We start from the raw sequence: 115,343 nt of genomic DNA on the forward strand, positions 1-115,343 counted from the left end.
AGGCGCGTGGCGCAGCTCAATACTCTCAACCAATACCCAGTATAAGGCTAGGAAAATCGGCATCTGCATCAAGATGGGCAGACAGCCTGCCATCGGGTTGACGTTCTCTTCTTTGTAGATGCTCATCATTTCTTGAGACATCTTCATGCGGTCATCGCCATGCTCTTCTTTAAGCGCTTGCAGACGCGGTGCAATCGCACGCATCTTCGCCATAGAGTAGTAGCTCTTGTTTGAAAACCACATCAAGGCAATCTTAACCAAGATGGTCAGAACGATAATTGACCAGCCCCAGTTGCCAATCACTTTGTGAATGCCTTCTAGCAGCGCAAACAAGACCTTAGAGATGGGCCATAGCAGACCGTAATCGACCGTCTTATTCAGACCAACTGCCACATCTTTGAGCTCAGACTGGACTTTAGGGCCAGTATACAGCGTGGCATCTAGCGTCAACTGCTTATTGGCAGCGATATTCACAGGCTCACTCTTAAAGCCAATAAAGTAATCGCCATTGTTTTCATTGCTAAAGAACTGACCGGTAAAGTTGCTTGGCGTCCATGCAGACACAAAATAATGCTGCACGATACCGACCCAGCCGTCTTTACTAGACACGGTCAGCTCGCCATCATTAAAGTCTTTGAACTTTAGCTTGTTGTACGGGTCATCTGGTGTGCCCCACGCACCGCCAAGATAGGTCGCCATGCTAAGCGCACCCTTGTTTGCCATACCAGGATCTGAGCTGTCATCACGCTTTAGCTGCGCGAACAGCTGACCTTGCCACGGCTGATCTGAGCGGTTTTGAATCTGATAACGGACGTCAATAGGATACTTGTCATGCGTAAAGGTAAAGGTCTTGGTCACCGTCACGCCGTCTTTTTCATACGTCAGTGGCACAGACAGCGTCTCTTGACCCTCTTTCATCTCATAGCGATTGGCATCATGGCTGTAGTTGGCACGTCCTGCCGCAGTATCGATACCATTGACGCCCATCAGACCAGACTGCGCCACGTATACACGATTGCTGTCACTCTCTAGTAAGACAAACGGCTTTTCACTGTCGAGCGTGGCATCGTATTGCTTGAGTGCTGCATAGACGATATCGCCCCCTTGCGGGTTAATCTTAATGTCGTAACGATCCGTCACCACAGTAATCAGCCCACCATCCTGCGCCTGGGCAGCAGTTGGCGGTGTGTCCGCTGAAGGTGCTGGTGCGGGAATGTCGCCGACCGCACCTGTGGATGAGGGAATATCAGCACCTACTGAGGTTGTCGTTTCTGGCACCGCATCGACCGCTGGCGCGTCTGCATAGTCATCACGCCATGCCAAAATCAGCAGATAAGCGGTGATTAGCATCGCAATGATGATCATCACCCGAAATATCTTTTGCATAAACCTTTCCTAGAGTGAACCATAAGGACGTAGATCACGGCTGCTTAACGCGACAATAGGGCAGCAAAGCAGAAAAACCGTGACATAAAATGGTCATCATTTTACTAAAAAACCATATTAAATGATACCTGTAGTATCAGAAGCGTAAAGATGAAAAGTAACAGCATGCAACGCACTTACCGCATCAACCAGCAGTTCAAACGCTGTTTATAGCTGTATCTGTCAACAAAGACACAGTGATAATAACCATATCGAGTCGTTTTCACGTCTTGCGCGATCGGCAGGTATTGGTAACGATAGGCGTATAACGGTAGCGGCACAAAATCAACGCCATGACCACCCAAAGGATGACAACGCGCCAAGCGCATCAGTAATAACTTGCTTCCCATCACACCGCCATGCCACTTGATTGCCTGCATACCATAGGCCGAGCACGTGGGGTAGTAACGACAGCGCGCAGGCAATAATGGACTGATTACTTTTTGATAAAATAAAATTAAATAGTAAAAAAATAAAAAAATATTTTATTAATTTTTATTTTTAAAAATTTCATATTATTTAATTTTTAATTTTTTAAAATATTAAATATTTCTAAATCTATTTCTTTATTAGACAATTCATTTATTGGTTTTTTACAATAAAAACAATGTCATTATTTTTTAAATTAATAGTATAGTTTCTAAAATGCTCACGGATATGACGTTTTAACTTATTACGCATAACTGCCGTCGGTACTTTGCGCTTGGTGATTGCCATCCCTAAGCGAGCATGCGCCAGCTCATTAGTGCGTACAAAAGCCATCAAGTGCGCTTGATGCACTTTACGTTCAGGGGCATCAAACACCTGCTTGAATGCTCGCGGCGTCAATAATCGCTGCGCTTTAACAAAAGACTTAGTATTTGATATTGAAGCGTTTTTTTCCATAGTGGTTGCCCTATGATGCGTTGTGTATAACTGCGTTATACACTGGTTTAACAATCGATAGCCACAAAAAAAGCGCCTCTCTTGGCGCTTTTAATATACAGTAATCTGTTGATAAACAGGCTAGATACCTTGTATTACAATCATACAGTGTATGACATAAGGCTGTCTCATCGATAGCTGCGCCTAATGGCTTATCAGCATCATTACTGCAGTATCGTCAGTTACTCAAATTCGTTAAGTAACTACCGTCGATATTATACAGTTAGACGATGACGGCCTTTAGCGCGGCGACGAGCCAAAACCTGACGACCTTTTTTAGTTGCCATACGAGCACGGAAACCGTGAGTACGCTTGCGTTTAATCACGCTTGGCTGGAATGTACGTTTCATAACTCACCTATCTAAACGAAATAATGGACCAAATTGGCAATAACGTAGAAATATATCATTTTTGCTGTTATTGGTCAATAAAGGATTGTCTAATTTGTGATTTTAGTCAGTACCTATGGCTATGCTAATTGTCTGTTTGATGCGTTATCTATGAATACAATAAGCCAGTTGGTACTGTCCAAATAATCGCTAGCACCAGCTGTTAAGTGTGCTTATTTGCAAAAGTTATCCACAGAAAAACGTCAACTCTATAATAATAATAATTAATATATATATAGATATTGTTGTTATTGGGAGGTGTATTTTCTATGGATAACTCAATATTATTTATTACAATCAATAACTTGTACTATGGGTAACCCTGTGGATAACCTGTGGGTAAAATATGGATAACTCTCGATAATAAGTTATCCCCATTTTTATCCCCATAGTTATCCCCAGAAAATGGGATGTTATCCACAGGCGTTTCGTGGTACATTAGCGCGCTGGTTTTGTAGGGGTGAAAAACGTCATGTTATAGCGCTCTACCCAGTCAGTGCAGCATACAATTCTGTCTTTAGAGATCGAAAAGGTAAAAACGAGCGATGATAGATACAGCGACAATATGGGATAGATGCCTAAACGACCTGCGTTATCAGGTCAAAGACAATGTATTTACGATGTGGCTACGTCCATTGTCCGCCCATCAAGAGGCGCAAACGCTGGTAATCAGAGCGCCTAACGATTATTTTGTGTCGTATATCAAAAAAAATCACCTCCAAGATATCGAGCAGTTGGCCATCAAACACGGTCAAGGAGCGATTGAACATGTCGTGGTGCGTGTGGATAACATTAACCACAAAGCAGAGCCCGTAGAAGCGCCTTCTGAGTCGCCTACAGCCACCCCTCTCCCCTCCCCCGCCGTGCCTATAAATAATAGTGCGCAGTCTCAAGGTTTTGATTTTAAAGATAATGTTAATGATGAGGCACATCAGGCTGCGTTGGTTGATGCTTCAGACACCAAATCACTTAATTACCTAAATCCAGACTTTACCTTTGAGACTTTTGTGACGGGCAAGTCTAATAATCTGGCGTATAAGGCGTGTTATGAGCTTGGAAAAAAGCAGTCCAAGAACCGTCATAATCCGCTGTTTATCTACGGCTCTTCAGGTTTGGGTAAAACCCATTTGATGCATTCCGTAGCGCACCGTTATTTAAAATCAAATAGAAGTTTTTATTATTTCACTTCTGAAAAATTTATTAATCAATTAGTCTATTCTTTAAGAAATAATAAAATAGAAGACTTTAAGAAAAAAATAAAAAAAGTAGATTTATTAATTGTTGATGATATTCATGTTTTGGCAGGTAAAACCAAAAGTAGTAATGAATTTTTAACTTTATTTTCAGACTTTACCAGTGGTGATAAACAACTGATATTAGCCTCAGACCGTCATCCTTCACAAATGACAGAGTTTGATGAGCGTTTTCGGTCGCGGTTCTCTTGGGGGCTGACGGTCGCTGTTGATCCGCCTGAGATTGATACCCGCGTGCAGATTTTGCAAAAAAAGGCGGCAAGCTACGGTATGAGCCTGCCAAAAGAGTGTGCCCTATTCATCGCACAAAATGTGGTGTCTAATGTCCGCCGCTTAGAAGGCGCATTAAACCAAGTCTTTGCCAATGCCAATCTGACAGGCGCGCCCATCACGCTTGAGATGGTGCAATATGCGCTCAAAGATATCGTCGCCATGCGGGTGCAAGCGGTGAATATGGACAATATCCGTAAAGTCGTGGCAGAGTATTATGATGTGAGCGTCAAAGACATCATGGGACGCAAACGCACCCGTCATATTGCTCGCCCAAGACAGATAGCCATGGCATTGGCGCGTGAGCTGACGGGTGATAGCTACCCCGATATTGGTCAATCATTCGGTGGCCGTGACCATACGACAGTGATGCATGCGTGTGACAAAGTGGCGCAGCTGCGTGCCACTGACCCTGCCTTTGATAAAGATTACAAGGCGCTTGCGATGATGTTGCAAGCAGCGTAATGACGCGCAGACGGTTACGGAGCGGTCATGTTTTTGGGTAAAAATATGGTTTATAATGCCATCATTTGGGCGTCTTTTGCCTGTGATGGATGTCTGTCGCTACTGGATTTGTCTTTTACCGCTTAAAAATAAGAGTAACTTTACATGCAATTATCGATTAATCGAGAGTCGTTGTTAAAAGCCATCAACTTGATTGCTAAGGCGGCCGATAAACGCCACAACATGGTGATCTTGGGAAACATCAAGCTGCAGCTGTCAGAGTCTGAGCTGGTATTGACCGCCTCTGACTTAGAGGTTGAGCTGACCGCCACCTTGCAGCTGCCCGCTGGCGCTTGTGTTCAAGCAGGCGCGGTGACCTTGCCTGCTGTTAAGCTCAAAGATATTTGTAAGTCCCTACCCGCTCAGGCGCAAATTACCATTACCGCAAAAGACAAAGAGCGTTGCCTACTGACAAGTGGCAAAAGCCGCTTTACCTTAGGCACGTTGCCTGCCGAAGACTTTCCCATCTTGGGCAATCCTGAAAACATCACCGCACTGACCATCAGCCGTGGTCGTCTGCTGGATTTGGTACATAAAACGCAGTTTGCGATGGCGATTCAGGATGTGCGTTATTATTTGACAGGCATGCTCTTTGATGTGTCCGCGCAGCAGTTGACGACGGTGGCGACCGACGGACACCGCTTGGCATTGGCGCGCAGCGTGATAGACGTGGATGCAACGCTCAATATGCAAGCAATTCTACCAAGAAAAGCGGTGATTGAGCTTGAGCGTCTGACATTGGAGCTCAGCAAGCTATTGGGTGACAATGACAACGCGGTCACGCTCAGCTTTGGACGAGAGTTTTTACAAGTCAGCTTGCCGTTCGGTGAGGTGGACAGCACAGGGCGCATTGGTTCTGAGCTGATGGTCACCTTCACCGCCCGTCTGATTGATGGCAAGTTCCCAGATTATCGCCGCGTGATGCCAAGCAATACCGATAAGCTTGCGCTCATGAATCAAGAGAAGCTCACTGACGTGTTGCGCCGTGTGGCGATTTTAAGTAACGAAAAGTCGCGCGGTGTGGTACTCAGCTTTTCAGGGGATGGTACGGTTGAGATTCGTGCCAACAATGCTGAGCAAGATGAGGCGATTGAAGTCTTACAGGTCAAGTATCAAGGCGAGCCGATTGAGCTGTCGTTTAATGCCGCTTATATTCAAGACGTGCTGTCTGTGACCCAAGGCGACGTGCAGATGCACATGAGCCAGTCCAATGCCTCGGTGTTGGTCAATCAGCTGGGTGATGAGCTGCATCAATACGTCATCATGCCGATGCGTATCTAAGCGGTCTGCGTGGTCAACCGCGCGCTTGTTTTTTATCTCTGGCGGGTATGTCTTTTATGATTGAACGTTTGCACATCTCGTACCTGCGCAATATTCAGCAAGCCACCCTATCAATGACCAAATGCAATGTCTTGATAGGGGCCAATGGCAGTGGCAAAACCTCTTTGCTCGAGGGGGTGTTTTTATTGTCACGTGGCAAAAGCTTTCGCCATCATCAGCCCAAACGCTATATCCAGCATCATCAAGCGGCCGCCACGGTTCACGCCAGTCTGAGCGATGGTAGCATCTTAGCCATTCAAAAGCACACCGATGCCAGCACCTTGCTGCGTCTCAATCACAATACCGTCTACAACCAAAGCGTCCTAACCGAGCAGCTACCGACCTTGCTGATTGACCCATCGTCTATGGACATGCTTGAGCAAGGCAGTGCCAGTCGTAGACAGCTGCTTGATTGGTTGGTGTTTCACATGAAACAGGCGTTCCACCCGCAGTGGGTTGCCTACCAGCGTCTTTTAAAACAGCGCAACAGTGTGCTAAAACGCAGTCGGCACTTAAGCAGTGAGCAGCTGACCGAGCTGCGCGCATGGGACAGCGGACTGAGCAATCATGCGGCGCTCATCCATCATTATCGCCAGCATTTATTCGATGCATGGCAGCCTTATTTTGAGCAAACCATCAACGCGCTGTTGCCAGCGTACAGTGGTCAGTTACAACTCAGCTATCAGGCAGGGTTTGACACCAGTCATGCTCTGGACGTGCAGCTGCATGAGCGCTTGGAGCAAGATGCGCAGCTGGGTTACACCCGTATTGGCAGTCATCGGGCGGATATTCATGTGCATTGGCGCACCAAGGCAGACGGCAGCGCTTCAGGGAATATCAAAGAGCAAGCGGCGAACGTGCTGTCTCGAGGAGAAAAAAAGCTACTCATCACCGCACTGCGCTTGTCTCAACTGCCGCTACTGCTCAACCACGCCGCCCATGACGAGCGCTATGCCAATACCCGCGCCAGACCCACGCCTGTGGTGCTGCTCGATGACGTGACCGCAGAGCTGGATGCGCGCGCGGTTGATATCTTACTGACCACATTGGCAAAGCTGCCTTGCCAAGTGATACTCACCAGCTTGACCGAAGATATTTTGCCACAAGTTAAAGCCTATTGGTCAGAAGCCAGCATGTTTCATGTGAAACAAGGCAATATTTCTCCAGCCACTTTTTAATCTAAAACGATGAGTATTTACTCATTACGTGCACGCCAAGATTAGCTTTCATTTTATTTTTATTGTTAAGACAAGCAAGCCAACTTTGTGTGGTGAATCGCGATTTTTTGCGCAGGTTTACCGCCAAACACCCTACCATAAAGTGCCTATTAAACAGTGACTTAAAGTCAAAAAAATGCTAAAATAGGGCTTTATTTTTGTCCAATTATCAGCACATGAGTTGATACGTTTGCCGTCATCTAAGTTATTGAAATAATAACGATTATTTTTTGGATGAGTGGCATTGTTTGCACCGCATCTCTGTTTGCGGTAGTGATATCAGCGCCTGTGTCTATCTGACCTATCAGACCGCTTATGTATGCCTTTGACGCGCTTATAAATGTTTGATATCGGTTTAATTAAGGAATGCCCATGAATGAGTCACGACCTACCGATAACGAGACGCCAACTCCAGAAGTGCTGTCCCAAGAAATGACTGCCGAGAGCCAATTGCCATCTGATTACAGTTCAAAAGACATCCGCGTATTGCGCGGTCTTGAGGCGGTACGTGTCCGTCCAGGCATGTATATCGGTGATACCGAAGACGGCACGGGTCTGCACCATATGGTCTTTGAGGTGGTGGACAACTCAATCGATGAGGCGCTCGCGGGTCACTGTGACCAGATTGACATCGTCATTCACGAAGATGAGTCCATCAGCATCATGGATAATGGGCGCGGTGTCCCTGTCGATATCCACCCCGAAGAAGGCGTATCGGCGGCGCAGGTCATCATGACCGTACTGCACGCAGGCGGCAAGTTCGATGACAACAGCTACAAAGTCTCAGGTGGCTTACATGGCGTCGGTGTGTCGGTGGTGAATGCGCTCTCAAGCAAGCTTGAGATGAACATCTGGCGCGAAGGCTATCACTATCACCAGACCTATACCGATGGCGTCCCTGATGGCGATATCGAGCAGCTGGAGCCGACCGACAAGACAGGCACGCAGATTCGTTTTTATCCAAGCTCTGACGTATTTACCGAGACCGTCTTTGACTACGATATCCTCTCTAAACGCTTGCGCGAGCTGTCATTTTTGAACTCAGGTGTGCGTATTGTTTTGACCGATGAGCGTAGCGATAAGCGCCATGAGTTTGAGCACAAAGGCGGTCTGTCTGAATTCGTCAGCTACATCAATGCAGGCAAAGACAGCATCAATGATGTGTTTCACTTCACCACTGAGCAAGACGATGGCATCGGTGTTGAGGTCGCGCTGCAGTGGTCGGACACCTATAACGAAAAAGTCTTGTGCTTTACCAACAACATCCCGCAGCGCGATGGCGGCACGCATTTATCAGGTTTTCGCTCAGCCTTGACCCGCTGCCTGAACACCTATATCGACAATGAAAACTTGCTCAAAAAAGAAAAGTTCTCTGCCACAGGCGATGATGCACGTGAAGGCTTAACCGCGATTGTCTCGGTCAAAGTACCTGACCCCAAGTTCTCTAGCCAAACCAAAGACAAGCTGGTCTCAAGTGAGGTCAAATCGGCGGTTGAGTCGGCAATGCATGACAAGTTTAACGACTTTTTGCTGGAGAATCCGACTGCCAGTAAAGCGATTGCCAATAAAATCTTGGACGCCGCGCGCGCCCGTGATGCGGCGCGTAAAGCGCGTGAGATGACCCGCCGCAAGACCACGCTCGATATCGCAGGTCTGCCAGGAAAACTTGCCGATTGCCAAGAAAAAGACCCATCACTGTCTGAGCTGTATATTGTGGAAGGCGACTCGGCAGGTGGCTCAGCCAAGCAAGGACGTAGCCGTAAAACGCAGGCGATTTTGCCACTTAAAGGTAAAATCCTAAACGTCGAGCGCGCCCGTTTTGACAAAATGCTGTCATCTGCCGAAGTCGGCACGCTGATTACCGCGCTCGGCTGCGGTATCGGTCCTGATGAATACAATCCTGATAAAGTGCGCTATCACAAAATCATCATCATGACCGATGCCGACGTGGATGGCTCACACATTCGTACGCTGCTATTGACCTTCTTCTTCCGTCAAACGCCTGAGCTGATTGAGCGCGGCTATATCTATATCGCGCAGCCACCATTGTACAAGGTGAAAAAAGGTCGCCAAGAGCTGTACCTCAAAGATGACGAAGCACTAAAAGCGTACTTGCTGTCTTCAACCATTGATAGCACGCAGCTGCACATCAATGCGGACGCGCCCGCGATTACGGGTCAAGCGCTTGAGTCGCTGCTAAATGCCTATAACCAAACGCAGCTGGTCAAAGCTCGTCTACAGACGCGCTATCCTGCGGTCATCCTCGATGCCTTGACCCAAGTGCCCAAGCTGACCATGGAGATGAGCGCGGACAAGGCTGCGATGGAAGTATGGCAAGCTGAAATGCAAAGTGCGCTGAACCATTTTGATGACGAGCTGCGTCCAAAGATTGAACTGGTCAACATCCATGCGCCGCAGACAGAAGCATTAGATGCGGCGGCGGCAGACTTGCAAGGCATGCGCGCGCCTGTGCCGAGCACAGAGAGTGATACGCGCTCGGACAAGCCGCAATGGCTACCGCGCATCACCATCCATGTGCATCAGTTGGCGCACCATTATTTGCTAGACGCCAGCTTTACTGGCTCGGCTGAGTACGCGCGTTTGCTGCGCTTGTCTAGTGAGTGGAACACGCTGTTGAGCGACAGCGCGTATATCCGCCGTGAAACCAGTGGCAGTGCCAAAGACACCGCCATTCGTGACTTTGAGCATCTGTGGCAGCAAGTCATGTTGGACGCGCGTCGCGGTCTTGCCATTCAGCGTTATAAGGGTCTGGGCGAGATGAACGCCGACCAGCTGTGGGACACCACCATGGATCCTGAGAATCGCCGTATGCTGCGCGTGACCATCGAAGACGCCATCGCTGCCGACCATCTGTTTACCTGCTTGATGGGTGACCATGTCGAGCCGCGCCGCGCCTTCATTGAAGAAAACGCACTGACGGTGTCTAATCTCGATATCTAAACGCATTTTTTATACCTGAGCGACAGCGCTCAGGGTGTTATCAGCGGCGAGTCTATAGGGACTCGCCGCTTATTTTTGTTTAAAATACCTCAACCCCTTGCTGTGGTATTTTGTTTCACGTGAAACTGACAAGGAACAGACATGTTTGAGGTAATACTCTTAGCGGTTGCATTGGCGATGGACGCCTTTGCGGTGTCGATTGGTATGGGCGCAAAGGCACAAAAAAAGCCTGCCGAGGATATCAGACGCCTTGCGCTATTCGCGGCGCTTTACTTTGGTGTGGCGCAGGGCGTGATGCCATTGTTTGGATTTTTACTCGGCTCAGCAGTGTTGGGCTGGCTTGCGCAGGCGGCGCCGTGGATTGGCGGTATTATCCTGCTGATTTTGGGCGGAAAAATGCTGTATGAAGTCATTAGCGGCGATGACGATGAGCCTGAAGCAGCGGCTGATGTGATGGTCGGTCACAGTGTCAGTCAGCGTACGCTGTTGACGCTGGCCATCGCTACCAGCATCGATGCGATGGCAGCAGGCTTTACGCTCAACTTGCTCGCGCTCAATGCGTGGCTGGCGTGCGCTATCATTGCCGTTGTGACGGCTGTCTTTAGCTGGGCGGGCGTGTATTTGGGCAAACGCTCAGGCACATGGCTTGAGGAAAAAGCAGAATTGCTTGGCGGCGTGGTACTGATTGCCATTGGTATTAAGATAATGTTTTTTAGCAGTTAAGCTAAATAAACCATTGATTTGTTTGATAAACAAGGCGACCGATAATCTCTAGGTCGCCTTTTTATCGTCTATCGCGTCGCTGTTTTATTCACTTGGGTCAGGAAAACGCCATGCCAAGATACGGGTGATTTTTTGTCCGTGCGTCATATCTATCACGCGCACGTCACTGGCATTCACTTCTTGCAGCAGTTTTTTGAGTGGGCGTAGGTTGTCTGATTTTGACACTAAAGTAGTAAACCAGCCCACGTGCGCAGTGACTTCTACACTCTCATTAATCATCTGACGCAAAAAGCCAATCTCGCCGCCTGCTATCCACAGCTCCTTTTTTTGTCCGCCAAAGTTTAGCGCGTCACTTTCACTCGCGCTGTTACTGGCACTGGTGCTGCCGCGTTTTTGTTGATGGCGGCTCAGCTTTTGCCGTTTGCGCGTATTGGCGTTCATTGCCTCATCGAGTGAGCCTTGAAACGGTGGGTTGCATAAGGTGATATCAAAGTAATCTTGCCGTCCAATAATGCCCTTAAAAATATGCTCAGGCTGGGTTTGCTGCTTGACCTTGATGGCGTTTTTTAGTGCTGGGTTGGCCTGAACAATCACCTTAGCGGTCTGCACCGAGATGGGGTCAACGTCCGTGGCAGTAAAGCGCCAGCCGTAGCTTTGAGCGCCGATAATCGGATAAATACAGCTTGCCCCTGTGCCGATATCGAGCGCGTGTATTTGTTTGCCTGTCGGCGGTGTACCTGCGTCATTCTGATGCGTGGTATCTGCGAGCAAGTCGGCGATATGATGCATATAATCGGCGCGCCCAGGAATCGGCGGGCACAAATAGCCTTCGGGCAACTCCCAAAAAGCCACCTGATAATACTGGCACAGCAGCGCTTTATTGAGCGTACGCACGGCATCGGCATCACTAAAATCAATGGTCGGCTCGCCGCTTGGGTTGGCTTTGGTATAGGACGCAAGCGCAGGCAGCGCACGGGTCAAGGCAGTAAAGTCGTAGCGCCCCTGATGCGGGTTGCGCGGGTGTAGCTTGGCTTTGGGGCGGGTAGGTGTGGACATAGCGGCAGCAGCCATAAAAAAGATGCCTAAAGTGTAGCACAAACCGCGCCCACTCAGGACTGCCCTGACTCGCTATCCTCGACTGAGTCGCTGCCGTGCGTCTTAAAAGGCGTGGCAAACTGCAAAATCAAAAAACCCACGATCGATAAAATAATGGCAATCTCGTAGCGCCCATAGGCGACCGAAATACCGATAGCGCCTGTGTTCCACAGTCCTGCCGCCGTTGCCGTGCCTTTTGCGCCTTGCTTGCTCTTAAAAATCGCACCACCACCGATAAAGCCCATGCCTGTAATCACACCGTACATGATGCGCGCCTCAGCATCTGCGCCCTCGTACACGTCCATACCGACCAGCATAAAGGCACAGGAGGCGATGGTCACGAGCGGAAAGGTACGTAGTCCTGCGCCGTTTTCTTCAAACTCGCGGTTTAAGGCGATGGGCAGGGAGAGGACAAAAGCAATACCGAGTTGCGCCGCATGATAGGTCAATAATGTCAGGCTGATATCAAAATCGAACATCATGACACCCCCTATGTTTTATCTTTTATTTTTTCTTTATAAGACAAATCCGCCACAGATGCCACTACGCTTTGTTGAAGCGCCATACCATAGACAAACAGGATATCAACACGCCATCGCGCGCGCTGTATTATGCTTTTGGGCACACCGTCCCGACTTTTTCTTGATAGGATATGCCCCCTTTATGCCGCAACCTGCCACACGCCCGACCTTGGCGCAGACCGCCTTTGACAGCTTACCGACCGTGATTCAAGAGGCGCTGCCCGATGTGCGCCGCGTCGTCATCATCGCCAACAATCCGAGCATCACTACGGACTATCTGAGCGAATTTTTGCGTGAGGATGACATGCTCGTGCTGTTTAATCACTTTATCCATGCCGATTTTTTTAGCAGCCACCCGATTGCCTGCGCCCTACCCAAGCTGCTGTTTTTCCGTCAGATTGGGGACAGTGCGCTGCATTTTGGCTTGCCGCCACGCGCCAATAATGTGCCGCAAATAATCGAGATGGCAGCGCGTGCGCCGCTGGGTATCATGTTTGGCAATGCCATGTATCAGTACCCCGCGCCGAGCGATGACCCCAGCCCCAATGACGACCCTGTCACTGCATCACGTACGCTCGATATCGCGAGCGACTTGCGTATGCGGCTGGACAGTCTGCATTACAGCCGCGTCTTGTCCGAGCATCACCCTGTGGTCGCGGACTATCCGTACTTTACGGACATTCACTCGTCTGCTGCCTCGTCGGGGTTTTTGCTCTATCGGCTGCTACTGGCGCTGCGGACGTATCAGCGGGAGACGCCGCTTGAGCTGACCTTGCTTGGGTTTAATCATGATGCCAAAACCCCGCACTTTTGGCAGGGGCACAACTGGCAGTTTGAACGTGAAGAGATGCGGCGTGCGCCTGATGGGGTGCGGGTGGTGGTTTGTGGGTAGAGAGTGCAAATAGGCTTAATATTTGTTTTTAAACTAAAATAAGCCGTTAGTCTAAACCTTCCCCAAATCCTTCAAATCCACATATTCCTTTTGACCGCGAATGTTATACATTCTGCGGTCGATATCAGGATAGTTGCAGATATCAATGTCAGGTCGGCTGCCGCCCATCAGATAGGTGGCGTCCGCATCGCTGTCATTACGCATCGAGTGCGCCGCGCCATGCGCAGGAAAGCCGACAAAATCCCCCGCCGATAGCGAATAGTACGCATCACCATAGCGCAGCGTCAACGTGCCCGAAAGGATATAGACGAACTCGTCCGACTCCTCGTGATAGTGGTGCGTCGTGGTCTCATCGCCCGCCGCTATGCGTACCAGATGCAAGCCCACCTTACTCAGACCTGCGATATCACTGAGCGACACCGTATGGCGGATGGCACGCGGGTTGAACTGATGCACGTGGCGGGTCTCAGGGGTATTGCTGATGTCGGCGCGCGTTAGGATGTGTGCCTGCGTATCGGGCGGCGTTGTCTTGGTGCTCATCGTCTCTCTCCTTGTTCGATGCGTGGGGCGGCGTCTTTATAGTAGCAGGTTTTTGCGCCTTGCAAATGGGCAGACAGGAGTACGGATAAGGCGTCACAAAGTCATTGGTGATGCGCTGGGCATGCGCTATGCTACAGGATGGATAATGATAAGGAGCAAAAGGTGGAAAATACAGCGCACTATAGCTTCGATGCGGTCATCGACAGACGCGGCACAGGGTCGCTCAAGTGGCATTATGACGACGATACGATTCCACTGTGGGTCGCGGATATGGACTTTAGGGCGGCGCCGCCGATTTTGGCAGCGATGGATGCCATCGTGCAGCGCGGTATTTTGGGCTATACCTTACCGACCGAGGCGCTGTATGCGGCGATTATGGATTGGCATAGTAGCCGCTATGGGTTGGCTCTTGAGCATGGCGATATTTTGTTTTCGCCAGGGGTGGTGCCCAGCCTTGCCTTGATGCTGCATATCTTTACCCAAGCGGGCGATGCGGTGCTGGTCAATGACCCTGTGTACACGCCCTTTATGAGCAAAGTCATGCAAAACAAGCGCACGCTGGTGCTCTCAGCGCTGGTAGAAGCGGACGGCAAATATCGTCTGGACTTGGACGATATGGAAGCCAAAATTATCAAGCACAATATTAAGCTGTACTTTTTGTGCAATCCACAAAATCCAGGCGGGCGCGTATGGACGGCGGATGAGCTGGGCGCGGTGCTGGACTTGTGCAAAAAGTATGATGTAGCAATCGTCAGTGATGAGATTCATCAGGATTTGACCTTGCGCGGGCATACCTTTACGCCGTTTTTAACGCTGGCACAAGGCTATGAGCACAAGGTGGTCAGTCTGACTTCGATGACCAAGACCTTTAATATCGCGGGGATTAAAGGCTCGCTGATTTTTGCTAAGGATGCCGCACTGATAGAAAAAATTGACGCCCAGCAGCATCTAAACGATGAGTATGAGTTGAACATGTTCGCCTATGCCGCGATGCACAGCGCCTATCGTGGGGGCGGTGAGTGGCTGACGCAATTGCTTGCCTATATTGAGGACAATATTGAGTTTACCTTGCAGTTTTTGGCGGATAAGTTGCCGAAAATTAAAGTCATGCGCCCAGAAGCGTCCTATCTGATTTGGCTCGATTGCTCTGCCTATAGCGATGATGACCAGCAGCTGTATGACGCGCTGCGGGCGGCAAAGGTGGAGCTGAGCGCAGGCTATAAGTATGGCAGTGAGGGACACTCAAAAATGCGTATTAATGTTGCCTGTCCGCGTATGTTGTTAGAAGCGGGCTTGGCGCGGATGGTGGTGGCGTTTGAGGGGTTGGGGGATGGGTAATGTTTTGTTAATAATGTGGTTAAAACTGAAGTCGTTATAAAGATTATGGTTTGATATAGGGGGCTTTATTGGATTTTTATATATAATATCAGACGAAAATTTTTTAATTTTATATATAGCAGTTTCTACTACTTGGCTATTTGATGAAAAAATAGTTATGATACTGACTTTTGATGAAACTGACATATTAAAAACGCAAGCTAACACCTTATGGTAATCATTGTATCTATACGCATAACAATTCATATTGAACAAAGAGTCAAAAATGACAATGTCTAACGAAAAAGAAGTTGAAGTCAGTAATGCATCTAATCAGAGCAATAATTTTGCATACGATAATTTTTTTAAGTCAAAAGAATCATTTCTGATTTTCTCACTATTGTATGTTGATAGCGAAAAGAGAGCCGAGTTTCTTGGCATTAAAGAAGAAATGTATGAGTCAAAAGCAAAGGCGAAAGAATGGCGAAATTCTTTGATCAAAGTACTTCATTCTGACCGTTGCAAGCATTTATCTGCGGATGAGGCCACAGCAAAAGTCAACGAAATTTATTCAAGGATGAAAAAATATGCCAAATAATGAGGACAATAATAGCACGAGCAAGCTTCCTGTAACTTTAAAGCCGACTGACTTTGAGTACCAAAAGCCAAAAAGAAGAAATGAGTTAACTGAACAAAAAAAATACGACAAGATCGATTCGAAAGTTGGTGAATTAGTAAAGCTTGGAACTAATGGCGTAACCTACGTAGATGAAGATGCCTTTCCAACAATTTTTCAAACAACTAGACCGAAAGCTGCTTTTATATTTGAAAATCAGATTCCTGATGCAGACAAAAGAAGTTTTGATGGCAAAAATTACGCTCATAGCTCTGCGGTAGTGGGTTTAGCCGATAAGAAATCACAAGAAGTCAGAGACGCTGATAAGCAAGCATTACTTCAATATTCTCGAGACTCTCTCATTAATTTATCAGACTCACCTGAAGCTCAGGATATGAGAAGGAAGGTTGATTCATTCACATCCAAGACCCTTCCGAAACTCCGAGACGAGCGAGGTGTAAGTACAGATGAAGTAACAGGTGAGGAAAGAAAAAAAGGTTTTGCATTTCATCATGTTAATCCAAAAGAACTGCATACAGACCCAGAAGATGTCTTAGATCCTACCAAAGGACGGAATTTGAACCCTGAAACTCATGCGGATGTACACCGAAAGAACATTAATAATGAGGATCAGTTTGAGAAGTATCAGGCTGAAAAGAAGCCGAAGTAGAGAGTGTAATAATTTGCGGTTCACTGGTAAGTTACTCGCTGAGCTCTTAATTTATTAGTGAGTTAGGTGTCGATATTATTCTAATAGTCGAACTAAACACACTGATTCTAACCTATTAAACCAGTATTACCTAAATGCTTACTTTATCAAAAACGGCTTGCCATGCGGGCTTGAGCGCAAGTATTGCTTAGACGCTTTGACAGTTGCGTCATGTGCCAAAACAACCGCATCCGCTACGATGATTTTCTTATAGGACATATTATTTGTAGTAGCTCAAAAACCACCCCTAAACAAACGGCGCATCGGGACAATGTGCGTCTTGCAACTCGCTATCTGTAGGCGCACGCAGCAGCGTAATCGGCACTGTCTGCGCCGCTTGCCACTCAATCAAGCCAAGCGCGGCAAACTCACCCAGCCAGCCCGCCATTGCCCAATGTTGCCATTGATCATAAAAGCGATTGGCATTGATAACGATGCTGTCCAAGTGATTCAGCGGCGGACGACAGACGCCATGCTGCTGATGGTAGACCAGCTCCCCAGTCAGATAAAACGGCATGCCGCACGCGCGTGCGCGAAATGCAAAGTCGGTATCCTCCGCGCCATAGCCGACATATGCGGTATCAAAGCCGCCAAGCTTATCAAACTGCTGGCGCGTGATGGCAAAGCACAAGCTCCAAAATGCGCCAAAGTCCTCGGTCTGCGTCATCGCGGCGGGCGCGAGTGAGTCTGTGAGCGCAAAGTTCGGGCGGTAGGGGTTGTATACCGAGAGCGCATCTAGCGCGGCATCATTCAGCATCCCAGCTGCCAGCGTTGCCGATTCGGTGGCTGAAAGCGGGCGCGTCAGATATTTGGGCTGCCCCATCAGTAGCGCCTCAGGGTGCGCCATGAGCTTGGCATACAGTCCAGCGATGCTGTCCGCCGCGACCAAGCAATCGACATCTAAGAATATCAACGCCTCATGGCTCGCGTGCGTGGCGCCGATATTGCGATTGTGCCCGATATCAAAGCGCGCTTGCTTATCTTTGCCGTCATTCGTGGTTGGTATCTGTACGATGTTCAGCGCGTATTGGTTCAGGCGCTCGGGGTCGGCGTCGTCATTGACGATGATGACTTCGGCGGGCGGCATGCTACTGTTAGCAAGGGCGGCAAGCAGATTGTATAGGTGCGTGTTGCGTCCATAGCATGTGGTGATGACGCTCACAGGCGCGGTCGGTCGCTTCGGGGAGGTTTGGTCGTGCATCGTAGTCTCAGTTTTTATTATTATTAAAGGAAGCATTAGCAAAGGAAACGTTAGCGCTCGGGACGCAGCTCAAGTTTGGGCAACAGCCACTCATGAAACCATGACCTGATATCACTATAGTCGCCAAAGCTGTGCATCAATACGGCTGCCAACGTGTCCGAGTCAGGCGCGGTCTGCGTAATAGCTGTCGGCGTAGGCAGCTGCCCGTTATTGTTTTGCACCGTTTTACAAAAGTCCTCCCAGCTGAGCGCCCGACCTTGCGCAATCAAGGCATTGGCAGTGGCGACTTGCTCGTCATACGGGCGCGCATCAGGCTGTACGATAAGCGGCGTCTGCTCGTAATAGACTTGCGCGATGCTGTTTAGCCCGCACGCCATGAGTAGCGCATCACTATGAACAATAAACGGGCGCACGTCTTTGACCTGCGTGGCAATATCGACCAGATGGCGCATGTCATCGTCAATAGGACCGAGCGAGATGATAAAGGCATCGGGCAGCAGCTCGCGCAGCTGAGGCAGGCGCGCATCAATCGCTTGGTGTCCGCCATAGCCTTTAATCACCGTGATAATAGGCGTACTCTCACGATACGGCTTAGTATCGTCTGCTAGATTATTGAGTAATGTCAAAAACTCGGAACGGTTCAACTCCGTGCTGGGCGCTGTACCGATAAAGTCCAAATACAGGCTTTTTTGTGGCATCCATGCTGGCGTGTCTATCGCCTCAAGCGCACGCGGATACGGCGCAAGCATTGCCAACGCACCTTTAAAAGCCTCTACGTGCGGCATATCGTCCCGCACGCCAGTCAGGCGCACGTACAGATACGGCATGCTGATCGTGCGACAAAGCATGGCAATCTCCACGCTAACATCGACAATCATCAGATCAATCTGCCGCGCGTGCAGCGCCTGTATCAGCTGATAACTGCGCGCTTGGATATCACGATTGCCCACAGGGGAGTAATGCAAGCCTTCAGGTTGCCAGTATTGTCCCGCGCGACCTTTGAGCACATCACCTGCGCGCTCATCTTCAGGGGCTAGGCGGATGACTTGCGCCTCACAGATATTGCTAAAGCTATAGTCCGCCGCAGACACGCTGGTAAACACCGTGAACTGCGCGCGCACAGGTTCAGGCAGTAGTGCCGCGAGCTTATCCGCCTGCCGACAATGCCCCGAGCCGTGATGATGCGCGTAATAACCGATACGCATCTGTTATACGCCCTTTGCCTGTACGCTGGACGCAGCGCGTTTCGGCAGCGCGCTAAGGGGCGGCATGCGTAAGGTTTTGGTGGTGGGTTTGGACGGTGTGCTGCTCAAGCGCGTAACTGGCTGCGATGGCGCAATCGCTTGACGGTACAGCGCAAGATAACCATCGACCATCGTGGTATCGGCGCAAAATGATGCGGCGCGCGCACGGCAGGCACGGCGTGAAATGTCTTTGATACCGCTAAAGGCGCGTACAAAGGCGTCTTTGTCTTCTTTTTCAACCACAATGCCTGTATCTGGCGTGATAATCTCTGCGCACGCACCGACATTAAAGCCAATCACAGGCGTTCCGCAGGCAAGACTCTCCGCCAGTATCAGCCCATACGGCTCATCCCATGTACTGGTAAACAGCATCGCGGTCGCCTGACACAGGTACTGATTGATGTCTTTTTTGGTCACGTGCCCCACGTATTCAAACAAATCCGTGCCTTGCTGCTTGTCTTGCATCAATAGCGGCGCGACCTGCTGCTCAAAGTATTGGGCATTGCTCTTAGGTCCTGCGATAATCAGGCGCTTGCCCGCCGCCATACAGTATTTCATTGCCAGATGCGTACCTTTTTCAGGGCAAATACGCCCATACCAAAAATACACCTCGTCCGTTATTGGCTCAATATTGGCAGTAAAAGACGCCACATCAATGCCGTTATACACCACCTCTGAGGGCACAAATTCTTTAAACAGTTGCTGCTGATAGCCACTGATGGCGGTGAACTGCGTGCGCGTACCGAGCTTTAAGGTCAACAGCGCCAAGCGCAGCTGCGGAAAAATCGGCGTATGAAAAGTGGTAAAAAAACGCTTGCCAAATACTTGCCCCATCGTCATCGGCACGTGGTGCAAGCTATGATTGTGTACCACATCAATCTCGCCGCGCGCATCACGGGCAATAATGTCTTGTAGCGCATGCTGATAGGTCAAATACTGATACATCTCCTCGCGCCCCATCGCCACCGACTCGTGCTCGTTTGGATAGACCATTGCCTCAAACGCTTGACGCGATAACAAGGGAACAAGGGTCGCGTCTGTTTTACTGTCGCCGTGCGCATACAGCAGCACCTCGTGCCCTGCGGCAACCAGCTTGTCACAGATAAGGTGGGTAATCATCTCAAGCCCGCCCGCATAAGGCTCGGCAATCGGGTATAGCGAATGGGCGATGATGGCGATGCGTAGCGGCTTGTCATGGTGACTGGTGTTCGATGCGGGTAATAGGCTCATAGTGTTTCCAAATAAAGGCAAAAGGTTATTAATCATCTGTTGTTGTTTGTGTGAATGAGGGTCGGCACACAAGGCGTATCGCGACCACAAAGGCTGTCCGTGATGGTTGTTATTAAAATTAAGGGCAAAAGGGAGACGCAAAAATAAAAGGGTGTCGTGATAAGGCGGACTGACCATGCGGGCAGCACGCATATCTTGAGCGCACTATAGGGGTCAAATACTGCCTAACGATGACATCGGTCTAAAAGTTCACTGTTTTTTTATTGTCAAAGCTCACCGTACTGGGTGCAGATACTTTATTAATGACAGGATCGGTCATAGCGGCAATCGGCGTAACGGCGGGTTTGCGTATGGTTGGTTTATCAACTGCCGTTTGGGTCGGTGCAGTTTGGGCAAAGCCGTAATTGCTAAAGGCGACCTTGGCGGCCAATAGTTTAAGACCCAGTACCGTCAGCGCACAGGCAAACAAGACGGGCGAGGACAACGCCGAAAAAGGCGCGACCAAAAACGCGGTCAAGGCATTTAATACCAATAACAGCTTGGGCAATGCCGCGCTATTGGCATGGAACAAGGCAGTGCGCGTTTGGTCTTGTTTTTGTTTTGGCGTACAGACAAAAGGCTTTTGCCGTCCCCACAAGACGGGCAGCCAGCACAGCGCGCCCAACTCCCAAAAGTTCAGATGCATCAGCCATGCCCGCACGCGGGCGCGTAGATTGTGCTGATAGCCGCTATCGACCTGCGAGTTTAGCGGTGCTTGGTCATGCAAATAAGCCCACAGTCGGCGACCCAAAAACACCGCATAGCCTGTGTAGACAGCAGCCAAAATGGAGAGCAGCGAGGTGTGTACATTGCCCAATATCAGGGATAGCAGCAGCACCATCACGGTGGCGGCATGTACCCACATCAGCAGACCTGTAAAGTTCACCCAAGCGCTCAGCTGCGACAGGTGCGCCCATTGATAGCGTTTGCGCTCATCAGCATCGTGTGTGACGCTTGGCATATGGATGTGTGCTGCCGTGGGCTGCGGCTGACCGCGTAGCCGTCGCCATACTGGCTCTGCAACATAGCGGCAGAGAATCTGCATATTGCCATACACCCAGCGGCGGCGCTGATTGAGCAAGTCCGCCAGCGTATTGGGCAGCAGTCCTGTGGCAATCACTGTCGGTATAAAGGCGCTGCGCATGCCGCGCTGATGCATCAAAATACCCATCTGCGCATCTTCGGTGAGTGACGCGCCCGACCAGCCGCCAACGTGTATTAAGTGGGTGCGGCGAATGACCGCATAAGTGCCTGTAGACAGCGCGCGTGTGCGGTTACTCTCGCGGTACAAATGATAGTTAAAGTAATGGTTCAATTCACTGTGGACATCCCCAAGCGCCGTATCGCGGTAAAACTGCGGGAACTGCAGCAGCGTATGCTCAGGATGCGCCTCAATCGCCTGTACCATCGTCTCTCTTGCATGTGCCAGCGCTTCATAATCGCTGTCCACCACCACAATATGGCTACAGCGCTTGTCCATCCACGCCAGCGCCCGATTCAGCGCCCCTGCCTTATAGCCCGCTATCGAATCAATATGATAAAAACGCACCTTATGCTCGGCATCTAACGCATTACAAAACGTCTCTAGCGGCTCGTACAGCGCTTTGTCCGTATGGTTGTTGTCGATAATCAATATCTCATCGTGCACGCTTTTGATGCGCAGTAGCGATTTGATGGTATCAATCACCATGGCGGGTGGTTCAGCGCGGGTCATCAGCTGAAAGCTAAAGGCAATCGTTGCGGCGGGTACGGACTTTGGCGCGGACGTCGTTGGTGACATACCCAGCATTCTGCGCGAGACGGTTTTGGTTGTATTTATCATAAGATGTTCTTTTTGTTGTACAGCTAAGGACACTCACAAAACAAACCGCACAGTGAGCAAAGGGCAATGAGGTCTTACGGTTATTGAACAAAATTATAGTAGTACAAATACAGGTAACTTATTGATTGTGAAGTGTTAATCTGTGCACTATCTCGTAAGATTGCGTAAGTTTTTCCACAGAACGCCGTTATTCTTTAGTAGAACGCCAAAATGTCTCGATAAATATCGTAGGAAAAATTTATTAACCTCACAGCGCCTGTTTTTTACCGTTGGTCTTGATGCGCCAAGCTCTCTTTTTTTAGGATAAAAACAGACAAAATAAAACCCCGCTAGTGCGAGGTTTTTTGTTGGGATTGATGACGTCATGCTGTGTATTAATAGTCAGTTATGGCATTTGTGATGTTGGTAAGGTTTACCAAGCAAAGGTCACACCACCACGCGCACCGAATTTGCCTGTATCGGTACCAAAGCCTGCGCCTGTTGAGAAGCTGACGCTGTCATTGATACGTCCTGCAAATGCGGCACTAACAGCGGTGCTGCTGTTGTAGTAACCTGTGCCAATAGTCATGGCGTAGCGCTTGCCCGCTGGAATCATCGGCGTCTCCATAGACAGTGCCAACGCGATGCCGTCTTCGGCTTCATCCAAGCGGTCGTCATGATCGTTGTACATGCGGCGTAGGTCAGTAAACTGCGCGCGGGTCGCTAAAGAGTCGACGCTGACGCTGGTGCCAAGTGTGCCATTGGCATCGGTAGTGACGATGCTGGTGCCGCCCGTTTGTGCGCCTGTGCTGGCTTGTAGCTGCCCTGCGTAACCAAGGGTGATTTGGTTGTCCTCTGCAGCGACTGCGCCATTACCAATGGCGATGCTGTTCATGCCGCCTGCCATAGACTGGTTACCCATAGAGACCGAGCCCATGCCATTTGCCATCGCGGCTTCACCGACCGCCGTTGAGCGCTCGCCAGTGGCTTTTGCCAAGTGACCAAAGGCTTGTGCGCGCTCGCCAGTCGCCTCAGATTGCCAACCGATAGAGGTCGAGCCAAGACCTGCGGCGTTCGCTTGACCACCGACCGCAGTGGCTGAATTCATTTTTGCCATCGCTTGGTTACCGATAGCGACGGTGTCATTGCTACCACCTGCCATTGCCGCTTCACCGACAGCGGTTGAACGTACGCCAGTCGCTTTTGCCAAATGACCAAAGGCTTGCGCACGCTCGCCAGTCGCTTCAGATTGCCAACCGATAGAGGTCGAGCCAAGACCTGCAGCGTTCGCTTGACCGCCAACAGCGGTGGCTGAATTCATTTTTGCAATCGCTTGGTTACCAATCGCAACCGTATCATTGGTGCCACTTGCCATGGCGTTGTTACCCACTGACACAGAGCCTTCGCCTTCTGCCATCGCCGCTTCACCGACGGCGGTTGAGCGCACGCCATTGGCTTGCGCGAGATGACCAAAGGCTTGCGCGCGCTCCGCATTAGCGCCTGATTGCCAGCCAATCGCGGTTGCACCAGGACCTGTCGCGACCGATTCGCCACCAACAGCCGTAGTTGAATTGCCCGTGGCATTGGCGCTATCACCGATGGCAAGGGCATCAATCCCGTTAGCAATCGTTTCATTACCGATGGCGGTAGAGAAGTCGCTTTGCGCATCGGCATTTTCACCGATAGCGAGTGAACGCTCCCCTTGCGCGGTAGCTAAATGACCAAAGGCTTGCGCACGCTCGCCCATTGCCTGTGATTGCCAACCGATTGAGGTTGAACCGACACCCAAGGCTTCCGCTTGCCCACCAACGGCAGTCGCTGAATTTGATAATGCCATCGCTTCGTTACCGATAGAGACGGTATCGTTCAGACCCAAGCCCATTGCATTGTTACCGATAGATACTGCACCAGTACCCTCTGCCGTTGTGGCTTCACCGACGGCAGTAGAACGCTCACCTGCTGCATTGGCTAAGTGACCAAAGGCTTGTGCGCGCTCGCCCATTGCCTGTGACTGCCAACCGATAGCGGTTGAGCCTAAACCTTCGGCATTGGCTTGACCGCCGACTGCAGTGGTTGAGTTCATTGATGCAGTTGCTCGATTACCAATAGCCACCGTATCATTGGTGCCAAAACCAATAGAGCCGCTACCAATAGATACAGCACCTTCACCATCAGAGTAAGCATCTGTACCGACTGCTATCGAATTGTTGCCCAAGGCAAGTGCATCCATACCGCATGCTAACGTTGTGTCATCAAAACTAAATGCCCCCAAAGTAGTAGCATTTCCCATTTCGTCGTTCACTATACACTCTGCCGCCTGTGCGCTCGATGTCCCAAAAGAAACCACTGCCATAGCTAATGTTAAGGCACTGATTTTTAGCGCTGACTGAGAAGAGAATTCCTTTTTCATCATCTTTATTCCTGTTTTGGTCATTGATAAGAAAGCTATTGTATTTTTAATTAACATTTGACTGTTTTTAAAGCAAAGAAAGTCTTTTTCTACATCGTATTAGTGGTATGGTTAGCAACAATATAGCAAGGCTATTTATAGTGATAACGATGGCAGTCAAATAATGATGGCAGTAATATAAGTCAATGAAAAATGGGTGTTTTATAGATTATTCTATGTATAAAAAACCGTTTTTCTTTAAACTATAAAGTGCGCACAAAAGTAAATGTACATGATTGAGCAACAAAGTACGATACCTAAATCACGTTTACTTTCAAAAAGTTACAATAACAATAATAAACAAAAAACCAATCATTTGATTGTAGATAGTTATCTATAAAATGCGGTTTTATTGAAGGTTATTTCCTTTATGGCATAAAAACTCTGCAAAATAATGTGTGCGGTATTGACAGCAGAGGTGCTGGCAAAAAATAGTTAAGAATAAAGCGCACATCAACCGCCATCAGCAGCGCTAAACTTGTTAAAATAGCGCACTTATTCTTTATTGACGGATACGCATACTATGACCACTGCATCTGCCACGCCCACCATCAAACAAGACCGCATCTTAATCCTCGATTTTGGCTCGCAGTACAGCCAGCTTATCGCGCGCCGCGTCCGTGATTCAGGCGTGTTTTGTGAGATGTTCCCGTACGATATAGACACCCAGCGCATCACGGATTTTGGTGCCAAGGGCATCATCTTATCGGGCGGTCCTGAGAGCGTGCATGAAGAAAACAGCCCACGTATTAACGAAGCAGTATTTGAGCTGGGCGTGCCTGTGCTTGGCATCTGCTACGGCATGCAGGCAATGGCAGAGCGCTTTGGTGGTAAGGTACACGGCAGCGACATTCATGAGTTTGGCGCGGCGACCATCGACGTGACTGGCAACTGCGCGCTACTTGACGGCATCGAAGACAGCCCAAGCAAGCTGCACGTGTGGATGAGCCACGGCGATAAAGTGATTGAAGCGCCAAGCGATTTTGAAATTGTGGCGAGCACGCCAAGCTGCCCGATTGCGATTATGGCGAATGACGACAAGCAATATTACGGCATCCAGTTCCACCCAGAGGTGACGCACACCTTACAAGGTCAAGCGCTGCTCGGTCGTTTTGTGCATCAAATCTGTGGCTGTGCGGGCGATTGGACGCCTGACAACATCGCAGATATGCGTATCGCGCAGCTCAAAGAAGAAATCGGTGACAAGCAAGTCTTGCTCGGCTTATCAGGCGGCGTGGACAGCTCCGTTGTGGCAGCGCTATTGCATAAAGCCATTGGCGACCAGCTGACCTGTGTGTTTGTGGATAATGGTTTGCTGCGTTTGCACGAAGGCGACCAAGTGATGCAAGTATTCGCTGAAAACATGGGCGTCAAAGTCATCCGCGTCGATGCCGAAGAGCGTTTCTTAACCGCACTGGCTGGCGAGATCGACCCTGAAGCCAAGCGTAAAATCATCGGCAAAACCTTTATTGACGTCTTCGCGGACAGCGCGCGTGATGTGAGCGCCAACACCGACGGCAAAGAGATTGAATACTTGGCGCAAGGTACGATTTATCCTGACGTGATTGAGTCGGCAAAATCGCATCAAGGCAAAGCGCACGTCATCAAGAGTCACCACAACGTTGGCGGCTTGCCTGATGATTTGAGCTTTAAGTTGATTGAGCCACTACGTGACCTGTTCAAAGACGAAGTGCGCAAGCTGGGTATCACCTTAGGCTTGCCTGCCAAGATGATTTACCGTCATCCGTTCCCAGGACCAGGTTTGGGCGTGCGTATCTTGGGCGAAGTCAAAAAAGAATACGCCGATGTCTTGCGCCTCGCCGATGCCATCTTTATGCAAGAGCTTGAGCGTTCAGGCTGGTATGACAAGACCGCGCAAGCCTTTGCCGTATTCCAACCGATTAAATCAGTCGGCGTGGTCGGTGATGGTCGCCGCTATGCGTGGGTGATTGCGCTACGTGCCGTTGAGACCGTGGACTTTATGACTGCACGCTTTGCGCACCTGCCGTATGATTTGATTGAGACGGTATCGAACCGCATCATGAACGAAATCAAAGACGTGTCGCGCGTGACTTATGATGTGTCAAGCAAGCCACCTGCGACGATTGAGTGGGAATAATTTTCTATTTTCAGTCGTTGTAAGTACAAAAAAAGCTCACGTTACGTGGGCTTTTTTGTGGACGACTTTCCACACTGCGCCGTACCGATAGCTGTACTCCAAACCCAAAAACTCCCACCCACCACCCAAACGATTAATAATACTTATCAAGACTATCAACTATTACAAATCGGTCATCGGCGTTATCAGGCGTATCATAGTGGCACACGATAAGGCGGCACGGGCTATCTAAGCACAAACGCTGCCGCCCTACAGCACACAAGATACATAAGGATTTTATAATGAAAGTACTCGCCTTTGGTACCAGTAACAGCCGAAACTCAATCAACCAAAAACTGGCACACTATGCCGCCACGCAAATTGATGGTGCGGACGTCACTTTGCTTGATATTCATAACCTTGAGATGCCGATATACAGCGAAGAGCGCGAAAAAGAAAGCGGTATTCCTGCGTTTGCGCATGACTTTTATCAAGCGATTGGCGAGGCGGACGCGATTGTTATCTCGTTTGCCGAATACAATGGGTCGTACACCGCCGCGTACAAAAACCTGTTCGATTGGGCATCGCGCATCGATATGAAAGTCTATCAAGACAAGCCGATGATTATGCTTGCGACCTCACCGGGGGCTGGCGGCGCACAAAGCGTGCTTGCATCAGCAAAAGCGTCCGCGCCGTTTTTCGCCGCCGATGTCAAAGGGGCGTTGTCATTGCCGAACTTCTTTGATAACTTCGATGAACAGACAGGCAAGGTGACAGACGACAGCTTTAACGCGCAGCTTGATGAGATTATTAGTACACTCTAAGGTGTGACAATAAGACAAAAGCACTCAACTTGGTTGGGTGCTTTTTTTTGGCAATGACAAAAAGGCGGGAAATATAGTGTATTTTATTGAACATTTATATTCACTGGTTTTGATTTATTAATTCCAAGTACTAATTTTTTTAGCTTAAAAACAGGATTTTGTCTCCATAAGACTCCCGTGTTTTTAATAAGAAATCCACTGCCGCAGTTTGAAATTAGAGAACCAGATGTTTTAAAGCCGCCTATTCTAGAGTGAGAAGGTGTAAGCTCTATATTTGTACCTGCAACTGTCATATTTACCTCTACAGCAGTTATCGGGAATGGTATGTCTCTAAAAATATCTGTTTCGTATCTTTCTATAGCTTGTGCAAGTGATACAAGATCAATAAATCTTAGGTACAGAGAATCACCATTATCATATCTAACTTCCAACTCTTTACCTTGAGGAGGACTGCGTAAGTCTAATGGTGAACCTATGTTCTCCCATGAGCTATTTTTAATAATTAACCTATCTTCAGGTTCTAAACTAAGCATATTTACATTTAAACGAAGATAGCCTTTTTCATCACGTTCAAAGAAAACTAAGTCAATACCGTCGATAGTTATAACTTTAAGAGTATTGTAATAAAAATTACCACCTACTACAGCTAATAAATCTTTGCGTAACCAATCCAGATTACCTTTTACTAAGGCGGCATGGGTTTTATCTTTTTTTAACGCGTGTAGCTGTTCTATGGTATATGCACCGCCATCTGCTTTTTTATGATGCTGAGCACAGAGGGCTATCATACCTTTAGGATCATTATGAGGCTTTATATGTACAGGAGGATCAAAATGATGGTATTCAAGGTAAGGATTGCCGCAGCCCTTTATTGGACAACCAAAACCAACCTCAGATCGAAGCTTCTCTTTGACATATTTAGGGATAGATTTTCTTCCTAATGCCATGCTACAACTCCAAACCTAAAGAATTTTGAAAGTATATCGGATAGGTTGTAGAGCTTTTGAAAACAAGCTGCCACTACTTCCTAGCCACTTTCAAAATACCATACAATCTTCTAATAGATAGATTTAATTTCTTGTTTAAAAATAAAAAAGCAGCCCTCCCAAACGAGCGCTGCTTTTTTATATCCCATCTAACGATTTATCCTTTCACATTCACCACATAACGTCCCACTGCCTGACCATCAATAAAGCGCTCAAGGTATTCAGGGGTTTGCTCAAGCGTGATTTCTTCGGCGTAGTTGTCTAGATTGGGCAGTTTCATATCGGTCGCCACGCGTTGCCAGATGTCGCGCTTTTCCTCCAGCGGGATACATACCGAGTCGATGCCGAGCAACGACACGCCGCGCATGATAAACGGCAATACCGTCATCGAAAACTCAGGCGATGCCGCCAGTCCGCAGGTGGTTACTGCGCCGCCTGGCTTGGTCTGCTTGAGTAGGTTGGCAAGATAGTCACCGCCGACAGTATCGATGGCATTTGCCCATAGCGGACGACCGACGGGACGCTTGCCCACCTCATTCACGCTATCACGATGGCGCACTTCGGTTGCGCCCAGTGATTTTAGATACTCGGTCTGCTCAGACTTGCCCGAAAAGGCAATGACCTCATAACCGAGCTGTGCGAGGATAGCGATACTGATACTGCCCACGCCGCCTGTCGCGCCTGTAACCGCAACCGCACCATCTGCGGGTGTTGCGCCTGCTTTTTCGAGCTTTTGCACGCTGAGCGCGGCAGTGATACCGCCCGTGCCATATATCATGGCTTCTTTGAGCGTCAGTGACTCAGGGCAGGGCAGCGCCCAATCGGCAGGGATAGCAATCATTTGCCCAAGCCCGCCTGCGGTGTCCATGCCGAGGTCATAGCCGAATACCACGACTTCTTGCCCTTTTTGAAAAGTGCCTGATCGGTCACTGACCACCACGCCCGCCGCGTCGATACCTGGGGTGTGCGGGTAGTGTTTGGAGATGCTTTTGTTGCCTGCGGCGGACATCGCGTCTTTATAGTTGAGCGAGGAGTAATGCACCTCAATCAGCAGGTCATTATCGGGCAGGTCGCTGAGGTTGCGCTCGCGGATGTGTTTGCTAAAGCTGCCGTCATCGTGTTCTTCAACGACGAGGGCGCGAAAGGTTTGCTTATCTGACATCATCATATCCTTATGTGTTGGTTTTTTTTGGTGGTTTAGACTAAAAAAGCCCATAAAATATGAGCTTTTTTGTGGTTAATAGTCAATGTATCCCGTTATGGCTTTAACAGTACTTTGCCGTCTTTTTGCGATTGCACGTCATCAGACACCGCCGTTTTGATGTCATCCAAGTCGTAGACCGCTTGAATCGGCAGCTTGAGTGTACCGTCTTTGGCGCGGGTCATCAGCTCTTTAATCAGGCGCTGTTTGTCCTCAAGGCTCATCTCGGTACTGGTTTTACTGCCCCAAAAGCCTTTGACGGTGGCTTGTTTAAAAATCAAATCGCTTGGGTTTAATACCATGGGCTTGCCCGACATCAGACCGAACGACACCATCGTACCGCCATTACCGAGGAGCGATAGCAGCTCGCCACTGGGCTCACCGCCGACCGAATCGACCGCCGCCGCGATGCTGTCGTCACCGATAATATTTTTGACTTGTTCTTGCCAGTCATCATCATCAGTAACGACGGTGTTTTTGATGCCCAGCTCATCGAGCTCGGCTTTGGCATCGGCGCGGCGTACCAAGTTAATGCTGTGGATGCCGCGCGCGTTCGCCAGCATGGCAAGGGTCTTGCCCACAGCGCCATTGGCAGCGTTATGAATCAGCCATTGCCCTTTATCAAGGTCTAATACTTCTAACAGCATCAAGGCGCTGAGCGGCATGGCAATCAGCTGCGCGGCGAGCTTGTCATCGATGTCATCATCAATAGCAAATACCATTTTGGCAGGCGCGGTGTAATATTCTGCCCACGTGCCATGCACACTGGCGCTGGCGACACGCTGTCCGACCTCAAGGTCAGTCACGTCACTGCCCACGGCATCAATGATGCCCAGCGCTTCACTGCCGCCAATGGCGGGAAAATCAGGCTTATAGCCATAGTCGCCGCTGACGGTCAGCAGGTCGTGATTATGAATGGGCGCGAGGATGGTCCTGATGCGGACTTCGTCGGCAGCAGGCTCAGGAATCTTGCTGTCTACGATGTGAAGCACGTTGGAGGGTTTGCCAAATTCGGTGTGCGTTGCGCTACGCATAATTATTTTCCTTATCTTGTTTTAAACATATCGTTTTTGGAGAAAATGAAACAAACCCCACTATACGCGTCACTAGACCAGTCGTCTAGTGACGACTCAGGGAATTTTGTAGACAAACGTTATCTCGCGTATCTAAAGCGTTAATAAAACTCAATGCGGCTTAAGACATGCTCTTGCACCACATAGGCGCAGCCGTACGCGCTTGGCCATGCGACCACAAAGCCGAGCGCCCATGAATGTAGCAGCTCAGTAAAAAAGCCATCCACAAAACCCACTTTAATAAGCAGCAGCGCGGCGGAGATAATCAGCGACATCATAAGTGCCATCAGTCCTGTAAAAATTAGGCGGTAATATTTGCGGCGGGTACGGATACGAAAAGTGGGTGACGACATAACAAGGCTCATGAATGGGTCAAAAAAGTGGCGCGGACAGCAAAGGCTATCGGCGCAATCTGTGGCAAGGCGCTCACCATAAATCATGGGCTTTGCGAAAGCAATCCAAGCCCTTCTACCAGCCGCGTCAATAGCGTGGTGGTCGGCTCGTCTTTAACCTCACGCACGCCTTGACCCGCCCATAGGGACAAATGCTCGGCATCGCCTATCTTTGCCGCGTGCGCGCGCATCGGCTTGGTCATCGCGTTCAGCTGCGGGTAGGCGGGCAGCTGCGCAGCATCGTCAAAGCGCGCCATTGACTGCATGTAGTCATTGACCAGACCGCGTGCCATCTTGCCCGAAAACAGCCGCGTCAAGCGCGTGTCACTGCTGCGTGTCCCGCGACTGGCAGCGAGCAAGCCTTGTTTATAAGTCGGATGGATACCTGATTTATCCGTGGTCAAAAACGCCGTGCCCAGCTGCGCCATCGCCGCGCCCGCATCCAGCACGGTGCGGATATCGTCCGCGCTCATCAGCCCGCCTGTGGCAATCAGCGGAATTTCGGTTAATGCACGCGTACCCTCTAATAACGGCAATAAAGGCATGGGGTCGCGCATACTCTCAGTCAGCCAGCCGCCACGGTGTCCGCCTGCTTCCGCGCCTTGCACACAAACCGCGTCTGCGCCGACCTCTGCCCATGCGAGCGCCTCTTTGGGGTGGTTTGCTGTACCGATGACGCGCGTGCCGAGCGCTTGCAACCCCTGCACCGCCTCACGGCTAATAATGCCAAAGGTAAAGCTCGCCACAGGCACAGGGTGGCGATACAGCACGTCAAGCTGCTCGGCGAATAACGGCGCAGGCTGCTCAGGCAACAGCGCATCAATGTCCTCATCAGGCATGGCGGTTTGATAATACTCGCGCAGCCAGTCAGGCATGGGCGCATCAAAGGTCGTGGACTCCGCGTGCGACAAGACCATCAGATTCACCATAAACGGACGTTGGGTTAAGCGCTTAATCGTATCGATTTGCGCCGCCAGCGTCTTTGGTGCCGTCATGCCTGCACCCAGCGCACCGAGCGCGCCGAAATTACTCACCGTCGCTACCAGCTCAGGCGTCGTCGCACCGCCTGCCATGGGGGCTTGAATGATGGGGTAGTCGATATTTAGGGCAGTCATCAGGCTCATAGGCGCACCATCTTTTGATTGTGTTATCACTTTACCTTAGCGCGTGGCTGGCGGGTGAGCAACGAATAATGCCTATTTTTTTATAAAATGGGGATGTGATATTGGCTGTACTTTAGTAAAAAATGGTCTGATGTTTTGATATTAGTTTGATTGAAGATTAGCCAGTAACAGGCACTTTTGATAACCCACCACAAAAAGCAGTCATTAACAAAAAATAAAAGCCGCATTGGCAACCTTATACCAAGCGTCTTACTACTGATGTTGTTAAAAAAACTTAGTTTAACTGCAAACCACCTTGGGCACTCATCAGCAGCTCAACCACATCATCACCACTAATCACCGCAAAGCGTTTATCAATATCGGCTTCTTTCACACCGTTGTGCTGCATGCACGCGCCGCAGACCAAGACGTGTCCACCTTTTTCAATAAAGGCTTCTAGCAGTTTGCCCGCAGGCTCAAAAGGTGCGCCAATATCGACATTGTCCAAGGCATTCGGCAGTGCCAGATGCACCGCATCAGCCATCAAAATCACCGTGGCGGAATGTTCTTTTTTTAGCGCCACGCCCGCCATGGTAAAGGCGAGCGTGATTTTGCTTGGGTTTGAGTCGGTATTGTCAAACAGCGTACCCACATAATCTGTCATCGTAGCCATCGTATTCTCCTTATCAGATTGTCTTTGATTGCACGTTGTACCGATTATTATCCTAGCAGTTATTATATGTATTTATATAATGAGTTGTTGTAAAACCGTAGGGATAGCGTGAGACGCGCTAAAAAAAGGCAAAATATACGCTATCACACATATATTTTGCCCTTTTATAAATCACTTTAGACAGCCTAACTCATTCACGCTCAACCGACTCAAAAAACGCCAGCGCCGTATCAGGCAGCCAGCTTAAGTCAAACTTGCGGTTTTTATAGCCCAAAAAGCCAATATGCCCGCCATGCGCGGTGTCTAGTAGGGTGACTGTGTCCGACACGTCCGCTTGCCCTGCGGTAATGCCCAAAAACGGGTCGTCTTTGGCAGTGATAATCAGCGTCGGTTTGGCGATATTAATCAGATGCGGCAATGCCGAGGCACGGCGGTAGTAGTCGTTTTTTGAGCGGTAGCCGTGTCTTGGCGCGGTGAAGATATCGTCAAAATCACTGATGCGGTTGACGCGCTGAATCGCTTTGACTTCCTCAGGGGTCAGGTTGTTTTGGATGGCTTTTTTGATGATAGGGTTTAGCAAATACGGCGTATAAATGCGCCGTCCCAAAAAGCGCTCCATCGCAAACGACGCGGACGATAAGTCCACAGGTGCGGAGGCGACTACCGCTGCGTGACACAGCGCCGCCTCGCCGTACTCGCCCATATATTTGGCGAGCGCATTACCGCCGAGCGACACGCCGATACCATAGATGGTGGCGTAGTCGGTTGCCAGCCGTGCTAACGCGTGCTGCTGCTCATCGGTATTGCCCGCTTCATAGAACACTTTGCCCTTGGCAGGGACGCCACCGCAGCTGCGAAAATGCACCACCACAAAGTGCCAGCCTTTGGCGTGTACGGCGTGTGCCAGCGTGCGCGCATAGTGGCTGTGACTGCTGCCCTCCATACCATGAAATAACACCACCAGCGGCGTTTGCTCGCGCCCATCCTCGCCTTTTTGCGTGCCATCCGCATCATAAAAGTCGTAAGCGATGTCGCTCTCTTCTAGTGAGTCGTGAAACAGCTCGCGGCGATAGTCAGGCAGCGCAGGCTCAAAGAACTTGGGCAAAATGGTTTGTAAATGGGCGTTGGTGAGCCAAAACGGCGGTTTAAAAGGGGTGGGGTGAAAGCCTTGAGGCATATTTGAGGTAGACATAGTTGGCTCTAATTTGGTTGTCGTTGAAGCATGTATTTTTATCAAAAAGACCCCTTAGCAAAGTCAGTAAATCTTTTTGAACTTCACCAATTCATTTGGTCGTAAGATAAGTAGATAGATAGCTCTTGAAAGGATGTCGTCTAATCAAACTTGATAGATGTTAGAGAAGTTTGACCGTTTTTATTTTTTACAAACTGCTCCAAAAGCATATAACATTCCTCGCGGCTTGAACTACCAGTTATACGGTAGTCAGTATTGGGCTTGGGTGTAAATTTTCCGATTACGGTACAACCCGTTTGAGTTGAGCCATTATTAGTGCCCATACTGTATTTAATCTGGATTTGTTCATTAGGTTCAATATATCTCTCAACGATATTAAAGGGTTCTTTCCCAGTAGATTTAGGCTTTGGCATACCCAAGTTCATTGCACCAATTTTTTGCTTATTTTGTTTGCTAAATACTGGACTAACAAACCTAGTCGCAACTACGCCTTCTGTTTTGCCACTGACCTTTGTATTCATAGAGTCAGGCGAGCCTATAAACATACCAAAGTAATCATTGATGACAAATTGGACTCTAGTCGAGCTTTTTTCTGGTAGTTCAGCCACATTGGCTGTGCCACCCACAAAGCCATTAAATAAATTTTTTGAGGTTTGGCAGCCTGATAAACTAATAACAGAAAGAAAAGTTATACCTAATAAATGCGCTGATTTCATAGTTGAGTCCTGATATTCATGTTATCTATTTGAAAAGAATTATTGATGTGGATAGTACTTTGCTTTAGTCAAAATGCATATCGTTAAGTGATATAAACCGCAAAACGCTCGTTTGTGTTAGCGCGCTGTATCGTCTGGTGCATCATCCTCCAGCACCGTTCCCGACATGCCAAGCGCTTCTTTTAGCGCCTCAATATCGGCATCTGCCAAGGTCACGTGCAGCACCACCGCTTGCGTGTATTCGACATCGTCGATGTGTCCGCCGAGGCTTTCGACCACATAGCGGCACTGCGCCTCGCTCGCAAACGTGGTCTGTATCTGCCGCGTAGTCATCGGCACATATGGGGTGAGGGTCATCGCATCGACTGCCGATTGCGCCGCGCCCGCATACGCGCGCGTCAACCCGCCCGCGCCAAGCTTAATCCCGCCAAAGTAGCGCACCACCACAATCAATACATTGCCAATCGACTTGTGCTGCAAGACGTTTAATATCGGACGCCCTGCCGTGCCGTTTGGCTCACCATCATCATCAAAGCCTGCACTGGTGGTATTATCAGGGTCGCCGATGATGTACGCCGAGCAGTGGTGATTGGCATCAGGGTATTTGCTGCGCAATTGTTCCACATGAAACATCGCCTCTTCACGGCTGTGAATCGGATAGGCATAGGTGATGAATGCCGATTTTTTAATCTCAAGACGGGCAGTAATGGCGCTCTTTGGGGTTTGGTAGCTCATATTTCATCAAGGTCTGGGTGGGATATGCTAAAATTAGACAACTTCAGCGCGGCGGCATTTATTTTCACTGCATGGCTGCGCGTTCCTTTTTCACTATAGTCAATTCAACATAAAAAAGACATCGGTAAAATGATGCCGATAGGCGCAGTATTCAAGACGCGCCGCGTGCCTGTGTCAAACAGCGGGCAATACGCTTTTATTAAGAAAAGACTATAGCGCAACCGATGGTAGCAAATAGTATGCGTTTAGATAAATTTATTAGCAAAGCCACTGAGCTGTCTCGCAAAGAGGCCAAGAAGATTTTGCACGCCAGCGAGGTTACCGTCAATGACGCGGTGATTAAAGACCCAGGGCTGCACGTGGATATCGCCAATGACGAAGTGATGTGGATGGGCGAGCCGTTGTCGGTCGCGACTGGCAACCGCTATATCCTGCTGCACAAGCCAGAAGGCTTTGAATGTACGCTCAAGCCCAAAGAATACCCCATCGTCACCGAGCTGATTGCCGTGCCTGAGCTGGGCAGCTTGCGTATCGCTGGGCGTTTGGATGTAGACACCACCGGCGCGCTCATCATCAGTGATGATGGCAGCTGGCTGCACCGCGTCACTAGCCCCAAGCACGCGCACCCAAAGGTCTATGAGCTGACCCTCGCTGACCCGATGGACGCGGCAAAGCAAGAAGACGTGATTAAACAAGTCGCGCAAGGCATCTTGCTGGACGGTGACTATGAGCCGACCAAGCCTGCGCACATTGAATTCATCGACGAGACGCACGCGCGCCTGACACTGGAGCAAGGCAAATACCATCAGGTCAAACGCATGATGGGCTATTTTGGTAACAAAGTCGTTGCCTTGCACCGTGCCAGTATTGGCGAGATTACGCTTGAAGGCTTAGACAAAGGCGACAGCCGCTTTTTAACCAAAGAAGAAATCGCGCAGTTTTAAGTGTTGTATCACGTAAGATATTGGATGCTTTATAAATCAGATATAGCGAGATTGAATGGTATTTTTCGCAACATCAAAAGGCGCAGCCACAGCAAGCAAGGAAAATACCGTTCAATTGAGTACATTTGTCATAATGCATTTTTTATTAAGTGCCAGCGGTAAACGACCGAATAAAAAATCCGCTAAAGTCTGCCTCTAGCGGATTTTTTTATTAGCATAACAGCGACCAGCGTTTTTAACTGGTTTTATGGCAGAACGATATTGACGATTTTCCAATCCACAAAGCCTTGGCGCTGCATCTCGATGGTGAGGGGATAGCCTTTGACCTGCCCGCTGATGGTAAAGCAGTTGATACCGCAGTAGTGCAGCTCAGGCTTGTCCGTGTCATTGCCTTCTGCCGCTTGCTGCTCAAGCACTTCGGCTTGTTTGTCCATCATCAGCTGCATTTGTTTTTCTACCACCGCATCGATGTTGCCACGCTGAGTGATGACGTCTTGGATGAGGTTTTGTAGATTGACCTGATTGCTGGCAATCGCCCACGCGGCGGCGAGCTGTTTGGTGGCGGTGTTGGCTTGCCCTTGGGTGGTGATGAGCTGCTCGATATTGTTTGGCTCTACCGCACCTTTGACCGCATTGGTAATAAAGTCATCTGCCGCTTGCGTCAGCGCAGGACCTGCCAGTTGCGTGACCATCGGGTACTGGGTTAGGGTTTGCTGCAATTTGTCGGTCAGCTGGCGCGTCATGTTGGGCTGTAGCTGCGCGTAGTCGATGGCCGCTGCGATGGCTGCGCCGTCTTTGGCATCATAGGCTTCTTTGAGCTGATAGGCTTTGTAATAAGGTGAGCCGGCGAACACCACCCCGATTATCAGCACCAACAACATCACCAGTGAGGTCAGCTTTTTCATAGTTATCCTTTTATTACCGTCATTACTGTACATCTCGCCATGTCAGCGCCTGCCTGCATTCAGGCATCACCATCGATATCGGCGTGCGCTGGCAAATACTAGCACGGCTTTAGACTGAGCTGCCCGACAAATAGGTATGAAAATGTTACATCGCCTTGCGCGGATAATTGCTTTATCATGACGCCTTAACTGGCTGCTGCACAAAATTTGCGCCGATTAATGCTTGATAAATCAGCAGACAATCACCATTAATAGCGCAAACTTTTATTATTTAATGGGGCAATAGGGTCGGTGCTGTCCACGCGGCAGTCAGCCAGCAGATGGCGTGCCCGATACGCCGCGCCACTCGGTGAGCCAATGATAACCGTGTCGATATCCGACCATAGGTTTCATGTGAAACATAGCACCAGTTGCCCATACCCCATTCTACACCCGATAACCTGTCGTCATGACAAGAGGAGAGCCCATGAGCAAGCGCGATTTTTATGAAATATTAGGCGTCAGTAAAAATGCCGATGAAAAAGAAATCAAGCGAGCCTATCGTAAGCTGGCGATGAAATATCACCCAGACCGCAACTCTGATGACCCTGAAGCCGAAGACAAGTTTAAAGAAGCCTCGATGGCGTACGAAGTACTGAGCGATGCCGAAAAGCGCTCTGCCTACGACCGTATGGGACATGCTGCCTTTGAAAATGGCATGGGCGGTGGCGGCTTTGGTGGCGCAGGCGCAGGCAACTTCCAAGACATCTTTGGCGATATTTTTGGCAACTTTGGCGACATCTTTGGTCAAAGCCGTGGCGGCGGCGGTGGTCGTGCGCGTCGTGGCTCGGATCTTCGCTACGTCATCGACTTAACCTTAGAAGAAGCGGTACGTGGCTGCAAAAAAGAAATCAGCTTTACCGCGCCTGCCCCTTGTGACACCTGTGACGGCAAAGGCGCAAAAAATGCCTCAGACGTGGTCACCTGTCAGACCTGTCATGGTCAAGGTCAAGTGCGTATGCAGCAAGGCTTCTTTGCCGTACAGCAGACCTGCCCGCATTGCGGCGGCTCAGGCAAACAGATTAAAAACCCCTGCTCAGACTGTCATGGCAGCGGCGTGAAAGACAAATCACGCACCCTTGAAGTCACCATTCCAGCGGGTGTCGATGATGGCGACCGCGTCCGCTTAGCGGGCGAAGGCGAAGCGGGCGGCGCTGGCGTGCAAAACGGCGACTTGTACGTTGAAGTGCGCGTCAAGCCGCACAACGTCTTTACTCGCCAAGGCGCGGATCTGTATATGGACGTACCTGTCAGCATCACCGATGCCGCACTCGGTAAAGAAGTCGAAATCCCAACCCTCGATGGTAAAGTCAAAATCAAGGTCGCTGAAGGCACGCAAAGTGGCAAGCTGCTGCGCGTACGCGGTAAAGGCGTGACGCCAGTACGTACTACCATGCGCGGTGACCTCATCTGCCGCGTGGTCGTTGAGACCCCTGTGAACCTGAACAGCGAACAAAAAGCGCTGCTACGTGAGTTCCAAGAAACGCTAGACGGTGACGGCAAACACCACCAGTCGCCACAGAAAAAATCATTCTTTTCAAAAATTGGTGAATTGTTTGAGTAACTGATAAATCGCCGCTGTCTCAACAAGTATAGCGCGTATATTAACGTTAAGATTGCCAATAGTTTCACGTGAAACTATTGGCTTTTTTATGGCTATTGAGTAAGGAAGGTTTGGTTATGGATATCGTTGCTGCTGGCGTGCAAGATTATGATGAGCTGTTAGCCGTATGGGAGGATTCCGTACGTGCTACGCATGACTTTTTGACGCTTGCCGATATTGATGCCTTAAAGCCGATGTTAATGCAACAAGCATTTCCGAGCGTTCATTTGCAATGTGTCAAAAACCAACAAGGCGCAATATTGGGTTTTATTGGTGTGCATAACCATAAAATAGAAATGCTATTTGTAAAAGACAGCGCACGTGGACAAGGTATTGGCAAAGCATTACTCATCCATGCCATGGATACAATGAAGATAACCTTGGTCGATGTGAATGAGCAAAACCTCTTAGCAAGGGCATTTTACGAGCGTATGGGGTTTCACGTGATATCGCGTTCACCTGTTGACGATATGGGCAAGCCATTTCCGATATTGCATTTGCAGCTATCGCCTTAATAAGTAATTGGCATAAGGACGCAGCGGCACGTCAGCATATCTATGAATTCATGCTATGATATTTGCATTTAGGGGCGTACCAACAAGGCGCGCCGTTCTTATTTCTTCTTCTGTTTATTATCATCAATAAGGGCAAGTTATGAGCGAACAAACCACCGCCACCCCCATTCGTGTCGGCGTCATCGGTGCAGGCGGACGTATGGGGCGCATGCTGATTGAGGCGACCACGCAAAACCCAAACACCACGCTAAAGGCAGCGATTGAACGCCAAGGCTCAAGTCTTGTGGGTGCGGATGCAGGCGAAGTGGTCGGCGTGGGCGTGTTGGATGTGCAGATTGTCGATGATTTGCCTGCGGTGATTGATCGCATTGATGTGCTGATTGACTTTAGCTTGCCTGATGCCACTGAGCAAAACTTGCGTATTTGCGCCGACAACAACACCGCCATGGTCATCGGTACAACGGGCTTTAACGATGCGCAAAAATCTGAGCTTGCCAAAGCCAGCGAGCGTATCGCCATCGTCTATGCGGGCAACTATTCGACAGGCGTGAATGTTTCGCTAAAACTGCTGGAAATGGCTGCCAAAGCCTTTGGTAAAGACGCGGATGTCGAGATTATCGAAGCGCACCATAAGCACAAGATCGATGCGCCATCAGGCACGGCGTATATGATGGCAGAAGCGGTCGCCAAAGCACGCGGACAAAACCTTGATGAGGTCGCCATCTATGGACGCGAAGGGCAAACGGGCGCACGTGAAAGCGGCACGATTGGTATCCATGCGATACGCGGTGGCGAGATTGTCGGCGACCATAAAGTGATGTTTATCGCGGATGGCGAGATGGTCGAGATTACCCACCATGCGCGCGAGCGTATGACTTTTGCCGCAGGCGCAGTACGCGCCAGCACGTGGATTGTGCAGCAAGCAGCGGGTCAGTATGACATGCAAGATGTGTTGGGCTTGAGCTAATACGTTTTACCACGTACAAGACTGCCAGCCACAAAAAAACGCGCCCATCATGAGCGCGTTTTTTTATTGATAAAGGATGGCTATCCATGATTAGTCAATATAAATCACTTCTAGCGGCGGGAAGCCATTAAACTCAACAGACGAGTACGAGTTGGTATACGCGCCTGTGGTCAGCCAGTAGATTTTATCACCAATCTCTAGCTCTTCAGGCAGCTGATAGCCCGCTTCTTCATACATGATGTCGGTCGAATCACAGGTCGGACCTGCCAATACCACCGTACCTTGCTCGGTTGAGGTTTCCATTTTTGGCGTATACACAGGGTATTTAATCGCCTCGCCAAGGGTTTCAATCAAGCCTTGGAACAGACCGACATCGGTGTAGACCCAGCGCGTCAAGTCGGTGTTTGATTTGCGCGAGATGAGCACCACGTCACTGACCAGTACGCCTGAACCGCCGACCAAGGAGCGACCTGGCTCAAGGATAATCTCAGGCATCTCTTCTTCACTAAAGTCATCGCTCAAGTAGCGCTTAATCTCTTCGGCATAGACCTGAATCGGGTTGACTTCACTGATATAGTTGGTCGGGAAGCCGCCACCTAGGTTAATCATTTGCAGCTTGATGTTTTCTTCGTTGTTCATCCAGTCAAACATATATTTGACTTTCGCCAGCGCATCATCCCATGCCGCCACGTCTTTTTGCTGACTGCCCACGTGGAACGAGATGCCATAAGGCACCAATCCCAAATCACGCGCTTTGATTAACAAATCAATGGCCATGTCTGGGTGGCAGCCGAATTTGCGTGACAGTGGCCACTCGGCGGTTTCTGAACCTTGCACCAAGATACGTACGAACACTTTTGAGCCAGGCGCGTGCTTAGCGATGTTTTCTAAGTCCGCTTCTGAATCGGTGGCGTATAGGCGAATGCCTTTGTCATACGCATATTTGACATGCTCGGCTTTTTTGATGGTGTTGCCGTATGAGATACGCTCACCTTCAACGCCGCAATCAAGCACGCGGTCAAGCTCATAGATAGACGCGCAGTCGAAGTTTGAGCCGAGTCGTGCCAGTAGCTCAATCACTTCTACCGCAGGACTGGCTTTCATGGCGTAATGGATTTTGGCAGCAGGGAACAGACGCTCCATTTCATGAAACTTGGTTTCAATGCGGCTCAAATCCACCACCAAAAATGGGGTTTGGCGACCCTCTGCGGCTTTGGTAAATTTCTGCCAGCCCGCTTGGTCAAAATACTGCTCGATTTTTATCATGGTAAATCACCTTTGTTAACACATAGCAGCGTATTTGCCTGCTTATCGCAAGGTTCTACAACACGCCGACCCACCGAATATACATAACATCTGGCTACCGCAAAATCAACGTTTCACAGGTTGCGCTTGTTTTTCACGTGCCTTGATGACCTTACGCACTTTATCACGTGCGCGTGTTTGTTTTAAACGCGATAAGTAATCGACAAAGATGACCCCGTTTAAATGGTCCATTTCGTGCTGGATGCACACCGCGAGCAGACCTTCGACTTCTTTATCGAACGCATTGCCATCGGCGTCAAGCGCCTCGATACGCACCTTGGTCGGACGCTCGACAGTATCATACACATCAGGCACCGACAGGCAGCCTTCTTCATACGGTTTTTTATCGTCAATCAGTGGCGTCACTTTAGGGTTAATGAACACCAACGGCTCGTTCTTGTCCTCAGACAAATCCATCACAATCAGCTGGATGTGTCTGTCAACCTGCGTTGCGGCCAGCCCAATGCCCTGCGCGTCATACATGGTCTCGAACATATCATCGATAAGGGTGCGTATCTCATCATCGACTTCCTTGACAGGCTGGGCGATGGTACGCAGACGCGGGTCGGGATAGCTTAAAATCGGGAGTAATGCCATATTTGGCTCACCTCAACAGTACGAATAAAATGGACGGCTTATTATAAGATAAATAAGGGTGAATGTAATGCCTATCAAGTGCACGCTACAATTCTGCTTGCATTGTACGGCGATGTTACGCGTGTGCAATCAGTGGTTTTTTGCATGATAAACGCTTTATTACAGCGAATAAAAAAGCCCTACAAAATGTAAGGCTTTCATCGCTTATTTCTTATTATGGTTTATTTTTACCGCTATTACACACGGCGTTTGTTCATAATAAATTCATAAGCAAACAGTAAAATGATAGCGCCAATGACTGAGAATACCAGACCCGTGAAGCCACCGTCGGCACTGATGCCGAGCAGGCTGGCAATAAAACCACCAAGCATCGCGCCCACGATACCAAGCACAATGGTCATAATCCAACCCATAGGGTCACTGCCTGGTTTAATCGCACGTGCCAATAAACCTGCAACCAGTCCTACTATAATCATCCAAATAAAGCTCATATCGCCCTCCTAAAATCGTTATTATAATCAGTGGCGTTTATCGCCTTGTTATCTGTTTATCAAATGCTTTTTGGGTAAAACATCCTTTAACTGAATGATTTTATTGTAGTCAGCTTTATTTTTTATTGATAATGATGAAATGTTATCTGTGTAGCGGCTATGTGAGATTAGACAGTGATTTGCTATGAAGCACGGGTGTTCGGTAAATAAAAAGTTACAAAGTATAAAAAACGCCGCTAAAATGAGCGGCGTTGGTAAACGGTTGCTATCAGCATCATGCTCGATGTGTTAGGCAGATGCTTCCGCTTGACGGCTTAATGCCTGTAGCAAGCGCTGATGAATCCCTTCAAAGCCGCCGTTCGACATAATCACCACCGCATCACCAGATTTCACATGCGCGCATAGATGGGCAATGATGGACTCCGTGCTGTCGATGATGTGTTGCTTATTGGCAGGGTGCTGCGCTTCAATAGCCTCACGCAGTCCCCACTCAAGCCCAGCAGGCTCAAACCACAGTACCATATCGGCAAGGGCGGCAGAGTCTGCCAAGCCAGATTTGTGCACACCCATTTTCATGGTGTTGCTGCGCGGCTCAATCACTGCCCATAGGCGTCTGCCCGCGAGTTTCTTTTTTGCGCCATCTAAGGTGGTGCTGATGGCGGTAGGATGATGGGCAAAGTCATCATAGACCAGCACGTCATTGACCGAGCCAATCAGCTCCATACGCCGCTTGATACCCGCAAAGGCGGACAATGCGGCACAAGCTGTCTCAATAGAGACGCCCACATCATAAGCAGCGGCGATGGCGACCAAGGCATTATTGACATTGTGCAGTCCGCTCATGCCCCAATCGACCACTGCTTCTGCGTGATGAAGGCTTGGCGCGCGCACCTTAAAGTGACTGCCATCCTCGGCAATCAGCTGCGCCTGCCACTCGCTCTCGGACGCTGCATCGTCTATGCTGGTGCGCCAAACGGGTGTCCAAACGCCCAGTTGTAGCGTCTCTTCAAGGCTTTGTGTGTGGCTTGGCATGATAATTTTGCCGTTTTCAGGCACCATGCGCAGCATATGATGAAATTGGGTTTGAATCGCGCCAAGGTCAGTGAAAATATCAGCATGGTCAAATTCAAGATTGTTCAAAATTGCCGTACGCGGACGGTAATGGACGAACTTTGAGCGCTTGTCAAAAAACGCCGAATCGTACTCATCGGCCTCAATCACAAAGTAGCCGCGTGACGCTGCGCTTTCACTGCCCAAGTGACTGCTATGCGCAAACACCTGCTGCAAGCGCGCATCCTCGGTCGCGACTAAAGGCACACCACCGATTAAAAAGCCCGTATCGATACCCGCATATTGCAGTATCCACGCCAGCATGGTGGTGGTGGTGGTCTTGCCATGTGTGCCTGCGACCGCAAGGACATGACGCGACTGCAAAACCGTCTCTGACAAAAACTGCGGGCCTGAGGTATAGCGCATGCCTGTATTTAGCATATGCTCAACCACGGGCATACCGCGTTTCATAGCATTGCCGACCACCACCAAATCAGGGGCAGGGTCCAGATGCTGCACCAGATAGCCTTCTTGAATCTCAACCCCAGCACGCTCAAGCTGAGTCGACATGGGCGGATAGACATTGGCATCAGAGCCTGTCACGCGATGTCCAAGCGCGCGCGCAATCAGCGCCAGCGAGCCCATAAAGGTTCCACAAATACCAAGAATATGAATATGCATAGCTATCCTAAGACCGATAAAAAAACAGACAAAACCGTCATACCACAAAAACCGAGCGCGTCTGTGCCGAAGCCATCGACATACAGACCGCGCTTGTATTGTAAAGTAAAGGCAAATTGATGACTATGAAAAAACGCCCAATTTATAGGCGCGATAAGGTGTAGTCGTCATCAGGTTGGTCGTCATCGTTCAATCTGACCAGATAATTGCCATCAATATGATAGCTGTCTAGCTCCTGATTTTCGTACACGATGGTGATGGTGCGCTCATCTTGGCGATAAATGCCCGATTGCGTTGTAGACTGGGGTTTGTCGGTTTGGTGCTGATAGACGCTGGTTTTGGCAACCGAGCCATCAGAGAACAGATTGAGGGTGACATCGATACGTTCGCAGTCGCCGCAAGGCACCGTGCCGCCGTAGTCACCGATTAAGGTCGCCTCAAGGCTGTAGGCTTCTTTGTCTTTATTATTAGTAGCCGTATCCACGTCGGTATCGCTTTGTGCTGATGCCAGTAGCGGGCGACCCCCTGTATCATCACTGTCAGCGTCAATGGCAGCATCCTGCATGCTTGGTTCTGCCAGTTGAGATGGGTTGCCATCTGGTTTGGCATACAGCTGACTGTCTGCATTGACGGCGGCTTTTGGCTGAATCGGGGCGTTGGCAGATTGGCTGTCGCAGCCGACCAGTGCCAAGCACATGCTTGCCGCAATCGATAACGACAGCAAACGTGCATTGCAAAAACAGCGGGGAGATAAAGAGGGCATATGTGTCATGACAGTACCAATATCGGCTTGTACGCTAAGCAGCCGCCAGCATGAATATCATGACTATCGACCACATCTATCATCTAAAATAGTGTCTTAGTAAACATCATGACTCATATATCGTACACTATGAAGGCAACCTACTAAAATATATTCTACAAACTATATTAACCTAAGGTAACTAATTCTTTATTGGCATAACCTTAGGTGACAGTTTGCATACCTTATCAAAGCCATCCTTATGGTATGTGGCGTTTTTGTTACTATTTTTCAAAATTGCGTAGGACATATGCTAACAGCTATCTTTTCATGCAAAAACGCCCAAAATCGATGATTTTGAGCGTTTTTATGTTTCTTCGTTTTTATCTGATAAATAAAACGTGAGTTGCTTCTTACAGGGTGTCTGTATTACGCGCTGATAGGACGCCAGATGCGCCATAGAATCAGACCGTGTACCGCAATCAATACGCCAAAGAAAATCAATGACTGCTCAGGGATACTCATGCCCATAAACGTCCAGTCGACCAGTGCGCACTCGCCTGAGCCTGCCAACACTTCGTGCAGTACCTGCTTCATGGGCAGCGCCTCAAGCCAGTAATCCAAACCAGGACCGCAAGACGGCACTTGGTCGGGTGGCAGATGCTGTAGCCACACATGACGCGCCGCGACGCCCATCGACCAAGCAATCCCTGCAAAACTGCCAAGCCAAAGAATGAGTTTGGCAATTTTGGATTTTGGGTTCCAAAGTGCGGCAATTAGGGCAAAGCCGCCCATCACCATCAGACCAATACGCTGAAAAATACACAGCGGGCACGGGGTCAGTCCCAAATGCCCTTGCAAATACAAGAGCGCAAAGCCCATACCCACAAAGGTCATCAGTACCAAAAACAGTTGCAAATAGCGATATTGGGTCAATCGGGACATGACAAAGACACTCACAAAACGATAAAAATAGACAGCAAGGCTGCGCACGTTACTAGCGGTACTGCGCCAAAAACACATCAAAACCAGTCGTATCATCGCGCTCGATGTCTGACTGTTGTAGTACGGATTTTTCTGCCAATACTTCGTATTTGGCTTGCGTGTTCGGGCTGAGGGTTTGCTCAAGCAGCTGTTCTTGGTGCTGCTGGGCTAGGCTGATCCCAAGTCGCCACAAATCGCCCAAGCGCTCACTGTCGGACAGCACTTGCGCGGAGATGGTCGACTCGCTGTGTCCCGCTTTGCCCTGCATCAAGGCGACGGCGGTGCGGTAATCGTTACCGCCATGATGTGCGTCTAACAAGGCGGCCAAAGGCTGCATCTTGCACAGATGTCGCAGCATCCAAGACTCAAGCGGCACGTCTTGCCCATCAGACAGGACAGTCAGTGCTTTTTTGCGCCCTTCATTGACCACGCGCTCAATATTCACGCCGATCATCTCTTCTTCTTCAGGGAACAGCTCGGGCGAGTCGCTGAGCAGGCAGTACAATGCCAGCACTTCTAAAAAGCAGGCGCTTGATAGGCGAATGCCCACATCACTGTACGGGTCCAAGTCTATCGCGCGAAACTCCACATAAGCAATGCCGCGGCGCTCTAGCGCTTCTGTCGGCGTCTCACCTGATAAGGCAATTTGCTTGGGACGGATAGGGCTGTAGTACTCGTTTTCAATCTGCAAGATATGGTTGTTGATCTGAATCGGTGTGCCTGTCTCGTCATCGAGTCCCAAGCGCGCAAAGCCCTCATGCGGGGTGCGAATCGCGCGGCGTAACCCATCGACGTATTCAGGCAAATGGTTGTAGCGGATGTCGAGATGCTCTTGCACACTGTTGGTGTAGCCAAGTTTGCCCATACGCAGGCTGGTGGCGGCAGGCTTATAATAGGTACTGTCATTCATCAGCACCAAGTCATGCTCGCGGCCTGCAACAAAGCTGGCGTTGACGCTGGGGCTTGCGCCAAGCAAATACAGCACAAGGGCGGTCATGCGCTTAAAGTTACGAATCAGACCCAGATACTTATCGTTTTTAAAATCGGCAAAATCTTGCTCGGAGTCGATGGCTTGGTGCCATGCGCTGAACAAGTCGTCACCAAAAGATAGGTTGTAATGCAGTCCTGCGATGGTCTGCATACGGCGACCATAGCGAATGCCCAAACCACTGCGGTATAGGGTTTTGAGCTTGCCTGTATTGGAGCTGCCATAATCGGCAAGCGGAATGTCATTGTCATCTAAAGACAAACGGCACGGCATGGACAGTGGCCACATCAGCTCATCTTCAGGCAAGGCTTTGTGTACCAAGACGTGCAATTGACGCAGCATACCGAGCGCCGCTTTTGGCGTGGCTTTGGGCTCAGTAATCAGCTCAAGCAGGCTTTCAGAATAATCGGTGGTGATAAACGGATGAGTGAGTTTGGAGCCGAGCGCTTGCGGGTGCGGCGTTTGCGCGAGCGTGCCGTCTGGCTTGACGCGCAGCCCCTCTTTTTCAATACCGCGCAGCATGCCTGCAAGGAGCGTGCTGGTCAGCCAGCTTGGGGTTTTAAAGTTGGCAAAATCATTTGCAAGGTCACTCATAATCATCATCTGTTGTTATAGGTTATGGCAGAGCAAACAAGGCGCGGACTTGCTCTATAATGAGGTCAATAATTGCGTCAGTTTAGCCCAAAGCGTGGGCAAAAACCACGCACGATTACAAATTCAGTAACCTTTGGCGGGCACGGCATAGGGCGCAATACCATAGGTTTGCGCGATAATCTGACGCAAGGCGCAGGTTTATACAGCACCCAAGTGCGCCTAAGGTTTATCGCGGGCATAAAAAAAGCATCCAATGTACCAATGAATGCTTTTTTATAGCGTGCGCTGTGCGTTGATAAAAACAAATGGGCAACCACCCAAATCGTCAGCGCGCCGCTAGTATAAATACGATAAGTATTTATGAAAAATCAAGTTCGGTTTCAAAGCTTTTTAGATTGTGGCGTGCCATAGCAAGGTTTGATTTTTGACGGTCAAGCACAAGGTACAAGAACAAGTTTTCATTACGTACCAAAGGACGCAATAAGTGATACTGCTTGCTTAGCGTAATCAAAATATCTTCGATGCTTTCGTTCAAATTCAAGGCAGATGCCACTTTACGCTTTGAGCGCAAGACTTCGGTGTTACCAGCAGCGGCAAGCTCAAGGTCAATACCTGTACCAATGGTAGCCAGTGCCAGACCTGATTCGCTGTCAACCAGCGCCGCAGCGATGAAACCATCAATTTCGTTTAACGCGTCAAGAGATAACTTTGCCATAACGTACATCCTTTTATGATATTTAGTATCGAACGGAAAAATAATCTATTATTAATATCAGCGGCCATCAAGATGACAAAAAAACGTCATGATTTATGATTCTGACTTAACAATGATTCTGACTTAACAATAAGGGTAATGCATCAGTCAATAAAACGATGCTGACCTATTTATTGGCTGACGATTTATACATCGTATCCAACAACATTGCATGTAATAAAAATAATACATATAAGCTCAAGTGTAAAATACTTTTAAACGTTAAATGATGACTTTTTGTAGCAAGGATTAAGTATCATTAAGATTTACATCAAGCGCTCTAAGTACTTGGTTCAATGTAATGAAGCGGCAACGATAAAGCAACAATTAACCGATTAGCTGTCTTCTATGACGCATAATCGGTCAATGGGCACAAAAAAGGCGAGTACGGGCGTTATTATGACTAGATAGAAAACGACGAGCCACAGCCACAAGTGGTGGTGGCATTGGGGTTTTGCACGATAAAGCGCGCGCCTTCTAAGCCTTCGGTATAATCGATGGTCGAGCCTTGCAAATACTGATAGCTGAGCGAATCGACTACTAAGGTCACATCGGCATTGTCAAAGCTTGCGTCGTCTTCATTTAAATCATTGGCAAAGTTAAAGCCATAAGAAAACCCTGAGCAGCCGCCGCCCGTCACATACACGCGCAGCATCAAGCTGTCGTCGCCTTCTTCTTCTCGTAGACGACGTACCTTTTGTGCCGCACTGTTGGTCAGATGCATTAGGGTCGGATCAACAGGCTGAGTGGGATTGTATTGGTTGGCTGATTCGTTCATATCTACCTCAGAGGCTCACATCAAAGATGAGAAAAAAGGGTGTGTTATCAAAGTGTTGGCTATAGTGGGGCGCGTCTGTCCCGATTTTGGTATACGGCGCATTACTGCTAGGCAGTATATCATAATAAGGGGTCGCAAAAATTTATCAAGACCTGCAGCACCCTGCCGCCGCCTTGTATTTTGCCGCCAATGCTAAGCGTTTGCCTATATAATAGCGGTTTGAGACAATGCTTGGCATACCGCCATATTCCTTGTTTGCCGATGATGACTGAGATGAATTTATGATAGAGCTAAAAGATGTGGGCGTACGCCGAGATGGTCGCGAGTTGTTTTCGGGCGCCAGTTTTCAGCTGCACCCCAAGCAAAAGGTAGGACTGACGGGCAATAACGGCACGGGCAAGTCGACCTTATTTGCCTTATTGCTGACCCATATGGGCATCAAAGACACCGAGGTGACCACCGACAGCGGGGAGCTGAGCATTCCTGAGCGCTGGCAAGTGGCGCACATGGCACAGGAAGTCGAAGCCAGTGACCAGACCGCGATTGACTATGTGTTAAGTGGTGATGAAGAGTGGTACACGATCAATCGCGCCTTAAGCCAGCTCGATACCTTAAGTGATGCTGAGATTGGTACATTGCACCAGCGCTTTGATGAGATTGACGGCTACCGCACCCCAACCAAAGCGGCACAAATCATGGCGGGTTTGGGTTTTAATGTGCAGCAGCATGAGCTGCCTGTTTCAGGATTTTCGGGCGGTTGGCGCATGCGCTTAAACCTTGCCAAGACCTTGATGAGCCGCGCCGACTTGTTACTGCTTGATGAGCCGACCAACCATTTGGACTTGGATGCGATTTTGTGGCTTGAGACGTGGATTAACCAGTTTGAAGGTTTGGTCATCGTCATCTCGCACGACCAAGCATTTTTGGATGCCACGGTCGGGCACATCTTGCACGTGGAACAACAAAAAATCACCTTATATACGGGCAACTATCAGCAGTTTGTGCGTACCCGCAGTGAGCGTCTTGCCCAGCAGCAGCAAGCCTTTGAAAAGCAGCAAGCCACGCGCGCGCACATGGAAGACTTTATCCGCCGCTTTCGCGCCAAAGCCAGTAAAGCCAAACAAGCACAAAGCCGTATTAAGCAATTAGAGCGCATGAGCGAGCTGTCGCCCATCATGGCGGACAATCCGTTTTCGTTCCGCTTTTATGAGCCAACGCATATGAGTAGCCCGCTGATTACCTTGGCGCACGCCGATATCGGCTACCGTGCGGACGCGCCGCTACTGCACAATATCAATGTCGAGGTGACGCCTGACACGCGCCTTGGTCTGCTCGGCATGAATGGCGCGGGCAAGTCGACCTTGATCAAAGCCTTGGTCGGTGAGCTGCCATTAATCTCAGGTCAGCAGCGCATCTCAGACACCCTGAAGCTGGGTTATTTTAACCAGCATCAGATGGACAGTCTTGACGCTGATGCGACCCCAATGCAGATGCTGCGCCGCTTGGCAGGTACGACCTCGGACGCTGATTTGCGCGCCTTTTTGGGCAGCTTTGACTTTCGCGGAGAGCGTATCGACACGCCGAGCCGTCTGTTCTCAGGGGGTGAGCGCGCGCGCTTGACCCTAGCGCTTATCGTTTGGCAGCGCCCTAATGTATTGGTACTTGATGAGCCAACCAACCATTTGGATTTACAAATGCGTCAGGCGTTGACCTTGGCACTACAAGGCTTTGGCGGGGCAGTGGTCTTGGTCTCGCACGACCGTGAATTGATTGCCAACGTCTGTGACTCGCTGTATTTGGTGCATGATGGCAAGGTCGAGGACTTTGACGGCGATATCCACGACTATGGCAAGTGGCTCGCGGACAAGCGTAAAGCAGCCAACGTGACCGACAATAAATCTACTGTTTCACATGAAACATCAAAGCAAACAAACGCAGAAACAGCGAACACGCCCGTAAAACCCAGCGCCCCGCTAGCGGATACCAAGCCTGCCATCAGCAAAGAAGAGCAGCGTAAGCTTGCTGCCCTACAGCGCAAACAAACCGCGCCCATTCGCCGCGAGATTGAAAACACCGAAAAAGCCTTGGCAAAGCTCGATGAGAAGCTGGCGACGCTTGAAGTGAAACTCACAGACACCGCACTGTATGAGGAATCACGTAAAGCGGACTTGTTGGCACTGCTGGATGAGCAAGCCCAGCTACAGCAGCAGCACAGCGAGCAAGAAGAAAATCTGCTGATTGCCATGACCACGCTTGAAGAGATGGAAGCAGGGTTTGAATAACAGATTTTTGTGAGTCATAAAATATTAAAATTTGTCGAAAAAAGCTTGCTAAATTCTTAAGCTTTTGTAAAATACGCCTGAAAAATAAACATTTTTGAGGAAATTTTATGATTAAGAAGCTTGCTATCGCGACCGTATGTGCGGCAATGATGCCATTGACTGCTGCAAATGCAGACTTGGGTTCAAACTTTAAAACTGCCGATACTGGCCGTTCTATTGAACAAATCTACAAAGAATGTGGCATCGGTGGCGCATTGTTCGGTAAATCAAGCCCAATTTTAGCCATTATCTCAAATGTGACTTGGGATTTGGGTACAACTGCGGCAACTTCTGACTCAATGTCTCCAGAGACTTGCCAAGGTGGTAACGTACGCGCGGCAGTATTGATTAAAGAAGCATTCCCAAGCGTCGAAAAAGACTTAGCCGCAGGTCAAGGCGCGCATTTGTCAGCCCTACAAAACGTTGCTGGCTGCTATTCAGTAGCTAACATTCGTAAAGAATACGGTGCATACGCACAAACTTCAGCGTATCGCAACGCGACACAAGACCAAAATGCTGAAGCCCTATACAGCATCGTATCAAACAGCTGCGCCATCTAAGGATAGCGGACGTTATCAACACCATGTGCGATTAGCGTCAGCATGGCGATAACTGGATACGGATAAAAACACGTAATCTTCGCGTTTACGTGTTTTTTTTATGCGGTATATACCGCAGCTTTTATGACGATGGGGCGTTATGACAATACAACAGGTGGGGTTACGCAAGGCGCTTATGTACACGGGCGTTATTGTTGCAGTACATACTTTGGCGGCACACGCAGCCATGCCCAGCGAAGCGCCGCGTCAAATCAGCGATGCAGCAGGTACAAAAAACGCGCCAGTGGTTATGCATGAGCGCATTGTACCTGAAGCGCCTACGGTATACACATCGCCTAGTGTTCACGAGCAGCAGCTACATTCACTGGCAACGCATCCACAGTGGCAGCATCTGTTATTTTATAAAAATAATAAAGCGGAAGTTATCTCGGATAACTTTTATCTGACGCAGCCAAAGGCGCAATCAACAAAGTCGTTGCGTCCGTATGACGAGCTGGTCGCGACGCTACAGGCGGCGAATGATAAGGCAACCCTCTGCCGTTATCCTGCACGCTATCTATGGCTCAGTCATCAGCTGCCTGATTTTCAGGTTGATTTGGCAGCGTGCTCTGATTTGCCCAATGCCAATCAACAGGTCAGTCTCATGCTGGTCAGCAGCTACCTTAAAAACCCTGCCTCGTCTTTCGGTCACGTGCTGGTCAAAACCCGTGATGCTAAAGCGCCTTTTAGCGACAGTCATCAGGCAGCAGTCCAAGGCGGTTTATCGAGCGAAGACTTATTAAACGATACTTATAACTTTGGTGCGCGCATTCCCAGCAATGAAAATGGCGTGATGTACGCCTTAAAAGGGCTGTTTGGGTTTTACGATGCGGGGTTTTCTAAGACTGAGTTTTTTAAACAAGATGCCGTGTATTCTAAAAACGAGCAGCGCGACATGTGGGAGTACGTGCTCAATCTTGATACCTTTCATACCCAGCTGTTGAATTATCATTTGTATGAAGCCCAACAAGCGCGGTTTGATTATTACTTTATTAAGCAAAATTGTGGCTACCGTTCAGGCGAGATTTTGGAGCTGGTCAGCGACATCAAGACTACCGAGCGTTTAGGCGCATGGTACGCGCCAGATTATGTGTTTGACCAGCTGGTCGAGTATCAAAACAGTGATGAGCCATTAATTGCTGCGGTGCGTTATTTGCCATCGGAGCAAACCCAGCTGCGCGCCACATTCGTGCAGCTGCCCAAAAAGGTACAAACAGCAATTAATGCTTTTATTGACAGCGAAGACATCAGCGCGCTTGCAGCACTGAGCGAAAAAGAGCAGGCATTGGCGACTGATTTTTTGATTTTGCATCGCAATTATAAAATATCCCAAGACGATACGTCTGAACATCGCGCCATAAAAAAGGCACTGTTAAGCCAGCGTTTTTTGTTGCCTGCCGATAATACCTTGGCGACGCTGCCTGTTCCTGACAAACCCTCACCCGCGCTCAGTAATAAGACAACGCAAACCAAAGTCAGTATTGGCAGCAATGATGCCAAGCTTGGCGTGTCATTATTCGTCAAAGACCCGCTCAATACCTACACCGATATCGACAAGCGCTTTGAAGCCATACAGCTCACGCTCGGCTATGATTACGATGACAATGATGTGGCAGTGACTGACTTTGTGTTCTTAGACATGCAGCAGATAGAAGACGTGGCGCAGCCGTTACATGGCGAACCCAAACTGTCTTGGCAGCTAAAGACAGGTGCGCGCGAAGATATATTCACGGGCGCGCATCACAGTCCGTACGCCACAGCAGGTATTGGCGCAGGTATTAAGTTTGATGACGATATGCTGGGCTATGGCATGCTAAACACAGCCGTACATGACCAAGAGTTGCATGCAGATGTGGGGCTAGAGCTTGGACTGCGTGTCAAAGCGCAAGACCGCGCCGCGGAGCTGTCGTATCAGTTAACAAAGCGTGCGTCACATCCTGCAGCGCAATTAACGACGCTGACCTTGCGTCAGCAATTGAGTAAAAACAACGATGCACGCCTTATCATGACGCATGGTGAAGATACTTATGATTCAGATGGGGTCTCTGCCAGCGCTGCATGGCATCATTACTGGTAAGTCAAAACTCAGACCAACCATAAAAAAAGGGAAAGCCCACTGCTTTCCCTTTTTTGTATGCTGCGTGAGCTTGATTATTCTCTACGATATTTGCCATCGCCATAAGAGAGGATTTTCATTGTCGTGGTGCAGAGCTGACAATCGATTCGGCTTGCTGCCGCTTTGGACAAATCAAGCACGCGCCCGTGAATGTAAGGACCGCGGTCGGTGATTTTTACAACGACGCTCTCTTTTGTCTTTTTGTTGGTGACTTTCACCTTGGTGCCAAAGGGCAAGGTCTTGTGTGCTGCTGTCAGCGCATTCATATTAAAAATGCTGCCGCTGGCTGTGCGTTTGCCATGAAACTTGCTGCCGTAATAACTGGTATTGGCGGCAAAAACACTGGTACTCAGTACGAGCGATAACATAACAACCAAAGATTTCATAAAATAAGCCATTAAATACCTTTTGTGATGAGCAAATAGACAAAAACAGGTGTCTATATAAGTGATACACATGATGAGTATGAACTGGCGAGCTATACTACAAGGGTAAGCTTGTTATATTCTTGCACGGTTGTAAAAAACCATTAAAATCAATAATTTATAAGATACATTGTGTCTGTGAATCTTAATTTTTGTTATGAGTTGCTTTAGTCGTCTACACCCCTCGTACCGCGAAAGTGTATTGCAAATAAGCAAAGCCAAAGCGGTAGTAAAAAAGGACAAGCCCTCAGGTTTGTCCTTTTTTTATGCCTGCGATTTTGGTTAGACAGACACGCTCAGCGCAGGCGGGTCTGTGCTTCATTATCCTTAAACAGTGTCTTTGTATAAGCTTGTGTATCGGTGACTATCAAAAGCAAAGCGTGGCTGCTAGGATAAGTGATAAGCCGCTAAGCGCAGCAGCGCTTGATGCTTACCAGCGGTATCTACACCGATAAATAACAATGATTTCAATGACAGATACCCGCTGGTAAGCGCAACATGTGGTCGATAAATAGAATAAATCAGTAGCAATATTAAGGAAAAAAAATGGCAGAAAAAAACTACTACGAGATTTTGGGTGTCAGCCGCGACGCCAGTGACGGTGATATTAAGAAAAAATACCGCAAGCTGGTGCGCCAATATCATCCCGATGTCAGCGATGCGCCCGATGCCGATGCCAAAATCGCCGAGATTAACAACGCTTATGAAACCCTACGCGATAAAGACAAGCGCGCTGAGTATGACGCGATGCTCGACAATCCGTTTGGACAGCAGGGCGGCCTTGGTGGTCAAGGTGGTTTTGGTGGCGGCGCAGGACAGCAAGGCGGCTTTCGCTGGGAGGACATCAAAGACCAATTTGGCGATGGTGCGGCATTCGGTGGCGGCGACTTCCGCTTTGATGATATTTTTTCAGCCTTTGGGCGCGGCGCACGTGGTGGTAGCACGCAAAATCAGGGCGGCTTTGGTGGTTTTGGCGGCGGGTTTGGCACTGAGGACGCGCAAGGACAAGACCAGCATGCCAATATCAATGTGGACTTAGCATCGGTCTATTCAGGCGATGACTACAGCATTAAATTAAACGTCCCTGTACGTCAGCCAGGTGGCAGCATCAGCCATGAAAACAAAACCCTAAAAATTAAAATCCCCAAAGGCATTACGAGTGGCAAGCAAATTCGCTTGAGTGGGCAGGGTGGCGCCAGCATGGGCAATGGCAAAAATGGCGACTTATTCTTAAAGGTCAACATCACCCATGCCGATAATATTCGTCTAGAGGGCGCGGACGTGTACCAAACCATCAACATCACGCCATGGGAAGCGGCGCTCGGCGATACCCTCAACGTCAGCACGCCCGCGGGCACGCTTGGGGTACGTATTCCAGAGAACAGCAAATCAGGCAGCAATTTGCGTTTAAAAGGCAAAGGCATTCCTGCAAAAACCGCAGGCGATTTGTATTTGACCTTAAATATCGTTAACCCAAAAGTACAGAGCGAGGCACAAAAACAGGCGTATGAAGCGCTCAAAGCGGCGTTTGCTGACAGCCCTATCAGCCGCTAAGCCCGTTTGTATGGATAAAAAGGATGATTGCGCCATAACAACAAAAAGAGAAAAGGATAAAGTGTATGAAACATTCTAACGAGTTGACCGACCTTGTCATGACCTTGGACGAGCTGGTTGCCGCTTGCGGGCAAGAGCGTCAGTGGGTCTTGGCACTGATTGAAGAAAACATCATTGAATACGAGATTCCTGAGCAGCAGCAGTTTAGTGGCTATCAGCTCAGTACCGTGCGCCGCGCCTCGCGTCTGAGCCGTGACTTTGATGCCAGCGTACCTGCGATTGGCTTGATACTCGATTTGCTCGCTGAGGTTGAGATGCTGCGCGAGTTTAAGCGTCAGCAGCTTGCCCAGCAGCATTATATTGAAATTGATTTGTCTGATTATTAATCGCTGTTACGCAGACAAAATGCAGCCATGATAAAAATTACAGGCAAAAAAAAGGGTCGGCTTATGATAAGCCGACCCTTTTTTATGGTACTGATTACTTATTTCTAACGGGCAAACTTAGGGTCTGCCGCGGCGGTGAATAACACATCCGTAGATGAGTTCAATGCCGTCTCTGCCGAATCTTGAATCACACTAATAATAAAGCCGATAGCAACGACCTGCATGGCAATGTCGTTGGGAATGCTAAACAAGCTACAAGCGAGTGGAATCAGCAGCAATGAGCCGCCCGCAACCCCCGAAGCGCCGCACGCACTGACCGTCGCGACTAGGCTTAACAGTAGTGCTGAAGCAAAGCTGACTTCGATGCCGAGTGTGTGTGCAGCCGCCAAGGTCAAGACGTTGATGGTGATGGCCGCGCCCGCCATATTGATGGTCGCGCCTAGAGGAATGGTCACCGAATAGGTGTCTTCATGCACGCCAAGCTTTGCCGCTAGGTTCATGTTCACAGGAATGTTCGCGGCGGAACTGCGGGTAAAAAAGGCAGTGATGCCCGATTCGCGCAGGCAGGTAAAGACCAGCGGATAGGGGTTTTTACGCGTTTTGGCAAAGACAATCAATGGGTTGGCAACCAAGGCAATAAACAGCATACAGCCGACCAAAATAGCCAGGATACGCACGTAACCTGCCAGAGCTTCAAAGCCTGTCTCAGCGATGGTATTGGCAACCAAGCCAAAGATACCAAAGGGCGCTAAGGCAATCACCCATTTGACCACTTGCGAGATGGCATCAGAAAAATCAATCACCACTTTTCTTGCCGTTTCACTGGCACTGCGCAAGGCAAAGCCGATGACAATCGCCCACGCCAAGATGCCCATATAGTTGGCATTGGCAATGGCATTGACGGGGTTGGCCACCAAGTTCATGAGCAGCGTGGTCAAGACTTCTTGCACGTTGGCAGGGGGCGCTTGCTCAACGACGCTATTGACCAAGACCAATTCGGTTGGGAATAAAAAGCTTGCCGCAACGGCGGTCAACGCCGCCAAAAACGTGCCAAAAATGTACATAATCAGCACGGGCTTGACGTACACTTCGCCACCTTTTTGATGCTGACAAATCGCCGCCATCACCAAGATAAACACCAAAATCGGTGCCACTGCCTTTAGTGCGCCGACGAACAGCGTGCCGAGCAGTCCTAGCACAATGCCGACATTGGGCAACAGCCAGCCAACCAGTACCCCAAGCACCAGACCGATAATAATCAGTGGCACCAGTCCTATTCGTTGGTACATTGCTATCAATGAACGCATTAATCCACCCTCATCCTTATTGACAATCAGATTATTTCAAAACAGCATGATAAATGGGCGGAGATGGTAGCATTTTTTTGCCGCTGCGCCTACTCTCAAGTGCTTATCAACTATAGGGTTATTGCGTTTATTGGCTGATGGGTGCTTTTTGGTGCGGGATTAATAACGACAGGTTTTATGAAGTATAAGAAAAAATTATTGTAAGCAGGCGCTATAAGCGAAAATGCTCAAGGGTCGCCCCGCGTTGCTGATAGTGCTTGTACTTGTCGCGTCCGATTTGCACGCTGTGCTCGTCTGGGGCAATCAGCTCCAGCACGCGCGTCACATGACCGCCGTCGCTATGGATGGGAGCATCGTCTAGGTTTAAAACCACACCGTCATAGTTAAGGGGCAGCGCCGTACATAGATAGGCTGCGGGCGCCGCGCGGGTATCGCTTGGTATAGCGGCGATGGGTGCGTCTGTCCATAAATGATGGGGAATAAAGCTGCTGGCATCTAAAGACCACAGCGCCTCGTCGAGCTGTTGCAGGCGCGGCGTGTCTGTGGAGAGAATGACCAAAGGCTTGGCGCTTTGTTTTAACACCTTTTGCGTCAACTGACAAACAAAGCCCAAGATATCTTGGGCCTTATTTTCATTAAGTAAATAAAAACTGACCTGCATGGCGGTTTAGACCGATTCAGCATGGTTTTTTAGATACTGCATAAATAGCGGTACAGGGCGACCTGTCGCTGCTTTTTGTGCGCCTGAGTTCCATGCCGTGCCTGCGATGTCTAGGTGTGCCCATGGCTGACCGTCTTCGACAAAGCGTGATAAGAAGCACGCGGCAGTGACCGAGCCTGCGGCGCGACCACCGATGTTTTGCATGTCTGCGATGGGCGAATCGAGCTGCGTTTGGTACGCGTCATCCATCGGCATGTGCCACACCAAGTCGCCCGATTGCTCACTGGCGTTTTCTAGCGCAAACAGCACGTCTTCGTCATTGCTGTAAACGGCCGAACGGTGATGACCAAGCGCGATGATACATGCGCCTGTTAGCGTCGCCACATCGATGATGGCGGCAGGCTTGTAGCGCTGTACGTAGCATAGGGTGTCGGCGAGTACCAAGCGCCCTTCGGCATCGGTGTTTAGGATTTCGACCGATTTGCCATTCATGGCGGTGACGATATCACCTGGACGGGTGGCATCGCCTGAGGGCATGTTCTCTGCACATGCCAGTGCGCCAACAACGTTAATTGGCAGACGCGCTTCGCATAAGGCTTTGATGGTACCGATAACGGCCGCTGAGCCGCCCATGTCAAACTTCATCTCATCCATCGCTGCGCCTGGCTTGATAGAGATACCACCTGAGTCAAAGGTCACGCCTTTACCAACCAAGACGATGGGCGCATCGGTATCATAAGTGTCGGTTTCGCTCTCGCCAGTACCCTTGGCTTTTTTGCTCGGCAATTTGCCTGCCAAGGTTTTTAGCGCGCCTGTTTTATCTGCGGCGGTAGGGGTGGTTTGGATGCTTGATTTGCCGCGATATTCTAAAATAACCAGCTTGCCTTCTTTACTTGAGCCTTGTGCCACTGCCAAAAAGCAGTTCATGCCAAGCTCATCCATGTCATGCTCATCCAGCACGCTCACGGTCAACAAATCAGGATAGGCGTCTGCAAGATCGAGTGCTTGCTCTGCCATATAGGCAGGAAAACAGATGTTACCTGGCTCATTGGCAACGTCGCGGGTCAGGCTTTGACCAGCAAAGACCGCTTTGGCAAAATCGATGGCTGGCGCATAACGCTCATCAGCGAGCAGATAGATGGCAGTGAGGCGTGGGGTCGCTTGCTCAGATTTGTATTTGTCAAAACGGTAGCTAGCGGCCAACAGCTCTAGCGCAAACTGTTGCATACGGTTGCTATCAAGCGCGTCATCGAGCGCGATGGTCAGTGCCTCAACGCGTTTTTGCGTGTTTTCATAAATGGTGCGTGCGATTTTTTGCAAGCTGGCTTGGTTTAACTTGTCGGCATTACCCACGCCCACGAGCAACAACTGAATGGGGTTTTGCTTGGTGGTTTTTTTGTCGCCTGCTAAGGCATAATCGACCACGGTTTCGCCCGCTTTGCCTTTAAAGTGGGAGACCTCAATCAGCTGCTCAATACGCGTTTGATAGTCGCCAAGTGAGCCGCCCAAGATGTTTTGTTCGTCATCGACCAGTACCACAAGGCATGAGGCGTCTTTTGGTGTGGGTTTTTTCAGTATTTTTTTGGTGTGCGTCAGCGGCAATTGGTTGGTTAGGCTGATATGCATATATTGTTATCCTTATTTAATGTATAGCGCTTATAAAAATGGGGTCATACAGGGGCGGCGTGTTTTTGCGTGCCGATAACTTGGCATGGTCAGCAAATGCCGCACCTAGGTGACGGACAGTGTAGCATATCAAATGCCAAAGACGCTGTCTGCAAGGCTTGGGTAATGTTTGCAAACACTTTCGCCCGCCATCATTTACAAAAACGTGCTAGCATTAGCGCCTATTTTAAGGGCTTTCTCCTTGGTTTGAATTGGGCTGTTATTTGATGATATTGCGCCGTTATATGACCCGTCAGGTTGCCTCGACCACCGCTTTAGTGCTGGGTTTTTTGGTCGTGTTGATGTTGGGCGGGCGTTTGATACGTTACTTTGGTATTGCGGCCGAAGGTGGGCTGGACATCAGTCTGCTGTTTGTCATCATCGGCTATAACTTGCCGTATTTTTTGGAGCTGATTTTACCGCTGTCATTCTTTATTGGCTTGATGCTGGTGTTTGGGCGACTGTACGTTGACCAAGAGATGGCGGTGATTAATGGCAGCGGTCTGTCGCGTGGGCGTTTGGCGCGTTTGATGACGCCATTGATTTTGGTCTTGTTTGTGTTTGAGGCAGGACTGTCTGTGGTGGCTAAGCCGTGGGGTGTGGGCGCATCGGAGGCGGTGTGGCAGCGTCAAGCACTGAGCAGTGCCTTTGACCTTATCCGTCCGCGCGAGTTTATCAGCAGTGGCAATTATCACCTGTACGTCGGCAGCTTAAGCGATGATCGAAAGCAGCTGCAAGATGTGGTATTGATTCAAAACAAAGGCGATGACAGTGAAGCGGCGCGTGCCGATGCGGCAGGCGGCGATACTGAGGCGGTATCGGCGGCGGCAATGGACGACAATTTGCCACGCGCTTTGACCACCGCCATTGATGACGCGCCCTCGATTCGTAAAGACATCATCACCCTTGCCAAGCGTGCCGAGCAGGTCGAGGGCAGCGAGACGGGACAGGCGCAGCTTGATTTGTTTCAAGGTCGCCGTTATGAGGTCGCCGCCAATAGCCTAAAGTACAATCAAGTGAGCTTTGACCGCTATCGCATCACCTTAAATGAAGCGCCCAAAGAAGTGGTGACCGAGGACAATATCGAAACCCAAACCATCGGTCCACTGTGGCGCGCCGCCAGCCGCGGCGAGTCGGCACGTGATGATACGGCGGTGACGGCTGCACAGGCGGAGCTGGGTTACCGTTTGGCATTGCCATGGCTGATGATTATTGCGCCAATGCTGGCTGTGCCACTGGCGCAAGTGCGTCCACGTCAAGGGCGCTGGTTGCGTCTGTTTCCCTCGATTTTATTGTTCGTCAGCTGCGCGCTTGGCATTATTTCCCTCAAAAACGCCGTTGCCAAAGGCAGTGTCAGCTTCTGGGCGTATGCGTGGTTGGTGCTTGGCTTTATGCTGCTCGCGCTGTATCTGAACTGGGGCAGCCGTATCCAGCATCGCGTACGCTTTCGCGGCGCTAAAGGGCAAACCAAGCAGGTGGGAGGAACGCTATAATGTGGTCATTACCCGACATGCCTGCGCTGCGCGTCCTATCGCGCTATGTCAAATACAATGCTTTGGTCGCTATTTTGGCGGCGGTGGCGGGTCTGTGGGCACTGCAGATTGTCTTTGCCTACTTATCCGAGCTGGAATCGCTCAGCGACACCTATACCATGAGCGATGCCATCCGCTTTATTCTATACCGCTCGCCGTATTTTTTAGAGCAGTTTATGCCGACAGGGGCGCTACTCGGTGCGGTGGTGGGTTTGGGGCTGCTTGCCAATAAAAGCGAGCTGGTGGTCATGCGCGCTGCTGGCGTCAGTATTTATCGCATCGTCGGCTGGGTGCTACAGCCTGCGCTGGTGTTTGTGGTGCTTGCCTTAGCACTCAATCAGTTTGTTTTGCCGCACAGCAACCAGTTGGCAAGCGACATCAATAATGAAGACAACAACAGCATCACCTCGGTGCGTGGCTACTGGACGGTACAGCCGCGTATGAGCGAGACGGATGCAGATAACAATCAAGCGGCGAGTAGCGAGCGCGGTGGCAGCGATATTTTGTACATTGATTATGCCGATGTGAATGGCAATATGGGCACGATTAAGCGTTGGCATTTGGATGACAATGGCAATCTGGTGACCGCCATTCGTGCTACCGAAGGGCGCTATGAAGGCGAGGTCCAAGCGCCTGATGCCAATGGCGAGACCCAAAGCCGCTACATCTGGCGCTTGAACAACATGACCGAGCTGAGCATCGCTCAAGGCTTTGACAGCAAACAAGTACAAAGCGCAAGCAATACGCTGGTGCTGCCCTTTGCGCCAAAGTCGGTATCGCTGCTGACCCGCGACGCTGACAATCTGTCGCTCACTGAGCTGTACGCGCACCGTCAGCTGATGAAAGAGCAGGACAAGCGCTCACTGTCGCATGAGCTGGCCTTTTGGCAAAAGCTCTTATCACCATTATCTATTTTGTCTTTAGTCGTGGTCGCCTGTTCTTTCGTATTCGGCTCGCTGCGCAGTCACAGCTTAGGCTTGCGTATTGTTGTGGCGCTGCTGTTCGGCTTGCTGTTCAGCTACATTCAGGATTTGGTGGGCTTTATCTCTTTGGCGACAGGCTGGTCACCTGTGCTGATGGTGCTGCTGCCGATTCTTGCCAGCGCGGGGTTGGGTATTTACTTTATCAAGCGGCAGATGTAAACGCGGCTCGTACCCAGTGCCATTAGGCATCAAAAAAGCACCTGTATACAGGTGCTTTTTTGTGTCTATACGCTTAGTCTTTGGTCGCCATGGTGATGGTGTAGGTCTTGCCTTGCTTCACTTTTGAGGCATGCCCAAACACTTCGGTAAAGGCGCGGCGCATAAACTGACGCAAGCCATTGATGGTCACCACATAAAAGCGTCCGCCGCTACGCATGCGTGCATGTGCGTCGAGCAGATACAGATAGTGCTGCTCTTTACCCACTTTCGCGGGCAGGTTCGACATCACAAGGCTAAAGTCTTTGTTTGGGTCAACGTGGTTAAAGCCGTTTGACAGATGCACGTCAACATTATGCAGACCATTTTTCTCGCAGTTTTGACGGGCATATTCCACCGCCATAAAATCCTTGTCCACCAAGGTATGCTGCCCGTTTGGACATTCGCGCGCCGCCGTCATGCCGAGCACGCCGTAGCCACAGCCCAAATCAATCGAATCATCATCAGGCAAAAAGTCTACATAATCGAGCAGCATCAGGCTGCCATCATCGAGCTTTTGCGGAGAAAAAATGCCCCATGTGGTGGTAAAGTCAAAAGGCTTGCCGAGCACGTCTTGGCGAAAGGCAATGTCCTCACGCCAGTGCTGGGCGTTTCTTAACAAGTCGGCAGGCGGTCGATGGCTCATGAGATTCCCAAACTGGTGATATATAAAAAGGTGCAAGACAAGGGCGCACGCGGAGGTAGCCGCTATTGTAGCGGCAAATGCGGGATTTTGCAGCATCCGATTTATAGAATTGTATGACGGTGGTGACCACAAAGGCGCGACACGGATACAGACGCCTTGTCAGCGGTTGCAGCAAACGGTCAGCCTTGCCTTAACAGACGGTTTATTCAACGATTTTGATGCTACGCGGACTGGGCACAATCATATAGACTTTTGGTGTTTGAATCACTTCGAGCGCCGTCAGCGAGATGGTATCGCCCGCCATGCCTTCGAATTTTTCGTCGCGCGAAAATTCCGTTACGGTGCTGTATTCTTGACCGTTGGTATCACGCAAAAATAGGATTTGCCCATTTTGTGTACTTTTTACTTGCACGACTTGGAGCTGCATTTGCTGCGCGCTCGGCGTAGTGGTGCTGTCACTCGCCATCATCGGCGCAGTCGTGCTACACGCCGTTAAAGCAAGCGCGCCAGAGAGTAAAAATGGACTTAAAAATGTTTTCATTGAGCCTCCTTGTATGGCTGTATGATGACCATCATAGCAAGCATTGATACGATTTGGGACAAAATTTATGAACCACCAGCAAGGATACGGCGCTTCATTTTGTGGCTTAATCAACCATGAACGTCGTATCAAATGCCTTTATTGTCATTCGCCCAAGCGTTTTTTTAACACATAATCAAACACAAACGGACCAAAAGGCAAAAACGAGCCAATCACGCCAGCGGGTATTGCCCAGAGCGGCAGTCTGATTTTTGTCGCCGTAAAAAAGAGCACCACAATATAGGCGATAAATAGGACGCCGTGTGCCATGCCGACATAGCGCACCATCTCAGGCATGCCGAGCATGTATTTGAGCGGCATCGCCACGCATAAGAGCAACAAAAAAGACGTGCCTTCCAAATAGCCCATGAGGGTCAGTTTTTTTAAGGCAAACTGTTGCGCTTTGCTTAAGGCAGGTGCAGCGGTTGATGACGCGTAAGACACAATACAATCCTTGGATTATCAATGAATGTGGATTATTAATAAATGAGATTTTGCATACGTTATTCACCCGCGCGGGTGGTGCTCAGCGTGCAGCTTTTGCAAGCGCGCGGTCGCCACATGGGTATAAATCTGCGTGGTGGACAAGTCGCTGTGCCCGAGCAGCAGCTGGACGCTGCGCAAGTCCGCGCCATGATTGATGAGATGCGTGGCAAAGGCATGACGCAAAGTGTGCGGGGATAAATCTTTGTCAATCGCGGCGGTCTTGGCATAGCGCTTAATCAAATACCAAAAGTTTTGCCGCGTCATGTAGCCGCCTTGCGCGGTCAAAAACACTGCTTGGCAGTTGCCCGCCTTAAGATGCGCGACCAGCTCACCGCGCCCGTAGGTCAAATAGTCCTCAAGCGCGCCCAGTGCATATTCCCCAAGGGGCACGAGGCGCGTTTTGTTGCCTTTACCTGTAATCTGTAGCCAGCCTGCGTTTAGGTTAACCTGCTCGATGGTCAAATGTATCAGCTCACTGACGCGCAGTCCGCAGGCATACAGCACCTCAAGCATCGCCTTGTCGCGCAGTCCGAGCGCTGTGTCCATATCGGGCGCAGCAAGCAAGCGCTCTATGTCTGCTTCGGACAAGTCTTTGGGCAAACTGCGACCGAGCTTGGGCGTTTTGATGCGCGCGCACGGGTTGTCCTCACGCACATTTTCGCTCACCTGCCAGCCAAAAAACTGGCGCAAGCTTGAGAGCACGCGTGCTTGGGTACGGGCGGTTTTGTTGTCGCGCGACAATTGCGCCAAGCAGTGCTGCACATCTTCCGCTTGCCATTCGGGCAGGGGGGTTGCGGTACTTTTGGCGGCATGATGCAAATCGCGGATATAGGCATTGCGCGAGCGCGTGGCAAGACCGCGTGCCACAAGCGCTGCGCGAAAGGCACTCAGATACGGTGGCTCATCCTCGATGGATAAGGCTTTGGGCTTTCTGGGCTGTAGGGCGCGGTCTCGGCTCATAACGGCTCACTTGATTCAACGAACACTACAGCGATTTTTTCTTAACCAAATAGCGATAGCGGTCGGTATCAACGGTTTCTTGATGCAACAAGGTGTGCCCCAGATGACGACAAAAATTAGGAATGTCGCGCGTGGTGGCGGGGTCGGTTGCCAGTATTTCAATCACCTCGCCGCCCTCAGCCTTGCGAATGGCTTTGTGCAGCATCATCACAGGCTCAGGGCAAATCAGCCCTTGGGTGTCAAGATGATGGTCGATACTGACGTCGTTAGGTACAGATACAGTCATAGTCAAAAGGCTTTTGCTCAAAAAAGTAATCAATAAAATAAGAAGCGCGCGGGCTATTGTGCTGTGGCGTCATCATTTGCCACATCATCCGCCGCCAAAAATTTAAAAAAGCGCCGAAAATTCGCCTGAAATAAAAATGCCACCCCAAGCCATGATGCCAGCCCGAGCCACGCGGTCGAAGCGAATAGCAAACCGCCAATCAATAAAACCGTGGAGACACCGACACTCAGCGCAATCATCGAGGGTTGGCTTAGGCGGTAGCGGTACAAGACCAGCGCGTCATACACCGTCAAAGGAATGGTCAGCGCAATCAGCAGATACGGCAAATAATAAAACAGCTGATACAGCACATCACTGCTATGAAAGCTCTGTAAGCTCGCTATCGTACCGAACACCACAAACGCGGCAATCGCGGCATAAATCAAATAGATGGCGATTTTGTTGGCGCGGCGTGCGCCCTCAATACGGGCAATGGCTAAGGGTGAAAAACCATGCCGCGGGGCATCATGGGATAAGCTCATAACAAGTCGCACCAGCTGCTAAAAAAAGAGGCATTATATCAACACCATAAAAATACAGAACCGTGTCACAGATCAAAAGCCACATGACCTACGCCAATAGGCGCAGATACGGCGCTTTAGTCTTTAGACACCGCCGCAATCGCAAGCGCACTGCTTGGCTCAGAAAAATACGCCGAGAGCAAAATACACGCCGAGATGTCATCAATCGGGTCGTTTGGCTGCTGAATCCAGCCCTCATCCCACGCCAGCTCACGCGCCGCGATAGAGGTTAGGCGCTCATCGCAGAGTAACACCTCAACCAGCATTCGCTGCTCACTCATGCGGTGCGCCAAGCGGCGGGCAAACTTGTGCGCGCGCTTTGAGAGCATGGAGCTGCTGCCATCCATATTGAGCGGCAGACCGACGACCACTTGGGTCACGCCCCACGTATCAATGATGCCAAGCAGGTTGTCCCAGTCTGGCTGACCGTTGTTCATGGCCAGAATATCAAAAGCACGCGCGGTATTGGTGATACTGTTACCGAGCGCCATGCCCATTTTTTTGACCCCGTAATCGAGTCCCAATATCAGCTGCGGCTTGGTGTGCGTGGCTTTTTCCGCTGTAGGGGTGTCGCTCATCGCTTCATACTGACTCATTGTAGCAACCATTTTCTCTCATCAAAAACCCTCACTATATGGTCTTCGTTTATGCATCGTGCCCATCGCAGCGGACTGCCCCAGCCATCAGGCGTGACCAATGTCACTGCTTAAGCGCTCAAAATCGACCCCAATCTTATCCGCCGCCACTTGCCAGCGCTCTTCAAAAGGAGTGTCAAACAATAAGGACAAATCGGCAGGACACACCAGCCAATCGCCACTTTCAAGCTCTTCTTCTAACTGTTTTTTGCCCCAACTGGCGTGACCCAAGCACAAATGATAATGCCCAACGCCTTGTCCTGCGGCGATGCGCTTTAAAATATCTTGGCTGGTGGTGATGCACACGTTTTCCGAGATGGCGAACGAGGATGCCCACATCGGCTGCCCTGTATGTAGCACAAAGCCGACCTCAGGATACAGCGGACCACCTGCCAATGCCAAATCTTCCATTACCTCAGGGGTGGTCACCTCAATGCCCAAATCCTCTAACAGCTTGCCCACGCGCGCCGCGGGTATCGGACGATTGACCATCAGTCCCAGCGCCCCTTGCTCATCGTGACGACAGATATAAATGAGCGCCTGCGCAAACCGTGGGTCGGGCATTTGGGGCGCTGCAATTAAGAAGTGATGGGTCAAATTGGTTTTGGACATAAGAGTAGGCACAACCTATGAATGGAACCTTACTATATGGCGATAGCGGCTAAAAAATCAACACGCGCCAACTCAGCGCGCGACGTCGTGTAGCAGACTACGGGCGTGTTCGCGGGTCACCTCAGTGATGTTCACGCCGCCTGACATACGCGCCAGCTCATCGACTTGCGCGTCGTTGTCCAGTATCTCAAGCTCGCTGCGGCTTTGTTCTTCATGATGCTTTTTGACCAAGATATGCTGATGCGCTTGCGCGGCGACCTGTGCTTGGTGAGTGATGGCGAGCAGCTGTTGTTTTTCGCCAAGGGTGCGCAGCATCGCGCCCACCACCTGCGCGGTAGCACCACTGATACCGACATCGACTTCATCGAACACCAGCATCGGCTTGTTGCCCTCATCGCCTTTGGTGGCGTATAGCACCTGCATCACCAAGGCCATACGCGACAGCTCACCGCCTGAGGCAATTTTGTGCAAGGGCTGCATTGGCATCCCCACGTTGGCGCTAAAATGCAGCTCAATATCATACAAGCCTGAGGCGCTGCCTTGGCTTTTTGAGGTAAAGACAAAATTGCAGCGCGCATTGGGCAGCGCTAATGGCTGCAAGTGCGTCACCAGCTGCGCACATATCGCGGGTGCGGCGGCTTGGCGCTCAGCATGCAATTTTTCGGCAAGGCCTAAATACGCCTGCCATGCCGTGTCAATTTGCGCAGACAGTACCGCACTGCTGGGCGCATTCTCTAGTGTCTCTAGTTCTGCTTGCCACTCTTTTGCGGTGTCTATCAATGCCCCTGTCAGCACGCCATGCTTGCGTGACAAGCGGTGCCCAAGGCTAATCAAGTTATCAAGGGTTTGCAGGCGCTCAGGGTCGGGCAGCTGCTGCTCAGCATAATCACGCAGTAATGCGGTGACATCGGTAATGTGCTGCTGCGCCAAATATAGCTGTTCTGAGGCTTGCGAAAAAGTTTGGCTGACGCCGCTTTGCCCGTCGCACAGCTTGATGGTTTGTCCAATCAAGGTCATCACATCTGGCTCATCGCTGTCGCTATCGAGCAGATGCAAACTGTGACTCGCCTCAACCATCAAGGCCTCAATATTAGACAGCTCTTCATGCTCGGCTTCAATCGCGGCATAATCGACATCCAATAATGGCGCAACATCGCTGAGCTGACTGCTGAGCAAATTGATGCGGTCTTGACGCTGCGCCTCATGCGTCGCCAGCGCTTTGGCTTCGCGCACCAATGCGTGATGCGTGTGATACGCCTCTGCCGTTTGCTCGGCAAGCGCGCGTGTCCCTGCCATCTCATCGAGCCATTCAACCACAAACTGCGGCTTTAACAAGGCTTGCTGCGCGTGCTGACTGTGCATGCTGACCAAGAGCGCGCCTAGGCTTTTTAATTCCGCCAGACTGATGGGCGCGCCATTCAGCCACGCTTTGGAGCGACCATTGCTGCTCAGCTGCCGACGAATCAATACTTCAGGCTCATCAAGCATCCGCTCATTGCTGGCAAACCACGTTGCCACCGCCGTATTGCCTGTCACATCAAACTGGGCATAAATATCAGCATGCGGCGCGCCATGTCTGACCATGGCGCTATCGGCGCGGCCACCAAGACACAACAGCAGCGCATCGAGCAGCAAGGACTTGCCCGCGCCTGTCTCACCTGTAATGACATTAAAGCCCTCACAGATGCCAAGCTCATGACGCGCAATCAGCGCAAACTGGTGTAACGTTAAGGATAGTAGCATCAAGCTCTCTCTGACAGACAATAAAGGCAGCATTGCCCAGATAAAGAAACAAAGCACGGTCGTGATGGCAGCGGGCGTGCTTATGATAAGGTGTAAGGCGTTGCGCGCTCATAAATATGCAGATAATAAGGGTTCTCATTGTGCCAAATAGAGGCGATTATCCGCAGGGCAACGGACCGCATAACTGCGTTTAGCCTAGCCACAACCCACGACAAAAGCAACCCAATTATGAGCGCTATTGTAGCGATATTGAACAAAAATCACAGACGTTTTCTTAAGGCAAAGCCATTGATAATGATGGATTATTTAGGCATCTTACAAAAAAAACAAGACGATTATGGATAAAAATTGCCCTGCATTCACATGTGCTGTAACAAACTTTATAGATATAATGTGGTAGCATTATCTTACCTAATCACAAACTCATCTTACAATCTCCACAACAAAACCTCAGGTTCGATGGCGATTCGACGTTCGGTGGCAGCAGACCACACAGACAGAGTGAGCCGATAGGGGAATCGGGTATGTCATCACTGTAGTGCTACTACATGCCTATTATGCAGTGACTTATTTTTTAGTTTAGCAATAATTATTTGATAAGGAAGCCACTATGTCAGCGGCACAATATAAGAATGTGACAATCAATGCGCAAGCCAGCATCTCTTATGATGGACGTTGCTCAAGCCATACCATTATGTTTGAGGATGGTCGCCAAAAAACGCTAGGGGTTATTCTACCTTGTGAAAATTTGGTCGAGCACTACCAGTTTATCACCAATACCTCAGAGCGCATCGACATCATCAGTGGTGAATGTGAAGTGCAGCTGCATGGCGAAGAAGATTTTAGCTATTACCGCGCAGGGCAAGGCTTTGTCGTCGAGGGCGACAGCGGTTTTAACTTACGTACCGAAGAGATTGTTCAATACGTCTGTCACCTAGAAGGCTGATGGCACACAAATACATGATGGTCTGCCGCTTTGTGCGGCAGTTGTTTTTTTGATGGTAGGCTTATTATGGCAAAACCCAGCTATTTTTACGGCATTCACGCCATTGAGGCACTGCTCAACCAGCGCCCGATGGACGCGCTCAGTTTGTTTGTGCAACAAGGACGCGAAAAAGACGCGCACATTGCTCAGATTATCGACACCGCAAGCGCCCATGGTACCAGTATCCAATACAGTCAAAAAGACAAGCTCAGCCAATTGTGTGCAAGCCCGCAGCATCAAGGCGTGGTGTTACATGCCCGTCCTTTGGGCTTTACCGATGAGCGCTGTTTGGATGCGCTCATCGCGCATGAGCAGTGTCTGTTTTTGGTGTTAGACCAAATCACCGACGCCCACAACTTTGGGGCGTGTTTACGTACCGCTGTGGCGATGGGCGTGGATGCGGTAATTATTCCAAAGCATCACGCGGCAAGCCTAACGCCAACGGTCGCCAAAGTCTCTGTCGGTGCGGCAGAATTGATGCCTATCGTTAGCGTGACCAATCTGGCACGTACTTTAGGTCAACTAAAGCAGGCGGGCGTGTTCGTTTATGGCACGGCGCTTGATGACGCTGCTGCGCCCATCAGCACGGTCGATATGCGCGGTAAAACGGCTTTGGTCATGGGCTCAGAAGGGGAAGGGATGCGCCGCCTAACGATGGAGTGCTGCGATGCGCTGGTATATATCCCGATGTCAGGCAACGCCCAAGGCAATTTACAAAGCTTGAACGTCAGTGTCGCCACGGGCATGGCACTATACGAAATCAATCGTCAGCGCCAGCCAAACTAAGATAATACTGATGCAGCGGCGCTAACTGCGCGTGTAGCTCTGCCAAGGTAGCGTCGTTGCACACCACATCATCAGCATGCTCATTGCGCGCAGCACGTGGCAGCTGATTGGCCATGATGGCCTTAATCTTGGCCATACTTTGGTCGTCGCGACCACTGGCACGTACCAACTGCGTGTCTTCGGTGGCATCAATCACCAAAATGCGCTGGCACAAATTGGCCAGACCCGCTTCTGCCGCCTCAATCAGTAACGGCGCTACCAAAATGCTATAAGGCGAGCGACTGTTTGCCAGTTGGCGCTTTGCCATCTCGCGAATGGCAGGATGGGTAATCGCTTCTAGCGCCATCAGCGCCGCAGGATGATTGAACACATGCGCGCGTACCGCCGCGCGGTCCATCTCTCCTGATGGCAAGAGTACCCAATCCCCCAGTTTTTCTTGAATTTTCAGTAACGTTGGGCTGCCTTTTGCCACCACCGCGTGCGCAATCACATCGGCATCAATCACATCAATACCCTGCTCGGCAAACCAAGCACTGGCCGCGGACTTACCGCTACCAATACCCCCTGTCAAACCAATGACCACGGAAGATGGCATATCTTGGTGTGCCGCTGATAACGACGAAGACTGTGTGTGAGGTTGTGACATAAAATTGACTTATTTGCTTGGTAATATCAAAAATAAAAACGGTACACAATAAAAACCACGACCGATCATCAGCGCAGAATAAAAAGTACCACGGACGGTCTGTATCTTGGGGCGGGGAGAATCATAATAAAGTACCCGCCCAGTCCCTCATAATTACCGATTAAACGTACATACCCAAATACCAAGCGGTAATGTCATCGCCGTAAAATAGCGCAATGATGCCTGCAATGGCAATATACGGTCCAAACGCAAAGGGGCGGCTCTCGCCTTCAATTTTCATCAGAATCATACCAATAACCGCGCCCAGCAGTGATGAGAGCAGGATAATCAGTGGCAGCATGGCGGCGCCAAGCCAAGCGCCCAGTGCGGCGAGCAGCTTAAAATCCCCTTGCCCCATGCCTTGCTTTTTGGTCAACAAATAAAATACCCACACCACCGTCCATAAGGACAAAAAGCCGAGCAGCAATCCCCAAATAGAAGCCGTGGGTGAGACCAACCAGCTTTGACTGTTGACCGCCAAACCCAGACCCGCCAAAGGAAAAGTTAAGCGATCAGGCAGCAGCTGGGTATCAAAATCGATTCCCGTTAAGGCGATAAGCACCCACACCAAAACAAGGGCAGAAAGGCCTGTGGCAGTCACGCCAAAATAATAAATGACCAATGCCGATAATAGGGCAGTTATCAGTTCAACAAACGGATAGCGAATGCTGATGCCGTGTTTACAATCCGCGCAGCGACCGCGTAAGAGTAGCCAGCTGATCAGTGGAATATTCTCATACCAGCGAATACGGTGACCACAATGCGGGCAGCGAGATGCAGGTTTACTGAGCGTTATCGGGGTGTCTTTGGCCGCGATATCCACCAAAGGCTGGATGTGGATACTGGGCATATCCGCTTGCATTGCCAAGAACTGACTGGATTCTTGACGCCAGCCGTATTGCATCATCAACGGCATACGGTGGATAACAACGTTTAAAAAACTGCCAACGCACAGCCCCAATAGGGTAAAAACCACAAGGGCTATAGCCATATTGTCTTGCAATAAGGTAAAAAACGACATGAATAACCGATCCTATTTATCCGACAACCGAACCCATTTGGAAAATAGGCAGGTACATCGCAATTACCAAGCCGCCCACCAATACACCAAGAATGGCCATGATCATAGGCTCCATCAAGCTGGTCAATCCATCCACCGCGTTGTCCACCTCGTTTTCATAATAGACAGCTACTTTTTCAAGCATCTCTTCCAAGCTACCTGCCTCTTCACCAATGCCCACCATCTGAATGGCCATACTTGGGAACAAGTTGGTACTGCGCATAGAAAACTGTAGCTGTTGTCCTGTGGAGACATCATTTTTGACCTGCTGAGTGGCATCATAAAACACCACGTTGTTGGTCGCGCCTGCGGTTGAGTCAAGCGCATCAATCAGTGGTACACCCGCGGCAAAGGTGGTTGATAAGGTGCGGGCAAAACGAGCAATGACCGCTTGATAAGCAATCTTGCCAAAAATCGGCGCTTTGAGTACCGCGCGATCTAAAAAGTCACGAAACTTTTTACTGCGTTTTTTGCCTTCAGAAAACGCAATTACTGCACCGCCAATAAGAATGATTAAAATAAACCACCACGCCTGCATCCATTCAGACATACTGACAACCATTCGTGTGAAAGCGGGCAGCTCTGCACCAAATGAGGCAAACAAGTCGGCAAATACAGGCACCACTTTTACCAGCAGAATGATGGTCACAATGATGGCCACCACAATCACTGCAATGGGGTATTTCAACGCCTTTTTAATCTTGGCTTTTAGCAGCTCGCTTTTTTCTTTATAGGTTGCGACCCGCTCAAGCATGATCTCAAGCGCCCCTGACTGCTCACCTGAAGCAACCAAAGAGCAAAACAAATCATCAAAGTAGCGTGGGTGTTTTCTAAGCGCCGAAGCAAAAGTACCCCCTGCCTCGACATCGGCTTTGATGGCCAGTACCAAGTCTTTCATGCTGGGGTTGTCTAATGAGTCCGCCACAATTTCAAAAGACTGGGTTAGAGGAACACCGGCTTTCATCATGGTGGCCAGCTGCCGTGAAAAAATAGCAATATCAATCGGTTTGATGCCCTTCTTCATGCTGAATAAGGGTTTGGGCTTTTTCTTGATACTTTTGACCGTAACGCCTTGCTTACGTAAGGTGGCTTTCGCCAGCTCCATACTGCGGCTGGTCGTCTCACCTTTGACTTTTTGCCCTTGTCTATTGACGCCATCATAGACAAAGTCAAGCAGCATGTCGGTTTTTACTTTTGCTTTTGCCATTTATTACCCCAGTACGCTCGTGTCCATGCTCACTATAATGTGTGTACCGCTTTATGACACAATGTTGCTGTATCTTTGTTGATTGTTTGTTTATCATAGCGCATTGTGTATATGGCTGCCATGGCTATTATGCAGTAATTGTAGCCCAGTGCTCACTTATTAAAGCGCGTATTCATACGTCTATTCTGAGGTTACCCGCATCATTTCTTGAATACTGGTCACACCTTGTAAAACCTTCATAATCCCCGAGCGGCGCAAGTCCCGAAAGCCGCCTGCCACTGCCGCGTCTTTAATATCAATGGCATTGCCATCTTCCATAATGATGCGGGAGATGTCTGGCGTCACTTTCATCACTTCATAAATCCCCACACGTCCTTTGTAGCCTTCACGGCACTCACCACAGCCAACGGGCTCATAAATAATATTGGCAGCATCGTCCAAATCATCATTGGTAAACCCAAGCTCAAGCAGACTTTGGCGGGGCAGGTTGATGGGCTTTTTGCAATTAGCGCACAGTCGCCGTGCCAAGCGCTGTGCAATGACCAAGTTGACTGAGGTGGCGATGTTAAACGACGCCACACCCATATTACGCAGTCGAGTCAGGGTTTCAGGCGCAGAGTTGGTGTGTAGGGTGGAGAGTACCATATGTCCAGTTTGTGCCGCTTTAATGGCGATTTCTGCGGTTTCTAAATCACGAATCTCACCGACCATCACGATATCAGGATCTTGGCGCAGAAAGGATTTTAGGGCGCTGGCAAAGGTCAGACCCACTTTGGCATTCACGTTGACCTGATTGATGCCTTCTAAGTTAATCTCAACAGGGTCTTCGGCGGTAGAGATATTGGTTGCGCCTGTGTTTAGGATGTTAATCCCAGTATACAAGGAAACGGTTTTACCCGAGCCTGTCGGTCCCGTAATCAGGAGCATACCTTGAGGTTTGTTTAAGGCTTCTAAAAACAAGTCTTTTTGGTCAGGCTCATAGCCTAACGCGTCAATACCCAGCATTGCTGACGAGGGGTCTAGGATACGAAGAACGATTTTTTCACCGAACAGGGTAGGTAAGGAGTTGACACGAAAGTCAATGGCTTTGGTTTTAGAGATTTTTAGCTTGATACGCCCATCTTGCGGCACGCGGCGCTCAGAGATGTCCATTTGCGACATGACCTTTAAACGCGCGGCAATCTTGCCTGCCAGCTGTACCGGCGGACTGGCCATTTTTTGCATCACCCCATCGACGCGAAAGCGTACACGGTAAGACTTTTCATACGGCTCAAAATGCAAATCCGAGGCGCCCATACGAATGGCGTCAATCAACATCTTATTGACAAATTTGACGACGGGCGCTTCATCGATACTATTAGACAACGTGGTTTCATTGCTGTCACCGTCACTGGTTTCACCCAGATTGGTGTCAAATTCTGTATCGTTAAAGCTTGCAAAATCTTGAGTGCTGTCGGCATAAAACTCATCAATACAGCGTTTGAGCTTGTCTTCTTCTACCACCACGGTTTCGATAGACAGACGGGAGTTAAAAGCGATGGCATCGATGGCATCGACGCGGGTAGGGTCGCTAAGGGCCACAAACAAGCGCTGACCGCGCTTAAAAATAGGCAGCGCATTGAATTTGCGCACGATTTTTTCATCGACCAAGTCTTTTGGAATGCTGTCTTTATTCAGCGTACTCAAATCAAAGAGCGGATCGCCAAAAGACTGAGACAACAGCACCGCAATGGCCTGCGCATTGGCCATTTTATGCTCGACCAAGTAAGACACCATACTGATTTTTTGTTGCTGCGCTTCTTGTTGCGCGGTTTTCATATGCGCTTCGCTTACAATCCCTGCGCTGATCAGCTGCTGTGCCAAGCCTCCTAGCGTCCCTGATGCGGTTGCCATCGATGTGTCTCCTTGATGTAGATGGTGCGTTGATAGTGCCCAATACCACAATGAGTGGCTTTCACGTACGATAACGCGGCAATACCAAAACGCACAAAACCTGAGTCTACCAGCGTATCTGTGCGTCTTATTCGCCGTCAATATAACGCGTTTTGCTTCTTCTTTATAGACTGTGCATTATGGCATGATAGTGCGGTTTTTCGTATATATTTAGTAGGGCACAAAAATTTGCTATACTGACGCGGCGCGCGGTACCTGACATGACCGCACTCTCATTTTACAGACAGCTCACACAAGGTAGATAAGCAATGCAGGCTTGGGTAATTGGCAATTGGAAACAAAATCCAGCAACGCAGCACGCGGTCAATGCACTGGTTAATGATTTAAAACAAACAGACCGTACATGCCTTGCGCCCAGCTGCCGTCTGATGGTTGCCCCAAGCACTATTCATATCGCTGGGGTGAGCGCTCAATTACAAGGCTCTGGTATCCTATGCGCAGCGCAAGACATCAGTGCCCATAGTGCAAGCACAGGCGCGTACACGGGCGATATCTCAGCCGCGCAAGCCTTTGACGCTGGCGCGCGCTGGAGTATTTTGGGTCATTCAGAGCGCCGCGAGTATCATCAAGAAGACCACGAGACGCTGGTGCAAAAAACCCAAAACGCGCTAAGCGAGCAGCTGGGCGTGATTTTTTGTATTGGCGAGAGCCAGCAGCAGTACGATGACAAGCAAACCCTTGAGGTGCTGAGCACCCAGCTTGATGTGATTGCTGATGTTGTCCGCCGTCTTGATGACCCCACTATCTTGTCAACGCAGCTGATTGTCGCTTATGAGCCTGTATGGGCAATTGGCACTGGCAAAGTACCGACGGTCGATGAGGTGAGCGCCACGCACACACATATCAAGCACACCTTAGCAGGTTATCATAACGCACTTGCCAATACAGCGGTGCTCTATGGCGGTAGTGTCAATGCTGGTAATGCGGCTGATTTTGCTGCAAGTCGCGTCATTGATGGCGCATTGGTTGGCGGCGCGTCATTAAAGGCAGAGAGCTTTATGACTATTGCGCAGGCCTTTGCCGCAGCAAAAGCATAAGCGTCTTTGCGTGACTTATCAGCTATAGTGCGTCAGGGTTTGTAATTTTTGATACAAAAAACTTGCGGCAAACGTCTTAGCGGATTTAACACGTTCCATCGAATCGTGTACAATGCGCCGCATTTACCATGAATTTTGTGTGTTATGACAGTTGGTTTGCGCGGGATTTTACCGCGATTGGCTAAGTGTTTTTGGTGCCAACCGACTTTATCTTTGTTACTTGTCGTCTTAACGCGGCAAAAGAGGTGACCATGTTTACTTTTATACTGGCCTTACATATTATCGTGGCAATTGGCATGATTGGCTTGATTTTGATACAGCATGGCAAAGGCGCAGATGCAGGGGCTTCGTTTGGTGCGGGGTCGTCAGGCACCGTATTTGGTGCAGCAGGTAGCGCCAACTTTTTGACGCGCGCAACAGGCGTACTGACAGCGGTATTTTTTATCACCAGTATGGCGCTTGCCGTGCATGCGCGTGAGCAGGCCGAAGACCAGTTCCGTTTGGATGCGCCAGTGTCAGTACCTGAAACGCCGCGCCCGTTAACCGAAAATCCTGAATCGTAAAAGACAAGGTATATCAAGCGGCCAAAAATAAGTCGCTTGCAATTTTTAATAACTCGCTTTACAATGCCTGCTTCGTTACTGAGTAAGCGCATGCACCAGTCATGCAAACCATGAAGTAACGTCGCTCATATTTTTGCGATTGTGGTGGAATTGGTAGACACGCTATCTTGAGGGGGTAGTGGCGCAAGCTGTGGGGGTTCAAGTCCCCCCAATCGCACCAATATAAAAGCGCGGCACAGCGCGTAGTGAAGATAATCGATACGATATTTAAATTTATTTAAAATAACGTTTGACAGAATGATTATCCTCACCTACAATGTGCATTCTAAATTGATGCGGGGTGGAGCAGTCTGGTAGCTCGTCGGGCTCATAACCCGAAGGTCGTTGGTTCAAATCCAGCCCCCGCTACCACTTTTTATACTGATTATTGTACGAAATACGGTCAGTTGTTATTAACCCACCATTATGTTTGTGGGTTTTTTTGTATCTGATTGTCGGTGCTATCACGGTATCTATCCTACTTATGTTAAGCTCTATGCCATTAGAGTGCGATAACATCCGTTAATCATGCAAACCGCATGAGCCAAACCATTTTGCGCTTTTCGGCGACTGTTTTGTCATATGTTGCATTGTTTATACCGACAGTCAGCAGTGGCTTTATGCTGCCGCGTGCTTGGTCATTGGTCGTTACTGGCATAAGTATGATGCTTGCCATGATGGCGCAGTAGCGACAGGCACAGCGTGACGGCTAAGAAACAGCACAACAGCGACGCTACTGACCGAGCATGGGCTTATGGCCACATCGTTTATCTAAGACACACTGAAGATGGCATGGGTCATCAGGCTAAAAATAAAGGCCTTGCCCACGCTACTTGATATAGGAAATAACAAAGACATCATGAAACTTTCGACCAAAGTTGCTGAATTGACCCGTATTATCGAACCTGCTGTGGCCGCTTGTGATGTGGCATTGTGGGGCGTGGAATTTGTACCGCAAGGGCGCCGCTCTTTATTGCGCATTTACATTGAAGCCTTGCCAGAAGACAAAGCTCAAGACAAGCAAGTGACCATTGAGGATTGCTCTGCCGTTACCCATCAGGTCAGCGGTATCCTTGAAGTGCATGACCCGATTGCAGGTGAATATGTGCTTGAGGTGTCATCGCCAGGGTTTGATCGTGCGTTCTTTGTCAGTGAACAGATGCAAGACTATATCGGTCAGACCATCAGCCTACGCTTGATTCAAGCGATTGGTCAAGGCAGTGACAAGCGCCGCAAAGTGACGGGTAAGCTTGAGCAAATGAGCGAAGAGAGTCTGAATTTGACCACCAATGATGGTGAGCAATTTACGATTGCTTTTAGCAACATCGATAAAGCCAATTTGGTGTACGAGGACGAGTAAGTATAGCAATGTGCGTTAAATAGCGTATGATAAGTGCGCCAAGCAGCACATGCCCGCTTGTTACCAATAATTTAATATACCAATGATAACAGTTGAGTCAGTATAGGACAGGTATAACATGAGTCGCGAGATTTTAACGGTTGTAGAAACCGTCAGTAATGAAAAAGGCTTAAATCCTGAAGATATCTTCGAAGCCATTGAAGACGCTTTGGTGGTATCTACTAAGAAGAAAGTATACACCGAGCAGCCTGAAGTGGCGATTCGTGTATCTATCGACCGCGCTACCGGTGACTATGACACGTATCGTTATTGGACCGTGGTTGCCGATGAAGATCACGAAATGCCAGCGTGCCAGCTTGCCATTACTGACCTTGACCAAGACGAGTGGTCTATCGGTGATATTAAAGAAGAACAAATCGAATCTATCGAGTTCGGTCGTATTGCGGCAACGCAAGCCAAACAGGTGATCATCCAAAAAATCCGTGAAGCTGAGCGCGCCTTAGTTGCTGACGCTTTTGAGCCGCGTATTGGCGAGATGATGTTTGGTGAAGTCAAAAAACAAACCCGTGATGGCTACATTATTGACCTAGGCGACAATGCTGAAGGTTATCTGTCGCGCGACCAAATGCTGCCTCGTGAGCAGCTGCGTGTAAAATCACGCATCAACGCCATTTTGTATCATGTGAACCGTGAAAACCGTGGCGCACAGTTGTTGCTATCACGTACCCATCCTGAAATGCTTTCAGCCTTGATGCAAAAAGAAGTGCCTGAGATTGCCGAGCAAATCATTGAGATTCGTAACGTTGCGCGTCTGCCTGGCACCCGTGCCAAAATCTCGGTCAAAACCAATGACCACCGCATTGACCCTGTGGGCGCTTGTATTGGTATGCGTGGTACGCGTATCCAAGCGGTACAGCAAGAGCTGGACGGCGAGCGTATTGATGTCGTGGTATGGTCAGATGACCCAGCGCAGTACATCATCAGCGCCCTAGAGCCTGCTGATGTCAGCAGCATCATCCTTGATGAAGACACGCAAACGGCAGACATTATCTTTAGCACCAATGATCAGTTGGCACGTGCGATTGGCTCACAAGGGCAAAACGTACGTCTGGCCTCAGAGCTGACAGGATACAAGCTGAACATGATGCTCGAAGAAGAGTATCAGCAGCGTCAAGAAAACGAAACCAAGGCGTACGTAAACTTATTTTATGAGCGCCTAGAGGTCGACCACGACCTAGCACAAGCCTTAGTCGACATCGGCTTTACCAGTATTGAAGAAGTCGCTTATGTGCCTGTTGAGACCTTTTATGATATCGAAGGGCTGGACGATGAAGCCATTGATATGATTCAAGAACGTGCCAAAGAAGTGGTCATCGCCGATGAGCTGATGAAACAGCAAAACATGAAAGAGCCCAGCGAAGAGCTGCTTGCCCTTGAAGGTATGACCACCAGTTGGGCATACAAGATGGCGCAAAAAGACATCATCACCTTAGATGATTTGGCTGAGCAGGCGGTGTTTGATTTAGAAGATATTGAAGGTTTGGATGCCCAAATGGCAGGCAAGCTGATTATGAAAGCTCGGGAATCGTGGTTCAATGAATAGGCGTTGACGGCATATCACTGTCTTTTGGTGGTATGCTATGCATCAAACGTGTTTGTACCCATTGGCGTGTTAAACGTATTAACGCCTGTGGGTACAAACCAAACGCAATCATTTGTAGCCAACAATTGAATTGAAATATAGCAAACAATAGACAGTAGGTGATAATCAATGGCAGATAAGACCGTCAAAGAACTGGCAGATATGGTAGGCAAAACCCCAACCGCTGTACGACAGCAGTTGGTGGATGCTGGACTGCCTGCTCGTGGGGAGGATGACTCAGTCACCGAACTTGAGCAAGAAAAATTGGTGGCGTATTTAAAGCAAAGTCACGGTCAGCAAGAAAAGCGCCGTATTAGCCTAAAATCTAAGACCACAAGCACCGCGCGTGTGACTGGCTCTTCAGGCAAATCTAAGAGCGTGAACGTCGAAGTACGCAAGAAAAAAGTATTTGAAAAGCCAGATCCAGAACAGTTGGCACAAGAGATGGCGGCACGTGAACAGGCCAAAGTCGAAGAACAAAACCGTGCGGCAAAAGAAGCCGTTGAGCGTGCTGAAGCCAAGAAAAAGGCAGAAGAGCGTCAAGCAGCGACCCTAGCTGCCATGCGTGCAAGCCTAGGCTCAAGCAAAAGCTCAGACGACAACAACGAGAAAAGTGCGACCTCAACCTCATCGGTTGTGGTGAAAAAAGGCAGCAAATCGGTTGTTGAAGTCAAAGGTAAAGAAAAAGACAAAGAGAAGAAAAAAGCGGTCGTCACCAAGCCAAAAGTTGAAACCGCAGCTGAACGTAAAGCACGTGAGGCCCGTGAGAAAGAAGAAGAGCGTCTGCGTCAAATCGAAGCAGAAACGCGCCGCGCCCAAGCGGAAGAAGCGCAAAAGCGTACGCTTGAGCAAATGCGTAAAATGGCAGGTAAATATACCGACCGCGAGCCAACTACTGAAGTACGTAAAGATGAACCGCTTGCCGAAGGTTTGGTGGGTGAAGCGCTTGAAGAGTCGTTTGAAAAAGAACGCCGTGAAATCAAGCGTGGCGCCAACAGCACCACCACACGTGGTCGTCGCCGTAAAAACCAAGAAGAGCGTGAGATTAAAAACCGTAAGCACGGTCTACGCTCAAGCCAAGCGCAGCAGCACAAGTTTGAAAAACCTGTTGAAAAAATCGTCTATGACGTTGAGATTAGCGAACAAATCGTTGTTTCAGATTTGGCACAACGTATGGCGGTCAAAGCCCGTGAAGTCATCAAGCTGCTTATGAAAATGGGCGAGATTGCGCGTGAGTCAGACACCATTGACCAAACCACAGCCAGCCTAATCGTTGAAGAGATGGGTCATAACCCTGTACTTATCAGCGACAACAAGGTCGAAAACGATCTGCATGATGCCGTCGATGAGCGCAGCAGCAACGTCCAAGCACGTCCGCCTGTTGTTACCATCATGGGTCACGTTGACCATGGTAAAACCTCACTGCTCGATAAAATCCGTGAAACCAAAGTGGCGAACGGCGAAGCAGGTGGCATTACCCAGCATATCGGTGCCTACCATGTTGAGACTGAGCGCGGTGTTATTACTTTCCTAGACACCCCAGGTCACGCCGCATTTAGTGCCATGCGTTCACGCGGTGCTCAGGCGACCGATATCGTGGTCTTGGTTGTGGCAGCCGATGACGGCATGATGCCCCAAACCGAAGAAGCCATCGACCATGCCCGCGCTGCAGGTACGCCGCTTATCGTTGCCATCAACAAGATGGACAAGCCAGGTGCGGACCCTGATCGCGTCTTGAACGAGTTGACCACCAAAGAAGTCGTTTCAGAAGACTGGGGTGGCGACACGCCAATGGCACGTATCTCAGCCAAAACGGGTGAGGGTATCGATGAGTTGCTAGAATACATCAGCTTGCAAGCAGAGCTAATGGAGCTAGAAGCCCCATTAGACGGCGCAGCGCAAGGTGTGGTCATCGAATCGAAGCTAGAAAAAGGTCGCGGTGCGGTTGTTAGTGTATTGGTCAAAAAAGGTACGCTAAAGCAAGGCGATTTGGTCTTGGCAGGCGAGCACTACGGTAAAGTACGTGCCATGACGGATGAAAACGGTAAACGTATTCAGTCGGCAAGTCCTTCGATTCCTGTAGAGATTTTAGGTCTACCAGAAACACCAGCAGCGGGTAGTGAATTCTTAGTCGTTACTGACGAGAAAAAAGCCCGTGAAGTGGCAGACTTTAGAACCAACCGCGAGCGTGAGCGTCAGCTTGAGCGTCAGAACAAGATGCGTCTTGAGAGCATGTTCGAGCAGATGGGTCAAGGCGATGTGTCTATCTTGAACATCATCCTCAAGACCGATGTGCGCGGCTCACTAGAAGCGCTATTGTCTGCTCTAGAAGAGCTGTCAACTGACGAAGTAAAAGTACGCGTCATCAGCTCAGGTGTTGGTCCGATTTCTGAATCGGATGTGACACTCGCAGAGTCTAGCGAAGCGGTACTGTTAGGCTTTAACGTCCGTGCTGACAGCACTGCGCGCCGCAAAGCGGATAGCGCTGGTATCGACATTCGCTACTACAGCGTCATCTATGGTTTGATTGATGATGTAAAAGCGGCAATGAGCGGTATGCTAGCGCCTGAACATCGTGAAAAAATCTTGGGTGTGGCGGATGTACGTGAAGTGTTCCGTTCAAGCAAGTTCGGTGCGGCTGCAGGTTGTATGGTGGTTGAAGGTACCATTTACCGCAACAAGCCAATTCGTGTACTGCGTGATGACAAGGTTATCTTTACTGGTCAGTTGCAATCATTGCGTCGTTACAAAGAAGACGTCAACGAAGTGCGTACTGGTATGGAATGTGGTCTTGCGGTTAAAGGCTATGACGTCGAAGCAGGCGATAAGATTGAAGTCTTTGAGATTCAAGAAGTCGAACGTACTATCTAATAGCGCGTTACGGCACACAAAAAGGTCTAACAGGGTTTCCTGCTAGACCTTTTTTGTACGATTTATCACAAAGGCGCATCACAGCACCCCTCCGATGCGCTTTTGATATCCCCTATAATGGATATAACCGCAGTCATGACTGATTTGCCATGACACCTATCAAAAATAATGTGTATAAATAGGATTGCCTTATGAACCAACGTTTACAGCGCTTGGCTGACCAAATTCAGCGCGAGCTTGCCGTACTTATTCGTGACGAAGTTAACGACCCTCGCTTGACGGGTTTTGTGACCATCTCTAGTGTCAAAGTCAGCCCTGATTTGGGTTATGCTGACGTGTACGTCACCATCATGGAGCCTGAAATGAATGACGCCATGACCAAAACCAGTCATGAGCAAAGTCTGCAAGTGCTCAATAAAGCGGCGGGTTTTTTACGTACCGAGCTGAGCCACAGCCTAAAAACCCGTACCACACCGCGTCTGCGCTTTCATTATGATGAAGTCACTGCACGCGGCAACTACATGATGGACTTGATCAATAAAGCCGTGACCAAAACTGAGCAAAACGAAGTAGAAGAGTAACGCGGTATGAGTGTGACAGCATCAGCATCCCAAGAGAAACAAAAGGTTTCAGGTGTCCTTTTGATTGACAAGCCTATCGGCATGACCTCGCAGCAAGTGGTCTCCAAGGTCAAGTATCTGTTTCAATCTGCGCAGCACAACAGTAAAAAAGCAGGACACACAGGTACGCTTGACCCGATGGCGACAGGACTGTTGCCTGTCTGTCTTGGCGAGGCGACCAAATTCAGCCACTATCAGCTGGACGCGGACAAAGCCTACATTGCCACCGTGCAGCTGGGCAGCCAAACCGACACAGGTGATGCCGATGGGCAAGTTATTGCCACCCATGCTGTCCCCAAAATCACAGAGGCCATGCGCCAAGCCATCACGACACAGTTTTTGGGCGCGCAGCAGCAAACGCCGCCCATGTATTCTGCGCTCAAAAAAGATGGCAAAAAACTGTATGAATACGCGCGTGAAGGCATCGAGATTGACCGTCCTGCGCGCCATATCGACATTAAAGCGTTACGCATCACGCAAACGGCGGATGACGTACTACAGCTGACCGTGACGTGCAGCAAAGGCACTTATATCCGCGTGTTGGGCGAAGACATCGCGCAGGCATTGGGAACTGTGGGTCATTTAACCGCGCTCAGACGTACCCAAGTCGGCGCGTTTGTGATTGATGATGCCATCAGTCTTGCGGAGTTAGAGGCAGCGCCGCTAGACACACGCTTTAGCCACCTACTGCCGCTTGATGCTTGTATTGAGATGGACAGGCAGCTGACCTTGAGCGAGGCAGAAAGCCTGCGCTTGCAGCAAGGACAGCGCCTGAATGTGTATCCGCTTATGGGTAATGGTCTCAAAAGTGAATTGGCAGCACTCTCTTCAAACGATGATACTGAGCCAACACTGGATATTAAGCTGATCAATGAGGCAGGTGAGTTCATCGGTTTGGGCATGATTGCAGCGTCTGGGCGCTTACAACCCAAAAAGATGATACAGCGCTAACTGAATACGCGCACAACTTACTATCACATTACATTAATCACATACCGATACATTTTATTGCAGGTTTCGCCTATGGTGGAGCCTGCTTTTTTTATATACTAAGAATCACTGGCTAGGACGGCTGGTTATTTTTATAAATAATAACTAACAATAAATAATATTAAGATAATAAGTAAAAAAGGATATAACGACTATTTATAAGAAGAACACAACGATAAATAATAATTGTGTCGAAATATAAAAGTCAGAAAAATAATAAGTAATTTATAAATATAAGAAGTTATAATAATTAAGTGCAAAAAATTATTTATAAAAATATAAATGAGATAACTAAAATAAAATATAATCAAAAATTAAGAAGTATTGAAAAAATTATAAAAAAATAAGAAGTATGTAACTATAAATTATAATATCGATAAGTAAAACGAGTCACTAATTATAAGTCATTTACATTTATAACCGTTAACACAGGATTGTCTATGAAAACCATCGCTTTTTTACTGCACAGCAACTTTGAGCAGGCAGAATATGAAGAAGTCAACAATAAGTTGAAAGCCAAAGGCTACAATACGCTTCTTATCACCACCAACGATGAAAAAGAAGTACAAGCCATGAAGCAAGATGTCGATAAAGGCGACACCTTTACAGCCGATATCTTTGCAAAAGAAGCCAAGCCTGAAGATTATGATGCGCTGGTATTGCCAGGTGGTACGGTTAACGCAGATACTATCCGTGGCAATCAGGAAGCGCACACCATTATCAACGCTATTAATGATTCAGGCAAAGTATTGGCCGCTATTTGTCATGCCCCTTGGACACTTATCAATACAGGTATTGCCAAAGGTAAAACGCTGACTGCTTTTAATACGCTACAGCTTGATTTAGAAAATGCAGGCGCGACCTTTGTGGATAAGACTGTACAAGTAGACGGCAACCTCATTACTTCACGTAATCCTGACGATATTGACAATTTCGTTGATGCGATTGATAAGGCATTAGCTGCTTAATAATCGTATAACATTACAAGTTAATAAATGCCAAAAGAAAACTCATAAAACAACGAAAAGGACAACATCATGACACAGCCAAATCCAAACAATACTGAATTTGAACAGCAAAAATCAGATTCGCAAGTTGCTTCACTAAAAAATCAAGCAGAAGGTAACTACAACGAAGATAGCGAAGCTGCGGCAGAAAATATTGCCAACAATGTAGAAAACGCCAAAGACTAGTTATAGATACCCAAACGTATGAATAACTATCGATGCAGTATTGAAAAGGATGATATCCATTTTTGATACTGCATTTTTTTATGCCTTTTTATTGACAGTCAAGGAGTGAGTGTGATGAGTATAGACAAACAAACGATGGATGCCGAAGAGCGCAAAATTGAGCAGCTTGCCAAGGATATCAATCCAAGCGAAGACATCACCCCAGACAGTGAGGCGGAAATGACGACCGCACTGCTCGATGATGACGCGCTTGGCGGCACAGCAAGTGAAAAAGACAAAGATGCGAAAGCAGCAGATACGAAGGACTGACCGCACTGTGCTAAATAGTGAGTTCTATTGACAAAATTTACTGTCAGTGGGGCAGTTTTTTGCTATACTGTCCCGCAGTCATAAAGACACGTATGCGCCACTAGGAACACTCTAGTAATGCAGGGTTATCCTGAATGGTGCGTGATTTTTTTTATTGTTGTGTGATGCCCAATATGTCATTTTGGCACACACAGCCTTAGCATTGCCGGAGAAAGATATGCTAACCAATACTGACCGTGAACAAATCATTGCTCAATACCAGCGCGGCGAAAACGACACAGGTTCTCCTGAAGTTCAAGTGGCTCTACTAAGCGCACGTATCAACGATTTGCAAGACCACTTTAAAGCACACAAAGCGGATCACCACAGCCGCCGTGGTCTAATCCGTATGGTTAACCAACGTCGTAAACTGCTTGACTACCTAAAAGGTAAAGATCTTGGCCGCTACACCACGGTTATCAGCCAGTTGGGTCTACGTCGTTAATAGTGTGATAGCGATACTGATAGCGACCAAGATGCGGTCCGTGTGCTATTGATAGCGGTCGATGATCGATTGGTAGTAGAAAAACGAACGATTGGTGAGTATCAGTAACGCCATCAACAATAAAAAACGGTGTGGAGTTATTTCACGCCGTTTTTTTATGGCTACTGTCTTGTATCGGCAGCTGTCATAACCACTTGTATTATTGTACATTGAGATGGGTTCGGCGTATTCGTAGCACATTGGTCAAGACGGACAAATCTCTGTAAAATAATGTGCGTTTGGCATAGGCTGACCGCACGCCGAAGGCAGAAGCGCTGACCTTGATATCGAGCGTGTGTTATCGTGCCACAGTAATCTGTTTTATAACCGCCGCGCAAAGGCTTTGGCAGCACTGTTGCTGCGGTGATGTGAAGAAAAATGCCCATGGTGAGTGCTCACCATGAAACAGGCGGCTTGTGCCTGATACCAGCGGCGATACGCGGTATAAAGACAGGTACGCTTGGGTACAGTACGCATGAGCGCACACCATGATACGAGGTCGCGACAGATACCAATATTACGACCCTCGTACTGTCAGCAGTAATGTAGACGCTGATGGGGCAACAACAAAACAAAGACTGCCAACATATTTTTAACGATAAGTATCTGCATCGATTGCTGCCGATACCTATTTCGTCATTCAACATTAGGAAATTTATATGACAACATCAAGCATGTTCAACACCATTAAGCGTGAATTTCAATATGGTAATCAACAAGTCGTCCTAGAGACTGGTCGTGTTGCGCGTCAAGCCAACTCTGTCATGGTCCACATGGGCGGTGTATCGGTACTGGTCGCAGCGGTAGTAAAAGCAGATGCCAAAGAAGGTCAAAACTTCTTTCCATTGACCGTGAACTATCAAGAAAAAATGTACGCTGCGGGTAAAATCCCAGGTGGCTACGGCAAGCGTGAAGGTCGTGCGAGCGAATTTGAAACCCTAACCTCACGTCTGATTGACCGTCCTATCCGTCCGCTATTCCCAGAAGGCTATGTCAACGAAATCCAAATCACCGCAACAGTCGTGTCATCAGACAAGACCCAGCACGCAGACATCGCCGCGATGATCGGTGCATCAGCGGCACTTGCCATTTCAGACGCGCCATTTAACGGTCCTATCGCCGGCGCACGCGTTGGCTTTATCGATGGCGAATACGTGCTAAACCCAACCCTTGAGCAGCTAGAAACCAGCGACCTTGACCTTGTGGTTGCGGGTACCAAATCAGCGGTATTGATGGTCGAATCAGAAGCAGCAGAGCTGTCAGAAGACCAAATGTTAGGCGCTGTTTTGTACGGTCACGAGCAGCAACAAATCGTCATCGACAACATCGTATCACTCGCTGAAGAAGTGGGCACACAAAAGCAAGAATTCACCGCCCCTGCTGCCAATGCAGAGCTTGAGTCTGCCGTAAAAGCGCAGTTCGGCGACAAAATCGCTGAAGCTTACACCATCACTGAAAAGCAAGAGCGTTACGCTGCCCTTGATGAGATCAAGCAAGCCATCATTGAGAGCCTAGCGGGTGATGCTGAAGCGGACGACTACAGTGACAAAGTGTCTGAGCTAAAAGACATCTATGAAGAGCAAAAATATCGCACCGTACGTGACAACATCCTATCAGGTAAGCCACGTATCGACGGTCGTGACCTAGAGACCGTGCGTGCGCTAGACGTACAGGTTGGCGTATTGCCATACACGCACGGTTCTGCGCTATTCACGCGCGGTGAGACACAGGCACTGGTCACCACCACACTAGGCAACAGCCGTGATGTGAACATGATTGACTCATTGGCAGGCACGATTCGTGACCATTTCATGCTGCATTACAACTTCCCGCATTACTCAGTGGGTGAGACGGGTCGTGAAGGCGCGCCAAAGCGTCGTGAAATCGGTCATGGTCGCCTAGCACGCCGCGGTGTACAAGCGATGCTACCAGACAGCGAACGCTTCCCATACGTCATCCGTGTGGTATCAGAAATTACTGAATCAAACGGCTCATCATCAATGGCGTCAGTCTGTGGTGCGAGCCTTGCCTTGATGGACGCAGGTGTACCCTTAAAAGCGCCAGTAGCGGGCATCGCCATGGGTCTGGTCAAAGAAGGCGAGCGATTTGCCGTATTGTCAGACATCTTGGGTGACGAAGATCACCTAGGCGACATGGACTTTAAAGTCGCGGGTTCAAAAGACGGTATCACTGCACTACAGATGGATATCAAAATCGAAGGCATCACGCCTGACATCATGGAGCAGGCGCTCAACCAAGCGCACGCAGGTCGTATCCACATCCTAAACGCGATGAACGAAGTACTGCCAGCGAGCCGTACTGAAATCAACGCGCATGCACCGAACTACGCTGTGATTGAAATCAATCCTGAAAAAATCCGTGACGTGATTGGTAAAGGCGGCGCGACCATCCGTCAGTTGACCGAAGAAACGGGCGCGGTTATCGACATCGATGACGCAGGCACCATTCGTATCTTTGGTGAAAACAAAGCCGCGACCAAAGCCGCTATCCAGCAAATCGAAGCCTTGACCGCTGAAGTCGAAGTGGGCAAAACGTACGAAGGTACGGTTGCGCGTATCGTTGACTTTGGTGCGTTTGTTACTTTGTTGCCAAACACAGATGGTCTGGTACACATCTCACAAATCGCTGAAGAGCGCGTTGAGAACGTGTCTGACTACCTAAAAGAAGGTCAAACCGTAAAAGTATTGGTACAAGACGTGGACAACCGCGGTCGTATCAAACTGACCATGAAAGGCATTGAGCAAGCATAATTTGCTGCATTACCTTTACAATAAAAAAGCCGCGCATTAGATTGCGCGGCTTTTTTTTGTGCATGAAAAATAAAAGCGAGTTATAAAAAATAATTATAAAAACTGTCTCCGCCAATTAGGCAGACAGCGTTGGCAAACGCGGCAGGTGTATGTCAATGCGCAAACGCGGCACGTCTTTTAATTCATCAAATAGCGCCAATACAGCAGTATCGGACGCACTCAGTGCCGTATCTTCCATTTCGCTAGCAGCGTTTTCAATAGCATCAGCAGCGATAACACTGTCATTAGAACATAGAGACAATAACGGACGTGCAAAAATAGCGATACGCCGTACGCCATCGTAACGAATCAGCTTAGTTAATTGCTGTTTTAAATCCATCAGCGCCGCGTTTAACCACACCATTTTTGGGTCGTGATAGGGGTGACGAGCGATGGTCAGATTGGCGATATATTGCGGCTGGTTGCCATTGCTACTCGCGCCCAATCCCGCGTGCTCGCGCTGGCGCTTATGCATCAAGCAGCTGCCTGTCGTCAGCCAAGACTCAAGACAGGCGCGGCGATACTGACGATAATTGTCCGCATACAGCGTTTGCGTACGCATCAAAATAGGGTCAAGTAAAATACCTGCGGTATTCACGGGCAATACCAGCACTTGAGCGCGCGTGTTCAAAATCGGGGCGCGGGTCACGCTAAGTATTGCCATTGATTTTCCTTTAAGACGATGCGTGCTGCGGTGTCCATGCAGCGCAGGTTTTAGGGCTTAAACTGCACGATGCCTTGCGTGCCTGTTTGCATGGCATCTTTAGCAAGGTTGTTTTGCTCAAGGTCTTCAGGCTTTGGGCGGCGCTCGATGTGCCCGCATTGACTGCACTCGATATATTCATCCGCCTCAGGCTCAAAGAGTTGCACCTGCACCACAGCATCCATCGCTTCACACTTTAGGCAGCGTACACCCGCCAAAAACTGGCGCTTGGGTCGGCTCGATTGATAACGCATTACACCACCTCAGCGGTCGGCGTGGTGTCAGGCTCAGCACTGTCAAAGCCGCTGTGACGCAGTAGCGCATCAATGGTGGCGCTGCGCCCACGGAAGTTTTCAAAGTTGGTCTTGGCAGGCAAGCTGCCACCGACCGATAACACGGTATCGCGGAAAGCTTTGCCCGTCACCGCATTAAAAATCCCTTCTTCTTCAAAACGGCTAAAGGCATCGGCGGACAACAGCTCTGCCCATTTATACGAATAATAACCCGCCGCGTAGCCACCTGCGAAAATATGGCTAAAGCCATTGGCAAAGCGGTTATCGCTTGGAGTGTCCATGATGGCAATCTCATTGCGCACGCCTTGTAGTGTTGCCAAAATACCTCTGTAATCAGGCGCAGGGGTCTGCGCATGAATGCGCATATCAAAGAGGGCAAACTCAATCTGGCGCAAGGTCTGCATGCCGCTTTGGAAGTTTTTTGCGGCAAGCAGCGCGTCTAATTTATCGGTTGGCAGTGGCTCGCCTGAATCAATATGACCGCTGATTAGCGCGATGCCGTCCGCATGCCATGCCCAGTTTTCCATAAATTGGCTCGGCAGCTCGACCGCGTCCCACTCAACGCCATTGACGCCCGCGACATCGCCGACGGTGACTTGGGTCAATAAGTGATGCAGACCGTGCCCAAACTCATGGAACAAGGTCAACACCTCATCATGGGTCAGTAGGCTGGGCTTGCCATCGATAGCAGGGGTAAAATTACCGACCATAAAGCAGACGGGCAGCTGTGTGTAGTCCGCCGCTTGGTTGTGGTAGCGCGCCTGAAAGCCGTTCATCCACGCGCCGCCGCGCTTGCCACTGCGCGCAAACAAGTCAAAATAAAAGCCGCCGACCAGCGTATCATCAGCATCTAGCAATTGATAAAAACGCACGTCAGGATGCCATACCGAGGCGCTGTCGGTCGCGTCAATCACGCGGATGCCGTACAAGCGCTGAACGATGGCAAACAAGCCATCAATCACGGTGCTGACAGGGAAATACGGACGGATTTCTTCTTGCGATAGGCTAAAGGCTTGCTGCTTGACCTTTTCGGCAAAGTATCCGCTGTCCCACGGCTGCAAATCAGTGACGCCGTGCTCTGCTGCGCATTGACTGATTTGCGCCAAGTCTTTTTTGGCGGCGGGGGTCGCTTCGGTGGCAAGCGAAGTCAAAAAGTCGCTGACCTCATCCACACGCTCTGCCATCTTGGTCGATAGGGACAGCTCGGCATAATTGTCAAAACCAAGCAGCTGTGCCTTTTGCTCACGCAAGGCTAAAATCTCTTGCATGCTATCGGCGTTGTTTAACGACTCGCCCTTATCATTGGTGTGCGTGTCAAATTCTGAAGCGCGGGTCACGTACGCATGGTACAGCGCTTGACGCAGGTCGCGGTCATCAGCGTAGGTCATCACTGCCAGATAGCTGGGGATATTGAGCGTTGCCACATAATAGGGCGTAGGCAGCGCGTCAATGTCCGCGTCATTCATCTCGCCTGATTCGCGCAGCTTTGCTTTGTGCTGCTCGCCCGCTTCTGCAAGCAGTGCGCGTCCGCTCTCGGTCATGCCAGCAAGCTTGTCTTCTGCTAAGGGCAGGGCATAGTCTTGGGTTGCGTCCAAGATATTGTCCGAGAATTTGGCAGACAATGCCGCAAGTTTGCTTTGAATCTCGGCAAACTGGGCTTGCTTGTCTTTTGGCAATGCTACGCCTGACAGCTCAAAGCTTTGCATCGCAAGGGTAATAGCGCGAGCACGGTCAGTTGGCAGGGCATTAAAGAAGTCGGGGTCATTGACCACCGCTTGATAACGGGCAAATAGCGGCTGATGCTGACCGACACGTGTGCCATACGCCGCCACTTCTGGCAACAGTGCATGATGCGCCTCACGAATGTCCTTGTCACTCATCACGCTGTTCAGATGCGAGACCAAGCCCCAGCTTCTATCGAGTGCCAAATTGACTTGTTCAAAATCAACAATATCGGCAAGCGCCGTCTCGGTATCGGCAGGCGCTGCGCTCAGCGCGTCCAAAAAGGTCTGTGCCTCAGTCAATGCCGCCGTGACCTGTTCGCTCAGTGCGGCAGGCGTGGTGGTGGCAAAATCAACGAGGTGTAACTCAGAAGCAAGGGTCATAAACACATCCCATGTCGTTATAAAAATAAAGAGAAATATGGCGTAAAAATAGGGCACAGCAGGGCACAAATTCAATCCGCGCGCCGCGTGCGTACCCTATCCATGATGGGTGCTGAATTGGCAAAATACAAGGTATCAAAAAAGTGTTTGGACATCAGTACACACCAGCAGCAGGTATATAGAGCACTGATACGGCGGGCACTGCTGCATAACGAGATACGGATACATCCACGTCTATCAGAAAATAAAACCACTTACAAAGCGTCACCATTTGCTTGCAAAGTCACCATATAGCCGATGCGGTGAAGTTGCTAGCATCATAAGGATAGGTCGCTGTATTTGTCTGCGGTCATCCCGCAACCAACAACGCGTGCTATTAATAACGTTCCTGATAGCACATTCCTGATAGCGGTCTGCAGCGACGTCTGAAGATAATAACTTACATTAAGGAAAATAATTATGAAAGCGACGCTCAAAAGTTTACGTGAAACCAAAGCCAACCCTGCGGTCAGTGTGTTCGTCAAGACGCATCGCAATCACCCCGCCAATGAAACCGACCCCATTGCCCTAAAAAACCAGCTCAAAGTGGTCGAAGAGCGTCTGACCCAAGAGTATGACAAGCAAACCGCAAGTACCATATTGGACAACATCCACACCAAAACCAATGAGCTGAATCATAATTACAACCTTGACACCTTAGCGATTTTTGCCAGTACCGATGATGTGCAAATCATCCGTATGCCGCTCGATACCAAAGAGCGCGTGGTCATCTCAAACAGCTTTGCGACCCGTGATTTGGTGCGCGACATGGCAAGCGCAGTGCATTATTACGCGGTGGTATTGACCCAGCACAAAGCGCGCTTGATTGAAGCGGCGAATGACCGCGTGGTGGCTGAGTTCCAAAAAGATTCTGACGCTCAAAACCATATGGAAAATATTCCGTTCCCGATTGAAAACAACAATCCGTACATGACAGGCGATGGCAGCGCTGACCGCTCATCAAGCAATGAAAGCAGCTATCTCAAAGAATACTTTAACCAAGTCGATAAGAGCGTCCAAGAGCTGTGGGGCGAGCACAAAATGCCGCTGGTCATCATCGGTGATACCAAAAATATCGGCTACTATAAAGAAGTGTGTGACCGTCCTGACAACATCATTGCCACCGTCTCAAACGTCACACAGCTCGAAGAGGGCAGCGCCCAGCACATTATTGATGGCGTGCAAACGGCGATTGAAGACTATCGCAGCTCACTGCATCAGGCCGCACTCGGCGAGATTGACAAAGCGCGCGGCGCCAATATGGTCGTCACCGACCTTCAAGAAGTCTACCGCGCTGCCTATCAAGGCATCGGTGAGCGTCTGTATGTGCGTCGTGGCTACATGCAGCCTGCAATGATTGATGAAGAAGCGCAAACGCTAAAAGTCGTGGATGATGCCAGCGAAAAAGGCGTCACTGACGATGCGGTCGGCGATATCATTGAACACGTCATGCACAATGGCGGCGATGTGGTCTTTATGCCTGCTGACATCATGGACGCTGACCAGCCGATTGCACTGGTGACCCGCTACTAAAACACGCATCGCGACGCATAGCACGAGCACAAGGCGCATGGGTTTTGGTAAGCCGATGCGCCCTTATCGTTTTTAGCCCCTTTTTTACAATAAAAAGTACCGTACCTGCACGATAATCAAAACAATAACCTAGGACAACCCTCATGATACTTCCCAACAACGTCATCGGTCACCATATAAAAAGTCTGCAAGCCACCACCAGTACCTTACTGCGTGGTGGGCGCGGCAACATGGGCACGCCTGAGCCCATCATGCCTGAAAAAATGCTGGTACTCTATGAGCACGAAGCCTGCCCCTATTCGCGCCGTGTGCGTGAGGTGATGACGCACCTCAATCTTGATTATGAAAGCCGTCCAAGCCCGCACAAAGGGCATGTCTATCGTGACGAGTTGAAAGCGCGCGCGGGTAAGGCGCAAGTGCCGTTTTTGATTGATGACAATACTGAGGATCAGATTTTGGACTCACAGGCCATCATTGACCATCTGTTTGCCAACTACTCCAAAAATGGCGTGACTCCAGAGCGTTATCAAGCGCCTAATGGTGACAAGGCGACCGTGATTAATAAAGCGGCAAGCGTGGTCTCTATGATGCGCGGCGTCAAAGCGGTACATCCTGACAAAAACCAAGCCCGTGGTCGTCCTGATGAGCCGCTGCATCTGTATGGCTTTGAAGCCAGTCCGTTTTGTCGCCTCGTGCGCGAAAAGCTGAGTGAGCTTGAAGTGGGCTTTATCAGTCACAGTGTCGCGCGTGAGCAGATTGAGGACATTGGTGCATTCGGGATGCGTTTGGGACTGGGCAAATACAAGCCCATCAAAGGCGGCAAGCGTGAGCACGTCATGCAAGAGGTGATGCACGGCAAATTGCAGTTTCCTTATCTGATTGATCCCAATACCGATACCCAGATGTTTGAGTCCAAAGACATCCTTGATTATTTGGAAAAAACGTACGGTTAACGGGTGTATGCTATGCTCCAGCAGTAATATGTGTTTATTTTTATTTGAATGGCGTCCTTTATGAGCAAAAATACCTTTGTATTGACCAGTTATAACATCCACAAAGGCATGTCATTGTTTAACCGGCAGGTCAAAATGCAAGGCATCGCCGAGGCGCTCGAGTCGGTCGGGTCAGATGTCTTGTGCTTGCAAGAGGTGCAAGGGCAAAATCTCAAGCGCACCATGCAATACAACGAATACCCCGAGCAGTCGCAGCACGAATGGTTCGGCGAGTATCTACAGCTCGAAAACAGCTATGGCAAAAACTGCGAATACGACCACGGGCATCACGGCAATGCGGTGCTCAGTCGTTTTCCGTTAGACCCCAAGCACAATGTGAACATCACCGTAAATCGGCTTGAGCAGCGCGGCGTCTTGCATTGTGAAGTGCAGCCTGTGGGCTGGTCGCGTCCGCTGGTGGTGTTGTGCGCGCATTTAAACCTGTTTGAGCGCGACCGTATCAAACAATACCAAGCCATCAGCGACTATGTGCGCCATGAGATTGCTGCCGATCAGCCTTTGGTGCTGGCAGGTGATTTTAACGATTGGAAAAAGCTGTCTTGTGACAAGCTGGCAAGTGACCTTGGTATGACAGAAGCTTTTAAAGTCTGTCATGGCAAGCTGGAGCCGACCTTCCCCGCCAAGCTGCCCGTATTGAGTCTCGACCGCATCTACGTGCGTAACCTATCGGTCAAACGCGCATGGGTACACAGCGGCAAGCCGTGGTCAGACCTCTCCGACCATCTGCCCATCAGTGCAGAGCTGAGCTTATTGTGATAGGGTTTGGTAACGCTTTTTTATTACCGTGATTTTGTATGATTCAAAGACGCGGCTTTTATTAAAAGGCAGATGCTATCTAATTAAAAAGGCGTCAATAGCCTACGAAAATAACAGATACTTATAAGGATATAACCATGTCTAACCATCAGCTACCCACCAGCCAGCACGCTGTTTTAATATGCGAGTTTGGCGCCCCTGAAGTCATGCACTACCAAGACGGCGTCGCTGTGCCTGAGCTGACCGATGGACAAGTGCTCATCAAAGTTGCTTATACAGGTATCAACCCTGTGGATTACAAAACCCGCCAAGGCAAAGGCTGGGGCGCTGAGGCGATTCAAAAAGACAAGTTTGATAATAACGAGCCTGCGATTTTGGGTTTTGATGTGGCAGGGGAAGTGGTCGCAAGTCGTGATGACGCCTACCAAGTGGGTGACAAGGTTGCGGCGCTGTCATTCAATGGCAACTGCTACGCCGAATATGTGGCAGTCGATGCCAATCTGGTCGCCAAAGTGCCTGAGTCTGTGAGCCTCAAGCAAGCAGGGGCGCTGCCGTGTATCGGACAAACGGCGATACAGTTTGTCGAATTTGCGGACATTAAGGCGGGCGAGCATGTGGTCATCAATGCGCCAGCGGGCGGCGTTGGGCATTTATTGATTCAATATTTAGCCCAAAAAATCGCTCAAGACGACATCAAAGTCAGCGTGATTTGCTCACCAGAAAAATACGCCAAGCTCGATGAACTAATCGACACCAGCACACTGGCAGGCTGGATCGATTACACCAAAGATGAGGACTTCCCTGACTTACAAGCCGATATGCTATTGGATTTGGTCGGTGGTGATGCTGGAGTGCGTGCGCTCGATACGCTCAAATCAGGCGCACACGTCTATGTGTTGCCAACGATTTGGGTCGATAAGCTCAAAGAAGCAGGGGAGCAAAAAAATCTACAAGTGGCAGGCTACAAAGCGCAGCGCAGCGGTGACGATATGGCGCGAGTGCTGCAGCAGGTCGCGGATGGTACATTGACCTTAAAGATTCAGCAGGTCTATCCGTTATCAGAAGCGGTTGCCGCGCATCATGAACTACAAAAAGGCGATGCCTTTGGCAAGATTGTCTTGCAGGCTTAAATGACTGTTTATAGAGCATAGACTCATCAAGTCGGTCATTTACTGACCTGATAATGACAATCAGTAGTTAAAACAGGATACGCCGAAAGGTCATGCTGATGCGCCCTGTATCGACCTTTTTGGTCTTGGGAATGGTATGTTTCCAATGCGTTTGCGTCGCGCCTGCCATCAGATTAAGCGTGCCGCTTGGCAATAATAGCTCAATGCGGCAGCCTGTGCGCTGATGTTTAAAGGCGACTTTGCGAGTAGCGCCCAGTGACCAGGTGGCAATCAGCGGCGCATCACCGAGCGCGGCTTCATTGTCCGCGTGATAGCCCATGCCTTCATTGCCTGTGGGATAGTCATTTAATAAGCAGGCGTTAAAATAATCGTCTGCGGTCTTTAATATGCCAAGTGCGTGTAATTTGGCTTCAATTTGCCGCTTGATGTCATAGATCAGCGGATGCCACGGGATACTGTGGCGTGTGTGTCCCGAATAGCGATAGCGGATGCCATCATTACCCATCCACACCACGCGCCGTTTGGTGATGTGCGTCTTTCCAAATAATGTGACCTTGTCCGCCTGCCACGGCAACTCAAGCAGTTGCTCGTAACAGGCGTCTGCGGGGTACTTTGGATGAGTGAGTAAGCCCAAATCATACAGCGCGCCATCATAAGGCAGCAGATTGTCAGGTAAGACTTGCGGCAACGTATCAGGCATCGCAGCGACCGTTTTTATGCATCAATTGCTGCCCAATCACGTTATGCCTCGCCCAAAAAGCCGCCGCTTTGACGTTGCCACAGCTTGGCGTATACGCCGTCGAGTTCAAGCAATTCGTCATGGCTGCCTTGCTCAATGATGTGTCCTTTGTCCATCACCACCAATCTGTCGAGTGCGGCAATGGTGGATAAACGGTGCGCGATGGCAATCACGGTTTTGCCCGTCATGATGTCATTCAGACTCTCCGTAATCGCAAATTCAATCTCAGAATCCAGCGCACTGGTCGCCTCATCGAGCAGTAGAATCGGCGCGTTTTTGAGCATCACGCGGGCAATGGCGATACGTTGGCGCTGTCCGCCTGAGAGCTTCACCCCGCGTTCACCAACTTGGGTATCGAGTCCGGTATTGCCTTTATCATCACGCAGCGCTTGGATAAATTCCCACGCCTGCGCTTTTTTGGTGGCGGCAATAATCTCATCATCGGTGGCATCGGGGCGACCGTAGGCGATGTTTTCACGCACCGTGCGGTGTAGTAAGGAGGTGTCCTGAGTCACCATGCCGATGGTCTGGCGCAATGACTCTTGCGTGACCGCGTCAATCGCTTGCCCATCGATACAAATCTTACCGCTATCAACGTCGTAAAAACGCAATAACAGATTAACCAAAGTCGATTTACCCGCGCCTGAGCGCCCGACCAAGCCGATTTTTTCACCCGCTTTGATGTCTAAATAAAAGTCATCGAGCAGCTTGATGGTTTTTTGCTTACTGGCAGGGGTAGCGACGCTATCGACCGTGTCGCCTTCATTGTCGGTTAAGGTGTCGCCTTTATCATCATAACTAAAATCCACATGGTCAAAGACGATGTGCCCATCGGTGACGTTCAAGTCTTTGGCGTCAGGACGGTCGGTAATCGCGTGCGGTGTGGAGAGGGTACGCATGCCATCTTGCACCGTGCCGATACTCTCAAACAGACTGCTGGTCTGCCACATAATCCAGTGCGTGAGACCATTTAGACGCAGCGCCATAGCAGTCGCGGCGGCAATCGCGCCCACACCGACTGCGCCTTCTTGCCACAAATAAATACCGATAATCGCGGTTGAGCCAATCAAGGTCACACTGATGATGTGGTTGACCACCTCAAGGTAGCTGACCCAGCGCATCTGCGCGTGTACCGTACCCAAAAACTGCCCCATCGCGTGCTTGGCATAGCCCAGCTCACGGCGCGAATGGCTAAACAATTTGACGGTCATGATATTGGCATAGGCGTCGGTGATGCGCCCTGTCATCAAGGCGCGCGCGTCCGCCTGTACAATCGCGGTGCGTTTTAGCTTGGGAATGAAATACCACATCGCCGCGCCAAACAGCACCAGCCAAATGGCAAAAGGAATCAGCAGCAAGCTGTCTAGGTTAAATAAAATCACCCCCGTGGTGACAAAGTACACGGTCACGTACATCATCATGTCGGTGATGGTCATCACCGTATCACGCACGGCAAGCGCGGTCTGCATCACTTTTGCCGACACGCGTCCTGAAAACTCGTCTTGATAAAACTGCATCGACTGCCCGAGCATACGGCGGTGAAAGCGCCAGCGCATCTGCATCGGAAACACGCCCTGAATCACCTGAAAATGTACCAAAGACGACAAGGCAATCCATAGCGGACTTAAAATCAGTACCGCGAACATGAGTAGCAGCATGTCGCCTTTTTCAAGCCACAAGGTTTCAGGCGTATACATGCCGAGCCAATCGACGAGATTACCAATCCACGCAAACAGCATCGCCTCATAGACACCGACGCCCGCCGAGAGCACCATAAACAGCAGCAGCCAGCCGCGCAGACCGTGGGTACATGCCCAAATAAAGCGCAATAGCCCATGACGGGGCAGCGGCATAGGCGTCTCTGGAAAGGCGGGCAGGCGAGATTCAAAAAAGCGAAATAAAGCATTCATAGGCAGCACAAAACGCGCGGGAAGACAGACATCCGCGTCGTTACTTTAATAAAAATGATGCGTCATTTTAACAAATCATACCGCCAAAACCTGCATGGTAATTGTAATTTGCATGCATCAGACACCGACAAATAGGGTTGCAAAAACAGGCATTGTCTGTACAGCCTCACCAAAAACCGATAGACGTACGCGTAAGAGCTTGCTACCGTCTGCACGTTTTTACGTGCTCTGTACCTTTGCTCCGTATAGGGCGTGTTTTGGTTTTTATTGCAGGCTCTTTTTATGCTTTATCTTAGTATTGCTGTGTTGTGCAGCGTCAGCGTCTCGGTGCTGTTAAAGCTGCTGCGTCAAGCGGACTTGGACATTCGTCAGACCATCTTGGCAGGCTATCCGATTGCGTTTTTGCTTACCTTGTTACTGCTCGCGCCTGATACGGCGGGCATTGGTAGCTTAACGGGAACGGCGTGGGCGATTATTGTGGCGCTTGGGGTGCTGCTGCCGACGGTGTTTGTGGTGCTTGGGCGCGCGATTGGCGTGGCGGGAATGGTGGCGACCGATGCCGCGCAGCGCTTGTCGCTGATTATTCCGATTATTGCTGCCTTTGTGTGGTTTGGCGACAGCGTGTCGATGACGCGCTTGCTTGGTTTGGCGCTTGGCTTTTTGGCACTTATCGCGCTGGTGTATCGTCCATCGCAACCTAAAGACAGCACGGATGCTAAAACGCAAAATACGCCGATAGCCAACGTCAGCACGTTATCCTTTTGGCTGTTTGCGGTGTGGGCAGGCTACGGGGCGATTGATGTACTATTTAAACAAGTCGCCAAACAAGGCGCGGCGTTTCCGTTGACCTTGTTTGTGAGCTTTGGCGTGGCGGGCGTGTTGCTGTTCCTATATTTGCTGATGCAGCGCCCCAATTGGCAGCCGCGTGCACTTATGGCAGGCGTGCTGCTTGGCGCGCTGAATATGGGCAACATTTATGCCTATGTGCGTGCGCATCAGGTGCTTGCGGACAGCCCAAGCATTGTTTTTACTGCGATGAATGTCGGGGTGATTGCGCTTGCCAGCATCATCGGTGTCGGCGTGTTTAAAGAGCGTTTAAGCGGTATTAATATGCTCGGCATCGCGCTCGCCATCGCCTGCGTGCTGGTGCTGTTTTTATTATAAATGCTTGAGTTAAGCGCGATGCGCTGCATGAGTGCTGCGGCTATCGTCCTGTTATTTTATGGTGACGGACGGCGCGTGAGCATAGGCAATCTGCGCGCGGTGTGGTAAGGTGTTTTGCACACAAGTTGGCTGGCATTGGCATGGCAGCGACACGATTTTTTCTGATAAAATTGGACTTTTATCAACAATAAACAGGATGAGCATCCCATGGAATATCAAAAACAATTACAGCGTATCAAAGACGGTTCTGGCTTTATCGCCGCGCTTGACCAAAGTGGCGGCAGCACGCCAAAAGCGCTCGCCAACTACGGCGTTGAGAGCGATGCGTATGACAGCGATGAGGCGATGTTTGAGCAGGTACACGAGATGCGTGCGCGTATCATGACTTGCGACTGCTTTGACAGTGAGCGCGTGCTTGGCGCGATTTTGTTTGAAGACACCATGGAGCGCGAAGTCAATGGTAAGCCAACCGCCGACTATCTGTGGCATGACAAAAACATTGTGCCGTTTTTAAAGGTCGATAAAGGGCTGGCTGAGCAAATGAGCGGCGTACAAGTCATGAAGCCGATGCCAAACCTAGATTTATTATTGGATAAAGCCAAAAACTATGCGGTGTTCGGCACCAAAATGCGCTCGGTCATCTATGAGCCAAACGTCGACGGTATTGAACTGGTGGTACAGCAGCAGTTTGACGTGGCAAAACAAATCCTATCAAAGGGTTTGATGCCCATCGTTGAGCCAGAGGTGGACATCAACAGCGCGGACAAAATTGGCTGTGAGCGTCTGTTAAAGGTGAATATCCTAAACAACCTTGAGCGCTTAAACGATGACCAGCAAGTGATGCTCAAACTGACTTTGCCTGAAGAAGCGGGCTTTTACCAAGAGCTCGTTGATCATCCAAAAGTGCTCAAAGTCGTGGCACTGTCAGGTGGCTATAGCCGTACCGACGCCTGTGCCAAACTTGCCGAAAACCCAGGCATCATCGCCAGCTTCTCACGCGCCTTTACCGAAGGCTTGAGCAAGCAGCAAAGCGATGAAGCATTTGCCGACACCATTAACGCTTCGATTGATGAGATTTATCAGGCATCAAAGGTGTAAACTGAGCCAAGACCCAGACCGCTGCACAAAAGCAAAACCCCAACGCGTAGTGATGCGCGTTGGGGTTTTTTAATAAACCTATTGAACCCTACAAAACTTGGCTTAGCTGTGTTTTGCTTTGTGTCGCCACTCCCTGATGCGCTCTTGCGCACTCATCACCACCACAAAGAACATCGGCACAAAATAGATGGCCAACAGCGTGGCACTGACCATGCCGCCAAAGACGCCCGTCCCAATCGCGTGCTGCGTCTCAGCGCTGGCACCACTTGCCAGCATCAACGGCACCACGCCCAGACCGAACGCCAGCGAGGTCATCAAAATAGGACGCAGGCGCAAGCGCGCCGCCATCACGGCAGATTGCACCAGTCCGTTGCCCTCTTCGCGCAGCTGCTTGGCAAACTCCACGATTAAGATGGCATTTTTGGCAGACAGACCGATGACGGTAATCATCCCGACTTTAAAAAACACGTCGTTGGGCAAGTCGCGGATGGTGACCGCCAGTACCGCACCGAGCAAACCGAGCGGCACAACGAGTAGCACCGATAGCGGAATCGACCAGCTCTCATACAGTGCCGCCAGCACCAAGAACACCACCAGCATCGACAGCGCCATCAGTATCGGCGCTTGCTGTGCGGATTGCTGCTCTTGTAGCGCCTGCCCCGTCCACGCAACGGTAAAGCCTGACGGCAGCTCGGCGGCGAGACGGTTGATTTCTGCCATTGCCTCACCACTTGAGACGCCCGCCGCCGCACTGCCTGAGAGACGCAGCGCAGGGTAACCCTGAAAGCGCGTGAACTGCGGCGGCGTGTTGCGCCAATGAGGGGTGACAAACTCAGACAACGGCACCATACCGCCTGCACGGTTACGTACGTACAGACTCAGCACATCGTCGATTTGCATTCGCGCGGGCGCATCGGCTTGGACGATGACTTGCTGCATGCGCCCTTCGTTTGGAAAGTCATTGACATACAAAGAGCCGAGCGCGGTGGACAAGGTGTCGCTGATGTCAGTAAACGAGACGCCAAGGGTTTCTGCTTTTTTACGGTTGATGTCTAAGTCGATACTGGTGCCCGCAGGCAAGCCATCGGCGTAGACGTCGCTGAGTTTTTTACTGCTTTGTACCAATGCGAGCATTTTGGCTTCGGCATCTTTGAGCGCCGCGTAGCCTTGATTGCCACGGTCTTGTAAAAAGAAGCCAATATCAGAGCTGGTACCAAGCTCATCAATCGCAGGCGGCAGCATATGCATCACGGTGCCTTCTGACACGTCAGCCATCGCCGCTTGCGCTTTTTCCAGCTCTTTACTGGTTGAGGTGTCGCTACGCGTTTGCCAATCGCGCAAGGTGGTAAAGCTGAGCGCGGTATTGGTGCCTGAACCTGAAAAACCAAACCCAATCACCGTCATGGTCGATTCAATCGCAGGGCGGGTACTGACGTATTGCTCGAACTGCTTGACCACCGCCAAGGTGCGCTCGGTGGTGGCGTCCGCAGGCAGCTGAAAACTGCTCATAAAATAGCCTTGGTCTTCTTCAGGCAAAAAGGACGACGGTAGCTGACGAAAGGTGACCACCAAGGCGGCAACCAGTGCCACAAACACCAGCATCATGCGCCCTGAGCGCTTTGCCAGCGTGCCGACCTGCGTCTCATAACGCTGATTCATGCGCTCAAAGCGGTGATTAAACCATTTAAAAAACCCACGTTTGCTGTGCGTTTCTTGATTCACAGGACGCAGCAAGGTCGCGCACAGGGCAGGGGTCAGCGTGAGCGCCAAAAAGGCAGAGAATAAAATCGATACCGCCATGGATAAGGCAAATTGCTTGTAAATCACGCCCACCGAGCCACTGGCAAACGCCATCGGAATAAACACCGCCGTCAACACCAAGGTGATGGCAATAATAGCGCCAGTGATTTCGCGCATCGCTTTTACGGTTGCCGCTTTTGGCGACAAGCCTTCTTCGGCCATCAAGCGCTCGACATTTTCGACCACCACAATGGCATCATCGACAATAATACCGATGGCAAGCACCATACCAAACATGGTCAGCACATTAATAGAAAACCCAGCGATGAGCATGATGGTGAACGTGCCCAACAAGGCAATGGGCGCGACAATCGCGGGAATTAAGGTGTAGCGGAATTTTTGCAAAAACAAATACATCACCAAGAACACCAACACCATCGCCTCAAGCAAGGTATGGATGACTTTTTGAATAGAGATTTTTACAAAAGGCGCGGTATTAAACGGGGTCGAGTAGCTCATGCCTGATGGTAAGCTGCGGCTCAGCTCTGCCATACGCGCTTGCACTGCTTCTGCTGTCTTGACCGCGTTGGCACCAGGCGCCAACTGAATGGCAGCGGCGGTGGCGGTTTTGCCATTTTCGCGGTTGATAAAGCCGTAAGACTGCGAGCCAATCTCTACCCGCGCCACATCGCTCAACACGACAGTTGCGCCATTGGTATTGGCACGCAGCACAATGCGCGAGAAGGCATCCACATCGGTCAGCTGCCCTTGCGCGGTCAAAGGCACCGTCACGCGCTGCCCTGATATCGTGGGCGCAGCGCCAATACTGCCAGGGGCAATTTGCGCGTTTTGCTGGGTGATGGCGGTGGCAACGTCGTTCATGGTCAGGCTGAGCGCCGACAGTTTGCTCGGGTCAACCCAAATGCGCATCGCCTTTTCTGAGCCGAACGACTGTATGCGCCCAACGCCATCAATACGGCGCAGCTCTTCGATGATGTTGCGCGCCATATAGTCATTGAGCGTGATTTCATCATAGCGCCCATCATCAGACTTTAGACCGACAATCATCAAAAAGTTGGCGCTGGCAGACTCTACGGTCAGACCGCTTTGGCGTACCGCTTGCGGCAGGCGCGACTCGATGGTTTTTAGCTGGTTTTGAATGTCGACCTGTGCCATATTGGGGTCGGTGCCAGGTTTAAAGGTGGCGGTGATGGAGGCGGAGCCTGAATTGTCCGCTGAGGACTCAAAGTACATCAAGTTTTTGACGCTCGACAGCTCGCCTTCAATCAAACTCAGCACCCCGTCATTCATTGCCTGCGGGCTGGCGCCTGGGTAGGTCGCCATGATGCTGACGGTGGGCGGCGCGACCGAAGGATAGCGCGCGATGGGCAGCTTTGGGATGGCAAGACAGCCAAACAAAATGATGAATAAAGCAATCACCCATGCAAATATTGGACGCTGTATAAAAAACTGGGACATAAACGTATTCTCTGCGCAAAATTAAGAAGCGGTGGGGGCGGTCTGCGCGGTTGGCGCTGTCCAAGGGCGACGCTTAACGACCGTTTTGTCTTGCAGACGATCGATACCCTCAATCACCACTTGCGCATTGGCATCAATGCCAGAGACAATGTGATAATAGCCATTGACCAAAGCGCCGAGCTCAACAGGCGTCATGTGCGCTTGGTTGTTGGCGTCAATCGTCCAGACGTGTGCTTTTTCGGCGATATGTACCACCGCTTGCTGCGGCACGCTCAAGGCGTCCTTGTTGCTGGCGCTCATGACGCGGGCATTGACCAGCATGCCAGGCAGTAGCGCACGCTGGGTATTGTTAACCAGCACCCGCAGCAACACGTCACCCGTACTGGAGTCGACGCTGACCCCTGAGAATAAAATCTGACCGCTGACAGGGTAGGCGCTGCCATCACTACGCAAAATCTCGGTTCTGGCAGCGATTTTTTTGGCAGCAGGGTTGCTGAGTAGGCGGCGTGTGGCATCCAATGAGGCGGCAGGTTGGCGAATGTCTACAAACACTTGGTCTATTTGCTGAATTTGTGCCATAGGCGTGCTGTCGGTACTCGACACCAAAGCACCCTCGCTGACGAGGGTCTGGTCAATCAGTCCTGAGATGGGCGCGGTAACGGTGGCAAAGTCCACATCGAGCAAGCGCCGATCCAGCGTGGCTTTGGCTTGAGCCACTTGCGCGCGCGCCTCTTCGCGGGCGGCGACCGCATCGTCGTACTCTTGGCGACTGATGGCCTCAACTGCAATCAAGGGCTGCAAACGATTGACTTTGCTGATGGCGGCTTGCAGGCTGACTTCCGCTTTTTGTGCATCGGCGGTGGCGATGTCCGCTTCGGCGCGAAACGGTGCGGCTTCGATTTGAAACAGCGGTTGCCCTGCTTTGACTTCTGAGCCTTGAGCAAACAGTCGCCGCTTGACGATACCTGTGACTTGCGGGCGAATCTCAGCGCTGCGTACCGCCACCACGCGACCAGGCAGCACTTCAAAGACGTCCAAGGGTTTGGGGGTGACGCTCAAGGTGGCGACCACAGGCACGACCTCTGTCGCTGCCGCCGCCTCTGCTGGTGCCTCGCTTTGCGGCTGACCACAACCGACCAAAAACAGTAGGGCCAATATATGTAGGCCACTACATACACATATATTTATTTTCCTCACTGAGGTATCCTTTTTGTTGCAATGAAGCGGACGGACCGCGCGAACGATACGCGCAGTCTACCGTGCAAGTATGGAGATTTGATGGACATGAATGAGCCGCATTCAGACGCGCCAGCATGGCAGAGCGCCCCCGACACAGACGCCAGCAGTACGACGCAGGCGCTGATTTTGATTGTCGAAGATGCGCTGGAGATTGCTGACATTTTGGCGGCGTATCTGGCGCACAGTGGTATGCGCACCATTCATGCCGCTGATGGACAACAAGCGCTGGTGCTACAAGAGCGCATGACGCCTGATTTGATTTTATTGGACATTCATTTGCCCAAAATGGATGGCTGGCAGGTGCTGAGCGCTTTGCGGCAGACGACGCAAACCCCCATCATTATGCTGACCGCCATGGACCAAGACAGGGATAAACTCAAAGCGCTCAGAACGGGCGCGGACGATTATGTGATCAAGCCCTTTAACCCTGCTGAAGTGGTGGCAAGGGTGCAGGCGGTGCTCAGGCGCACGCACGCCGCGCAGCAACAAGCCGCGCCCAAGCGGCTACACATTGCGCCTTTTGAGGTGGATTTTGAGAGTCATGAAATCACCACCGTATTCGCAGGCGAGCGCCATCTTTTGCCGCTGACTTTGACCGAATTCAAACTGCTGACGCATCTGCTCGCCGCGCCCAAGCGCGTGTTTACGCGGGACGAGCTACTGAGTGCTTGCTTGCCTGAGGGCGATGCGTTAGAGCGCACAGTAGACAGCCACGTCAGCAAGATTCGCAAAAAGCTTGCGCGCGTTGGTATTGAGGGCATTCCTGCAGGCGTGCGCGGGGTCGGCTACCGCTTTCAGGGGGAGGGATGAGGCTGTCAGGGCTCAGTCGCCAGATTGCACTGTCCATGATAAAAATCGCGCTGGGCACGGCGTTCTTGGTCACGCTTGGCTCGTTTGCGTTTTATTATATTTGGAACAAATACTGGCCGAGCAACATGCCAAGCGAAAGCGACTTTGCGCCCTCGTTGCCAGAATGGGCATGGATTGCCGCGACCTTTAGCATCGCGATTGTGGTGTCCATCAGCGTCGCGGTCAAGCTGTCGAGACGGATTTTAGAGCCACTGAACTCTGTGGCAGACGGCATTCGCCAAGTGGCAAAAGGCGATTTGGCAGTGCGTGCGACCGTCGGTGACCGTTCGCTTGGGGAGGCGGCGCTGCTCGCGGATGACTTTAACTCCTTAGCCGAAAAGCTGCAACAGATGACCGACGCGCAGGCGTTTTGGAATGCCGCCATCGCGCATGAGCTAAGAACGCCCGTCACCATCCTGCGCGGGCGCTTGCAAGGGCTTGCCGAAGGGGTATTTACGCCTGATAAAGACCAGTTTTTAAGGCTGCTGGCACAAGTTGATGGCTTATCGCGGCTGATTGATGATTTGCGCGTGCTCAGTTTGATGAACAGTGGTGAGCTGCACATCAGCCAGACGCGGGTCGATATCACAGCAGAAATCAAAACGGTCGCGGACTTGGCAAGCGGCATGCTACAGGCGGCAGGGCAGCAGGTCATCATCGACGCACAGGTCGTGTGGATGCAGTGTGATGCGGTGCGTATCCGCCAAGCTTTATTAGCCTTATTAGAAAATGCCAGCCGCTATGCGCTCGCAGGCACAGTGCGTATCCAAACGCGCCATGAAGACGGCTTTTATTGTCTGAGCGTAGAAGATGACGGACCAGGCATCGCGCCTGAACGCATTGAGCAAGTGTTTGTGGCGTTTTATCGCGCCACAGAAGTGACCAATAATGGCAGCGGCTTGGGGCTGGCGGTGGTGGCGGCGATTGCACAAGCGCATCATGGCACAGCGCGCTGTTATCTGAGCGCGGCAGGGGGTACGGTGATTGAGCTGCGCTGGCCTGCCTAAAAGATTTTCTTAAAATATAAACAAAAAAAGCCCGAACCTGATGTACAGATTCGGGCTTTTGATGAACTATAGAAAAAATTTAATAAGCAGAAAATTTATACTTCTTTATACAACTGGCGTCCTTCTGCGTGGTACTTTTCGCTCATCTCCGCCATACCTTGACGCACTTCATCGAGGCTCGCTTCGCCAACTTGTCCGACCAGCTCGGTGTCCACGCGCTTGATGCGGTGCTCTTCATCGCTCAAGTCGCCTGTGCTGGTATTTACGCCGTGGTCAAGACCTGCGGCATACTCACGCACATTTTGGGTGATTTTCATCGAGCAGAACTTTGGCCCACACATTGAGCAAAAGTGTGCCGATTTGTGCGCGTCTTTGGGCAAGGTCTCATCGTGATATTCGCGCGCGGTATCTGGGTCGAGTGCCAAGTTAAACTGGTCATCCCAGCGGAATTCAAAACGCGCTTTAGATAGGGCATTGTCACGTGCCTGCGCGCCAGGGTGTCCTTTGGCAAGGTCGGCGGCGTGCGCGGCGATTTTATAAGTGATGATGCCGTCTTTGACGTCCTTTTTATTGGGCAGACCCAAATGCTCTTTTGGCGTCACATAGCACAGCATCGCGGTGCCAAACCAGCCAATCATCGCCGCGCCAATCGCGCTGGTAATGTGGTCATAGCCAGGCGCGATGTCGGTGGTTAAGGGCCCGAGGGTATAAAACGGCGCATCGGCACAGACTTCCAGTTGCAGCTCCATGTTTTCTTTAATGCGGTTCATCGCCACGTGTCCAGGACCTTCAATCATCACCTGCACGTCGTGTTCCCACGCGATTTGCGTCAGCTCGCCCAAGGTTTTTAGCTCGCCAAATTGCGCCTCGTCATTGGCATCTTGGATACAGCCAGGGCGCAGACCATCACCTAGGCTGAACGCCACATCGTACGCCTTCATAATCTCGCAAATCTCTTCAAAATGCGTGTACAGGAAGTTTTCTTTATGATGCGCCAAGCACCACTGCGCCATAATCGAGCCGCCGCGTGAGACGATGCCCGTCAAGCGCTGGGCAGTCAAAGGGACATAGCGGAGCAGTACGCCTGCGTGAATGGTGAAATAATCCACGCCTTGCTCGGCTTGCTCAATCAAAGTATCGCGGAAAATCTCCCACGTTAAATCTTCGGCCACGCCGTCTACTTTTTCGAGCGCTTGATAAATCGGCACGGTCCCAATCGGCACAGGCGAGTTGCGAATCAGCCATTCGCGGGTTTCGTGGATGTGGTTGCCTGTTGACAAGTCCATGATGGTGTCCGCGCCCCAGCGCGTGGCCCACGTCATCTTGGACACTTCTTCATCAATCGATGAGCCCAGCGCCGAGTTGCCGATATTGGCGTTGATTTTTACCAAAAAGTTACGCCCAATAATCATCGGCTCGCTTTCTGGGTGGTTGATGTTGTTTGGAATGATAGCGCGACCTGCCGCCACTTCATCGCGTACAAATTCAGGGGTGATGATGCTTGGCGTCCCTGCGCCAAAGCTCTCGCCCTCGTGCTGGCGCATGTCCGTCAGCTCGTGCTGTTTTTGCGTCTCGCGGATGGCGATGTATTCCATCTCTGGGGTGATGATACCGCGGCGCGCATAGTACATTTGCGTGACGTTCGCGCCCGCTTTGGCACGGCGCGGCTTGTCGATATGTGCAAAGCGCAAATTGGCAGTGGTGATGTCACGCTCGCGCGCTTGACCATAGCTGCTCGATAGCTGCTCTAAGCGTTCGGTATCGCCGCGCTCCTCAATCCACGCCTCACGCAGCTTGGGCAGACCACGGGTCAAGTCCACGCTGTGATTGGGGTCGGTGTAGACGCCTGAGGTGTCATAGACATAAAACGGCGGGTTGTGCTCGCCTTCTTTTGCGCCTGTACCGCCGACAGGGGTGTCGGTTAAGGTAATCTCGCGCATCGGCACTTGAATATCTGGGCGTGAGCCTTGGATATAGACTTTTTTGGAGGCGGGCAAAACGCGTTCAAGATCGCGCGCTTCTTCTTCAAAGCGGGCGTCTTTAGCGTTGCGGTGGGCTGGGGTTTTAAGCGCGTCCGCACGCTTGTCAGCGGGACGGGCATCGGTTGAAGTACTCATATGCAATCCTAGCGTGTTGGTTAAAAACAGCAACACCGCCAGAAACGCGGGGGGAGTAATCATGCAAGGTGGGTGTCGTCATCACCGCAATGTATCCACTGACTGGGCACGCTGCGCTGTTGTCTATCGGCAAATGGCATCCAGCACCAATGGCGCTGAACCCATGCATTTCTGCACGCCAAACAACCCTACCATACATCATCTCAGACTTCCCTGCGTCGGTACTAACCGCATCAGGTTCAGCGGGTGAAATCTCAGCGAATGGGCAATGTCTGGTGGCGTTTTGCCACGAACATCACACACCGCACCCCGAGTCTGCCAGTGTTGTTCATCTGCCCCATACTAACAAACTTCATGGCAGGCGGCTAATACTATTTTGGCAAATGCTTTTTTAACAAAAAAACTGCCGCCTTTATGTCATTTTTAGCGTCTTTTGGTCACATAGCGCGGTCTGTATTTATTTATAGCATTGATTTAAAAATATTTTTTAATAAAAACAGGCGCGCTGAGATTGTCATAAAACTGTCATTAAAGATAGGCAAAATACAACGCATTCAAGGAACATCCTTTTTATAGCAGTTGTTAAACTTTAGGAGTTTTACATGCGTCTTTCGTTATTAGCCGTCGCCGTCAGTTGTACCCTCATGCTTACGGCATGTAATCAATCAACCGATACCGCAGAGCCTGCGGCGGATAACAGCGCAGCAACTGCTCCTGCCACCAGTGCTGATGGCACGCAGCAGTCGGCCAGTGCCGCGCCTGTCGATAGCGATAAAGTCTCTATGAGCATCACTGGCGCGGGTGCATCATTCCCGCAGCCTATCTATGCCAAGTGGTCAGCCGACTACAATGCAGCGACCAAAGGTCAGGTGAACTATCAGTCTATCGGTTCATCAGGCGGCATCAAGCAAATCACTGCAGGTACGGTTGATTTTGGTGCCTCTGATGCGCCAATGACGCCAGAAGAATTAGAAAAAGAAGGCTTGATTCAGTTCCCAACCGTTATCGGTGGCGTGGTACCTGTCGTGAATATCGAAGGCATCGAGCCTGGCGCGCTAAAGCTTGACGGTAAAGTATTGGCAGACATCTATCTTGGCAACATCAGCAACTGGAATGACGCGGCAATCAAAGCGCTAAACCCAGACTTGACGCTACCAGACAGCCCAATCACCACCGTATTCCGCTCAGACGGCTCAGGCACGACTTTTAACTTTACCGATTACTTGGCAAAAGTATCGCCAGAGTGGCAAAGCAGCGTTGGTGTGGACAAAACCGTTAAGTGGCCAACCTCTGACCGCGGCGCGGCAGGTAAAGGCAACGAAGGCGTGGCAAGCTACGTGAACCGTATGCAAAACTCTATCGGCTATGTTGAGTACGCGTACGCTAAGCAAAACAACATGTCACACGTGACCCTAAAGAACGCGGCAGGCAATTTTGTGCAGCCATCAATCGACAGCTTTGCGGCAGCAGGCGACATCGATTGGTCACAGCAAAAAGGCTTTTATAAAGTCATCACCAACTCAGAAACCGACCAAGCATGGCCTATCGCTGCGGCGACCTTTATCTTGGTACACAAGCAGCCACAAGATCCAAAACAAGTGGCAGGCGTGCTGAACTTCTTTAACTGGGCGTATGACCAAGGCGACGCGGCCGCAACAGAGCTGGACTATGTGCCTTTCTCTGACACCGCTGCGGCACTGTTTAAAGACAGCTGGAAGCAAGTGGTGGATAAGGATGGCAACCCTGTCTACACCCCACAATAAGCCGTAAGCAGAAACAGACGTCTGTGACCAAGCCAAAAGGCAGGTTGCAGGCGTCGTTTCATCGTTTGTATTTATCGCATCCATCCGAGTAATGACCGTAACGTTGAGGTGACTATGGCAGGGCTTAATCTGCAAACACAATTGGCAAAACAAAAGCGCTTAGATGCCATCTTTGTAAACACGACCAAGGCGGCGGCCGTTTTTGTACTGCTCAGCTTAGGGGCGATTTTGGTCTCTTTGGTGGTGGGTGCGTGGCCAAGCATGCAGACCTTTGGGCTGGATTTTTATACCAGCAACAACTGGGACCCTGTCGCTGGCGAGTACGGGGCACTGGCACCGATTTACGGTACGGTCATGACCTCGATTATGGCGATTGTGATTGCGGTGCCTATCAGCTTTGGTATTGCCATCTTTTTGACGGAGCTGTGCCCGAACTTTTTAAAGAAGCCATTGGGCATTGCTATCGAGCTGCTGGCGGGTATCCCGTCCATCATTTATGGCATGTGGGGTCTGTTTGTGTTTGCGCCATTTTTTGGCAATAACATTCAGCCATGGCTGACAGAGAATCTGGGCGACTTGCCTGTGATTGGCAAATTGTTCATTGGTGCGCCGATGGGGATTGGTCTGTTTACCGCCGCGCTCGTGTTGGCGATTATGATTATTCCGTTTATCGCCGCGACCATGCGTGATGTGTTTATGGTCGTGCCAAGCCTGCTCAAAGAGTCGGCGTACGGCATGGGCGCCACCACATGGGAAGTGATGTTCAAAATCATCTTGCCTTATACCAAGACAGGCGTCGTGGGCGGGGTGATTCTCGGTTTGGGTCGTGCGCTGGGTGAGACCATGGCGGTGACCTTTTTGATTGGTAATACCTTTAACATCAACCCAAGTATGTTCGCCTCAGGCGTGTCGATTACCTCGGCGCTCGCCAATGAGTTCGCTGAAGCCTCTGACCCGCTGCATCTGTCATCGTTGCTACACTTGGGCTTGATTCTATTTATGATTACCTTTGTGGTGCTGAGCATCTCACGTTTGATGCTGCGCAATATGGACAAGCGCGCAGGACACTAGGTCGCTGCGTGTTTCTTATTGAGTTTTAATCTGCGTTATTTTGTATGAGTGGTCAATCCAGCGACCGATGAATCAAAAGGAATATGTGCATGTCTAGCTTGACTGCGGTATCACCCCTCTCAACCACACCCGCGCAAAAGATTGACCGTGGCTTGTACCGTCGCCGCCGCCTTTGGAACAAAGTCGGTTTGGGCTTTGCGTCTTTTGCCATGATATTCGGTCTGTTTTGGCTGCTGTGGATTTTGGTCACCCTCGGTATCGAAGGGATGAGCGGTCTGGTACAGATGCCTGTCTTTACCGCCGATACCCCGCCGCCGATGACCGATGGTGGTTTGCGTAACGCCATCGTCGGTTCGGTGATGATTGCCAGCAGTGGTCTGTTTATCGGTGCGCCGATTGGCATGTTGGCAGGGATTTATTTGGCGGAGTTTTCAGGCGGCAACAAGCTTGGGCAAGTGATTCGCTTTTTAAATGACATCTTATTGTCCGCGCCGTCTATCGTCATCGGTCTGTTCATCTATGCCTTGATGGTCAAAAACGGCAGCTTTTCAGGCTGGGCAGGCGCGTGTGCGTTGGCACTGATTGTGATTCCTGTGGTCGTACGTACCACCGAAAACATGCTGCTGCTGGTACCGAATACTTTGCGCGAAGCGGCATACGCGCTTGGCACGCCCAAGTGGAAACTGGTGCTTGGCGTGACTGTTAAAGCGGCGCGTGCAGGTTTGACCACTGGCGTACTTTTGGCTTTTGCCCGTATCACTGGTGAGACCGCGCCATTGCTATTTACCGCGCTGAACAACCAATACTTTAGCTTAGATATGAGTAAAGCGATGGGCAACATGCCCAACACGATTTATCAGTTTGCCATGAGCCCGTACGACAACTGGCACGCCTTAGCATGGGCGGCGGCATTACTGATTACCTTTACGGTGCTGGCGCTTAACGTTATCGCGCGTTACATCGGCGCGCGCGAAAAACACTAACGCGCCGCCCATAACCGTACATCGCTTGTATAACAACGCATATCAGACAGACAAAAAGGATACTCCCATGACAGACATCGCGACCAAAACCAGCAAAAAAGTGTTTACCTCCACACCAGCCACTACAGAAGACCATACTGCCGTGAATACAAAAACC

At 50.1% G+C, this 115,343-nt stretch carries 104 protein-coding genes, 2 tRNA genes and 1 riboswitch (1 of these 107 only partly in view); of the genes, 49 read left to right on the forward strand and 57 right to left on the reverse strand.

The window, feature by feature from the left end; genetic code table 11:
• From yidC to rpmH, 4 genes are all read right to left on the reverse strand, one after another.
• Positions 1–1,386: the 5' portion of a membrane protein insertase YidC gene (gene yidC / locus JMW05_RS06255; protein WP_201504475.1), read on the reverse strand. It extends 294 nt beyond the left edge of the window; 1,386 of the gene's 1,680 nt are visible here — the first part of the coding sequence; its start codon is at positions 1,384–1,386; the stop codon falls past the left edge of the window.
• Positions 1,387–1,562: 176 nt separating this feature from the next.
• The gene (yidD, locus tag JMW05_RS06260) at positions 1,563–1,907 is read right to left on the reverse strand and encodes a membrane protein insertion efficiency factor YidD (RefSeq protein ID WP_201505551.1); all 345 of its coding nucleotides are present in this window, start codon (positions 1,905–1,907) and stop codon (positions 1,563–1,565) included.
• A 100-nt stretch (positions 1,908–2,007) separates the two neighbouring features.
• On the reverse strand, positions 2,008–2,310 hold the full coding sequence (gene rnpA / locus JMW05_RS06265) for a ribonuclease P protein component (RefSeq protein ID WP_227691463.1): 303 nt from the start codon (positions 2,308–2,310) through the stop codon (positions 2,008–2,010).
• 254 nt (positions 2,311–2,564) lie between these two features.
• Positions 2,565–2,699, reverse strand: coding sequence for a 50S ribosomal protein L34 (gene rpmH / locus JMW05_RS06270; RefSeq protein WP_007394757.1), 135 nt, complete (start codon positions 2,697–2,699; stop codon positions 2,565–2,567).
• Between the two features lie 584 nt (positions 2,700–3,283).
• Here rpmH and dnaA point away from each other — a divergent pair.
• The 5 genes from dnaA to JMW05_RS06295 all read left to right on the forward strand — a co-directional run bounded on the left by dnaA (position 3,284) and on the right by JMW05_RS06295 (position 10,986).
• Positions 3,284–4,726, forward strand: coding sequence for a chromosomal replication initiator protein DnaA (dnaA, locus tag JMW05_RS06275; protein ID WP_201504476.1), 1,443 nt, complete (start codon positions 3,284–3,286; stop codon positions 4,724–4,726).
• Between the two features lie 144 nt (positions 4,727–4,870).
• Positions 4,871–6,046, forward strand: coding sequence for a DNA polymerase III subunit beta (gene dnaN, locus JMW05_RS06280; protein ID WP_201504477.1), 1,176 nt, complete (start codon positions 4,871–4,873; stop codon positions 6,044–6,046).
• A gap of 56 nt (positions 6,047–6,102) precedes the next feature.
• Complete coding sequence (gene recF, locus JMW05_RS06285; protein ID WP_201504478.1) at positions 6,103–7,263, forward strand: DNA replication/repair protein RecF; 1,161 nt, start codon at positions 6,103–6,105, stop codon at positions 7,261–7,263.
• Between the two features lie 471 nt (positions 7,264–7,734).
• Complete coding sequence (gene gyrB, locus JMW05_RS06290; RefSeq protein WP_201505552.1) at positions 7,735–10,263, forward strand: DNA topoisomerase (ATP-hydrolyzing) subunit B; 2,529 nt, start codon at positions 7,735–7,737, stop codon at positions 10,261–10,263.
• 141 nt (positions 10,264–10,404) lie between these two features.
• Positions 10,405–10,986: a manganese efflux pump MntP gene (locus JMW05_RS06295; RefSeq protein ID WP_201504479.1), complete on the forward strand. Its 582-nt coding sequence runs from the start codon at positions 10,405–10,407 to the stop codon at positions 10,984–10,986.
• An 84-nt stretch (positions 10,987–11,070) separates the two neighbouring features.
• Here the strand turns inward: JMW05_RS06295 and rlmF are convergent, their stop codons facing one another.
• Positions 11,071–12,042, reverse strand: coding sequence for a 23S rRNA (adenine(1618)-N(6))-methyltransferase RlmF (rlmF, locus tag JMW05_RS06300; protein ID WP_320158757.1), 972 nt, complete (start codon positions 12,040–12,042; stop codon positions 11,071–11,073).
• 53 nt (positions 12,043–12,095) lie between these two features.
• Positions 12,096–12,563, reverse strand: a complete 468-nt coding sequence (locus JMW05_RS06305; RefSeq protein ID WP_265090597.1) for an MgtC/SapB family protein — start codon at positions 12,561–12,563, stop codon at positions 12,096–12,098.
• 181 nt (positions 12,564–12,744) lie between these two features.
• On the opposite strand from JMW05_RS06305, the gene JMW05_RS06310 reads away from it, so the two are divergent.
• Positions 12,745–13,494 (forward strand): hypothetical protein, encoded by a 750-nt coding sequence (locus JMW05_RS06310; protein ID WP_201504481.1) that lies wholly within the window; start codon positions 12,745–12,747, stop codon positions 13,492–13,494.
• Between the two features lie 51 nt (positions 13,495–13,545).
• Here JMW05_RS06310 and JMW05_RS06315 read toward each other — a convergent pair whose 3' ends face one another.
• A complete protein-coding gene (locus JMW05_RS06315) occupies positions 13,546–14,034 on the reverse strand; it encodes a cupin domain-containing protein (protein WP_201504482.1) in 489 nt (162 codons plus the stop codon).
• Positions 14,035–14,196: 162 nt separating this feature from the next.
• On the opposite strand from JMW05_RS06315, the gene JMW05_RS06320 reads away from it, so the two are divergent.
• The 3 genes from JMW05_RS06320 to JMW05_RS06330 all read left to right on the forward strand — a co-directional run bounded on the left by JMW05_RS06320 (position 14,197) and on the right by JMW05_RS06330 (position 16,637).
• The gene (locus JMW05_RS06320) at positions 14,197–15,372 is read left to right on the forward strand and encodes a MalY/PatB family protein (RefSeq protein ID WP_227691464.1); all 1,176 of its coding nucleotides are present in this window, start codon (positions 14,197–14,199) and stop codon (positions 15,370–15,372) included.
• A 265-nt stretch (positions 15,373–15,637) separates the two neighbouring features.
• Entirely contained in the window at positions 15,638–15,949 is a 312-nt protein-coding gene (locus tag JMW05_RS06325) for a hypothetical protein (protein WP_201504484.1), read from the forward strand.
• Complete coding sequence (locus JMW05_RS06330; protein ID WP_201504485.1) at positions 15,939–16,637, forward strand: hypothetical protein; 699 nt, start codon at positions 15,939–15,941, stop codon at positions 16,635–16,637. Before JMW05_RS06325 ends, JMW05_RS06330 begins: the two co-directional genes overlap by 11 nt.
• Positions 16,638–16,923: 286 nt before the next feature.
• Here the strand turns inward: JMW05_RS06330 and JMW05_RS06335 are convergent, their stop codons facing one another.
• From JMW05_RS06335 to JMW05_RS12040, 5 genes are all read right to left on the reverse strand, one after another.
• Positions 16,924–17,877 (reverse strand): glycosyltransferase family 2 protein, encoded by a 954-nt coding sequence (locus tag JMW05_RS06335; RefSeq protein WP_201504486.1) that lies wholly within the window; start codon positions 17,875–17,877, stop codon positions 16,924–16,926.
• 50 nt (positions 17,878–17,927) lie between these two features.
• Complete coding sequence (locus JMW05_RS06340; RefSeq protein WP_201504487.1) at positions 17,928–19,082, reverse strand: hypothetical protein; 1,155 nt, start codon at positions 19,080–19,082, stop codon at positions 17,928–17,930.
• Between the two features lie 3 nt (positions 19,083–19,085).
• Positions 19,086–20,351, reverse strand: coding sequence for a glycosyltransferase (locus JMW05_RS06345; protein ID WP_201504488.1), 1,266 nt, complete (start codon positions 20,349–20,351; stop codon positions 19,086–19,088).
• Positions 20,352–20,592: 241 nt separating this feature from the next.
• Positions 20,593–22,212 carry a glycosyltransferase family 2 protein gene (locus JMW05_RS06350; RefSeq protein ID WP_201504489.1) on the reverse strand — a complete coding sequence of 540 codons (1,620 nt, stop codon included), beginning with the start codon at positions 22,210–22,212 and terminating at the stop codon, positions 20,593–20,595.
• A gap of 412 nt (positions 22,213–22,624) precedes the next feature.
• Positions 22,625–24,421, reverse strand: a complete 1,797-nt coding sequence (locus JMW05_RS12040) for a YadA-like family protein (protein ID WP_227691465.1) — start codon at positions 24,419–24,421, stop codon at positions 22,625–22,627.
• Positions 24,422–25,163: 742 nt separating this feature from the next.
• On the opposite strand from JMW05_RS12040, the gene guaA reads away from it, so the two are divergent.
• Together guaA and JMW05_RS06375 are read left to right on the forward strand one after the other, a co-directional pair.
• Entirely contained in the window at positions 25,164–26,759 is a 1,596-nt protein-coding gene (gene guaA / locus JMW05_RS06370) for a glutamine-hydrolyzing GMP synthase (RefSeq protein ID WP_201504490.1), read from the forward strand.
• 281 nt (positions 26,760–27,040) lie between these two features.
• Positions 27,041–27,562 carry an NADPH-dependent FMN reductase gene (locus JMW05_RS06375; RefSeq protein WP_201504491.1) on the forward strand — a complete coding sequence of 174 codons (522 nt, stop codon included), beginning with the start codon at positions 27,041–27,043 and terminating at the stop codon, positions 27,560–27,562.
• A gap of 83 nt (positions 27,563–27,645) precedes the next feature.
• On the opposite strand, the gene JMW05_RS06380 is transcribed toward JMW05_RS06375, so the two are convergent.
• The 9 genes from JMW05_RS06380 to JMW05_RS06420 form a co-directional block, all read right to left on the reverse strand.
• Positions 27,646–28,509, reverse strand: coding sequence for an HNH endonuclease (locus JMW05_RS06380; RefSeq protein ID WP_201504492.1), 864 nt, complete (start codon positions 28,507–28,509; stop codon positions 27,646–27,648).
• 196 nt (positions 28,510–28,705) lie between these two features.
• Entirely contained in the window at positions 28,706–29,710 is a 1,005-nt protein-coding gene (locus JMW05_RS06385; RefSeq protein ID WP_201504493.1) for a YhdH/YhfP family quinone oxidoreductase, read from the reverse strand.
• 95 nt (positions 29,711–29,805) lie between these two features.
• Positions 29,806–30,783: a zinc-binding dehydrogenase gene (locus JMW05_RS06390; RefSeq protein ID WP_201504494.1), complete on the reverse strand. Its 978-nt coding sequence runs from the start codon at positions 30,781–30,783 to the stop codon at positions 29,806–29,808.
• A gap of 140 nt (positions 30,784–30,923) precedes the next feature.
• Positions 30,924–31,175 carry a DUF2798 domain-containing protein gene (locus JMW05_RS06395; protein WP_201504495.1) on the reverse strand — a complete coding sequence of 84 codons (252 nt, stop codon included), beginning with the start codon at positions 31,173–31,175 and terminating at the stop codon, positions 30,924–30,926.
• 83 nt (positions 31,176–31,258) lie between these two features.
• A complete protein-coding gene (locus JMW05_RS06400) occupies positions 31,259–32,338 on the reverse strand; it encodes an NAD(P)H-dependent flavin oxidoreductase (RefSeq protein ID WP_201504496.1) in 1,080 nt (359 codons plus the stop codon).
• A 274-nt stretch (positions 32,339–32,612) separates the two neighbouring features.
• Positions 32,613–32,990 (reverse strand): DsrE family protein, encoded by a 378-nt coding sequence (locus JMW05_RS06405; RefSeq protein WP_201504497.1) that lies wholly within the window; start codon positions 32,988–32,990, stop codon positions 32,613–32,615.
• A 190-nt stretch (positions 32,991–33,180) separates the two neighbouring features.
• Positions 33,181–34,182: a YheT family hydrolase gene (locus JMW05_RS06410; protein ID WP_201504498.1), complete on the reverse strand. Its 1,002-nt coding sequence runs from the start codon at positions 34,180–34,182 to the stop codon at positions 33,181–33,183.
• 140 nt (positions 34,183–34,322) lie between these two features.
• On the reverse strand, positions 34,323–34,898 hold the full coding sequence (locus JMW05_RS06415) for a hypothetical protein (protein WP_201504499.1): 576 nt from the start codon (positions 34,896–34,898) through the stop codon (positions 34,323–34,325).
• A 117-nt stretch (positions 34,899–35,015) separates the two neighbouring features.
• A complete protein-coding gene (locus JMW05_RS06420; RefSeq protein WP_201504500.1) occupies positions 35,016–35,633 on the reverse strand; it encodes a YigZ family protein in 618 nt (205 codons plus the stop codon).
• Between the two features lie 239 nt (positions 35,634–35,872).
• Between JMW05_RS06420 and JMW05_RS06425 the strand changes: the two genes are divergently transcribed.
• Positions 35,873–36,577, forward strand: a complete 705-nt coding sequence (locus tag JMW05_RS06425) for a pseudouridine synthase (RefSeq protein WP_201504501.1) — start codon at positions 35,873–35,875, stop codon at positions 36,575–36,577.
• A 245-nt stretch (positions 36,578–36,822) separates the two neighbouring features.
• On the opposite strand, the gene JMW05_RS06430 is transcribed toward JMW05_RS06425, so the two are convergent.
• Positions 36,823–37,482, reverse strand: a complete 660-nt coding sequence (locus tag JMW05_RS06430; protein WP_201504502.1) for a DUF2939 domain-containing protein — start codon at positions 37,480–37,482, stop codon at positions 36,823–36,825.
• 466 nt (positions 37,483–37,948) lie between these two features.
• Between JMW05_RS06430 and dnaJ the strand changes: the two genes are divergently transcribed.
• The 3 genes from dnaJ (at position 37,949) to dapB (ending at position 40,606) form a co-directional block, all read left to right on the forward strand.
• Positions 37,949–39,085, forward strand: a complete 1,137-nt coding sequence (gene dnaJ, locus JMW05_RS06435) for a molecular chaperone DnaJ (protein ID WP_201504503.1) — start codon at positions 37,949–37,951, stop codon at positions 39,083–39,085.
• Between the two features lie 116 nt (positions 39,086–39,201).
• Entirely contained in the window at positions 39,202–39,639 is a 438-nt protein-coding gene (locus JMW05_RS06440; RefSeq protein WP_201504504.1) for a GNAT family N-acetyltransferase, read from the forward strand.
• 139 nt (positions 39,640–39,778) lie between these two features.
• Positions 39,779–40,606: a 4-hydroxy-tetrahydrodipicolinate reductase gene (gene dapB, locus JMW05_RS06445; protein WP_201504505.1), complete on the forward strand. Its 828-nt coding sequence runs from the start codon at positions 39,779–39,781 to the stop codon at positions 40,604–40,606.
• A gap of 90 nt (positions 40,607–40,696) precedes the next feature.
• Here the strand turns inward: dapB and JMW05_RS06450 are convergent, their stop codons facing one another.
• From JMW05_RS06450 to erpA, 9 genes are all read right to left on the reverse strand, one after another.
• Positions 40,697–41,872, reverse strand: coding sequence for a type III PLP-dependent enzyme (locus JMW05_RS06450; RefSeq protein WP_201504506.1), 1,176 nt, complete (start codon positions 41,870–41,872; stop codon positions 40,697–40,699).
• 105 nt (positions 41,873–41,977) lie between these two features.
• The gene (gene def, locus JMW05_RS06455) at positions 41,978–42,508 is read right to left on the reverse strand and encodes a peptide deformylase (RefSeq protein WP_201504507.1); all 531 of its coding nucleotides are present in this window, start codon (positions 42,506–42,508) and stop codon (positions 41,978–41,980) included.
• 236 nt (positions 42,509–42,744) lie between these two features.
• Positions 42,745–42,999: a GlsB/YeaQ/YmgE family stress response membrane protein gene (locus JMW05_RS06460; protein WP_201504508.1), complete on the reverse strand. Its 255-nt coding sequence runs from the start codon at positions 42,997–42,999 to the stop codon at positions 42,745–42,747.
• A 288-nt stretch (positions 43,000–43,287) separates the two neighbouring features.
• Positions 43,288–44,730 carry a UDP-N-acetylmuramate:L-alanyl-gamma-D-glutamyl-meso-diaminopimelate ligase gene (mpl, locus tag JMW05_RS06465; protein WP_201504509.1) on the reverse strand — a complete coding sequence of 481 codons (1,443 nt, stop codon included), beginning with the start codon at positions 44,728–44,730 and terminating at the stop codon, positions 43,288–43,290.
• Positions 44,731–44,872: 142 nt separating this feature from the next.
• The gene (locus tag JMW05_RS06470) at positions 44,873–45,502 is read right to left on the reverse strand and encodes a copper resistance protein NlpE N-terminal domain-containing protein (RefSeq protein WP_201504510.1); all 630 of its coding nucleotides are present in this window, start codon (positions 45,500–45,502) and stop codon (positions 44,873–44,875) included.
• 399 nt (positions 45,503–45,901) lie between these two features.
• Positions 45,902–46,417 carry a disulfide bond formation protein B gene (locus JMW05_RS06475; protein ID WP_201504511.1) on the reverse strand — a complete coding sequence of 172 codons (516 nt, stop codon included), beginning with the start codon at positions 46,415–46,417 and terminating at the stop codon, positions 45,902–45,904.
• A 52-nt stretch (positions 46,418–46,469) separates the two neighbouring features.
• Positions 46,470–48,038 (reverse strand): glutamate--cysteine ligase, encoded by a 1,569-nt coding sequence (gene gshA / locus JMW05_RS06480; RefSeq protein WP_201504512.1) that lies wholly within the window; start codon positions 48,036–48,038, stop codon positions 46,470–46,472.
• Positions 48,039–48,396: 358 nt separating this feature from the next.
• The gene (locus JMW05_RS06485; RefSeq protein WP_201504513.1) at positions 48,397–48,753 is read right to left on the reverse strand and encodes a roadblock/LC7 domain-containing protein; all 357 of its coding nucleotides are present in this window, start codon (positions 48,751–48,753) and stop codon (positions 48,397–48,399) included.
• 442 nt (positions 48,754–49,195) lie between these two features.
• On the reverse strand, positions 49,196–49,570 hold the full coding sequence (erpA, locus tag JMW05_RS06490) for an iron-sulfur cluster insertion protein ErpA (RefSeq protein ID WP_201504514.1): 375 nt from the start codon (positions 49,568–49,570) through the stop codon (positions 49,196–49,198).
• Between the two features lie 281 nt (positions 49,571–49,851).
• Here erpA and JMW05_RS06495 point away from each other — a divergent pair, with 281 nt between their 5' ends.
• The 3 genes from JMW05_RS06495 to JMW05_RS06505 all read left to right on the forward strand — a co-directional run bounded on the left by JMW05_RS06495 (position 49,852) and on the right by JMW05_RS06505 (position 54,567).
• On the forward strand, positions 49,852–51,852 hold the full coding sequence (locus tag JMW05_RS06495) for an ATP-binding cassette domain-containing protein (protein ID WP_201504515.1): 2,001 nt from the start codon (positions 49,852–49,854) through the stop codon (positions 51,850–51,852).
• A 107-nt stretch (positions 51,853–51,959) separates the two neighbouring features.
• A complete protein-coding gene (locus tag JMW05_RS06500; RefSeq protein WP_201504516.1) occupies positions 51,960–52,451 on the forward strand; it encodes a DUF3015 family protein in 492 nt (163 codons plus the stop codon).
• A 139-nt stretch (positions 52,452–52,590) separates the two neighbouring features.
• Positions 52,591–54,567 carry a lipoprotein N-acyltransferase Lnb domain-containing protein gene (locus tag JMW05_RS06505; RefSeq protein ID WP_201504517.1) on the forward strand — a complete coding sequence of 659 codons (1,977 nt, stop codon included), beginning with the start codon at positions 52,591–52,593 and terminating at the stop codon, positions 54,565–54,567.
• A 74-nt stretch (positions 54,568–54,641) separates the two neighbouring features.
• On the opposite strand, the gene JMW05_RS06510 is transcribed toward JMW05_RS06505, so the two are convergent.
• Entirely contained in the window at positions 54,642–54,992 is a 351-nt protein-coding gene (locus tag JMW05_RS06510; protein WP_406947457.1) for a septal ring lytic transglycosylase RlpA family protein, read from the reverse strand.
• Between the two features lie 585 nt (positions 54,993–55,577).
• Between JMW05_RS06510 and JMW05_RS06515 the strand changes: the two genes are divergently transcribed.
• Positions 55,578–56,585, forward strand: coding sequence for a DnaJ C-terminal domain-containing protein (locus JMW05_RS06515; protein ID WP_201504519.1), 1,008 nt, complete (start codon positions 55,578–55,580; stop codon positions 56,583–56,585).
• A gap of 65 nt (positions 56,586–56,650) precedes the next feature.
• Positions 56,651–56,971 carry a chaperone modulator CbpM gene (locus tag JMW05_RS06520; protein WP_201504520.1) on the forward strand — a complete coding sequence of 107 codons (321 nt, stop codon included), beginning with the start codon at positions 56,651–56,653 and terminating at the stop codon, positions 56,969–56,971.
• Between the two features lie 104 nt (positions 56,972–57,075).
• Here the strand turns inward: JMW05_RS06520 and sstT are convergent, their stop codons facing one another.
• The 3 genes from sstT to JMW05_RS06535 form a co-directional block, all read right to left on the reverse strand.
• Entirely contained in the window at positions 57,076–58,278 is a 1,203-nt protein-coding gene (gene sstT / locus JMW05_RS06525) for a serine/threonine transporter SstT (RefSeq protein ID WP_201504521.1), read from the reverse strand.
• Between the two features lie 211 nt (positions 58,279–58,489).
• A complete protein-coding gene (locus JMW05_RS06530) occupies positions 58,490–58,939 on the reverse strand; it encodes a DNA polymerase III subunit chi (RefSeq protein WP_201504522.1) in 450 nt (149 codons plus the stop codon).
• Positions 58,940–58,945: 6 nt separating this feature from the next.
• Entirely contained in the window at positions 58,946–60,565 is a 1,620-nt protein-coding gene (locus tag JMW05_RS06535; RefSeq protein WP_201504523.1) for a leucyl aminopeptidase, read from the reverse strand.
• 284 nt (positions 60,566–60,849) lie between these two features.
• Here JMW05_RS06535 and JMW05_RS06540 point away from each other — a divergent pair, with 284 nt between their 5' ends.
• Together JMW05_RS06540 and lptG are read left to right on the forward strand one after the other, a co-directional pair.
• Positions 60,850–62,097: an LPS export ABC transporter permease LptF gene (locus JMW05_RS06540; protein WP_201504524.1), complete on the forward strand. Its 1,248-nt coding sequence runs from the start codon at positions 60,850–60,852 to the stop codon at positions 62,095–62,097.
• On the forward strand, positions 62,097–63,278 hold the full coding sequence (lptG, locus tag JMW05_RS06545; protein WP_201504525.1) for an LPS export ABC transporter permease LptG: 1,182 nt from the start codon (positions 62,097–62,099) through the stop codon (positions 63,276–63,278). The genes JMW05_RS06540 and lptG overlap by 1 nt, the downstream gene beginning before the upstream one ends.
• Before the next feature lie 73 nt (positions 63,279–63,351).
• Here the strand turns inward: lptG and JMW05_RS06550 are convergent, their stop codons facing one another.
• From JMW05_RS06550 to recN, 9 genes are all read right to left on the reverse strand, one after another.
• A complete protein-coding gene (locus tag JMW05_RS06550; protein WP_201504526.1) occupies positions 63,352–63,960 on the reverse strand; it encodes a class I SAM-dependent methyltransferase in 609 nt (202 codons plus the stop codon).
• Between the two features lie 202 nt (positions 63,961–64,162).
• Entirely contained in the window at positions 64,163–64,501 is a 339-nt protein-coding gene (locus tag JMW05_RS06555) for a hypothetical protein (protein ID WP_201504527.1), read from the reverse strand.
• A gap of 144 nt (positions 64,502–64,645) precedes the next feature.
• A complete protein-coding gene (locus tag JMW05_RS06560; RefSeq protein ID WP_265090598.1) occupies positions 64,646–64,984 on the reverse strand; it encodes a DUF3817 domain-containing protein in 339 nt (112 codons plus the stop codon).
• Between the two features lie 63 nt (positions 64,985–65,047).
• Entirely contained in the window at positions 65,048–65,986 is a 939-nt protein-coding gene (gene xerD / locus JMW05_RS06565) for a site-specific tyrosine recombinase XerD (RefSeq protein WP_201504528.1), read from the reverse strand.
• A 25-nt stretch (positions 65,987–66,011) separates the two neighbouring features.
• Positions 66,012–66,272: a sulfurtransferase TusA gene (gene tusA, locus JMW05_RS06570; protein ID WP_201504529.1), complete on the reverse strand. Its 261-nt coding sequence runs from the start codon at positions 66,270–66,272 to the stop codon at positions 66,012–66,014.
• A gap of 53 nt (positions 66,273–66,325) precedes the next feature.
• Entirely contained in the window at positions 66,326–66,793 is a 468-nt protein-coding gene (locus JMW05_RS06575) for a hypothetical protein (protein WP_201504530.1), read from the reverse strand.
• Between the two features lie 116 nt (positions 66,794–66,909).
• Entirely contained in the window at positions 66,910–67,428 is a 519-nt protein-coding gene (gene ruvX, locus JMW05_RS06580) for a Holliday junction resolvase RuvX (RefSeq protein WP_201504531.1), read from the reverse strand.
• Between the two features lie 87 nt (positions 67,429–67,515).
• Entirely contained in the window at positions 67,516–68,079 is a 564-nt protein-coding gene (locus tag JMW05_RS06585) for a YqgE/AlgH family protein (RefSeq protein WP_201504532.1), read from the reverse strand.
• 72 nt (positions 68,080–68,151) lie between these two features.
• On the reverse strand, positions 68,152–69,822 hold the full coding sequence (gene recN / locus JMW05_RS06590; protein ID WP_201504533.1) for a DNA repair protein RecN: 1,671 nt from the start codon (positions 69,820–69,822) through the stop codon (positions 68,152–68,154).
• Between the two features lie 610 nt (positions 69,823–70,432).
• Between recN and ppnP the strand changes: the two genes are divergently transcribed.
• Positions 70,433–70,768 carry a pyrimidine/purine nucleoside phosphorylase gene (ppnP, locus tag JMW05_RS06595; protein ID WP_201504534.1) on the forward strand — a complete coding sequence of 112 codons (336 nt, stop codon included), beginning with the start codon at positions 70,433–70,435 and terminating at the stop codon, positions 70,766–70,768.
• Between the two features lie 66 nt (positions 70,769–70,834).
• Positions 70,835–71,593, forward strand: coding sequence for a 23S rRNA (guanosine(2251)-2'-O)-methyltransferase RlmB (gene rlmB, locus JMW05_RS06600; protein WP_201504535.1), 759 nt, complete (start codon positions 70,835–70,837; stop codon positions 71,591–71,593).
• On the opposite strand, the gene coaE is transcribed toward rlmB, so the two are convergent.
• From coaE to pilB, 4 genes are all read right to left on the reverse strand, one after another.
• A complete protein-coding gene (gene coaE, locus JMW05_RS06605) occupies positions 71,568–72,239 on the reverse strand; it encodes a dephospho-CoA kinase (RefSeq protein ID WP_201504536.1) in 672 nt (223 codons plus the stop codon). The genes rlmB and coaE overlap by 26 nt on opposite strands.
• Positions 72,240–72,399: 160 nt before the next feature.
• Positions 72,400–73,299 carry a prepilin peptidase gene (locus JMW05_RS06610; RefSeq protein WP_201504537.1) on the reverse strand — a complete coding sequence of 300 codons (900 nt, stop codon included), beginning with the start codon at positions 73,297–73,299 and terminating at the stop codon, positions 72,400–72,402.
• A 16-nt stretch (positions 73,300–73,315) separates the two neighbouring features.
• Positions 73,316–74,545: a type II secretion system F family protein gene (locus JMW05_RS06615; protein ID WP_201504538.1), complete on the reverse strand. Its 1,230-nt coding sequence runs from the start codon at positions 74,543–74,545 to the stop codon at positions 73,316–73,318.
• 180 nt (positions 74,546–74,725) lie between these two features.
• Complete coding sequence (pilB, locus tag JMW05_RS06620) at positions 74,726–76,438, reverse strand: type IV-A pilus assembly ATPase PilB (protein ID WP_201504539.1); 1,713 nt, start codon at positions 76,436–76,438, stop codon at positions 74,726–74,728.
• 308 nt (positions 76,439–76,746) lie between these two features.
• Here pilB and tpiA point away from each other — a divergent pair, with 308 nt between their 5' ends.
• From tpiA to rpsO, 13 genes are all read left to right on the forward strand, one after another.
• Positions 76,747–77,535: a triose-phosphate isomerase gene (gene tpiA, locus JMW05_RS06625; protein WP_201504540.1), complete on the forward strand. Its 789-nt coding sequence runs from the start codon at positions 76,747–76,749 to the stop codon at positions 77,533–77,535.
• Between the two features lie 251 nt (positions 77,536–77,786).
• A complete protein-coding gene (gene secG, locus JMW05_RS06630; protein WP_201504541.1) occupies positions 77,787–78,098 on the forward strand; it encodes a preprotein translocase subunit SecG in 312 nt (103 codons plus the stop codon).
• Positions 78,099–78,233: 135 nt separating this feature from the next.
• Positions 78,234–78,318 (forward strand) — tRNA-Leu (locus JMW05_RS06635).
• A 114-nt stretch (positions 78,319–78,432) separates the two neighbouring features.
• A tRNA-Met gene (locus tag JMW05_RS06640) sits at positions 78,433–78,509 on the forward strand.
• 487 nt (positions 78,510–78,996) lie between these two features.
• Positions 78,997–79,497, forward strand: a complete 501-nt coding sequence (gene rimP / locus JMW05_RS06645) for a ribosome maturation factor RimP (protein WP_201504542.1) — start codon at positions 78,997–78,999, stop codon at positions 79,495–79,497.
• Between the two features lie 118 nt (positions 79,498–79,615).
• Positions 79,616–81,100 (forward strand): transcription termination factor NusA, encoded by a 1,485-nt coding sequence (nusA, locus tag JMW05_RS06650; RefSeq protein WP_201504543.1) that lies wholly within the window; start codon positions 79,616–79,618, stop codon positions 81,098–81,100.
• A gap of 168 nt (positions 81,101–81,268) precedes the next feature.
• On the forward strand, positions 81,269–84,010 hold the full coding sequence (gene infB, locus JMW05_RS06655) for a translation initiation factor IF-2 (RefSeq protein ID WP_201504544.1): 2,742 nt from the start codon (positions 81,269–81,271) through the stop codon (positions 84,008–84,010).
• Positions 84,011–84,201: 191 nt separating this feature from the next.
• The gene (locus tag JMW05_RS06660; protein ID WP_201504545.1) at positions 84,202–84,591 is read left to right on the forward strand and encodes a ribosome-binding factor A; all 390 of its coding nucleotides are present in this window, start codon (positions 84,202–84,204) and stop codon (positions 84,589–84,591) included.
• 6 nt (positions 84,592–84,597) lie between these two features.
• On the forward strand, positions 84,598–85,581 hold the full coding sequence (gene truB / locus JMW05_RS06665; RefSeq protein WP_201504546.1) for a tRNA pseudouridine(55) synthase TruB: 984 nt from the start codon (positions 84,598–84,600) through the stop codon (positions 85,579–85,581).
• Positions 85,582–86,060: 479 nt separating this feature from the next.
• On the forward strand, positions 86,061–86,588 hold the full coding sequence (locus JMW05_RS06670; RefSeq protein ID WP_201504547.1) for a type 1 glutamine amidotransferase domain-containing protein: 528 nt from the start codon (positions 86,061–86,063) through the stop codon (positions 86,586–86,588).
• 69 nt (positions 86,589–86,657) lie between these two features.
• Positions 86,658–86,813 (forward strand): hypothetical protein, encoded by a 156-nt coding sequence (locus JMW05_RS06675; RefSeq protein ID WP_201504548.1) that lies wholly within the window; start codon positions 86,658–86,660, stop codon positions 86,811–86,813.
• Between the two features lie 114 nt (positions 86,814–86,927).
• Entirely contained in the window at positions 86,928–87,122 is a 195-nt protein-coding gene (locus tag JMW05_RS06680) for a hypothetical protein (RefSeq protein ID WP_201504549.1), read from the forward strand.
• A gap of 217 nt (positions 87,123–87,339) precedes the next feature.
• Positions 87,340–87,606 carry a 30S ribosomal protein S15 gene (gene rpsO, locus JMW05_RS06685; RefSeq protein ID WP_201504550.1) on the forward strand — a complete coding sequence of 89 codons (267 nt, stop codon included), beginning with the start codon at positions 87,340–87,342 and terminating at the stop codon, positions 87,604–87,606.
• A 360-nt stretch (positions 87,607–87,966) separates the two neighbouring features.
• On the opposite strand, the gene JMW05_RS06690 is transcribed toward rpsO, so the two are convergent.
• Positions 87,967–88,122, reverse strand: a complete 156-nt coding sequence (locus JMW05_RS06690; protein WP_201504551.1) for a hypothetical protein — start codon at positions 88,120–88,122, stop codon at positions 87,967–87,969.
• 197 nt (positions 88,123–88,319) lie between these two features.
• Here JMW05_RS06690 and pnp point away from each other — a divergent pair, with 197 nt between their 5' ends.
• Positions 88,320–90,416, forward strand: coding sequence for a polyribonucleotide nucleotidyltransferase (gene pnp, locus JMW05_RS06695; RefSeq protein ID WP_201505556.1), 2,097 nt, complete (start codon positions 88,320–88,322; stop codon positions 90,414–90,416).
• A gap of 115 nt (positions 90,417–90,531) precedes the next feature.
• Here pnp and JMW05_RS06700 read toward each other — a convergent pair whose 3' ends face one another.
• From JMW05_RS06700 to JMW05_RS06710, 3 genes are read right to left on the reverse strand one after another with little or no spacing between them, the layout of a single operon-like run.
• Positions 90,532–91,119, reverse strand: coding sequence for a macro domain-containing protein (locus JMW05_RS06700; protein ID WP_201504552.1), 588 nt, complete (start codon positions 91,117–91,119; stop codon positions 90,532–90,534).
• 50 nt (positions 91,120–91,169) lie between these two features.
• Positions 91,170–91,412, reverse strand: coding sequence for a YheV family putative metal-binding protein (locus JMW05_RS06705; protein WP_201504553.1), 243 nt, complete (start codon positions 91,410–91,412; stop codon positions 91,170–91,172).
• The gene (locus tag JMW05_RS06710; RefSeq protein ID WP_201504554.1) at positions 91,412–93,556 is read right to left on the reverse strand and encodes a M3 family metallopeptidase; all 2,145 of its coding nucleotides are present in this window, start codon (positions 93,554–93,556) and stop codon (positions 91,412–91,414) included. The genes JMW05_RS06705 and JMW05_RS06710 overlap by 1 nt, the downstream gene beginning before the upstream one ends.
• A gap of 459 nt (positions 93,557–94,015) precedes the next feature.
• Between JMW05_RS06710 and JMW05_RS06715 the strand changes: the two genes are divergently transcribed.
• From JMW05_RS06715 to JMW05_RS06730, 4 genes are all read left to right on the forward strand, one after another.
• The gene (locus tag JMW05_RS06715; protein ID WP_201504555.1) at positions 94,016–95,128 is read left to right on the forward strand and encodes an AOC03_06830 family ribosome hibernation factor; all 1,113 of its coding nucleotides are present in this window, start codon (positions 94,016–94,018) and stop codon (positions 95,126–95,128) included.
• A gap of 143 nt (positions 95,129–95,271) precedes the next feature.
• On the forward strand, positions 95,272–96,081 hold the full coding sequence (locus JMW05_RS06720; RefSeq protein ID WP_201504556.1) for a glutathione S-transferase N-terminal domain-containing protein: 810 nt from the start codon (positions 95,272–95,274) through the stop codon (positions 96,079–96,081).
• A gap of 60 nt (positions 96,082–96,141) precedes the next feature.
• On the forward strand, positions 96,142–96,897 hold the full coding sequence (locus JMW05_RS06725) for an endonuclease/exonuclease/phosphatase family protein (RefSeq protein ID WP_201504557.1): 756 nt from the start codon (positions 96,142–96,144) through the stop codon (positions 96,895–96,897).
• 137 nt (positions 96,898–97,034) lie between these two features.
• Positions 97,035–98,027: an NADP-dependent oxidoreductase gene (locus tag JMW05_RS06730; protein WP_201504558.1), complete on the forward strand. Its 993-nt coding sequence runs from the start codon at positions 97,035–97,037 to the stop codon at positions 98,025–98,027.
• 67 nt (positions 98,028–98,094) lie between these two features.
• Here JMW05_RS06730 and JMW05_RS06735 read toward each other — a convergent pair whose 3' ends face one another.
• The gene (locus tag JMW05_RS06735) at positions 98,095–98,727 is read right to left on the reverse strand and encodes an alpha-ketoglutarate-dependent dioxygenase AlkB family protein (protein ID WP_201504559.1); all 633 of its coding nucleotides are present in this window, start codon (positions 98,725–98,727) and stop codon (positions 98,095–98,097) included.
• Positions 98,728–98,768: 41 nt separating this feature from the next.
• A complete protein-coding gene (locus JMW05_RS06740) occupies positions 98,769–100,676 on the reverse strand; it encodes an ABC transporter ATP-binding protein (RefSeq protein ID WP_201504560.1) in 1,908 nt (635 codons plus the stop codon).
• Between the two features lie 282 nt (positions 100,677–100,958).
• On the opposite strand from JMW05_RS06740, the gene JMW05_RS06745 reads away from it, so the two are divergent.
• Complete coding sequence (locus JMW05_RS06745) at positions 100,959–101,840, forward strand: EamA/RhaT family transporter (RefSeq protein ID WP_201504561.1); 882 nt, start codon at positions 100,959–100,961, stop codon at positions 101,838–101,840.
• Positions 101,841–102,047: 207 nt separating this feature from the next.
• The gene (locus JMW05_RS06750) at positions 102,048–102,938 is read left to right on the forward strand and encodes a fructose bisphosphate aldolase (protein ID WP_201504562.1); all 891 of its coding nucleotides are present in this window, start codon (positions 102,048–102,050) and stop codon (positions 102,936–102,938) included.
• Between the two features lie 102 nt (positions 102,939–103,040).
• Here the strand turns inward: JMW05_RS06750 and JMW05_RS06755 are convergent, their stop codons facing one another.
• Both JMW05_RS06755 and JMW05_RS06760 read right to left on the reverse strand, forming a co-directional pair.
• Entirely contained in the window at positions 103,041–106,157 is a 3,117-nt protein-coding gene (locus tag JMW05_RS06755; protein WP_201504563.1) for an efflux RND transporter permease subunit, read from the reverse strand.
• Positions 106,158–106,178: 21 nt separating this feature from the next.
• A complete protein-coding gene (locus JMW05_RS06760) occupies positions 106,179–107,312 on the reverse strand; it encodes an efflux RND transporter periplasmic adaptor subunit (protein WP_227691466.1) in 1,134 nt (377 codons plus the stop codon).
• Between the two features lie 123 nt (positions 107,313–107,435).
• On the opposite strand from JMW05_RS06760, the gene JMW05_RS06765 reads away from it, so the two are divergent.
• Together JMW05_RS06765 and JMW05_RS06770 are read left to right on the forward strand one after the other, a co-directional pair.
• Complete coding sequence (locus tag JMW05_RS06765) at positions 107,436–108,206, forward strand: response regulator (protein WP_227691467.1); 771 nt, start codon at positions 107,436–107,438, stop codon at positions 108,204–108,206.
• A complete protein-coding gene (locus JMW05_RS06770; RefSeq protein WP_201504565.1) occupies positions 108,203–109,252 on the forward strand; it encodes an ATP-binding protein in 1,050 nt (349 codons plus the stop codon). The genes JMW05_RS06765 and JMW05_RS06770 overlap by 4 nt, the downstream gene beginning before the upstream one ends.
• Before the next feature lie 95 nt (positions 109,253–109,347).
• Here JMW05_RS06770 and thiC read toward each other — a convergent pair whose 3' ends face one another.
• Positions 109,348–111,369, reverse strand: coding sequence for a phosphomethylpyrimidine synthase ThiC (gene thiC, locus JMW05_RS06775; RefSeq protein ID WP_201504566.1), 2,022 nt, complete (start codon positions 111,367–111,369; stop codon positions 109,348–109,350).
• A 193-nt stretch (positions 111,370–111,562) separates the two neighbouring features.
• Positions 111,563–111,691: riboswitch (TPP riboswitch) on the reverse strand.
• Between the two features lie 280 nt (positions 111,692–111,971).
• Here thiC and pstS point away from each other — a divergent pair.
• The 3 genes from pstS (at position 111,972) to pstA (ending at position 115,186) form a co-directional block, all read left to right on the forward strand.
• Complete coding sequence (gene pstS, locus JMW05_RS06780) at positions 111,972–113,132, forward strand: phosphate ABC transporter substrate-binding protein PstS (protein WP_201504567.1); 1,161 nt, start codon at positions 111,972–111,974, stop codon at positions 113,130–113,132.
• A gap of 114 nt (positions 113,133–113,246) precedes the next feature.
• On the forward strand, positions 113,247–114,203 hold the full coding sequence (gene pstC / locus JMW05_RS06785; RefSeq protein ID WP_201504568.1) for a phosphate ABC transporter permease subunit PstC: 957 nt from the start codon (positions 113,247–113,249) through the stop codon (positions 114,201–114,203).
• Between the two features lie 89 nt (positions 114,204–114,292).
• Positions 114,293–115,186, forward strand: coding sequence for a phosphate ABC transporter permease PstA (pstA, locus tag JMW05_RS06790; RefSeq protein ID WP_406947458.1), 894 nt, complete (start codon positions 114,293–114,295; stop codon positions 115,184–115,186).
• Positions 115,187–115,343: the final 157 nt, after the last annotated feature.

The organism is Psychrobacter aestuarii (assembly GCF_904846035.1).
Taxonomy (GTDB): Bacteria; Pseudomonadota; Gammaproteobacteria; order Pseudomonadales; family Moraxellaceae; genus Psychrobacter; species Psychrobacter aestuarii.

Bases quoted from the DNA above. Each gene is read 5' to 3' on its own strand.
- dnaN (WP_201504477.1), top strand. From the start codon at position 4,871: ATGCAATTATCGATTAATCGAGAGTCGTTGTTAAAAGCCATCAACTTG.
- JMW05_RS06385 (WP_201504493.1), bottom strand. From the start codon at position 29,710: ATGTCAGATAAGCAAACCTTTCGCGCCCTCGTCGTTGAAGAACACGAT.
- JMW05_RS06680 (WP_201504549.1), top strand. From the start codon at position 86,928: ATGAGTATAGACAAACAAACGATGGATGCCGAAGAGCGCAAAATTGAG.
- JMW05_RS06500 (WP_201504516.1), top strand. From the start codon at position 51,960: ATGATTAAGAAGCTTGCTATCGCGACCGTATGTGCGGCAATGATGCCA.
- JMW05_RS06295 (WP_201504479.1), top strand. From the start codon at position 10,405: ATGTTTGAGGTAATACTCTTAGCGGTTGCATTGGCGATGGACGCCTTT.
- JMW05_RS06505 (WP_201504517.1), top strand. From the start codon at position 52,591: ATGACAATACAACAGGTGGGGTTACGCAAGGCGCTTATGTACACGGGC.
- truB (WP_201504546.1), top strand. From the start codon at position 84,598: ATGAGTGTGACAGCATCAGCATCCCAAGAGAAACAAAAGGTTTCAGGT.
- tpiA (WP_201504540.1), top strand. From the start codon at position 76,747: ATGCAGGCTTGGGTAATTGGCAATTGGAAACAAAATCCAGCAACGCAG.
- JMW05_RS06305 (WP_265090597.1), bottom strand. From the start codon at position 12,563: ATGATGTTCGATTTTGATATCAGCCTGACATTATTGACCTATCATGCG.
- pstC (WP_201504568.1), top strand. From the start codon at position 113,247: ATGGCAGGGCTTAATCTGCAAACACAATTGGCAAAACAAAAGCGCTTA.
- JMW05_RS06535 (WP_201504523.1), bottom strand. From the start codon at position 60,565: ATGCATATCAGCCTAACCAACCAATTGCCGCTGACGCACACCAAAAAA.
- JMW05_RS06495 (WP_201504515.1), top strand. From the start codon at position 49,852: ATGATAGAGCTAAAAGATGTGGGCGTACGCCGAGATGGTCGCGAGTTG.
- JMW05_RS06395 (WP_201504495.1), bottom strand. From the start codon at position 31,175: ATGTCGTCACCCACTTTTCGTATCCGTACCCGCCGCAAATATTACCGC.
- JMW05_RS06410 (WP_201504498.1), bottom strand. From the start codon at position 34,182: ATGTCTACCTCAAATATGCCTCAAGGCTTTCACCCCACCCCTTTTAAA.
- JMW05_RS06315 (WP_201504482.1), bottom strand. From the start codon at position 14,034: ATGAGCACCAAGACAACGCCGCCCGATACGCAGGCACACATCCTAACG.
- JMW05_RS06540 (WP_201504524.1), top strand. From the start codon at position 60,850: ATGACCCGTCAGGTTGCCTCGACCACCGCTTTAGTGCTGGGTTTTTTG.
- JMW05_RS06400 (WP_201504496.1), bottom strand. From the start codon at position 32,338: ATGAGCCTGATGACTGCCCTAAATATCGACTACCCCATCATTCAAGCC.
- JMW05_RS06335 (WP_201504486.1), bottom strand. From the start codon at position 17,877: ATGCACGACCAAACCTCCCCGAAGCGACCGACCGCGCCTGTGAGCGTC.
- JMW05_RS06310 (WP_201504481.1), top strand. From the start codon at position 12,745: ATGCCGCAACCTGCCACACGCCCGACCTTGGCGCAGACCGCCTTTGAC.
- rlmF (WP_320158757.1), bottom strand. From the start codon at position 12,042: ATGTCCACACCTACCCGCCCCAAAGCCAAGCTACACCCGCGCAACCCG.
- tusA (WP_201504529.1), bottom strand. From the start codon at position 66,272: ATGACTGTATCTGTACCTAACGACGTCAGTATCGACCATCATCTTGAC.
- rlmB (WP_201504535.1), top strand. From the start codon at position 70,835: ATGGCAAAACCCAGCTATTTTTACGGCATTCACGCCATTGAGGCACTG.
- JMW05_RS06415 (WP_201504499.1), bottom strand. From the start codon at position 34,898: ATGAAATCAGCGCATTTATTAGGTATAACTTTTCTTTCTGTTATTAGT.
- rpmH (WP_007394757.1), bottom strand. From the start codon at position 2,699: ATGAAACGTACATTCCAGCCAAGCGTGATTAAACGCAAGCGTACTCAC.
- JMW05_RS06425 (WP_201504501.1), top strand. From the start codon at position 35,873: ATGCGTTTAGATAAATTTATTAGCAAAGCCACTGAGCTGTCTCGCAAA.
- nusA (WP_201504543.1), top strand. From the start codon at position 79,616: ATGAGTCGCGAGATTTTAACGGTTGTAGAAACCGTCAGTAATGAAAAA.
- JMW05_RS06730 (WP_201504558.1), top strand. From the start codon at position 97,035: ATGTCTAACCATCAGCTACCCACCAGCCAGCACGCTGTTTTAATATGC.
- JMW05_RS06585 (WP_201504532.1), bottom strand. From the start codon at position 68,079: ATGTCCAAAACCAATTTGACCCATCACTTCTTAATTGCAGCGCCCCAA.
- JMW05_RS06325 (WP_201504484.1), top strand. From the start codon at position 15,638: ATGACAATGTCTAACGAAAAAGAAGTTGAAGTCAGTAATGCATCTAAT.
- ppnP (WP_201504534.1), top strand. From the start codon at position 70,433: ATGTCAGCGGCACAATATAAGAATGTGACAATCAATGCGCAAGCCAGC.
- JMW05_RS06340 (WP_201504487.1), bottom strand. From the start codon at position 19,082: ATGCGTATCGGTTATTACGCGCATCATCACGGCTCGGGGCATTGTCGG.
- JMW05_RS06720 (WP_201504556.1), top strand. From the start codon at position 95,272: ATGATACTTCCCAACAACGTCATCGGTCACCATATAAAAAGTCTGCAA.
- JMW05_RS06390 (WP_201504494.1), bottom strand. From the start codon at position 30,783: ATGCGTAGCGCAACGCACACCGAATTTGGCAAACCCTCCAACGTGCTT.
- JMW05_RS06715 (WP_201504555.1), top strand. From the start codon at position 94,016: ATGAAAGCGACGCTCAAAAGTTTACGTGAAACCAAAGCCAACCCTGCG.
- gyrB (WP_201505552.1), top strand. From the start codon at position 7,735: ATGACTGCCGAGAGCCAATTGCCATCTGATTACAGTTCAAAAGACATC.
- pstS (WP_201504567.1), top strand. From the start codon at position 111,972: ATGCGTCTTTCGTTATTAGCCGTCGCCGTCAGTTGTACCCTCATGCTT.
- ruvX (WP_201504531.1), bottom strand. From the start codon at position 67,428: ATGAGTCAGTATGAAGCGATGAGCGACACCCCTACAGCGGAAAAAGCC.
- infB (WP_201504544.1), top strand. From the start codon at position 81,269: ATGGCAGATAAGACCGTCAAAGAACTGGCAGATATGGTAGGCAAAACC.
- JMW05_RS06755 (WP_201504563.1), bottom strand. From the start codon at position 106,157: ATGTCCCAGTTTTTTATACAGCGTCCAATATTTGCATGGGTGATTGCT.
- JMW05_RS06700 (WP_201504552.1), bottom strand. From the start codon at position 91,119: ATGGCAATACTTAGCGTGACCCGCGCCCCGATTTTGAACACGCGCGCT.
- rnpA (WP_227691463.1), bottom strand. From the start codon at position 2,310: ATGGAAAAAAACGCTTCAATATCAAATACTAAGTCTTTTGTTAAAGCG.
- JMW05_RS06575 (WP_201504530.1), bottom strand. From the start codon at position 66,793: ATGAGCTTATCCCATGATGCCCCGCGGCATGGTTTTTCACCCTTAGCC.
- JMW05_RS06610 (WP_201504537.1), bottom strand. From the start codon at position 73,299: ATGTCGTTTTTTACCTTATTGCAAGACAATATGGCTATAGCCCTTGTG.
- xerD (WP_201504528.1), bottom strand. From the start codon at position 65,986: ATGAGCCGAGACCGCGCCCTACAGCCCAGAAAGCCCAAAGCCTTATCC.
- coaE (WP_201504536.1), bottom strand. From the start codon at position 72,239: ATGTCACAACCTCACACACAGTCTTCGTCGTTATCAGCGGCACACCAA.
- def (WP_201504507.1), bottom strand. From the start codon at position 42,508: ATGGCATTACTCCCGATTTTAAGCTATCCCGACCCGCGTCTGCGTACC.
- secG (WP_201504541.1), top strand. From the start codon at position 77,787: ATGTTTACTTTTATACTGGCCTTACATATTATCGTGGCAATTGGCATG.
- lptG (WP_201504525.1), top strand. From the start codon at position 62,097: ATGTGGTCATTACCCGACATGCCTGCGCTGCGCGTCCTATCGCGCTAT.
- sstT (WP_201504521.1), bottom strand. From the start codon at position 58,278: ATGCGTTCATTGATAGCAATGTACCAACGAATAGGACTGGTGCCACTG.
- JMW05_RS06420 (WP_201504500.1), bottom strand. From the start codon at position 35,633: ATGAGCTACCAAACCCCAAAGAGCGCCATTACTGCCCGTCTTGAGATT.
- JMW05_RS06675 (WP_201504548.1), top strand. From the start codon at position 86,658: ATGACACAGCCAAATCCAAACAATACTGAATTTGAACAGCAAAAATCA.
- JMW05_RS06375 (WP_201504491.1), top strand. From the start codon at position 27,041: ATGAAAGTACTCGCCTTTGGTACCAGTAACAGCCGAAACTCAATCAAC.
- JMW05_RS06485 (WP_201504513.1), bottom strand. From the start codon at position 48,753: ATGGCAAAGTTATCTCTTGACGCGTTAAACGAAATTGATGGTTTCATC.
- JMW05_RS06705 (WP_201504553.1), bottom strand. From the start codon at position 91,412: ATGCGTTATCAATCGAGCCGACCCAAGCGCCAGTTTTTGGCGGGTGTA.
- JMW05_RS06515 (WP_201504519.1), top strand. From the start codon at position 55,578: ATGGCAGAAAAAAACTACTACGAGATTTTGGGTGTCAGCCGCGACGCC.
- JMW05_RS06550 (WP_201504526.1), bottom strand. From the start codon at position 63,960: ATGAGCCATCGACCGCCTGCCGACTTGTTAAGAAACGCCCAGCACTGG.
- JMW05_RS06450 (WP_201504506.1), bottom strand. From the start codon at position 41,872: ATGATAAAAATCGAGCAGTATTTTGACCAAGCGGGCTGGCAGAAATTT.
- thiC (WP_201504566.1), bottom strand. From the start codon at position 111,369: ATGAGTACTTCAACCGATGCCCGTCCCGCTGACAAGCGTGCGGACGCG.
- JMW05_RS06530 (WP_201504522.1), bottom strand. From the start codon at position 58,939: ATGCAGGTCAGTTTTTATTTACTTAATGAAAATAAGGCCCAAGATATC.
- JMW05_RS06615 (WP_201504538.1), bottom strand. From the start codon at position 74,545: ATGGCAAAAGCAAAAGTAAAAACCGACATGCTGCTTGACTTTGTCTAT.
- JMW05_RS06670 (WP_201504547.1), top strand. From the start codon at position 86,061: ATGAAAACCATCGCTTTTTTACTGCACAGCAACTTTGAGCAGGCAGAA.
- JMW05_RS06350 (WP_201504489.1), bottom strand. From the start codon at position 22,212: ATGATAAATACAACCAAAACCGTCTCGCGCAGAATGCTGGGTATGTCA.
- JMW05_RS06380 (WP_201504492.1), bottom strand. From the start codon at position 28,509: ATGGCATTAGGAAGAAAATCTATCCCTAAATATGTCAAAGAGAAGCTT.
- guaA (WP_201504490.1), top strand. From the start codon at position 25,164: ATGACCACTGCATCTGCCACGCCCACCATCAAACAAGACCGCATCTTA.
- pnp (WP_201505556.1), top strand. From the start codon at position 88,320: ATGTTCAACACCATTAAGCGTGAATTTCAATATGGTAATCAACAAGTC.
- dapB (WP_201504505.1), top strand. From the start codon at position 39,779: ATGAGCGAACAAACCACCGCCACCCCCATTCGTGTCGGCGTCATCGGT.
- gshA (WP_201504512.1), bottom strand. From the start codon at position 48,038: ATGAGTGACCTTGCAAATGATTTTGCCAACTTTAAAACCCCAAGCTGG.
- rimP (WP_201504542.1), top strand. From the start codon at position 78,997: ATGAAACTTTCGACCAAAGTTGCTGAATTGACCCGTATTATCGAACCT.
- JMW05_RS06330 (WP_201504485.1), top strand. From the start codon at position 15,939: ATGCCAAATAATGAGGACAATAATAGCACGAGCAAGCTTCCTGTAACT.
- rpsO (WP_201504550.1), top strand. From the start codon at position 87,340: ATGCTAACCAATACTGACCGTGAACAAATCATTGCTCAATACCAGCGC.
- JMW05_RS06345 (WP_201504488.1), bottom strand. From the start codon at position 20,351: ATGAGCCTATTACCCGCATCGAACACCAGTCACCATGACAAGCCGCTA.
- JMW05_RS06430 (WP_201504502.1), bottom strand. From the start codon at position 37,482: ATGAAAAAGCTGACCTCACTGGTGATGTTGTTGGTGCTGATAATCGGG.
- JMW05_RS06725 (WP_201504557.1), top strand. From the start codon at position 96,142: ATGAGCAAAAATACCTTTGTATTGACCAGTTATAACATCCACAAAGGC.
- recF (WP_201504478.1), top strand. From the start codon at position 6,103: ATGATTGAACGTTTGCACATCTCGTACCTGCGCAATATTCAGCAAGCC.
- JMW05_RS06475 (WP_201504511.1), bottom strand. From the start codon at position 46,417: ATGTCCCGATTGACCCAATATCGCTATTTGCAACTGTTTTTGGTACTG.
- recN (WP_201504533.1), bottom strand. From the start codon at position 69,822: ATGCTACTATCCTTAACGTTACACCAGTTTGCGCTGATTGCGCGTCAT.
- JMW05_RS06710 (WP_201504554.1), bottom strand. From the start codon at position 93,556: ATGACCCTTGCTTCTGAGTTACACCTCGTTGATTTTGCCACCACCACG.
- JMW05_RS06405 (WP_201504497.1), bottom strand. From the start codon at position 32,990: ATGGCTACGATGACAGATTATGTGGGTACGCTGTTTGACAATACCGAC.
- JMW05_RS06460 (WP_201504508.1), bottom strand. From the start codon at position 42,999: ATGAGCTTTATTTGGATGATTATAGTAGGACTGGTTGCAGGTTTATTG.
- JMW05_RS06510 (WP_406947457.1), bottom strand. From the start codon at position 54,992: ATGAAATCTTTGGTTGTTATGTTATCGCTCGTACTGAGTACCAGTGTT.
- JMW05_RS06555 (WP_201504527.1), bottom strand. From the start codon at position 64,501: ATGAAAACATTTTTAAGTCCATTTTTACTCTCTGGCGCGCTTGCTTTA.
- JMW05_RS06470 (WP_201504510.1), bottom strand. From the start codon at position 45,502: ATGACACATATGCCCTCTTTATCTCCCCGCTGTTTTTGCAATGCACGT.
- JMW05_RS06660 (WP_201504545.1), top strand. From the start codon at position 84,202: ATGAACCAACGTTTACAGCGCTTGGCTGACCAAATTCAGCGCGAGCTT.
- JMW05_RS06440 (WP_201504504.1), top strand. From the start codon at position 39,202: ATGGATATCGTTGCTGCTGGCGTGCAAGATTATGATGAGCTGTTAGCC.
- JMW05_RS06735 (WP_201504559.1), bottom strand. From the start codon at position 98,727: ATGCCTGATACGTTGCCGCAAGTCTTACCTGACAATCTGCTGCCTTAT.
- JMW05_RS12040 (WP_227691465.1), bottom strand. From the start codon at position 24,421: ATGGATGCACTTGCCTTGGGCAACAATTCGATAGCAGTCGGTACAGAT.
- JMW05_RS06745 (WP_201504561.1), top strand. From the start codon at position 100,959: ATGCTTTATCTTAGTATTGCTGTGTTGTGCAGCGTCAGCGTCTCGGTG.
- pstA (WP_406947458.1), top strand. From the start codon at position 114,293: ATGTCTAGCTTGACTGCGGTATCACCCCTCTCAACCACACCCGCGCAA.
- JMW05_RS06750 (WP_201504562.1), top strand. From the start codon at position 102,048: ATGGAATATCAAAAACAATTACAGCGTATCAAAGACGGTTCTGGCTTT.
- JMW05_RS06740 (WP_201504560.1), bottom strand. From the start codon at position 100,676: ATGAATGCTTTATTTCGCTTTTTTGAATCTCGCCTGCCCGCCTTTCCA.
- dnaJ (WP_201504503.1), top strand. From the start codon at position 37,949: ATGAGCAAGCGCGATTTTTATGAAATATTAGGCGTCAGTAAAAATGCC.
- JMW05_RS06770 (WP_201504565.1), top strand. From the start codon at position 108,203: ATGAGGCTGTCAGGGCTCAGTCGCCAGATTGCACTGTCCATGATAAAA.
- erpA (WP_201504514.1), bottom strand. From the start codon at position 49,570: ATGAACGAATCAGCCAACCAATACAATCCCACTCAGCCTGTTGATCCG.
- dnaA (WP_201504476.1), top strand. From the start codon at position 3,284: ATGATAGATACAGCGACAATATGGGATAGATGCCTAAACGACCTGCGT.
- JMW05_RS06690 (WP_201504551.1), bottom strand. From the start codon at position 88,122: ATGCGTACTGTACCCAAGCGTACCTGTCTTTATACCGCGTATCGCCGC.
- JMW05_RS06765 (WP_227691467.1), top strand. From the start codon at position 107,436: ATGGACATGAATGAGCCGCATTCAGACGCGCCAGCATGGCAGAGCGCC.
- pilB (WP_201504539.1), bottom strand. From the start codon at position 76,438: ATGGCAACCGCATCAGGGACGCTAGGAGGCTTGGCACAGCAGCTGATC.
- JMW05_RS06520 (WP_201504520.1), top strand. From the start codon at position 56,651: ATGAAACATTCTAACGAGTTGACCGACCTTGTCATGACCTTGGACGAG.
- mpl (WP_201504509.1), bottom strand. From the start codon at position 44,730: ATGCATATTCATATTCTTGGTATTTGTGGAACCTTTATGGGCTCGCTG.